At 41.4% G+C, this 115,343-nt stretch carries 100 protein-coding genes and 1 tRNA gene; 48 read left to right on the forward strand and 53 right to left on the reverse strand.

What is annotated here, in order from left to right:
• Window positions 1–395: 395 nt before the first annotated feature.
• Window positions 396–469 (reverse strand) — tRNA-Asn (locus BW976_RS20800).
• A gap of 85 nt (window positions 470–554) precedes the next feature.
• Between BW976_RS20800 and BW976_RS20805 the strand changes: the two genes are divergently transcribed.
• Complete coding sequence (locus BW976_RS20805; protein ID WP_076376094.1) at window positions 555–1,469, forward strand: PfkB family carbohydrate kinase; 915 nt, start codon at window positions 555–557, stop codon at window positions 1,467–1,469.
• Window positions 1,470–1,538: 69 nt separating this feature from the next.
• Here BW976_RS20805 and BW976_RS20810 read toward each other — a convergent pair whose 3' ends face one another.
• Genes BW976_RS20810 through BW976_RS20825 form a run of 4 tightly spaced genes read right to left on the reverse strand, consistent with a single transcriptional unit; the run spans window position 1,539 to window position 3,847 of the window.
• Window positions 1,539–1,787, reverse strand: a complete 249-nt coding sequence (locus BW976_RS20810) for a cytochrome b5 domain-containing protein (RefSeq protein WP_221283421.1) — start codon at window positions 1,785–1,787, stop codon at window positions 1,539–1,541.
• The gene (locus tag BW976_RS20815; RefSeq protein WP_076376098.1) at window positions 1,784–2,464 is read right to left on the reverse strand and encodes a lycopene cyclase domain-containing protein; all 681 of its coding nucleotides are present in this window, start codon (window positions 2,462–2,464) and stop codon (window positions 1,784–1,786) included. The genes BW976_RS20810 and BW976_RS20815 overlap by 4 nt, the downstream gene beginning before the upstream one ends.
• A complete protein-coding gene (locus BW976_RS20820; protein ID WP_175614151.1) occupies window positions 2,461–2,958 on the reverse strand; it encodes a hypothetical protein in 498 nt (165 codons plus the stop codon). The genes BW976_RS20815 and BW976_RS20820 overlap by 4 nt, the downstream gene beginning before the upstream one ends.
• A 52-nt stretch (window positions 2,959–3,010) precedes the next feature.
• Entirely contained in the window at window positions 3,011–3,847 is an 837-nt protein-coding gene (locus tag BW976_RS20825; RefSeq protein WP_076376102.1) for a phytoene/squalene synthase family protein, read from the reverse strand.
• Window positions 3,848–3,943: 96 nt separating this feature from the next.
• Here BW976_RS20825 and BW976_RS20830 point away from each other — a divergent pair, with 96 nt between their 5' ends.
• Entirely contained in the window at window positions 3,944–5,437 is a 1,494-nt protein-coding gene (locus tag BW976_RS20830) for a phytoene desaturase family protein (RefSeq protein WP_076376104.1), read from the forward strand.
• A 242-nt stretch (window positions 5,438–5,679) separates the two neighbouring features.
• Here the strand turns inward: BW976_RS20830 and BW976_RS20835 are convergent, their stop codons facing one another.
• The 3 genes from BW976_RS20835 to carA all read right to left on the reverse strand — a co-directional run bounded on the left by BW976_RS20835 (window position 5,680) and on the right by carA (window position 8,513).
• On the reverse strand, window positions 5,680–6,003 hold the full coding sequence (locus tag BW976_RS20835) for a DUF6686 family protein (RefSeq protein WP_076376106.1): 324 nt from the start codon (window positions 6,001–6,003) through the stop codon (window positions 5,680–5,682).
• Window positions 6,004–6,202: 199 nt separating this feature from the next.
• Window positions 6,203–6,739, reverse strand: coding sequence for a hypothetical protein (locus BW976_RS20840; RefSeq protein ID WP_076376108.1), 537 nt, complete (start codon window positions 6,737–6,739; stop codon window positions 6,203–6,205).
• Between the two features lie 673 nt (window positions 6,740–7,412).
• Window positions 7,413–8,513 (reverse strand): glutamine-hydrolyzing carbamoyl-phosphate synthase small subunit, encoded by a 1,101-nt coding sequence (gene carA / locus BW976_RS20850; RefSeq protein ID WP_076376112.1) that lies wholly within the window; start codon window positions 8,511–8,513, stop codon window positions 7,413–7,415.
• Between the two features lie 403 nt (window positions 8,514–8,916).
• Between carA and panB the strand changes: the two genes are divergently transcribed.
• The 3 genes from panB (at window position 8,917) to BW976_RS20865 (ending at window position 11,412) form a co-directional block, all read left to right on the forward strand.
• Window positions 8,917–9,732, forward strand: coding sequence for a 3-methyl-2-oxobutanoate hydroxymethyltransferase (panB, locus tag BW976_RS20855; RefSeq protein ID WP_076376114.1), 816 nt, complete (start codon window positions 8,917–8,919; stop codon window positions 9,730–9,732).
• A 141-nt stretch (window positions 9,733–9,873) separates the two neighbouring features.
• Entirely contained in the window at window positions 9,874–10,602 is a 729-nt protein-coding gene (locus BW976_RS20860) for an RluA family pseudouridine synthase (RefSeq protein WP_076376115.1), read from the forward strand.
• Window positions 10,603–11,052: 450 nt separating this feature from the next.
• Window positions 11,053–11,412 (forward strand): VOC family protein, encoded by a 360-nt coding sequence (locus BW976_RS20865; RefSeq protein ID WP_076376117.1) that lies wholly within the window; start codon window positions 11,053–11,055, stop codon window positions 11,410–11,412.
• 149 nt (window positions 11,413–11,561) lie between these two features.
• On the opposite strand, the gene yiaK is transcribed toward BW976_RS20865, so the two are convergent.
• Window positions 11,562–12,551, reverse strand: a complete 990-nt coding sequence (gene yiaK, locus BW976_RS20870) for a 3-dehydro-L-gulonate 2-dehydrogenase (protein WP_076376119.1) — start codon at window positions 12,549–12,551, stop codon at window positions 11,562–11,564.
• Window positions 12,552–12,731: 180 nt separating this feature from the next.
• On the opposite strand from yiaK, the gene BW976_RS20875 reads away from it, so the two are divergent.
• The 3 genes from BW976_RS20875 to BW976_RS20885 all read left to right on the forward strand — a co-directional run bounded on the left by BW976_RS20875 (window position 12,732) and on the right by BW976_RS20885 (window position 15,068).
• A complete protein-coding gene (locus BW976_RS20875; RefSeq protein WP_076376121.1) occupies window positions 12,732–13,253 on the forward strand; it encodes a hypothetical protein in 522 nt (173 codons plus the stop codon).
• A 128-nt stretch (window positions 13,254–13,381) separates the two neighbouring features.
• Window positions 13,382–13,960 carry a phosphoribosylglycinamide formyltransferase gene (purN, locus tag BW976_RS20880; protein WP_076376122.1) on the forward strand — a complete coding sequence of 193 codons (579 nt, stop codon included), beginning with the start codon at window positions 13,382–13,384 and terminating at the stop codon, window positions 13,958–13,960.
• Window positions 13,961–14,006: 46 nt separating this feature from the next.
• Window positions 14,007–15,068 carry an acyltransferase family protein gene (locus tag BW976_RS20885; RefSeq protein WP_076376124.1) on the forward strand — a complete coding sequence of 354 codons (1,062 nt, stop codon included), beginning with the start codon at window positions 14,007–14,009 and terminating at the stop codon, window positions 15,066–15,068.
• Here BW976_RS20885 and BW976_RS20890 read toward each other — a convergent pair.
• Window positions 15,051–17,411, reverse strand: coding sequence for a TonB-dependent receptor (locus BW976_RS20890; protein ID WP_076376384.1), 2,361 nt, complete (start codon window positions 17,409–17,411; stop codon window positions 15,051–15,053). The genes BW976_RS20885 and BW976_RS20890 overlap by 18 nt on opposite strands.
• Window positions 17,412–17,707: 296 nt before the next feature.
• Here BW976_RS20890 and BW976_RS20895 point away from each other — a divergent pair, with 296 nt between their 5' ends.
• Entirely contained in the window at window positions 17,708–19,324 is a 1,617-nt protein-coding gene (locus tag BW976_RS20895) for a gliding motility protein RemB (RefSeq protein WP_076376126.1), read from the forward strand.
• A gap of 19 nt (window positions 19,325–19,343) precedes the next feature.
• Entirely contained in the window at window positions 19,344–20,978 is a 1,635-nt protein-coding gene (locus tag BW976_RS20900) for a gliding motility protein RemB (protein WP_076376386.1), read from the forward strand.
• Between the two features lie 10 nt (window positions 20,979–20,988).
• On the opposite strand, the gene BW976_RS20905 is transcribed toward BW976_RS20900, so the two are convergent.
• A complete protein-coding gene (locus tag BW976_RS20905) occupies window positions 20,989–21,897 on the reverse strand; it encodes a serine hydrolase (protein ID WP_076376128.1) in 909 nt (302 codons plus the stop codon).
• 51 nt (window positions 21,898–21,948) lie between these two features.
• Between BW976_RS20905 and BW976_RS30145 the strand changes: the two genes are divergently transcribed.
• The 5 genes from BW976_RS30145 to BW976_RS20930 all read left to right on the forward strand — a co-directional run bounded on the left by BW976_RS30145 (window position 21,949) and on the right by BW976_RS20930 (window position 27,130).
• Entirely contained in the window at window positions 21,949–22,530 is a 582-nt protein-coding gene (locus BW976_RS30145; protein ID WP_245834757.1) for a YegP family protein, read from the forward strand.
• Between the two features lie 87 nt (window positions 22,531–22,617).
• Window positions 22,618–23,013 carry a type II toxin-antitoxin system VapC family toxin gene (locus BW976_RS20915; RefSeq protein ID WP_076376130.1) on the forward strand — a complete coding sequence of 132 codons (396 nt, stop codon included), beginning with the start codon at window positions 22,618–22,620 and terminating at the stop codon, window positions 23,011–23,013.
• Between the two features lie 22 nt (window positions 23,014–23,035).
• The gene (gene lpxK / locus BW976_RS20920; RefSeq protein ID WP_076376132.1) at window positions 23,036–24,100 is read left to right on the forward strand and encodes a tetraacyldisaccharide 4'-kinase; all 1,065 of its coding nucleotides are present in this window, start codon (window positions 23,036–23,038) and stop codon (window positions 24,098–24,100) included.
• Window positions 24,063–24,878 carry a purine-nucleoside phosphorylase gene (locus BW976_RS20925; protein ID WP_076376134.1) on the forward strand — a complete coding sequence of 272 codons (816 nt, stop codon included), beginning with the start codon at window positions 24,063–24,065 and terminating at the stop codon, window positions 24,876–24,878. Before lpxK ends, BW976_RS20925 begins: the two co-directional genes overlap by 38 nt.
• 146 nt (window positions 24,879–25,024) lie before the next feature.
• Window positions 25,025–27,130: a putative porin gene (locus BW976_RS20930; RefSeq protein ID WP_245834759.1), complete on the forward strand. Its 2,106-nt coding sequence runs from the start codon at window positions 25,025–25,027 to the stop codon at window positions 27,128–27,130.
• A gap of 186 nt (window positions 27,131–27,316) precedes the next feature.
• On the opposite strand, the gene BW976_RS20935 is transcribed toward BW976_RS20930, so the two are convergent.
• Entirely contained in the window at window positions 27,317–28,498 is a 1,182-nt protein-coding gene (locus BW976_RS20935) for an asparagine synthetase B (RefSeq protein ID WP_183590107.1), read from the reverse strand.
• A gap of 243 nt (window positions 28,499–28,741) precedes the next feature.
• Between BW976_RS20935 and BW976_RS20940 the strand changes: the two genes are divergently transcribed.
• From BW976_RS20940 to BW976_RS20950, 3 genes are all read left to right on the forward strand, one after another.
• Window positions 28,742–29,269 (forward strand): hypothetical protein, encoded by a 528-nt coding sequence (locus BW976_RS20940; protein ID WP_139332373.1) that lies wholly within the window; start codon window positions 28,742–28,744, stop codon window positions 29,267–29,269.
• Between the two features lie 92 nt (window positions 29,270–29,361).
• Complete coding sequence (locus tag BW976_RS20945; RefSeq protein WP_076376394.1) at window positions 29,362–29,799, forward strand: peptidylprolyl isomerase; 438 nt, start codon at window positions 29,362–29,364, stop codon at window positions 29,797–29,799.
• 103 nt (window positions 29,800–29,902) lie between these two features.
• Window positions 29,903–30,418, forward strand: a complete 516-nt coding sequence (locus tag BW976_RS20950; RefSeq protein ID WP_076376138.1) for a DUF5606 family protein — start codon at window positions 29,903–29,905, stop codon at window positions 30,416–30,418.
• A gap of 165 nt (window positions 30,419–30,583) precedes the next feature.
• Here BW976_RS20950 and BW976_RS20955 read toward each other — a convergent pair whose 3' ends face one another.
• The 3 genes from BW976_RS20955 to rlmH all read right to left on the reverse strand — a co-directional run bounded on the left by BW976_RS20955 (window position 30,584) and on the right by rlmH (window position 32,743).
• The gene (locus BW976_RS20955) at window positions 30,584–30,994 is read right to left on the reverse strand and encodes a Dabb family protein (protein ID WP_076376139.1); all 411 of its coding nucleotides are present in this window, start codon (window positions 30,992–30,994) and stop codon (window positions 30,584–30,586) included.
• Between the two features lie 182 nt (window positions 30,995–31,176).
• Entirely contained in the window at window positions 31,177–32,106 is a 930-nt protein-coding gene (locus BW976_RS20960) for a cation diffusion facilitator family transporter (protein WP_076376141.1), read from the reverse strand.
• 163 nt (window positions 32,107–32,269) lie between these two features.
• On the reverse strand, window positions 32,270–32,743 hold the full coding sequence (gene rlmH, locus BW976_RS20965; RefSeq protein WP_076376143.1) for a 23S rRNA (pseudouridine(1915)-N(3))-methyltransferase RlmH: 474 nt from the start codon (window positions 32,741–32,743) through the stop codon (window positions 32,270–32,272).
• A 70-nt stretch (window positions 32,744–32,813) separates the two neighbouring features.
• Here rlmH and BW976_RS20970 point away from each other — a divergent pair, with 70 nt between their 5' ends.
• The gene (locus BW976_RS20970) at window positions 32,814–34,625 is read left to right on the forward strand and encodes a MutS-related protein (RefSeq protein ID WP_076376145.1); all 1,812 of its coding nucleotides are present in this window, start codon (window positions 32,814–32,816) and stop codon (window positions 34,623–34,625) included.
• Between the two features lie 149 nt (window positions 34,626–34,774).
• Here the strand turns inward: BW976_RS20970 and BW976_RS20975 are convergent, their stop codons facing one another.
• Together BW976_RS20975 and BW976_RS20980 are read right to left on the reverse strand one after the other, a co-directional pair.
• Entirely contained in the window at window positions 34,775–37,309 is a 2,535-nt protein-coding gene (locus BW976_RS20975) for a TonB-dependent receptor (RefSeq protein WP_076376147.1), read from the reverse strand.
• Between the two features lie 257 nt (window positions 37,310–37,566).
• Window positions 37,567–40,572 carry a leucine--tRNA ligase gene (locus BW976_RS20980; protein WP_076376149.1) on the reverse strand — a complete coding sequence of 1,002 codons (3,006 nt, stop codon included), beginning with the start codon at window positions 40,570–40,572 and terminating at the stop codon, window positions 37,567–37,569.
• A gap of 206 nt (window positions 40,573–40,778) precedes the next feature.
• Here BW976_RS20980 and BW976_RS20985 point away from each other — a divergent pair, with 206 nt between their 5' ends.
• Window positions 40,779–41,573: a hypothetical protein gene (locus BW976_RS20985; RefSeq protein ID WP_076376151.1), complete on the forward strand. Its 795-nt coding sequence runs from the start codon at window positions 40,779–40,781 to the stop codon at window positions 41,571–41,573.
• A gap of 83 nt (window positions 41,574–41,656) precedes the next feature.
• Here BW976_RS20985 and BW976_RS20990 read toward each other — a convergent pair whose 3' ends face one another.
• The 6 genes from BW976_RS20990 to BW976_RS21015 all read right to left on the reverse strand — a co-directional run bounded on the left by BW976_RS20990 (window position 41,657) and on the right by BW976_RS21015 (window position 49,214).
• Window positions 41,657–42,193, reverse strand: a complete 537-nt coding sequence (locus tag BW976_RS20990; RefSeq protein ID WP_076376152.1) for an RNA polymerase sigma factor — start codon at window positions 42,191–42,193, stop codon at window positions 41,657–41,659.
• Window positions 42,194–42,458: 265 nt separating this feature from the next.
• Entirely contained in the window at window positions 42,459–43,478 is a 1,020-nt protein-coding gene (gene murB / locus BW976_RS20995; RefSeq protein WP_076376154.1) for a UDP-N-acetylmuramate dehydrogenase, read from the reverse strand.
• Window positions 43,479–43,900: 422 nt separating this feature from the next.
• Window positions 43,901–44,506: an FMN-dependent NADH-azoreductase gene (locus BW976_RS21000; RefSeq protein ID WP_076376156.1), complete on the reverse strand. Its 606-nt coding sequence runs from the start codon at window positions 44,504–44,506 to the stop codon at window positions 43,901–43,903.
• Window positions 44,507–44,781: 275 nt separating this feature from the next.
• Window positions 44,782–45,660: an EamA family transporter gene (locus tag BW976_RS21005; protein WP_076376158.1), complete on the reverse strand. Its 879-nt coding sequence runs from the start codon at window positions 45,658–45,660 to the stop codon at window positions 44,782–44,784.
• Between the two features lie 336 nt (window positions 45,661–45,996).
• Window positions 45,997–48,009, reverse strand: a complete 2,013-nt coding sequence (locus tag BW976_RS21010; protein ID WP_076376160.1) for an ArnT family glycosyltransferase — start codon at window positions 48,007–48,009, stop codon at window positions 45,997–45,999.
• A 224-nt stretch (window positions 48,010–48,233) separates the two neighbouring features.
• Window positions 48,234–49,214 (reverse strand): glycosyltransferase, encoded by a 981-nt coding sequence (locus BW976_RS21015; RefSeq protein ID WP_076376162.1) that lies wholly within the window; start codon window positions 49,212–49,214, stop codon window positions 48,234–48,236.
• A 365-nt stretch (window positions 49,215–49,579) separates the two neighbouring features.
• Here BW976_RS21015 and BW976_RS21020 point away from each other — a divergent pair, with 365 nt between their 5' ends.
• Entirely contained in the window at window positions 49,580–50,899 is a 1,320-nt protein-coding gene (locus BW976_RS21020) for a sugar MFS transporter (RefSeq protein ID WP_076376164.1), read from the forward strand.
• Window positions 50,900–51,055: 156 nt separating this feature from the next.
• On the opposite strand, the gene BW976_RS21025 is transcribed toward BW976_RS21020, so the two are convergent.
• From BW976_RS21025 to BW976_RS21035, 3 genes are all read right to left on the reverse strand, one after another.
• Window positions 51,056–51,496 carry a sterol desaturase family protein gene (locus BW976_RS21025; protein ID WP_076376166.1) on the reverse strand — a complete coding sequence of 147 codons (441 nt, stop codon included), beginning with the start codon at window positions 51,494–51,496 and terminating at the stop codon, window positions 51,056–51,058.
• A gap of 244 nt (window positions 51,497–51,740) precedes the next feature.
• Window positions 51,741–53,144 (reverse strand): dihydrolipoyl dehydrogenase, encoded by a 1,404-nt coding sequence (gene lpdA, locus BW976_RS21030; RefSeq protein WP_076376168.1) that lies wholly within the window; start codon window positions 53,142–53,144, stop codon window positions 51,741–51,743.
• A gap of 63 nt (window positions 53,145–53,207) precedes the next feature.
• The gene (locus BW976_RS21035; protein ID WP_076376170.1) at window positions 53,208–54,206 is read right to left on the reverse strand and encodes a phosphotransferase enzyme family protein; all 999 of its coding nucleotides are present in this window, start codon (window positions 54,204–54,206) and stop codon (window positions 53,208–53,210) included.
• 132 nt (window positions 54,207–54,338) lie between these two features.
• Between BW976_RS21035 and BW976_RS21040 the strand changes: the two genes are divergently transcribed.
• The 5 genes from BW976_RS21040 (at window position 54,339) to BW976_RS21060 (ending at window position 61,480) form a co-directional block, all read left to right on the forward strand.
• On the forward strand, window positions 54,339–56,198 hold the full coding sequence (locus BW976_RS21040; protein WP_076376172.1) for a CocE/NonD family hydrolase: 1,860 nt from the start codon (window positions 54,339–54,341) through the stop codon (window positions 56,196–56,198).
• Between the two features lie 154 nt (window positions 56,199–56,352).
• Entirely contained in the window at window positions 56,353–58,032 is a 1,680-nt protein-coding gene (locus tag BW976_RS21045; RefSeq protein ID WP_175614152.1) for a M1 family metallopeptidase, read from the forward strand.
• A gap of 7 nt (window positions 58,033–58,039) precedes the next feature.
• The gene (locus BW976_RS21050) at window positions 58,040–58,681 is read left to right on the forward strand and encodes a M949_RS01915 family surface polysaccharide biosynthesis protein (RefSeq protein ID WP_394333030.1); all 642 of its coding nucleotides are present in this window, start codon (window positions 58,040–58,042) and stop codon (window positions 58,679–58,681) included.
• 35 nt (window positions 58,682–58,716) lie between these two features.
• Window positions 58,717–60,390, forward strand: a complete 1,674-nt coding sequence (locus BW976_RS21055; protein WP_076376174.1) for a M1 family metallopeptidase — start codon at window positions 58,717–58,719, stop codon at window positions 60,388–60,390.
• Between the two features lie 352 nt (window positions 60,391–60,742).
• Window positions 60,743–61,480: a head GIN domain-containing protein gene (locus BW976_RS21060; RefSeq protein ID WP_076376176.1), complete on the forward strand. Its 738-nt coding sequence runs from the start codon at window positions 60,743–60,745 to the stop codon at window positions 61,478–61,480.
• A gap of 143 nt (window positions 61,481–61,623) precedes the next feature.
• On the opposite strand, the gene BW976_RS21065 is transcribed toward BW976_RS21060, so the two are convergent.
• The 4 genes from BW976_RS21065 to BW976_RS21080 form a co-directional block, all read right to left on the reverse strand.
• A complete protein-coding gene (locus BW976_RS21065; protein ID WP_076376178.1) occupies window positions 61,624–62,349 on the reverse strand; it encodes a DUF2490 domain-containing protein in 726 nt (241 codons plus the stop codon).
• A gap of 116 nt (window positions 62,350–62,465) precedes the next feature.
• Window positions 62,466–63,494 (reverse strand): hypothetical protein, encoded by a 1,029-nt coding sequence (locus BW976_RS21070; RefSeq protein ID WP_076376180.1) that lies wholly within the window; start codon window positions 63,492–63,494, stop codon window positions 62,466–62,468.
• Window positions 63,495–63,505: 11 nt separating this feature from the next.
• Window positions 63,506–65,230, reverse strand: a complete 1,725-nt coding sequence (locus BW976_RS21075) for a glycosyltransferase family 39 protein (RefSeq protein WP_076376182.1) — start codon at window positions 65,228–65,230, stop codon at window positions 63,506–63,508.
• Window positions 65,231–65,650: 420 nt separating this feature from the next.
• Complete coding sequence (locus tag BW976_RS21080; RefSeq protein ID WP_076376184.1) at window positions 65,651–66,631, reverse strand: GlxA family transcriptional regulator; 981 nt, start codon at window positions 66,629–66,631, stop codon at window positions 65,651–65,653.
• A gap of 108 nt (window positions 66,632–66,739) precedes the next feature.
• On the opposite strand from BW976_RS21080, the gene BW976_RS21085 reads away from it, so the two are divergent.
• A complete protein-coding gene (locus tag BW976_RS21085; protein WP_076376186.1) occupies window positions 66,740–67,174 on the forward strand; it encodes a VOC family protein in 435 nt (144 codons plus the stop codon).
• Between the two features lie 2 nt (window positions 67,175–67,176).
• Window positions 67,177–67,566: a DoxX family protein gene (locus BW976_RS21090; protein WP_076376188.1), complete on the forward strand. Its 390-nt coding sequence runs from the start codon at window positions 67,177–67,179 to the stop codon at window positions 67,564–67,566.
• Window positions 67,567–67,637: 71 nt separating this feature from the next.
• On the opposite strand, the gene atpG is transcribed toward BW976_RS21090, so the two are convergent.
• From atpG to BW976_RS21130, 8 genes are all read right to left on the reverse strand, one after another.
• On the reverse strand, window positions 67,638–68,528 hold the full coding sequence (gene atpG, locus BW976_RS21095) for an ATP synthase F1 subunit gamma (RefSeq protein ID WP_076376190.1): 891 nt from the start codon (window positions 68,526–68,528) through the stop codon (window positions 67,638–67,640).
• Between the two features lie 146 nt (window positions 68,529–68,674).
• Window positions 68,675–70,249, reverse strand: coding sequence for a F0F1 ATP synthase subunit alpha (gene atpA / locus BW976_RS21100; protein WP_076376192.1), 1,575 nt, complete (start codon window positions 70,247–70,249; stop codon window positions 68,675–68,677).
• A gap of 35 nt (window positions 70,250–70,284) precedes the next feature.
• Window positions 70,285–70,830 (reverse strand): ATP synthase F1 subunit delta, encoded by a 546-nt coding sequence (gene atpH / locus BW976_RS21105; RefSeq protein WP_076376194.1) that lies wholly within the window; start codon window positions 70,828–70,830, stop codon window positions 70,285–70,287.
• 138 nt (window positions 70,831–70,968) lie between these two features.
• A complete protein-coding gene (atpF, locus tag BW976_RS21110; protein ID WP_076376196.1) occupies window positions 70,969–71,460 on the reverse strand; it encodes a F0F1 ATP synthase subunit B in 492 nt (163 codons plus the stop codon).
• Between the two features lie 105 nt (window positions 71,461–71,565).
• Window positions 71,566–71,814, reverse strand: a complete 249-nt coding sequence (atpE, locus tag BW976_RS21115) for an ATP synthase F0 subunit C (protein ID WP_455429726.1) — start codon at window positions 71,812–71,814, stop codon at window positions 71,566–71,568.
• Between the two features lie 44 nt (window positions 71,815–71,858).
• Window positions 71,859–72,932, reverse strand: a complete 1,074-nt coding sequence (atpB, locus tag BW976_RS21120) for a F0F1 ATP synthase subunit A (RefSeq protein WP_317042957.1) — start codon at window positions 72,930–72,932, stop codon at window positions 71,859–71,861.
• A gap of 32 nt (window positions 72,933–72,964) precedes the next feature.
• Window positions 72,965–73,351: a hypothetical protein gene (locus BW976_RS21125; RefSeq protein WP_076376200.1), complete on the reverse strand. Its 387-nt coding sequence runs from the start codon at window positions 73,349–73,351 to the stop codon at window positions 72,965–72,967.
• On the reverse strand, window positions 73,348–73,578 hold the full coding sequence (locus BW976_RS21130; protein ID WP_076376202.1) for an AtpZ/AtpI family protein: 231 nt from the start codon (window positions 73,576–73,578) through the stop codon (window positions 73,348–73,350). The genes BW976_RS21125 and BW976_RS21130 overlap by 4 nt, the downstream gene beginning before the upstream one ends.
• Window positions 73,579–73,800: 222 nt before the next feature.
• On the opposite strand from BW976_RS21130, the gene porW reads away from it, so the two are divergent.
• From porW to uvrC, 3 genes are all read left to right on the forward strand, one after another.
• Window positions 73,801–76,746, forward strand: coding sequence for a type IX secretion system periplasmic lipoprotein PorW/SprE (porW, locus tag BW976_RS21135; protein WP_076376204.1), 2,946 nt, complete (start codon window positions 73,801–73,803; stop codon window positions 76,744–76,746).
• Window position 76,747: 1 nt separating this feature from the next.
• Window positions 76,748–78,997, forward strand: coding sequence for a transglycosylase domain-containing protein (locus BW976_RS21140; protein ID WP_076376206.1), 2,250 nt, complete (start codon window positions 76,748–76,750; stop codon window positions 78,995–78,997).
• Window positions 78,998–79,113: 116 nt separating this feature from the next.
• Entirely contained in the window at window positions 79,114–80,934 is a 1,821-nt protein-coding gene (uvrC, locus tag BW976_RS21145; protein WP_076376208.1) for an excinuclease ABC subunit UvrC, read from the forward strand.
• Between the two features lie 155 nt (window positions 80,935–81,089).
• Here the strand turns inward: uvrC and porN are convergent, their stop codons facing one another.
• The 7 genes from porN to BW976_RS21180 all read right to left on the reverse strand — a co-directional run bounded on the left by porN (window position 81,090) and on the right by BW976_RS21180 (window position 88,632).
• Window positions 81,090–82,079, reverse strand: coding sequence for a type IX secretion system ring subunit PorN/GldN (gene porN / locus BW976_RS21150; RefSeq protein WP_076376210.1), 990 nt, complete (start codon window positions 82,077–82,079; stop codon window positions 81,090–81,092).
• A gap of 6 nt (window positions 82,080–82,085) precedes the next feature.
• On the reverse strand, window positions 82,086–83,588 hold the full coding sequence (gene porM / locus BW976_RS21155) for a type IX secretion system motor protein PorM/GldM (RefSeq protein WP_076376212.1): 1,503 nt from the start codon (window positions 83,586–83,588) through the stop codon (window positions 82,086–82,088).
• Window positions 83,589–83,627: 39 nt separating this feature from the next.
• On the reverse strand, window positions 83,628–84,431 hold the full coding sequence (gene porL / locus BW976_RS21160; protein WP_076376214.1) for a type IX secretion system motor protein PorL/GldL: 804 nt from the start codon (window positions 84,429–84,431) through the stop codon (window positions 83,628–83,630).
• 48 nt (window positions 84,432–84,479) lie between these two features.
• Entirely contained in the window at window positions 84,480–85,799 is a 1,320-nt protein-coding gene (gene porK / locus BW976_RS21165; RefSeq protein ID WP_076376216.1) for a T9SS ring complex lipoprotein PorK/GldK, read from the reverse strand.
• Between the two features lie 254 nt (window positions 85,800–86,053).
• Entirely contained in the window at window positions 86,054–86,818 is a 765-nt protein-coding gene (locus tag BW976_RS21170) for a uroporphyrinogen-III synthase (RefSeq protein WP_076376218.1), read from the reverse strand.
• 14 nt (window positions 86,819–86,832) lie between these two features.
• Window positions 86,833–87,813 carry a DUF4271 domain-containing protein gene (locus BW976_RS21175; RefSeq protein WP_076376220.1) on the reverse strand — a complete coding sequence of 327 codons (981 nt, stop codon included), beginning with the start codon at window positions 87,811–87,813 and terminating at the stop codon, window positions 86,833–86,835.
• Between the two features lie 105 nt (window positions 87,814–87,918).
• Window positions 87,919–88,632, reverse strand: coding sequence for a hypothetical protein (locus tag BW976_RS21180; RefSeq protein WP_076376222.1), 714 nt, complete (start codon window positions 88,630–88,632; stop codon window positions 87,919–87,921).
• Between the two features lie 196 nt (window positions 88,633–88,828).
• On the opposite strand from BW976_RS21180, the gene BW976_RS21185 reads away from it, so the two are divergent.
• From BW976_RS21185 to BW976_RS21195, 3 genes are all read left to right on the forward strand, one after another.
• Window positions 88,829–89,392 carry a hypothetical protein gene (locus BW976_RS21185; RefSeq protein ID WP_076376224.1) on the forward strand — a complete coding sequence of 188 codons (564 nt, stop codon included), beginning with the start codon at window positions 88,829–88,831 and terminating at the stop codon, window positions 89,390–89,392.
• A gap of 194 nt (window positions 89,393–89,586) precedes the next feature.
• Window positions 89,587–91,827, forward strand: a complete 2,241-nt coding sequence (locus BW976_RS21190) for a CRTAC1 family protein (protein ID WP_084192294.1) — start codon at window positions 89,587–89,589, stop codon at window positions 91,825–91,827.
• A 102-nt stretch (window positions 91,828–91,929) separates the two neighbouring features.
• Complete coding sequence (locus tag BW976_RS21195; protein ID WP_076376228.1) at window positions 91,930–92,307, forward strand: hypothetical protein; 378 nt, start codon at window positions 91,930–91,932, stop codon at window positions 92,305–92,307.
• A 173-nt stretch (window positions 92,308–92,480) separates the two neighbouring features.
• Here BW976_RS21195 and BW976_RS21200 read toward each other — a convergent pair whose 3' ends face one another.
• Genes BW976_RS21200 through BW976_RS21220 form a run of 5 tightly spaced genes read right to left on the reverse strand, consistent with a single transcriptional unit; the run spans window position 92,481 to window position 97,137 of the window.
• Entirely contained in the window at window positions 92,481–93,206 is a 726-nt protein-coding gene (locus tag BW976_RS21200; protein WP_076376230.1) for a hypothetical protein, read from the reverse strand.
• Between the two features lie 10 nt (window positions 93,207–93,216).
• Entirely contained in the window at window positions 93,217–95,517 is a 2,301-nt protein-coding gene (locus tag BW976_RS21205) for a peptidase domain-containing ABC transporter (RefSeq protein WP_076376232.1), read from the reverse strand.
• A gap of 6 nt (window positions 95,518–95,523) precedes the next feature.
• The gene (locus BW976_RS21210) at window positions 95,524–96,717 is read right to left on the reverse strand and encodes a radical SAM protein (RefSeq protein ID WP_076376234.1); all 1,194 of its coding nucleotides are present in this window, start codon (window positions 96,715–96,717) and stop codon (window positions 95,524–95,526) included.
• A 37-nt stretch (window positions 96,718–96,754) separates the two neighbouring features.
• Window positions 96,755–96,943 carry a hypothetical protein gene (locus BW976_RS21215; RefSeq protein ID WP_076376236.1) on the reverse strand — a complete coding sequence of 63 codons (189 nt, stop codon included), beginning with the start codon at window positions 96,941–96,943 and terminating at the stop codon, window positions 96,755–96,757.
• A complete protein-coding gene (locus BW976_RS21220) occupies window positions 96,940–97,137 on the reverse strand; it encodes a hypothetical protein (protein ID WP_076376238.1) in 198 nt (65 codons plus the stop codon). The genes BW976_RS21215 and BW976_RS21220 overlap by 4 nt, the downstream gene beginning before the upstream one ends.
• A 452-nt stretch (window positions 97,138–97,589) precedes the next feature.
• Here BW976_RS21220 and BW976_RS21225 point away from each other — a divergent pair, with 452 nt between their 5' ends.
• The 12 genes from BW976_RS21225 (at window position 97,590) to BW976_RS21275 (ending at window position 108,215) form a co-directional block, all read left to right on the forward strand.
• On the forward strand, window positions 97,590–97,796 hold the full coding sequence (locus tag BW976_RS21225; RefSeq protein WP_076376240.1) for a hypothetical protein: 207 nt from the start codon (window positions 97,590–97,592) through the stop codon (window positions 97,794–97,796).
• 179 nt (window positions 97,797–97,975) lie between these two features.
• A complete protein-coding gene (locus BW976_RS21230; protein WP_076376242.1) occupies window positions 97,976–98,182 on the forward strand; it encodes a hypothetical protein in 207 nt (68 codons plus the stop codon).
• Window positions 98,183–98,405: 223 nt separating this feature from the next.
• Complete coding sequence (locus BW976_RS21235; RefSeq protein ID WP_076376244.1) at window positions 98,406–98,618, forward strand: hypothetical protein; 213 nt, start codon at window positions 98,406–98,408, stop codon at window positions 98,616–98,618.
• A 334-nt stretch (window positions 98,619–98,952) separates the two neighbouring features.
• On the forward strand, window positions 98,953–99,168 hold the full coding sequence (locus tag BW976_RS21240) for a hypothetical protein (protein WP_076376246.1): 216 nt from the start codon (window positions 98,953–98,955) through the stop codon (window positions 99,166–99,168).
• Window positions 99,169–99,411: 243 nt separating this feature from the next.
• Window positions 99,412–99,627, forward strand: coding sequence for a hypothetical protein (locus BW976_RS21245; RefSeq protein ID WP_076376248.1), 216 nt, complete (start codon window positions 99,412–99,414; stop codon window positions 99,625–99,627).
• Window positions 99,628–99,902: 275 nt separating this feature from the next.
• Window positions 99,903–100,079 carry a hypothetical protein gene (locus BW976_RS29515; RefSeq protein WP_175614153.1) on the forward strand — a complete coding sequence of 59 codons (177 nt, stop codon included), beginning with the start codon at window positions 99,903–99,905 and terminating at the stop codon, window positions 100,077–100,079.
• A gap of 92 nt (window positions 100,080–100,171) precedes the next feature.
• Window positions 100,172–101,479: a radical SAM protein gene (locus BW976_RS21250; protein ID WP_076376250.1), complete on the forward strand. Its 1,308-nt coding sequence runs from the start codon at window positions 100,172–100,174 to the stop codon at window positions 101,477–101,479.
• Window positions 101,448–102,701, forward strand: coding sequence for a radical SAM protein (locus BW976_RS21255; protein WP_076376252.1), 1,254 nt, complete (start codon window positions 101,448–101,450; stop codon window positions 102,699–102,701). The genes BW976_RS21250 and BW976_RS21255 overlap by 32 nt, the downstream gene beginning before the upstream one ends.
• Before the next feature lie 25 nt (window positions 102,702–102,726).
• Window positions 102,727–103,593 (forward strand): hypothetical protein, encoded by an 867-nt coding sequence (locus BW976_RS21260; RefSeq protein WP_076376254.1) that lies wholly within the window; start codon window positions 102,727–102,729, stop codon window positions 103,591–103,593.
• Window positions 103,594–103,608: 15 nt separating this feature from the next.
• Window positions 103,609–104,748 carry an MDR/zinc-dependent alcohol dehydrogenase-like family protein gene (locus BW976_RS21265; RefSeq protein ID WP_076376256.1) on the forward strand — a complete coding sequence of 380 codons (1,140 nt, stop codon included), beginning with the start codon at window positions 103,609–103,611 and terminating at the stop codon, window positions 104,746–104,748.
• A 136-nt stretch (window positions 104,749–104,884) separates the two neighbouring features.
• The gene (locus tag BW976_RS21270; protein ID WP_139332374.1) at window positions 104,885–105,214 is read left to right on the forward strand and encodes a hypothetical protein; all 330 of its coding nucleotides are present in this window, start codon (window positions 104,885–104,887) and stop codon (window positions 105,212–105,214) included.
• Window positions 105,215–105,278: 64 nt separating this feature from the next.
• Window positions 105,279–108,215 (forward strand): lantibiotic dehydratase, encoded by a 2,937-nt coding sequence (locus BW976_RS21275; RefSeq protein WP_175614154.1) that lies wholly within the window; start codon window positions 105,279–105,281, stop codon window positions 108,213–108,215.
• 303 nt (window positions 108,216–108,518) lie between these two features.
• On the opposite strand, the gene BW976_RS21280 is transcribed toward BW976_RS21275, so the two are convergent.
• Complete coding sequence (locus BW976_RS21280) at window positions 108,519–109,454, reverse strand: hypothetical protein (RefSeq protein WP_076376262.1); 936 nt, start codon at window positions 109,452–109,454, stop codon at window positions 108,519–108,521.
• 158 nt (window positions 109,455–109,612) lie between these two features.
• Between BW976_RS21280 and BW976_RS21285 the strand changes: the two genes are divergently transcribed.
• Both BW976_RS21285 and BW976_RS21290 read left to right on the forward strand, forming a co-directional pair.
• Window positions 109,613–110,542 carry a dienelactone hydrolase family protein gene (locus BW976_RS21285; RefSeq protein WP_076376264.1) on the forward strand — a complete coding sequence of 310 codons (930 nt, stop codon included), beginning with the start codon at window positions 109,613–109,615 and terminating at the stop codon, window positions 110,540–110,542.
• 16 nt (window positions 110,543–110,558) lie between these two features.
• Window positions 110,559–113,591 carry a lantibiotic dehydratase gene (locus tag BW976_RS21290; protein ID WP_076376266.1) on the forward strand — a complete coding sequence of 1,011 codons (3,033 nt, stop codon included), beginning with the start codon at window positions 110,559–110,561 and terminating at the stop codon, window positions 113,589–113,591.
• A gap of 11 nt (window positions 113,592–113,602) precedes the next feature.
• On the opposite strand, the gene BW976_RS21295 is transcribed toward BW976_RS21290, so the two are convergent.
• A complete protein-coding gene (locus BW976_RS21295) occupies window positions 113,603–114,328 on the reverse strand; it encodes a LytR/AlgR family response regulator transcription factor (protein WP_076376268.1) in 726 nt (241 codons plus the stop codon).
• A complete protein-coding gene (locus BW976_RS29520; protein WP_175614155.1) occupies window positions 114,300–114,944 on the reverse strand; it encodes a sensor histidine kinase in 645 nt (214 codons plus the stop codon). The genes BW976_RS21295 and BW976_RS29520 overlap by 29 nt, the downstream gene beginning before the upstream one ends.
• Window positions 114,945–115,343 lie beyond the last annotated feature (399 nt).

Consider the following 115,343-nt stretch of genomic DNA (forward strand, 5'->3'; position numbering starts at 1 on the left):
TCTTTGATCTCTAAGGATTTGGATAGCTTCTTCTCGGAAACGTAATGTTCCGTATCAAGGTAAGCTCGTTCACTTTTGTGGGAAATACAAATTTTTACATTGTAGGTTTCGTCACTTCTTTTGTGGTGCTTAAAGACTTTTGGGCTAAGCGTTGCCATAATTCAATAATCTACTCGACAAAGCAGCTACTGTTTTGGTCACAAAATCGCGTTACATTGTGTAACATTTTTTCCATTTTGTAACACTTTTTCGACTGGTTAAACAAAAAAACCTGTGAAACTCGAATATTGAAATGATAGCCTCTAAAAAGTCTGATTGACTAAAAAGCGCGTTTAAACGCTAAAATAGGCTATCTTGATGAAAAAAAAAAGCCCCGCAGACGTGCGGGGCTTATGCTCCTGAGGCTGGGCTCGAACCAGCGACCCTCTGATTAACAGTCAGATGCTCTAACCAGCTGAGCTACTCAGGACTATTTTCCGTTTGGAGTGGTGCAAAAGTATAATTTCTCCGTTAATTTCACAATATTTGCGCAAAAAAAATTAAAAATATTTTACATGAGCTTGTTAGTTATTGGTAGTGTGGCATTTGACGCCATTGAAACACCCTTTGGAAAGACAGATAAAATTGTTGGAGGGGCCGCAACTTTCGCAAGTTTGGCCGCTTCTTATTTTTTTAACGATATAAAAATTGTTGCCGTGGTTGGCGACGACTTTCCACAAAGCGAGATTGAAGACCTTCAAAAGCACCATATCAACACCGAAGGCCTCCAGATAAAACAAGGCGAGAAGTCGTTTTTTTGGAGCGGGAAATACCATAACGATATGAACACCCGTGATACTTTAGTTACCGAGCTTAATGTTTTGGGTACTTTCGATCCGATAATTCCCGATTCGTACCAGGATTGTGAGTATCTGATGCTGGGTAATTTATCGCCACAAGTACAACAAACGGTTATCAAACGATTAACCAAGCGGCCGAAACTTATTGTAATGGATACCATGAACTTTTGGATGGACATTGCTCTCGATGAATTATTGGCTACTATTAAACTGGTAGATGTTATTACTATCAATGATGCCGAAGCCCGTCAATTATCAGGCGAGTTCTCTCTGGTAAAAGCCGCCCGCAAAATATTAACCATGGGGCCCAAATATGTGATCATTAAAAAAGGCGAGCACGGAGCCCTACTTTTCCATGAGGATAAAATATTCAGCGCTCCTGCCCTGCCACTGGCCGAAGTGTTTGATCCTACCGGAGCAGGCGACACTTTCGCAGGTGGCTTTATTGGCTATCTAGCTAAAGTAGGTTCGATAAATTTTGATTCCATGAAAAATGCTATCATATATGGATCGGCGCTAGCCTCATTCTGTGTTGAAAAATTTGGCACAGAAAAATTACGAAACCTTTCTCAGGAAGAAATTACTGCCCGCGTGCAGGAATTTGTTAGCCTATCTACGTTCGAAATATAAACTCCTTTCAGATGTGCGGATATGCAAATGTGCATATCCTGCACATTTGCATATCAGGAAGCTTCCCCTTTAGGGGGCCGGGGGGCTTAATCGCCCTACCTGCTCAAATTTTTCAAATACCATTTCCGTATGCGGGGCATCGGCCAGTTCATCTGTCAGATCCTGCCCGGCCCAATGTTCATAGTGCTTACCGTTTTTCCATAACCGGCTTTCGCTCACATCATAAATCACCCCTTTATAAGCCACCCATATCTGCGGCTTATCCTGCCCGTTACGCAGGGCCAGTTGTGACTTGGTATATTCCGGAAGGTGGTTCAAGATAATTGATTTTTGGTTTTAAAGTACTCAAAAAAGCCGATGTTCATCAACAGCAGGATAATTAAATAAAAATGATCTTCTACCGGGATGGTACCTATCCGTTTGCCCATATTCTCGCTGTTATTGTATATAACTACGGGTATGGATGTCAATATACCATTTACGATATAAAAAGGGATAAGCGCTACCAGGTAAGCCAAATAAAACCGGTTAAGCCATCTTACTTTAAATACATATTGCAGCAAAGGAATCAACACCAGCAACAGACCAAAAGTTACCTCAGTATATAAACGATCATGATAAAAAATAAGCCCTAGTATACTCAGCATAATGATTAAACTATTGATAATACTAGTGAGCCTGTTATCCAATTGCCATTTGATATAATGATTCAGACAGGTATAAATAAAGATGCAGGCAAATGGTACGGTGATAAAAAACAATATCTCCTCAAGCGGTAGACCACTTAAATTGATACCTATAATATAATGAGGATTAAATGACCATAACCCTTTTACGGTGAAAAGCACATCCCAAAACAAAAAGAAAAGCCCTGTTATGGCCATTCCTGGCCATATGAATTTCCAACTTTTATAAAAATGGACCTTCTTATCAAACGATAATATAACCGGGAAAAACACGGTCAATATATTGATCAATAAGTAGGTATATTTCACTTTAAAGCAGCTAAGAGCTTATTCAGCTCATCAATTTGGGTTGGGGTACATCTCCGGGAATTCACCAAAAACTTAATGATCTCTATGGTAAGCTCCCTGTCGGCGGTGCCATAATTTTTTTTATCCAGTTGGCTTATAATTTCCTTGCTATCAACGGCTATATTTTTATTATAACCTAAAAAACCGGGCACACTGTCTTCCACAGAAAAACGCATAAACCTGATTTCGATATTATGCGGATCAACCTCTATAGCCTTTTCAAACGTTTTTTCGCAGTTTTTCAGATACTTTATCTTGGAGTATGGGTTCCAGGCATGTTTGGCCTTCAGTGCCTGCACACCGGCTATAAAACCCTCCATAATGCCCGTACGGTTTTTTATACTGCTTAAACTTTTATAAAGGGAATCAGTGGTTTTGCGATCATTAATGGCCTCCCTTAATTGCCTGCGGATATTTTTCAGGTTTGGCTCATCGGCCTTTACATTTTGTACCATCAACAAAAACGAAAATATTCCGGCTATAAAAAAAATATGTCTCCTCATCATCTTAAATCACATTCAGTTTTTGTTGTAAAACAGCTTTAACGTATAAACCCATCTTCCGGACATCAGAAATACGTATCCTTTTTTGCAGGATAACACTTGCCGGCGTATAACTTATTTTTTTGAACAGTTTCAAATAGTAGGTATAAGCTATATAAACCCCTAAACGTGTACCTGTAGGTAATTGTTTGATCCCCTCAAAAGCCTGGTCAAAATCGTTTTTTATATCCGCTTCAATACGACGCTTGTCCTGCTCGGTAAAATTGTCAAAATCAATGCCAGGGAAATAGGTCCGGCCACGCTCCTGATAATCGGCCTGTATATCACGCAAAAAATTTACTTTCTGAAAAGCTGCCCCCAAACTACGGGCCTGGGATAAAAGCGACTGATATTGCGCCTCATTATTACCTGTAAAAACACGCAGGCACATGAGTCCTACCGTCTCGGCCGAGCCGTAGATATAGGTTTCATAACAGGCCGGATCATACGCTTTTTTATCCAGATCCATTTCCATAGAGCGTAAAAAAGCGTCGATAAGCCCCATTTCGATACCATACCCATTTACTACCTGCTGAAACGAGTGTATAACCGGGTTTAAACTGATCTTTTCCTGAATGGCTTTAAACGTTTCCTTTCTGAAATCGCTGATCAAGGTTAGCTTATCGTACTCGTGAAAGGTGTCAACTATTTCATCAGCATACCTTACAAAGCCATAAATAGCATAAATGGGGTAACGAAAACCCTTATCAAAAGCCTTTATCCCCAAGCTGAATGATGTGCTATACTTATTGGTTATCAATTTACTGCATTCAAAACTGGTTTCGTCGTACAGGTTCATCATTTACACTTGCGCTGATTCCCAAAAGTACAAATTCAAACCGTTATTGTTTTTTTATGACCACAAAACAATTTGTTTAACTTGGACCTCTATAGCTATATGAACAGGGGCAGGCATATCATCATCATCGGAGCAGGTTTTGCGGGCTTATCAACCGCCTGTGTGCTGGCTAAAGAAGGTTTTAAAGTGACCATACTGGAAAAGAACGACCAGCCCGGCGGCCGGGCACGCGTTTGGGAAAAAGATGGCTTTAGGTTTGACATGGGCCCCAGCTGGTATTGGATGCCCGATGTGTTCGAAAACTTTTTCGCCTTGTTTGGTAAAACACCGGCCGATTATTACCAACTGGAGCGATTAGATCCCGGATACCGCATCTATTACGGCCCTGGTGATGTAATGGATGTACCGGCCAGCATGAACGAACTGGAAGCCCTTTTTGAGCAAACAGAACCTGGCAGCAGCATAGGCTTAAGGGAGTTTTTAAAGCAAGCGGCTTATAAATATCAGGTTGGCATGGGCGAGTATGTATTCCGCCCCTCCCATTCCATTACTGAATTTATTGACTTTAACCTCATCAAAAAAAGCCTGAGCATGCAGCTGTTAAGCAGTATGAGCAAACATGTGCGCCAATATTTTAAAAATCCCCGGCTGATAAAGCTACTCGAGTTCCCGGTTTTATTTTTGGGAGCAACACCGCAAAATACGCCCGCCATGTACAGCATGATGAACTATGCCGACCTGGCCCTGGGCACCTGGTACCCACAAGGTGGTATGAACCAGATTGTGAAGGCAATGGTTAACTTGTCCGAAGAATTAGGTGTCGAAATAAAGCTCAACACCGAAGTTCTTAATATCGACATAAAGGATAATAAGATAAGCGATATCAATACCAGCCAAGGCACGTTTCAGGCTGATTTTGTAATAGCCGGAGCTGATTATGAACATTTTGACCAACACCTGTTACCCAAATCGCACCGGAACTATACCGAAAAATATTGGGACAGCCGAACCATGTCTCCATCGAGTTTATTGTTTTATATCGGCACCAATAAAAAAGTAGAGGGCATAAAACACCACAATTTATTTTTTGATGAGGATTTTGAACTGCATGCCCAAGAGATATATACATCGCCGCAATGGCCTACCAGTCCGCTTTTTTATGTTTCCTGTACCTCCAAAACAGACCCCGCCGTAGCGCCCGAAGGCGGGGAAAATCTATTTTTCCTGATGCCAATTGCGCCGGGCTTACATGACGATGAAAGTATCCGCGAAAAGTATTTTAACCTGATGCTCAACCGGTTCAAACACATTACGGGGCAGGATATCCGTGATTCTATTGTAGTAAAGCGCAGTTACGCACTCAATGATTTTAAGGCCGACTACCATTCTTTTAAAGGCAACGCCTACGGATTAGCTAATACCCTGGCGCAAACCGCTTTTTTTAAACCGGCCATGCGAGCCAAACATGTTAAAAATATGTTGTATACAGGGCAGCTAACCGTACCAGGCCCCGGGGTTCCGCCAGCTATTATATCAGGTCAAATCGCAGCTCAGGAAGCCATGAAGAGTTTTAAGAATGTATCAAGCAGCTAGTGTGGTGGCAACCATAAATTGACGCATAACCTTGGGTTGGCCCTCATAAACAAAGCAAAATGTGGGTTTACATGGTTTACACTTTTCAGTGTAAACTCATATATAAATAACTCATAATCAATTTATTATGTTAATTTTACACTAATATCAAGGCTTTAAGTGTAAACCCATAATCAGTACTCTCATTACCTATTTTCTGTATGAGCCTTGATACTTGATACTAAAACTTGATACTAAAATAATCAATTGTCATACATCAGCGAGTAGATCTCCTGCATATAAATAGCTTCGGCCATGGCAGCGTGGAAATCCTCCCACTCATCGGTAGTAAAAGTTAATTGTACATCATTAACCGGGGTGCGCATTACCAGACGTTCCTGCCCATCGGGGAACGAATGGGTATGCTCAGCAAAATCCAAATCGACTGTAAAATCCCTGAACTGTACAAACTGTTCGGGCGAGAAGCTCAGGATCAGGTTGTTATTCCATATAAATACACAACGACATTCCGAGCATCGGCTCACTACGGTTGCCCCTACCTGGCTTATGATTTTTGAATCGCACATATGCATTGTTAATTAAGTTGGTGCCTGCCCGGCCCGCAAAGCTATCGCACCGCAGCATTTGCTCAAGAGCAGGACTTTATATTTTAAACTGTTTTTTACAGGTATGTCCTTTATTAATACGAACAAAGTAATATCTTATTTAGAATAAATCCAAATAAAAATAAAAAAAGCTTATTTACAGCAACTTAGTAACAGGAGACTATTTTATGGGGATAATTTTTGACTGGGTTACGACCTCTTCCTTCTCAAATGCGCTGTATCTGATCACTACATAACCCTTTTTGCCGGGAGCTTTTTCAATAGGTTTTACATCGGCTTCCCATTGGTTACAGTGGGTAGAAAATGAAGGCACAGCTTCCTGCCAGTGTTTGTGAGTGAGTGTGTACACATAGTAAGGACTCCAGCAACTGGTGAACCACTCGGGCAGGATGCCTATTTCATCAGTGCCGTTATTATTCAAATCGCCGAGATTAGTAATGGTTCCGCCAATCGCGTTTGGTATCACCAGGGGAGGTATTTCGGGATTAGACGACACGACCCTGATAGTACATCCGCCAACACAATCCTCACCGCTATCGGCTATCTTGGGTTTTACTACCCAAACGTACCCGGGTTTGCCATCGCCGTTAAAGTCGCCTTTTACGGCATCTTTGGGGATATCATTTATTTTTTGCGAGAGACATACATGAGTTACAAAAACTAAACTTAATAGGAGTACTGTTTTAAGCGGTAGCATAGGAGAATAAAAACGTGGTGAATAATTTACTGTGTTATTTCTGTTAAGGTGTTAAACGATTTTGCTGTGTACTAGAAAGAAATAATGTGTAAAATCTTTTGTTTAATACTCTTGAAAAACTTTTTAAACCTTTTATTTTAACACTTTTCTGCTCAAAAACGGGGCATTTTAGGCTCAAACCCACTCCAAAAACATCGATTTTAACACTTTTTAACAAATTCCAACACGATTTTGACGCGTTTTTAAAACTTTAAAAAGTATTAAAAATCTGATTATCAAATAACTAACTTAAAACAACTCCATTTTAGAGCTATTTTTCCTTTACCCAAACGGCCCGATTTTCTGTTACGAAAGCCGGGCCGTTGAAGTATTATAAATATACGAATTTTTGGAGCAAAGAGCAAGGATTTTTGGAGCAAAGATTCCTGCCGCGCGTCATTGCTGTAAGGTATCAAGCAATGAGCCCCCTCTAAATCTCCCCCGGAAGGGGAGACTTTTGAAAAAAGGTCTTTAAGCCCTCCCTTCCGGGGAGGGTTGGGTGGGGCTTTTTGCTTCGTGCCTCGCAATGACGCGTTTATTATGTATTTGTTCCTCTATACAAAAAAAAGCCTTTCAAGCTAAACTTGAAAGGCTTTTTATCATCTGCACATCTAAAATATGCACATTTGCACATCTATGACATCAGTTTGATAAAATCATCAAACAGGTATCTTGAGTCATGAGGGCCTGGAGATGATTCCGGGTGGTATTGTACCGAAAATGCTTTTTTATCTCTTACACGGATACCTTCTATAGATTGGTCGTTCAGGTTCAGGTGAGTGATCTCTACCTTGTCAGAAGCACGTACCGCCTCAGGCACTACGCCAAAACCGTGGTTTTGCGAAGTTACCTCGCAGTGGTTGATAATAATATTTTTTACCGGGTGATTTAAGCCGCGGTGACCGTTAAACATTTTTTTGGTTGGAATATCGTTAGCTAAAGCCAGTAACTGGTGACCTAAACAGATGCCGAACATCGGTTTTTCAGAAGCCAGAATTGATTTTACCGTTTCAATAGCATAAGGCATGGCAGCCGGATCGCCGGGGCCGTTTGATATAAAGTAACCGGTTGGGGCAAAATCCTTTTCCATTTCTTCAAAAGTGGTTTTTGCCGGGAAAACTTTGGCGTAAACATCACGATCGTCAAAATTACGCAGGATGTTTTTCTTCACACCCAGATCAAGCACGGCAACACGATATCTGCCTTCTTCATCGCCAAAAGTATAGGCTTCTATAGTAGATACTTTTGACGACAGTTCCAGCCCATCCATAGAAGGCACCTTAGCAAGTTTAGCCTTCAGCTCATTAATATCCAGGATCTCTGAAGAAATAATGGCATTCATGGCGCCTTTATCGCGGATATGACGCACTAACTGACGGGTATCCACATCAGATATACCTACCAGGTTTTGTTCCTGGAAATAATCCTGTATCGATTCATCGGCCTGTTTACGGCTGTAAGCGATATTATAGTTTTTACAAACCAAACCGGCAATCTGGATATGTCCAGATTCAACCTCATCATGGGTAATACCATAGTTACCAATATGCGCGTTGGTAGCCACCATGATCTGGCCAAAGTATGATGGGTCGGTAAAAACTTCCTGGTAGCCGGTCATCCCGGTATTAAAGCATATTTCGCCTGTAGTGGTACCTATCTTCCCTGCGGCTTTACCGTAAAAAACGGTTCCATCATCCAGTAATAGTACAGCCGGTAATTTGGTGAGGTATGTCATTTATCAAAAAAATTGAAAGGATTAATAAATCGGATCGCCTGGTTCAAAGCCCCGTGAAAACTAATAGAAATATTGAAGTAAGGAACTTCCTGATTCACGCCGCAAAAATACAGTTTTATTTCGGATTTCGGAATTGAGATTTCGGATTTTTTTGATTTTGGAATTATTTTATATTTCGAATGTTCGATTTAGGATTTTGGAAATTGAATTTTGTCCGAACCGCGATTTTGGGGATTAAGGGATTACAGGATTCTTTTTCTTAAAATCATGTTTATCCTTTAATCTGTTTAATCGTGGTTCAGACAAATCCGAAATCGAAATTCCGAATTCCGAAATTAATAGTAACCTTTGCATACCATAAAACATAAATCCGAAATCGAACATCCGAAATCCGAAATAAAAAATGTCAATACATAAAGAAGTTAAAAGGATCACTACACATATTGTGCAGGAAATGAAGAACCGTGGCGAAAAAATCGCTATGCTTACTGCGTATGATTACTCCATGGCAGCTATTGTTGACGATGCCGGGATGGATATTATCCTGGTAGGCGATTCGGCCTCCAATGTGATGGCCGGACATGAAACCACGCTGCCTATAACGCTCGATCAGATGATCTATCACGCCTCGTCGGTAGTGCGTGCAGCCAAACGCGCGCTCGTGATCGTCGATCTGCCTTTTGGTTCATACCAGGGTAACTCTAAAGAAGCCCTCAACTCGGCTATCCGTATCATGAAAGAATCGGGCGCCCATGGTGTTAAAATGGAAGGCGGCATTGAAATAGCCGAATCGGTAACCCGTATATTAACCGCCGGCATACCGGTTATGGGTCACCTGGGCTTAACACCGCAATCTATTTACAAATTTGGCACTTATACCGTACGCGCCAAGCAAGATGCCGAAGCACAAAAATTACGCGAAGATGCCATCACCTTACAGGAGCTGGGCTGCTTTGCCATTGTGGTGGAAAAAATACCCGCCAAACTGGCCAAAGAAGTTGCCGAAAGCGTGCAAATACCTATTATAGGTATAGGTGCCGGGCAACATTGCGATGGTCAGGTATTGGTAATACATGATATGCTGGGTATTAACAAAGGTTTTAAACCGCGCTTTTTACGCCAGTACGCCAACTTGTACGACCAAATGAACGGCGCCATCAAAAACTATGTTGGCGACATCAAATCAAAAAGTTTCCCGAACGAACAGGAACAATATTAAGAGATTTGGGATTTCGGAATTTCGATTTCGGATTTTGGGAATTTAGAAATTTTGATTTTCGAATATAATATTCAAATCCGAAATCCCACATCCGAAATCAAAATAAATCCGAAATTCCACATCCGAATTCCGAAATAAAATATGGCCCGTCCCGAATTTAACTATACCAGCTACGATATTACCGATAAGGATATCCTTTATGAGGACAACCACCTTATTGCCGTGAACAAACGCGCCGGTGATATTGTACAGGTTGATGAAACCGGCGATGAGCCGCTGGATGAAAAGGTTAAAAAATACATCGCCCAAAAATACAACAAACCCAACGGCGCATTTTTAGGCGTTGTGCACCGGCTGGACCGTCCGGTAAGCGGCGTTATCCTGTTTGCCAAAACCAGCAAGGCGCTGGACAGGATTAATAAGATGTTTAAGGCCCGCGATATGCATAAAACCTATTATGCAGTAGTACGCAAACGCCCCCAACCAGAAGCAGGTACTTTGGTGCACTGGCTGGTAAAGAACTCGCAAAAGAACGTAACCAAGGCACATGATAAAGAAGTGCAGGGCAGTTTACGCTCCGAACTGCATTACAAACTGATTGCGGAGCTTAATGGCTATTACCTCATTGAAGTTGACCCGATAACCGGTCGCCCGCACCAGATCAGGGTGCAGCTATCCACCCTGGGAACACCCATTGTTGGTGATAATAAGTATGGATATCCCCGAGGTAGCCTCCGCAAAAGTATTTGCCTGCATGCGCGCAAGCTAACATTTGTACACCCCGTTAAAAATGAACCCGTAACGATCATCGCCCCCGTTCCGCACGATGGCTTCTGGGAAAAGTTTGAAGGGATGATGATTGGGGAATAGAATCAAGAGGTAAGAATCAAGAAATAAGATTAAAGTGGTGCTGCGAAGAAATTCATCCACGCGTCGCCGCCAATGTTGGTGTTGTCACCAACATTATACGTGCTAGTTAATTACTCCTACAGATTGTTGTTGGTGACAACACCAACAACGGCGGGGGTTTGAGGGGATAATGGTGGGGGCTTAAGAGAGTCAAGAGATTAGAATCAAGAAATTAAAAGTGGTGGAGTGATAACCCCAACTACCGGTTTGAAATAATGGGATGCTGAACTTGTTTCAGCATCCCATTAGCAGGTTAAAACTATGCTTGTGCGCAACTTTGAATATGAGATGCCGAAATAAATTCGGCATAACTTAGCTGATTTCAACACGGGCCATAAGCATAATACTCATTTTAACACATTACCTCTGCACTGGCTTCATTATATTTGTTAAACAAATAAACCATCTGTAATGAAAACCGAATTTAATAGCATTATGCCGGTGCTTCCTTCTGCTGATATTGAACGAGACGTTACCTGGTATAAAGACAAAACAGGCTTTGAGCCCGTGTTTTGGGATAACATGTATGCTGTTTTAAACCGTGATAACCTGTATCTGCACCTGCAGTGGCACGCGGATACCGAAACAGACCCGCTACTTGGCGGCTCGGTTATCAGGATAGATGTAAAAAACATTCAACCGCTTTTTGAGGAGTTTGTACAAAGAGGAACGGTTAAAGCCGACGCCTTTAAAGCCAACACACCCTGGCACACCAATGAATTCGGATTTTTTGATCTGAATAAGAACGCCATTTTTATTATGGAAGGATAAGGAGTGAAATTGTCGGAGTAGAACTCATAACTCCCCTTCCCAAAGGAAGGAATCGCACTCCCCCACTTTTGACTTTTGACTTTTGACTTTTGACTTTTGACTTTTGACTTTTGACTTTTGACTTTTGACTTTTGACTTTTGATCCCTCCCTACAGTCCCAGCACCGTATTCCATATTTTTTCATCAACCCAAACACCCTCGCTTAAATTTTTTGCGCGGGTTTTCAAGGTGTTTTCACCGGGATATGATATGGATCCGCCTTCGTGCTCCGGGGTACTGGTTTTGGTATAGGCGATGATCTCCTCAATCAGGGCTGCCGTATGGTTATCATCCTTTGGTTTTATGCAGATAAATACCTGGGAGATACCAGCCTCCGTTTTCTCTTTGCTGATTCGTGCGGTAGAATTGCCGCCGCTTAAAACCGTTGCCAACAGATCAAGCACGAGCGAAAGGCCTGAGCCTTTCCAAAAACCAATGGGCAGCACCCGTTCCGATTTTAGGATAGCCGCGGCATCGGTACTTAAATGGCCTTCGTTATCATAACCACCGGGCAGCGGCAGTTGCTCCCCACTTGCTTCATACTGTTTTAATTTGCCAACTGCATATTGCGATATAGCCATATCCAGCACCACGTGCCCGTTTTTGCGGGGCACGGCTATCACCAGTGGGTTGTTACCCAAACGCGGATCAAGACCACCCCAGGGTGGTAAATTGGCGATGGTATTGGTAAAGCAAATACCTATATAACCGGCTTCGGCAGCTTGCCAGCCATAGGTACCGCCACGCATCCAATGATTGGTATTTTTTATGGCTACGCAACCTATACCGTTTTCATTAGCCAGTTCCATAGCGCGATTCATGCATATGCCCGCATTGAGCATTCCCGGACCATAGTTGCCGTCCCATTGTTCAATAGCACCCAGGCCGCCTTCTTTTACAGGTTCGGCATCGGGCTTTACCCACCCTCCTTTTACAAATTGTACAAAAACCGGGAAACGGCTAAGTCCGTGGGTATATACGCCGTCCCTGCTGTTCTCTGCAAAAATAGTGGCACATTTTTCGGCTTTTTCAGTAGTAAAATCAAGGTTGAGTAATATCCGTTTAAATTCGGCTTTCAGTTTTTCAAAGGGTACACGCATGGTAGGTAAGTAAAAAGTCAATAATCAAAAGTAAAAATAAAACAGCCTAATCTGGTTTCGTTTTTCGGAGATAAAGCACCGGGATAGCTTATTAAAATAATTTCAGTTTAAAAGAGTTATTATTACATCCTGGTTGCCAACTAATAACCGGGAATATTTATTTTTGCCTGCGTATTTTCTATGAAAAATAAAATCCCATTAGTTTTTGTTCTAGGCTTAGTGATGGTTAACCTGCTGAGTAACTCCTGTAAAAAGGATAACAACAGCAATATTCCACATTTACTCACAGCCGGTTCCTGGCTGCTGGCTACGGTGCAGGTTTACAACTATGTTGGTGATGCCCAGGTAGGTGTCATAGATAGTTTATATGTTGGCTGCGACTCCACCCAGACATTTACTTTCAATACCAATAATACCTGCACATTTGTAAATTTTGCCTGCCTTGCTCAAAAAACAACCGGCAACTGGTCGCTTACGGCTAACCGGCTTTATCTAACAACAGACATGACTTGCAAGGATACTACCGGTAACCCAAATAAAGCTGTAAAACAAATACAACCTTTTTCCAATGCGCAGATAGCCACACTGGGGGTTTATTCCCTGGTATTACAAACCGGGGATGTGCAGCCAAATTATTCAGCAACATCCAGACGAAGAATTGTGCGATACGGATTTATCAAGCAAAAAGCAGTATCACAATAAGGAAACTTTTATATTTGGATTATGATACCAGTGATTTTTTATAATAAAATTACCAGCAGCATAAAACAAACCGGTATAAATAAACATTTACTGGTAACATCATCACCTTTGAAAAGCCCCCAATTTTAATGAAGAAACGAATTGCCATTTTTGCTTCAGGTTCAGGGTCAAATGCCCAAAAGTTAATGGAGCATTTTAAACGCAATGCCGATGCCGAAGTAGTGCTGATACTCACTAATAATCCCCAGGCTTATGTATTACAGCGGGCCGATAATTTTGAAGTACCCTCGCACATATTTACCAGGCATGAATTTTTTGAAACCGACGATGTGATCAGGCTACTTAAAAACCTGCAGGTTGATCTTATTGTACTGGCGGGTTTTTTATGGCTGGTACCCGCATCACTACTAAAAGCTTTTCCAAACAAAATCATTAACCTTCACCCTTCCCTGCTACCTAAATATGGTGGTAAAGGTATGTATGGCGACAATGTGCACAAAGCCATCCTGGAAGCCGGTGAAGAGGAAGGCGGTATTACCATACACTTTGTAAACGAACAGTTTGACGAAGGCGAGATCATCCATCAATCCAAATTCAGAATTGAGCCAGGCGACAACCTGGAAATGGTAAAGTTTAAAGGTCAGCAGCTGGAGCATCATCACTTCCCCAAAGTTGTAGAGGCTTTACTGAAGAAGATGAAGAGTTAGACCTGGAAGTGACTGTAATTTTATACATTAGTCACTTATTGAATATATGCCTAACCATAAAAATGCTTTTGACCTGCTTCGTGTAATATTTGCCATCATGGTATTGATATCACATGGTTATATGATTTTCGGTACTGGCACCGAGCCTTTACAAGTATTTTCAAAAGGCCAGACCAATCTATCTGAAATTGGGGTGATGGGCTTTTTTTCGTTAAGTGGTTATTTAATAGCTGCCAGTTTTGACAGGTCGCCCCATATTTTAAGGTTCACCCGGAACAGATTTCTACGACTATTTCCCGGATATTGGGTTTGCCTCATCATTACTGCCTTTATAATAGCTCCCGCAATTTTTTATATCAACAACAAAACAGTTGTCGGTTTCAACTTTTGGAATACAGATAGTTCCTTTTCCTTTGTTTACAAAAACGTCTTTTTAAGTATGAGGCAATGGAGCGTGGGGAATATTCTGCAAAATTCACCATACAAAGAGTCACTTAACGGTAGCTTATGGAGCTTATTACCCGAGGCATTATGTTATACGCTTACCCTATTTTTAGGATTCTTCGGATTGTTAAATAAGAATAAACAAGCGCTTCTTTTGCTGTTTATTTTAGTTTATATCGTATATGTTGTTAATCTGTATCCCGGAACATCATTTGGCCCAACATTTTTAACCTTATCAAACGCCAGGAAATTGTATACCTGCTATGTATGCGGAACTTGTTTATACGTGTTTAGAAATGAGATTTTTATTGATGGAAAAGGGCAGTTATTTATTTTTTTAGCATCCATGGCCCTTATCAAATTTGGTGGATTCCTTATGATCGCTCCTATAGCAATCGCTATTTTAGGTATTAAAGGGTTCTCCAATTTCCAGGTTTCGTTAAAGTACGATATCTCATACGGCCTGTATATCTATGCCTTTCCCATGCAGCAGCTGCTGTCCAGGGTTTTCAATCCAACCATATCTATTATATGGTATTTGGCAGCTTGTATCGCCTTAACGGGTATTGTAGCATTGCTCAGTTTTGTATGGATTGAACAACCCTTTTTGAGGCTCAAACAGGAGTCGTCCGTCAAACCCGATCTCTTAAAAACTGGTGCTTAACGATACCCCATAGGTACGCGGGTTACCTAAGTGCGACGCACCAAAGTCATAAGCATAATCAATATATTTTTTGTTGGCGATGTTACTCTCCCAGAAAAACAGACTGAAGTTTTTAGTGTCAACCCCTAACCTCGCGTTAAACTTGCTGTAGGCTTTTTGTTCAATCTGGTTGGCGAGGTCAAAATATTGATCGCCCAGGTAGCGCCATTCGCCGCGGGCCACCAGTTTTACTTTTTGAGGCCCACCCAGGTCATAGCCGTATTGTACAGCCAGCATAGAGGTAATATCGGGCGTATAAATCTGGCGGTTACCTTTTAAATCAACAATCTGTCCGTTGTTACCTACTTCCAGACTGGTATAACGGGCATGGGTATATCCAAAGTTATAATCAAAGGCCAAACCTTTTACCGGGGTGGCACTCAACTCCAGTTCGGCGCCTTTACTGCTTAACTTGCCGGCATTTTTGGTAATGGTAATAGCATCGGGCAATACGAGTGTAGGTACCTGTGCGTTGGTTACGCGTGTATAAAATGCGGTAACATTTACGCGCAGTTTGTTATCTAAAAAATTATTTTTTGAACCTATCTCGTAATTATTACTGTACTCCGGTTTAAAAGTATACAGCGGTGGCTGAGAAGGGTCTGATCCCAGTTCGGTAATGCCACCGGCTCTGAAGCCCCGGCTATAGTTGGCATACAGGTTATTGTTGGCCGAAAGATGATAAGCCACACTCAGCTTTGGCGAAAAGGCATTAAAATTTGCTTTCGACGAGGTGTCTGAACGGGTAACCACAGCCACCTGCCCGTCGGGCTGAAATTCGCCCAGGATGTTTTCTTTCTTATGTTCATGGTCGTAACGCAAGCCGGCGGTAATATCAAATTCCGGACTGATAGTATAAGTGGCCTGGCCATAAACAGCCACACCTAAATTACGGTCGGTATTGGTGTTGATACTGGTAAAATCAGTCATAGGCGAACCTACGGCTGCCGCATCGGCACCAAAATGGGTGCCCTGGCGATTAGGCGCGTAATGATAAAAACCATAAGCACCGGCTGTCCACTTTAAAGCTGCGGTTGAGGAGGCGGGCGAAGTAAACCTGAATTCCTGTATCCCTGTTTTTACCTTATTCCAATCGCCGCCATAGTTGTTTATGATCGATATGCCGTCGATGGCAGAAAAATCACCATCGATTGGCGTAGTATAATAACGGTTATTGACCTGGTATGATGACTGTGACGTAAAGTTAAAATTGCGCCCTGCATAGCTAATGGCCAACGACGACTGGAAGATATTATCAATCATAGTGGTGGTAGCGTTCTGATCTACCTTAAAAGGATCTTTCAGGGCATCGGCCGGAGAGCCTGCCAGCGGGAAAGCGCCATTATTGCGGTTATTATAGTTTTTAATATTTAAGGTAAGCGCCAGTTTGGAGGTAGCCAGGAATTTGAGGTAGTAATTACCTAAAAAGAAATGCTGTTTATCAAAATGGGTATTATTAAAGGTATTGGTATAAAATCCGTCAAACCCCGAATAAACACCGGCAACACCTAAAAATAACTTGTCTTTAATAAGTGGTGCACGCAGGCCCAGGGTGTAGCGTTGCTGCCCATAGTTACCAAAATCAAGCCCGGCGAAACCGCTTAGGGTGTTGGAAGGTTGTTTGGTGATGATATTGATAACCCCACCAGTAGCATTTCTGCCGTAAAGCGTTCCCTGCGGGCCCCGTAAAACTTCTATCCTTTCTACATCCAGTAACTGGGGTATGTAGGTATCAAGGCCATATTGATTTACGCCATCTACATAGGTAGCCACAGCAGGGTCGTATGATGTGGTGACGATGCCCCTTATCCCGCTAACGGTACGGTTGTCGCCCGGACCAGCCGAATTAAGGTTGGGTGCAATAGCAGTCAAATCTTTAAGATCCCAAAGGCGGTAATCGCGGATCTGCTTTGCGGTTAAAGTTGAAATACTAATGGGTACACGCTGTGCGTCTTCCTCCTGTTTTTGGGCGGTTACCGTGACCTCATCCAACTGGTTAGCAGCGTCTTTTAATCGGATATCTATGGCTTGATTACCATTTCCAACTTTTATTTCCTGGTTTCTGGCTGCATAACCTACCGCGCTGATATGCAGGGTATAGGTACCGGCATCTACATTTCTGAATGCAAATTTTCCGTTTTTATCTGCAATAGTATGGTAATTGGTATTGAGCAGGTAAACCGAAGCGCCGGCAATGGCCTGCGCTTTATCATCAGTTACTGTGCCCGATAGATTGGTGCGGGTTTGGCTTTTTACAGTGACAGCAAGTAGAAGTAGTACCAGTAAAGTAAAAATTGTTTTCATGATAATGGGCAGCAATTGGTAAGTGTCAGATAAACACATTGATATATTTTTCAATTATAGTAAAATGTGCTGCATATTAGCTATGAAGAACAGAAATATTACTAAACTGTGTTGATAGTCGATATAAATATTATCCTCCACGAGTTTTTTATTCCAAAAGGTCACCTATAGATCAAACACTCCAAAACTCCTATTGATCTCAGCATCTCTTAATCTCAGATTAAAATACCATTAGAATTTTCTAATACAGAAAATACACTAACCTATAACTGTACTTTCATCGAATATTTCTTTCCATGAAACACGTTTATCTTAATCTGATTAAAAAAACAGCGGTGGCGCTTTTAGTGTGCCTGTTTGTTACCTTAACAGCGAACCGGAGTTACGCGCAGTTAATTTATCAGCCTTATAGTTACCAGTTTTATCAAAAGCTCAATAAAGATGCGTACTCTACCCAAACCCGTTTGCATACTTCATTAAAGCCCTATCTCATGGCCGATTCAAGTTCATTAAGACCGGCCTATGATTCACTGATGCAGACACATATGAGTAAAAAAGGAGGAAGCTGGGTTTACCGAGAGCTATTTCAACAGCACTTAATTGAAGACAAAACAAAAAAATACACCTTTTATGCCGATTATTTGCCCGACCTGCTCATAGGCAGGGAGTTTACAGACAAAAAGAATGTGAGTTTAAATACCCGCGGCTACCAAATAAGCGGCACCATTGGTGCAAACTTTTTCTTTTATACCAGCGGATATGAAAATCAGGGAAAGTTTGCTAATTACGAAACAGCCTACATCAATAAAGTGGGGATGATACCTGGCCAGGCTTATAACCGGAGCTTTTTAGGCCACACAGACTGGTCATATACCACGGCTTTGATGGGTTTTACGCCTAACAAAAATATTTCCATTGTACTTGGCGAAGACAAAACCTTTATTGGCGATGGTTACCGCTCGGTATTACTATCAGACTATGCCTCCAACTACCCCTTGCTCCGGCTCACTTTTAACCTGGGTAAAAACGTTCAGTACATGGCTATGTGGGCATATATGGAAGATCAGAATGCCAAACAGTTTAACTCCTTTACCAATAACAGAAGAAAATGGGGAGCTTTTCACTATATAGATTGGAATATTAACAACAAGGCATCAATAGGTTTTTTTAACGCATTGATTGCCGAAGAAGCTAATGATGTGGGCAAATCGCATGGGTTTGATATCAATTACGTAAACCCTATACTTTTTGCATCCTCATTAGGACCAGGAGGTAATGCACCAGACCATACCCTGCTAGGGTTTAACGGAAAATATAAGGTATTGGATAAAACCACCCTTTATGGCCAATTCCTGTTTGACCAGGGAACATCCACCGCCAACAGTAATAGTAAAACGGCCTGGCAGTTAGGCTTCAGGGGGTCAGATCTTTTTAAGATCAAACGGTTCAATTACCTGTTTGAATATAATACAGCAGCACCTTACACCTACTCCAGTCAGTACCCCATTGTAAACTATGCCGAATTAAGCGAACCACTTGCTCATCCTTACGGCGCCAACTTTAGGGAATGGCTGGGTATTTTAAACTATACCCTGGGTAAATTTGATTTTCAGGGACAAGTTAATTATGCTCGATATGGTCTTGACTTGGGCACAGCCAATTATGGTAAAGATATAACACTGGCCAATAACGTTAATTTACCAGCAACCAGCAGCTCAACCGGGCAGGGGCTGGCCACAACTTTAAAATATGCCGAAGGCACCGTGGCCTATTTAATTAACCCCAGGTATAACCTCCGCATTGAGATTGGTGGCTTACTTCGCCAGGAAAAAAATAGTCAAACCGATTTAAAAACCAGTATGATCACTCTTGGGTTAAGGAGTTCGTTCAGAAACTTATACCATGATTTTTAATCATCATTCAACAGGCATTATGACATATAAATACTCCCTAAAAATATATAAAAGACTCTGCTTGCTATTTCTTCTGAATCTGGCAGGATTAACAGCGGCGTTTGCTCAAACCTATCAGCCCTATTCGTACCAGTTTTATCAAAAACTGAATGCAGATCTGTATTCCACTAAATCGCGTGAGCATACCGCTTTAAAACCTTTTGCCGTAGACGACTCCCTTTTAAAACATCATTATGATTCATTAATGAACATCAATAACGATGGTAAAGAACACAGCTGGATATATCGGAAATTGTTTACGGAACATATGGTTGACATTAAAAAAAGCAGCTATACTTTGTATGGCGACTTGTTGCCTGATTTTAGTATCGGCAGAGATTTCTCCAATCACCAAACTACCAATCAAACCTCCCTGGGTTTTCAGGTAGGTGGCACCGTAGGCAGTAATTTATTTTTTAATGTAAGCGGCTATGATAGCAGGGCTGTGTTCCCCAACTATTTAAATACTTATATTAACCAGGTTGGGATAGTTCCCGGGCAGGCATATGATCGCACTTATCTCCAAAATGCGGCCAAATGGAATTATATAACGGCTACAGTATCCTATGATGTAAATACCTACCTCAACATTAGCGCCGGGCGCGATAAAACATTTATAGGCGATGGATACCGGTCGTTACTATTATCTGATTACGCGTCTCCCTACCCTTTTTTAAAATTTACCGGAACATTGGGCAACGTTCGGTATATGGCCATGTTTAGTTATATGAATGATCCTGCCACCACTTCACAATACGGTATCGACAGAAAGAAATTCGGCGTATTCCATTACCTGGACTGGAACGTAAACAACAGGTTGTCTATTGGCTTTTTTGACAATGTTATTGGCTTCCTGACAGATGATAACGGCATTAAGCGCCCTTTCGACTTTAATTATATCAATCCCATCATATTTTTAAAACCTATCAATAATTCCAGCGATGATCCGGATAAATCTTTGTTAGGCTTTACAAGTAAGTATAAGATAAGTGATGGCATTACCGCTTACGGGCAATTTGCATTGAACGAATTTCACGCCAAAGATTTTTTCTCCAGCAATGGCGCTGTTGATAATAAATACGGTTTCCAACTGGGTTTTAGGGGTACTAATCTATTCAGTGTAAATAGTTTAAACTTTCTGGTAGAAACAAACAATGTTAGGCCATACACCTACTCGGCCCGCTCGGCCATTGAAAATTATACGGAGAATGGAGAATCGCTGGCACATCCATGGGGAGCCAATTTCAGAGAACTGGTAGGCTTGCTGAATTACTCCTATAAAAGGTTCGACTTTAGCGGAGAAGTTGACCTGGGCAGATATGGCCTGGATATGAACGATTTGAACTATGGCAAAAACCCGTTCATGCTTTACATCAAACCGGCCAGACCATATGGCAATTATATTACACAGGGATTAACTACCAACATGATCTACCTGGAAGGTAAGGTTGCCTACCTGCTTAATCCCAAATACAATTTACGGATAGAACTTGATGGGGTATACAGAAATGAGAAGAACAGCGTATTTAATGACAAAACCTCGTTGATAACCCTTGGCCTAAGCAGCTCATTCCGGAATTTATATAAGGATATTGCCAGTTTCAAGTCGCATTAAGATAACGGCACTACTCATTCTTCATGTACTTATCCATACCCTCGGCAGGTTTCCAGTTGCTGCCGGGTTCAAAGTAGTGCCATAGCAGGGCCGATATCTTTTTGATGAGTACACTGGCTTCATTGTCGGGCACCCAGCGCTGGTCAGCATTATGATTGGTCATAATCGAAAACACGTAATCGCCATGAGGAGCGTTCACCAACACGGTTTCTGATTTCGCCGCATCAACGGCCCCTTGTTTAGATATGGTTTGCACATAAGTCGGTATCTGCGACAGCGCTTTCTCATCCCAGTAAATACGTGCCATGTTACGGCTCATACGTTCGCTGGCAGCCGGACTAACCGCCTTACCCTGCCTGATCATGGTGAACAGGCGGCACATTTCAAAAGGCGTGCTTACCCCCCAGCCATAAATACTGCGGATAGCCTCGCGCCCCGGTACGCGGGAGTTTACCCGCATTACCTTAAACCCATTTTGCTGCAGCCAGTTGTTGATATAATCGCCGCCTACCAGCTTTTGCAGCCAGGTGCTAGCGGTGTTATCGCTCATGGTGATCATGAGCAGGGCCACCTTGCTTAGTTGTACCGTGTCTTTATCTTTAAAGGAGCCCAGGATATCCTCGCCTTTGTACAGTAGCGAATCGCGGTAAACCAGTTTCTGGTTATATTGCATTTCGCCTTTTTCAATTTTATCCATCAAACCACATTGAATACTCACCTTGATCATACTGGCCGTAGGGAACAAGGTATCAGCATTAATGGCGGCAGTTTTGCCAGTTTTAAGGTTTTGTACGTAGATACCCACCTGGCCATGAAATCCCTTCACCGCATCATTAAGCTGCTGAGTAAGCTTACGATCGGTTTGGGCGAAGGTGGTTGAAGTGATAAATAAGAAAATAGCGAGTAATTTGAATTTCATGCGGGATGGTTGTAATAAAAACTAATTTAAATAAATTTTGTAAATTTGATCATGCAAATTCAGGTTGACATAGGTTTTGAGAATTTGATTAAGATCGTAAAGCAACTCCCTAAAGATCAATTATTAAGATTTAAAAAGGAGCTGGAAAAAGAATCTACAGAAGATGCTCAACAAAAGGATTTAAGATCATTTCTATTAAATGCTCCGGTTTTCACCGACGAACAGGTTGCAACTATTGAACAAACCCGCAAAGACATTGATAAATGGCGGGAAACGGATATTCTCATAAACCCAGTGTTTAAACCCAGTGGAAAGTTTGCAACGATGGTAGGAAGAGACGGGCAACATTATTTTAACCTTATAGCCTCTAATGGTCAGGTTATTCTTTCCAGTGAGGGATATACAACAACTGCTGCGATGCATAATGGTATCGAATCTGTAAAAAAGAATGCTCTCGATGATAAGCATTATGAAAGAGCAGATTCCAAAAATGGAAAATTTTATTTTAACCTTAAAGCTGCAAACGGCCAGGTGATAGGCAAAAGCCAGATGTACGAAAGCGAGGCCAGTCGTGATAATGGCATAGAATCTGTTAAAAAGAATGCATCTGATTCTATTATCACAGAAGAATAATTCCTAATGATTGACTAAAAATAAACCGGTAAGAATTATTAAAGTAAATTATAATAACAATGCTTGTGACCTAAGCATATATACCCTATGGCTGACAAAATAGTATTGGCTGATACATCCCTGCTCATTGATTTTTTCAGAAAATCCAACAAATTAAATTCAAAATTAATTTCACTAATAGATAATGGCTACACTTTTTGTATCTGCACTATTACAGAGTACGAAATTTATACGGGCGCTACAGAAGCACAAATAGCCTACTGGAAAGAGTTTCTTGACAACATTGAGATATTTAGTTTTGATAGCGCTGCTGTAACCAAGGCCATTGATATCAATAAGGCCCTAAAACTTAAAAATAAACAAATAGGTATTGCTGACCTGTTTATAGCAGCCATTGCTATAAGTAATAATTTGCCTATTGCCACCTTGAATAAAAAACATTTTGATCGGATTGACAATCTATTACTGATAGATATTAAATAACCATATTCATCAGTCGCCACCTATGATATACCTCCGCTGGCTTTTATTTCCCTTTTCGTTACTGTATAGCCTGGTGGTGGTTATCCGCAATTGGTGCTTCACTGCGGGCATATTGAAAAGCCGGGAGTTTGACTTGCCGGTAATTGCGGTAGGTAATCTGGATGTTGGTGGCGCGGGTAAAAGCCCGATGACCGAATATCTTATCCGCCTCTTAAAAGGAAATCACAAACTAGCTACCCTAAGCCGAGGTTATGGTCGTAAAACAACTGGTTTCCTGGTAGCAGACGCACATGCACAGGCTTCGGACATTGGCGATGAGCCGGCCCAGTTCAAAAATAAATTTCCCCATGTTACCATTGCCGTAGCCGAAAAACGGGTGGAAGGAATTGAGCAATTACAAACATCACACGACCTCATTATCCTGGATGATGCCTATCAACACCGGGCCGTTAAACCCGGGTTTAGTATTTTGCTGTTTGATTATAACCGCATCCGCGAGCCGCGTTTATTATTGCCCGCAGGCAACCTGCGCGAGCCTTTTGCCGGGCGTAAACGTGCCGACATTATTGTGATCAGTAAATGCCCAACAGTGTTAGAGCTCGGAGATCAATCCGAACTTCAAAAAAGAGTAAATCCTTTTCCAAACCAGGCTGTATTTTTTACCTCGATAAGCTATTTGCCCCTTCAGAATATGGGTGGGCAGACTACCAATACCATGATCGATGATAGCACAACCTTATTCCTGCTTACCGGGATAGCCAACGCACATCCCCTGCTGGAGCATTTAAAAAAACAAACACTGCATATCATTCATCATAAATATCCCGATCATCACCAGTTTAGCTTAAAAAATATCAGTAAACTTGCCGATGATTTTTTGGCCTGCAATGCACAAAAAAAACTGATCATCACAACAGAAAAGGACGCACAGCGTTTAGGGGAACAGGAACTGCAGCAGGTGGTGAAAAAACTTAATATTTTAGTATTGCCTATAGGCATTGAGTTTTTAAATAACCAACAAAAACAGTTTGATAAATTAGTAACAGATTATGTTAGAAAATATTCAAAGCACAGCCCAATACATTAAAAGCCGTATTGGCGATTTTGAACCCGAAATAGGCATTATTTTAGGTACCGGTCTTGGCGGCCTGGTAAAAGAAATAGAGGTTGAAAAACAATTGATGTATTCTAACATCCCCGATTTTCCGATCTCGACACTGGAATTTCATTCGGGCAAATTAATTTTTGGTACGCTAGCCGGTAAAAAGGTAGTAGCTATGCAGGGCCGCCTGCACTATTACGAAGGTTATAGCATGCAACAAATCACTTTTCCGGTAAGGGTGATGAAATACCTGGGCATTAAATCGTTGTTTGTTTCCAATGCCAGCGGCTCGCTTAATTCCGAGTTTAAAAAAGGCGAACTGATGGTCATTGCCGATCATATCAACTTACAACCCCAAAACCCGTTGGTCGGGCGTAATGATAATGAACTGGGTCCACGTTTTCCGGATATGAGTCAGCCTTATCAGCGTACATTGATTGATAAAGCATTAACAATAGCTAAGGCAAACAATATTATTTGCCATAAAGGAGTTTATGTAGCTGTTACCGGGCCAAATCTGGAAACCAAAGCAGAGTACAACTATTTAAGAATTATTGGTGGCGACGCCGTTGGCATGAGCACTGTACCCGAAGTTATAGTGGCCAACCATATGGGTTTGCCTGTATTCGCCATATCGGTATTAACCGACGAAGGTTTTAACGATGTGCTTGAACCTGTAGTTGTTGAAGATATTATAAAAATTGCCGAAGAGGCCGAACCCAAACTAACATTAATACTTAAAGAACTGATAGCCGGTAGTTAGAGATAAGAACCAAGAGTCAAGACATTAGAGTCAAGAAAAGAGCTTCAAAAGTGAATAAATCCAATAAAAGAAAATATTTCGGCAGGATATTACAGCATCATACTTTAAATGAAGCGGCTTTTGTCTTGATTCCTGACTCTAATATCTTGACTCTTAATAAGCGTAAGCCATTTAAATATATTTTATTGTTCCTGTTGTGCATATCGGTACATAGTGCGTTTGCGCAATATAATCAAACCGGCAGGCAACGCCCTTTACCTACCCGGGATACACTCAAACAAACCAGGCAGGTAAGCGATGATGAACTACTGGACAGCCTGCGTAAAAAGGAGGAGAACAAGCACGATTCTGTAATTTACAATTCAAAATTCATTCGTGTAACCAACGAGCAATTGCTTAATGACAGTACCCAAACCTTTGCAATTGACACAGGTATAAGTCGTTTTGAAAACTACAGCCCCTTGCTTGATCCGCGAAACCCGCGCATACACCTGGGCTATACCGGACTGTCGCAAAGAAGCCTGCTGTTTGAACCGGTTAAAACCATTGGGTTTGATATAGGAATGCACGCCCTTGATATTTACACCATCCAACCACAGGATATCAATTATTATAACACGCGGGTAGCCTACTCCAATCTTACTCTTTTTAATGGCTTTGGCAGTTCGGCCGAGCAGCTATTTAAAGTAATCCACACTCAAAATATTAAACCCAACTGGAACGTGGGCTTTAATTTAAACTTTAACGGCTCCAAAGGTTATTATAGCAGCAGCAGCGTACTGGGCCAAAATGTGAGCGGTCTTAATGCAGCTATATTTACCTGGTACGAATCAAAAAACAAGCGTTACAATTTACTGGCGAACGCTACCTTTAACAACCTAAAAGCCCCCGAAACCGGATCCATCCTAAATGATTCGGTGTTTACAAGCGCTAAGGGCTCCGTATTTTTTAAAACATCGGCCCCGGTGCGTTTGCCCAACAGCTATGAGAACTTTAACGATAAAGGCATATATATTAAGCAGTTTTACTATCTGGGCCGTATTGATAGTTTGAATAAAGGCAAAGAGAACTCCAAGGTTTTGCCCACTCAACGCGTATCACATACTTTGAATGTTAAAAATGGCCGGTACAACTATCTTCAGAGCGGAGTTGATACCTATAACGTATTCCCGGATTATTATTACAGTAATAACCGGTCGCGCGACTCGACGATATATACGCACATCCAGAATGAATTTTCGTACAGCTTTTATCTTCGCAGCAAATCGGTCAAATTTGTCAAAAATGAGTTGAAGCTTGACCTGGGATTGGTACATGATTTTTGGCACTATGCACAATTTGTAAGTGATACAGCCTTGAACCAGTACGGGGCCAAATATATACACCAGGACAAGGTACAAAACTCCACGTTTCAGGATATTACCCTCAAGGCCAAACTGGGTTATCGTTTCAGCGACCGCATAGGCCTGGATGCCGATTTTAGGCAGATAGTACAGGGGCGCGATTTTGGTAATTATTTGTACGATGCTAAACTCAACCTTGCCGGGGGAGGCCGCGTGGGTAAGGTTACTTTAGAGGCTTATACCCAAAATAGTTCGCCACCGCTGGTATATACCAACTGGATATCCAACCATTATATTTTTCATAATAATTTCAGCAATCAAAAAACCACCAGTTTATCCTTTAATTATGTGAATGCCCCTTTACAGTTTGATGTAAAGGTGGAGTATTTCCTGATATCTAATTATCTGTACTTTACCGCGCAAAATGGCGGCAACGATGCGCATCCTGTACAATTGGGTAGCGATATCAACTTATTGAAAGTAAGCGTTGGTAAAAGTTTAAAATGGCGTAACCTCCATTTTGATAACTATGTTGTTTATCAAAAGACCGATTATCAATCAACCCTGCGCACACCCGAGATATATACGTACAGTAACTTGTACCTGACCAAAACATTTTTTAATGTACTGCAATCGGCCTTTGGTATAAATGTGCGCTATAATTCGGAATATGTGGCGCCGTCATACGCAGTTGGTTTAGGTCAGTTTTATAACGGAGCAAATGTTACTTTTTCATCATATCCGGTGGCATCGGTATATTTTAAAGCCACGCTGCAACGCACCAATTTATTCCTGGGATATGATTATGCTAACCAGGGCTTGGCAAGCAAAGGATATTATACGGTGAACAGGTATCCGCAACAAGACCACCTCCTCAAATTCGGCGTAAGCTGGACGTTTTATAATTGAGTGTGAGATGCCAGTGCAAGTGCGCGAACTTTGCGATTTTCGACGTTTTATAATTAAGTGTAAGATACCAGTGTAAGTGCAGGAGCTTTTCCTTTAAAAAACACAGAGATCTTTATTTTTCAATTAAACAATGTGCGGTTGTTCACACCCATGTCTCGCTCTCACACTCACTACTCACTCCAATAATCACGTTTTCTGTTTTTTCTTTTTGGCTGCCGGGAATAATACGTTGTTTAGTATGAGTCGGTAGCCCGGCGAATTGGGATGCAGCTTCAGATCGGTTGGAGGATCTCCTACGGCGTGCTGGTAATCTTCGGGATCATGGCCACCGTAAAATGTCCATTGTCCTTTGCCATATTCCCCGTGTATATAACGGGCTTCGTTTGCGGTTTTCATTTCACCCATGATGGTTACACCCGGCTTTAGCTTATTTTTATTAAAGGCGGTGGTAAGCCCCATAAAACCTTTGATCACCTTATCATGATCCTGCGTAAGCATACTGGGCACTACATCCCATTTAGCCGAAAAATCAAACAACGTAAAAAAATCACGGGTGCGATCTACCTGGCGGGTACTGGTTACATCAATATTGCTGAACTGGTGCGATATGGGATTCATATCCAGCGTAAAGTTTTGAAAAGCGAATGTCTGGGTAAAATCCAATTTCGACTGCGCATCCGGATCGGCCGAGTCACCATCGAACATACTTTCACAAATATCTGTATTGGCAGCCGCCAGGGCAATATCAAAAGTATCGGTACCTGAACACATGGCAAACAAGAAGCCACCGCCCGCACAAAAATCACGGATATTTCTGGCAACCGCCAGTTTCATTTTAGATACCTTTTTAAAGCCCAGCTTGTGGGCCAACTCTTCCTGTCCTTTTACATCATCGGTATACCATTGGGCAAAACGGAAGGCCCCGTAAAATTTGCTGTATTGGCCGGTAAAATCCTCATGGTGCAGGTGCAACCAGTCGTATTTGGGCAAGTCGCCGCGAATTACTTCTTCATCATAAACCACATCGTAGGGTATTTCGGCATATTTGAGTACCAGGGTAACGGCATCATCCCAGGGCAGCTTATTCTTAGGCGAATACACGGCCATCTTGGGCGCTTTTTCCAGCTTAACTACATCCATATTAACTGATGGGTCGCTTACCTCGGTTAATATCTCGTTTACCTTGGCATCGGCCAGTACCTGATAGCTTACGCCGCGTACTTTACATTCCTCTTCTATCTTGGGATCATACTTCATCATAAAGCTGCCGCCGCGATAGTTCAGCAGCCAGTCCACCTCCTCGCCGTTCTTCAAAGTCCAGAAAGCGATACCATATGATTTGAGGTGATCTTTCTGCTCATCATCCATCGGAATAAGAATAGAAGCCGCCTTAGATATAACGGGAGTTAAAGCCAAAAGCAAAAGGCTTAAAGCCAATAACTTTATCCGGGAAACGTAAAATATTTTGCTGGCCACTAATCTGTAATTATGTATGTAGATATATTCAAATGTAACGAATAATTAACTGAGGTATTATTGTTATTTGATTCCCGCGGATCCCAGTTTATTTTTATATTTACTATAAAACAAACACCTTAAACCAACAATTACATGAAAACACCTGTACTTAATTGTGTTAGCTCCGTTTTAATATGTTCGATGCTTATCCTATCATTTACTTCTGCTTATGCTCAAAATCACGGAGACCCGCCAACTATTAAACCAGGATTACAGATACATCGTGATACGTTAATCAAAAAAATTGCTGAATCGGATAAGGATTTCATTTTTAAACAACAAAAGAACTTAAATAACCTCCCAAACTTTGCTGCTGTTGATGCAAATAAAAGCTCGATTCAATTAATTGGCAAACCAGATGAACTGGTAATAGCAAAGTGGACATTTGTTTTTACACCCGATAATAAAATCAACATGACTGAGCTTGAAAAAATGGCTTGGTTCACTTACTTAATGGGTTATATCAACGGCAAAAATTGGTTTCTTGAAAAAATTGCAGAAGTAAATAAAGACTTTAACAAAGATTTTTCAGATGTCAGAAGTTTTGATGATAACAGAAAAGGTGAGTTTAAATATACTACGCGACCTAAAACGCTTACTTTAACTTTTACAACATGGTAGGGCTTTTCTTCATAAGCTTTTCGCTTTTAAGCCTTTTCCCTTTCAGCTCAAAATTATTACCTTTGCCAACTGTTTTCCAAAAAACAAATAAAATGAGCAAAGCGATTATCAAAACCGAAAAGGGCGATATGACTGTTGAGTTTTTCGACAAAGACGCCCCAAATACTGTTGCTAACTTTCAAAAATTAGCAAAATCAAAATTTTATGACAACGTGACATTTCACCGCGTTATCCCCAACTTTGTTGTACAAGGTGGCGACCCAACCGGAACCGGTGCAGGTGGCTCTGATCAAAAAATTGATTGTGAACTAACCGGCGATAACCAATATCACGACCGTGGTGTGCTTTCAATGGCTCATGCTGGTCGTAATACCGGCAGTTCACAATTTTTCATTTGCCACAGCCGCGATAATACCGCGCACTTAGACCGTAACCATACCGTTTTTGGTAAAGTGGTTGAAAACGTTGATGTGGTTGACGCCATTCGTCAAGGCGATAAAATTTTAACCATCGAAGTAATAGAAGAATAGTGAATAGTGAATAGTGAGTGGTTGATTAAGTTGATTAGTTTAAATGTCGAAAACAGATTAACTACTTAACTCAATCAACCAATCACCTAATCAACCAAAACAAATGAATTTACAAGGAATTGTAGCCGTATCGGGCAAACCGGGTTTGTGGAAAGCCCTGGCGCAAAACAAAAATGGTTATGTGCTGGAAAGTCTTGATGCGCTAAAAACCAAACTGGTAGCCAACCTTTCAACCGCTAAATTAGCGGCACTGAGCGAGATCACCATTTTTGGGGTTGATGATGATATTAAATTGACTGATGTGTTTGAGCAGATGAAAAGCGCTGCCAGCATCCCCGACGCTAAAGCCGACGGTAAAAAATTAAGGGAGTTCTTTTTTGAAGTAGCTCCCGATCATGACGAAGAAAAGGTTTATGCCTCCGACATGAAAAAAGTAATAGCATGGTATCAGTTACTCAAAGATCTGCCACTTTTTAACGAGCTTGATCCAACTGTTGCTCCTGTAGAAGCTGCTGCTCCTGCTGTTGAAGCCTCTGTTGCTGTTGAAGAAGTTGCTGAACCGGCGTCTGCCGCTGCACCAAAAGCAAAAGCTAAAAAAGCTCCGGCAAAAAAAGCATAAGCAATTTGCTTTAAAACAACAAAGCCCCGGTAATAATTACCGGGGCTTTGTTGTTTATCACAAATCGTACTTGTCATGCTGAACGGAGTAAAGCATCTATTCTGCTCTTAGACTATTCAACAACAGATCCTTCGCTACGCTCAGGATGACAAACTGAAATTGTACCTATGCATCCACCGCATCATACACAATAACCTTTTCCCAAAGGTGACTACAGTTCTTAATAAACTCCAGGTGTACGGGATGGGTTTGGTAAGTGGCTTGTCCGGCCAGATCGCTAAAGAACATGAGCTCAGATACCGCCCAGCTGTTATCAACCACGTCGCGTTTTTCGGTGCTGGCTACAACACCTACCTTTATTTTTTTGATGGTTTCAATTTTGGCCAATGTTTTTACGCCGGCTACGAGCTTATCTCGGTCCTCAATTGAACCTGGATTTTTAAGCCAGAAAAACACATGGTGAACTACCGGGAATTCGTCTTTTTGATAATCTGAAGATGGCATGGCTGATGCTGCTATAGTACTGGCCGCCAAAGCAGCCGTAGTGGTTATAAATTTGCGTCTGTTTGATTTCATGACAGGTTAAATAATGCCTTAAATTAATAAGAATTATTTATATGAAACAATCATTATACAGTTATGTCATTGCGAGGAGGAACGACGTGGCAATCTCGTAACTATCTCTTCAATAAGAACGCGAAGAGATTGCCACCCTGCGCTCAGCAATGACATATTAGAATAGTTTCTCCTCCCTTCCCTTACAAACACTCTGGTTGTTTGCAATTTTCATCGGCAAACTCGGGTTCAAAGGTACTGTGGTTTATATCGAGGTGTTCCAGGCGGTGGCGCAGATCGTGTTTAATGTTATCAAAGTCGGTCATTGATTCGGGATTGATCACCAGGTGGGCGGTCAGTGCGTTTTCGGTAGTGCTGAGGGCCCATACGTGCATGTGGTGTACATCAACTACGCCTTTACCTTTCATCAGTTCGGCTTTGATTTTTTCCAGGTCCATTTCGGCAGGTACACCATCCATTTCCAAACGCAGACTATCTTTAAGCAAGCTCCAGGTACCGCGTAATATCACAATACCTATAATTACGCTCACTACGCTATCAATCCAATAGATTTTGGTAAAATAGATGATCAAACCAGATACTACCACCCCAAATGAAACTATGGCATCAACAGCCATGTGCAGGTAAGCGCCTTTTACGTTCAGATCTTTGTCTTTATCTTTTACAAAAAGCCACGCGGTAAAACCATTAATAGCAATACCAATAAAAGCTACCCAGGCCATCGTTCCACCCGATACTACTTCGGGGTTCATAAAACGAACCACGGCTTCATATAAAATAAAGCCTACCGCCACAAACAGGATCAATGCGTTAAAAAACGACACGATAATGGTAGACCGTTTATAGCCATAAGTGTATTTACTATTGGCGCTCACCTTAGTGAGTTTAAAGGCCAGCAGGGCCAGAGCCAGTGAGGCCACGTCGCTCAGATTATGGCCGGCATCGGTTAATAACGACAAAGAATGCGTTGTTAAACCGGCTATTACCTCAACTATTATAAAAATCGAATTCAATATGATACCGACAATAAATGCGGTATTTAAATGATCGAGCTTGGGGGCATGGTCATGATGATGATGACCTGCATGTGAATGATCGTGACCTGCTGACATTTAGCAAAGATAGGATTTTTGATTTGCAGATGTGCAAGTTTCAGATATGCAGATTTTTGTCTTAATCAGAAGTTCACAATTGGTAAATGATGTGCAGATTACTGGAATAAGTCAGAAGCTGCAATAAAAAAATCATTTGCATATCTGAAATCCGCATATCTGATCACTCATGATGATAGGGTTCCCCTTTAATAATGGTATAGGCGCGATAAAGTTGCTCCACAAAAAACAGACGAACCATCTGGTGCGAGAATGTCATACGTGATAGGGATATTTTATCGTTGGCCCGCTGGTAAACAGATTGATCAAAACCGTAGGGGCCACCAATCACAAATATCATATTGGCCGATGAGCTGATCTCCTTTTTATTAATATAAGCCGCAAACTGGGTTGATGAATACTCGATACCTTTTTCATCCAATAATATGAGGTGATCAAGCGGGGTCACTTTTTTAAGTATCAGTTCGGCCTCTTTGGCCTTTTGCTGCTCAGCACTTAAAGCCTTGGTATTTTTTAATTCGCTAATTTCAACCAATTCCAGTTTGGTGTAATGCTTCAGGCGCTTTACATATTTGTCGATACCCTCTTTTAAATAAGCATCTTCTGTTTTACCAACGGTTAAAAAAGTGATCTTCATATATTGAACAAATAAACGTTTATTTAAAATATATGTGTTTATTTAGCCACAATTTTTTTAAACACCAATTATGCAACAAGATATTATTAATGACTATGAGCAACGTGCGGCAATGGCCGGTCTGGAAGCTGGTAAATACAAAAAACTGGCCAATACTTACTCCTTGCTGCGGCTTAGTATCTTCGCGCTTATTGTAGTAGCTATTTATATTGCTGTACAGTTTGATAATTTTAGCATTGTAGCCGCTGCGTTTGTCGTGCTTGTTTTTGCTTTTGCCTGGCTGGTAGCACGTCAAAGCAAGTATGAGCGCCAGAAACAATATTTTGACGATCTGCAAAAGGTGAACCTGAACGAGATCGACAACATACAAACCCGCGCCAGCATTTATAACGATGGAAACCGGTTTGCGAGCGAAAAACATTATTATACTGCTGATCTTGACATTTTTGGCAATGCCTCTCTTTACCAATTGGTAAACCGCACTGCAACTTCAACCGGCAACAATAAGCTGGCACAATGGTTTGATAAGCCGTCGCCTAAAGAGGTTATCCTCCCACGACAAGCTGCTGTTCAAGAGATCGCCACAAAAAATAACTGGAAGCTGGATATTCAGACCCGGCTGTTATTTGCTCTCAAACAGGATGCTAATCAACTACCCAATCTCTTCAAATACCTGCACATGTCCCTGAATATGCCAGGCGAAAAGTGGCTCGACCGTTACACTAAAATTGCGCCTTACCTGTTCACCGGTCTGCTAGTGTTGGCCTGGTTTTTTCCGGTGGTAAAACTGGTGCCAATTTTAGTGGGTATCATCAATATGGGTCTGGTTTTTTCCAAAGCCGCGTACATCACCAAAGCCGATCTGATAGCCGGTAAAATAGGTAATACCCTGGCCAATTATGCCGATGTTTTTGAGCGTATTGAAGAAGAAAAATGGCAGACGGTTTATAATTCCGATCTTGCTCAGCAGCTTGAAGCCAGACAAACATCTAACAAAATAAAAGAATTAGCTTCACTGATCAATAAGCTCAACTATCACCTGAACATGATCATAGCCTTTGTACTTAATTTATTCTTTTTGTGGGATATACGCCAGGTAATAGCTATTGAGAACTGGAAGCGCCAAAATAATGAGAGTCTGGAAGCAGCTTTTGAAGTAATAGCTGAATTTGAAGCATTGCTTAGTTTAGCCGGACTGGCCATCAACTACCCGGAGTGGAATTTCCCACAAATTGACGACAGACAAGGTTACACCCTGACAGCGCAGGGTATGGCACACCCGCTCATAGATACAAACAAGCGGATAGCTAATGACTATGAACTGGATGATGCTTTTAAGATAGACATTATCACCGGATCAAATATGGCGGGCAAGAGCACTTTTTTACGCACCATCGGTATTAATACTGTGCTGGCGCTTTGCGGCGCTCCGGTATGTGCTAAAAGTATGCAGGTATCGGTTATTACGATCATCAGCTATATGCGTATTAAGGATTCATTGAACGAAAGCACCTCTACCTTTAAGGCCGAACTTGATCGCCTGCAAATGTTATTGGCTGCTGTGCAAAATGAGCCTAAGATATTTTTCCTGATAGATGAGATGCTCAGAGGCACTAATTCGGTAGATAAGTACTTGGGCTCGAAAGCGGTAATTGAACAGCTGATCGCTAAAAAAGCAGTAGGCATGGTTGCCACCCACGATTTGCAGATAGCTCAATTGGAAACCAAATACCCTGATTACGTACGCAATTTTTATTTCGATATCCAGGTTAAAGATGGCGAAATGCTGTTTGACTATAAGATCAAACATGGCGAGTGTAAAACTTTTAACGCCTCGTTGCTGCTTAAGCAAATCGGCATCAATGTAGAAGCTGGGGAATAGAGGCTGGAAAATAGATACAAGACTGTTAGAGTCAAGAATCAAGACTAACTTGTTATTATAATAAAAAAGCTCCCGGTCATGTATGATCGGGAGCTTTTTTATTGTCTTGATTCTTGTCTCTTAATTCTTGACTCTAACAGTCTTGTATCTTATCTACCACCAGGTCCACCCTGGCCACCGCTCTGGTCTCCTTGTTTCTGGTCGTCGTTGTTAACACCTTTTTTCTGTTGATTAGGATTGCTGAAGGTAGTTTTACCAAAGCTATAGCTAAACGTTAAACCAAATGAACGGAACGGAAACGCTGTTGAGCTGGTTTGGCTGAAACTTGCGCTGCTGATATTCTGGTCAAAATGTTTGTCGCGGGCAAATGGCTGTACGGTGTTAAAGCCAACGGCCAGTTTCCTTTTCATGAATTGTTTTTTGATACCAAAGGCATAAATACCAAATGCCGGGTTGGTACCTTGTATGGTACGGCGTGCCGAGTTGGTAAAGCCAAACAATTCTGCCAGGAAATCACCTTTAAATTGGTAAGATGCACTTCCGAATGCCGAGAATTGGAAATAAGTACCAATTTTTGAAGCACTGCTGGCAAACTCATCAAATATAGTAGGGCTATAAGTATAACCATTGATACTGGCCCTTATAGTTAAAGGTTTGATAGGGTTTACCGAACCAAAGAAACTGGCACCGAATGAATTGTTACGGCCAATGTTTTGGTATATAGTACGGGTTGCATGAACAGTTTGGTTGCGAATAGTTTCGGTCAAAGTATCGGCAATGCCCTCTATCAGGTCATTAGTTCTTTTGTAATAAACCGAAAAGTTTAATACCGACGATTTGATGAAGGTGTTATAACCTAACTCAACAGTTTGTGAAACCTCAGGAGCCAGGTTAGGGTTACCTACACTTTGATTCTGGATGTTGCTGCGGTTAATGAACGGGTTCAGGAACTGCAGGCTTGGCCTTGTTATACGTTTGCTGTATGATAATTTAAGCGTTTGGTTGCCAAACTGTTTTTGTATAGTTAAACTTGGGATATATGTGGTATAGCTTGACGAAAACGGCTGCAGATTCTGGAACAGGGTACTGTTAGCATCCTGGAATGGGTTTTGCGGATCACCTTTTATACGGGTGTTCTCAACACGGCCACCTGCCAATATCGAATAGCTTTTAGGCAGGGTAATGGTGAACACCGCATAACCGGCATATACATTCTGTGTATAATCATACAGATTGGAGTTTAACGAATCGCGCTGGGCGTTGTTGCCACTGTTATCTGTATCAAATATATCGTAGTTACTATTTATACGGCGTTGTATGGTTTTACCACCGGCTTCAATCTTTAAAACCTTATTTACCGGCAGGGTATAATCTAACTGGAGCGTATACTCATTATTTTTACCATTGTTATCGCCGGTTTGGCTTGGGTTCTGTGCGGTGAATAAGTTAGTATAATCTGTAGTGATAATACTATGGCTCCACTGTCCGGATACGGTTATTTCCTCACCTTCTTTTTTAAACTTGTGGGTATAGTCGATACTCCAGTCAAAACCACCAAAATGGTTGTGAGACATATTTTTGCTGAAATACTGTATCGGTGAAATATGGTTATCGATATTATTAACGCCGCTACCATCAACATTAAAACCACCATCATTCAGCCTAAAGGTACTGTTAATACTGTTATAAGCATTAAACTCATAACCTGCGGTAACGGAACCGATAGCCCCATGCCTTTTAATGCGGCTGCTTGAATTGTTAAAGTTATGAACCAATGGATTACCGGCGGCATCTTTTAATACCTGGTCAAACGTAGTTAACGATGTTTGAGGCCAGGTTAAGTTACCACCCGCATTGATACCTAAACTAAAGCGGTTTTTATTGTAGTTAAGGTTAACGTTACCATTATTTTGACGTGTACCTACACCACCGCTCACCGAGCCGCTTATACCCGATATATTTTTTTGTTTGGTGATGATGTTGATGATACCACCAGAACCTTCGGCATCATACTTGGCCGATGGAGAAGTTACCACCTCGATACTTTTGATCTGATCTGCAGGAATGGTTTTTAACACATCGGATAAATTGGCCGATGTAGCGCCCGATGGTTTACCATTGATCAATACGCGCACGTTTGCATCGCCACGTACCGATACGTTACCGTTGATATCTACCGCTACCAATGGCACTTTTTGCAATACGTCTGTAGCATTACCACCCGCGGAAGTAAGGTCCTTTTCGGCATTGTAAACAATCTTATCGATCCTGTTTTCAATTAGCGGAGCCTCGCCAACCACATTTACCTGTGCCAAAGCATGAGCACCCGGAGCCAGCAATACGTTACCCATTCTATTATCGGGCTTAGATGCTGTTGTGGTTACGGGGTCAATTGTTTTTGAAGGATAACCAATAAAAGATATCACCAGTTTGTAACTACCTGGTTTGATGTTGTCTAATTTAAAATTACCTTTTTCGTCGGTTACCACACCGGTAATAGGCGATTTACCTCCGCTGCGATATAAACCCACAGTAGTGTAATCCATTGGTTTCTTAGTAACTGAGTCAATTACGGTACCCGATATACGGCCCGTAGTTGTCGGTCCGCTCCCCCCCACACCAAACTGGGCTTTCGCCGAAAGTGCAAAACAAAAAAGAGCTATAAGTATGTAAAAACGTTTCATTTATAAGGATTTTCGTAATTGGAGGCGAAAATAGATTAAATGTTACACCACCATCTTCTATTTTTTTAGGAAAATAGCAATTGTCATGTATATGTTACACTAAGAAGGCATTAATTCTGCGTAAACTTTACAATTTTCTTAACCTTGTTAACTACCGGTTTATTATTTATATTCTATGCAACAAAGCAAGAAAATGACATAAAAAAAGTCATGCTGAAATAAGTTCAGCATGACTCCAAATTTTTATGGGTTGAGGCTTAAACCACCATATTCACTATTCTGCCTTTTACTACGATCACCTTTTTAGGAGCTTTTCCGTCCAGGTAGCGTTGTACATCGGCGTTGGCTAAAACAAATTCTTCAATAGCTTTGGGCTCCAGGCTTAGTGATATATTCAAATTCATTTTTGTTTTACCGTTGATAGAGATCGGGTAAGCAAACTCATCCTCCACCAGGTAAGCGCTGTTGAATTTTGGATATGGCGCATATGACAAACTACCGGCCGGGTTACCTAACAAGGTCCACAATTCCTCACAAATGTGCGGGGCGTATGACGATAGAACAATCACCATATCCTGCAGGATGGCACGGTTGTTACATTTCAGGTCGGTTAGTTCGTTAACCGCGATCATAAAGCTGGATACCGAGGTATTGAACGAGAAACGTTCTACATCTTCCTCCACCTTACGGATGATCTTGTGTAACGATTTCAATTCGGCTTTGCTCGGCTCTGCATCAGACACGCTAAACTCCCAGGCTTCGTTATGGAACAAACGCCAGAATTTACGCAGGAATTTAAACACGCCTTCGATACCATTGGTATTCCAGGGCTTGCTTTGCTCCAACGGACCAAGGAACATTTCGTACATACGCAAGGTATCGGCACCGTAACGGCTAATAATGTCATCCGGGTTCACTACGTTGAACTTGGATTTCGACATTTTTTCTACTTCGTGCCCACATATATATTTGCCATTCTCAAGAATAAATTGAGCATCAGCAAAGTCAGGTCGCCATTTTTTAAACTTTTCGATGTCAAGAACATCATTATTTACAATGTTTACATCAACATTTGTAAATTGGTAACCCTTAAACTTCCAAACCCCAGCGTCTGTTAAGTCGGAGTTTTCCTTGAATATATTGTAGATTTCTCTATCGTAATCAAGTTTAAAAGTAGAAACTATCGCTTTTACAGTATCTTCTGAATCTTCAAATATCGTGTCTAATAATGCAGGAAAATAGGATTCTAACTTCTTCAACTTATTATAAGAAATGAACCTTTTTGTCTTTATTAAACGATAAACAAAGTTACTGCGGCCTTGTATCATCCCCTGGTTAATGAGTTTTTTAAACGGCTCTTCCTCAATTACCAGGTCAAGATCTTTTAAAAATTTATTCCAGAAACGGCTGTATAACAAGTGTCCGGTTGCATGCTCGCTGCCGCCGATATACAGATCGACATCTTTCCAGTAAGCAATAGCCTCTTTGGATGCAAACGCTGCATCATTATGCGCGTCCATATAGCGGTACCAATACCAGCTGCTACCAGCCCAGCCCGGCATGGTACTCAATTCATATTCACCTTCCGGGTGCTTCCAGCCTTCGGCTCTGCCCAATGGAGGTTCGCCGGTTTCGGTTGGCAGGTATTTATCCACTTCGGGCAATAACAATGGCAGGTGTTGCTCTTCAATTAAATGAGGCAAGCCATCTTTAAAGTAAACCGGCACGGGTTCGCCCCAGTAACGCTGACGGCCAAATATGGCATCACGCATCCTGAAGTTCACTTTGGCTTTACCAGCGCCAATGGCTTCCAGTTTGGCTATCACCGCGGCTGTTGCTTCTTTATAAGCAAGCCCGTTCATAAAGTCGGAATTGATATACTTGCCTTCCTTGGTCGGGTCGGCTTCCGTTTCAATATTTTGTATGTCGATAATAGGTACTATCGGCAGGTTAAAATGCTTGGCAAACAAATAATCACGCTGATCGCCTGATGGTACAGCCATTACAGCGCCAGTACCATATCCTGCCAACACATAATCAGCAATCCAGATTGGGATCCTTTCATTATTTAATGGATTCAGCACATAGCTGCCGGTAAAGGCACCTGATACGGTTTTAGCGTCAGCCATCCTGTCCAATTCTGATTTCTTTTTGGTTTGAGTGATGTACGCGTCAATATCCGCCTTTTGCTCAGGCGTTGTCAATGCAGTTACCAACTCATGTTCTGGTGCGATCACCAAAAAAGTAACCCCAAAAATGGTATCAACCCGGGTAGTGAAAACTTCGATGAAACGAGCCCCCTCTAAATCTCCCCCGGTAGGGGAGACTTTTTGATTCTCTTGCTTTTCAAAAGCCCTCCCTTCCGGGGAGGGTTTGGGTAGGGCTTCAATAGGGAATTTTACGCTTGCACCAGTACTCTTGCCTATCCAGTTGCGCTGCATTTCTTTGAGTGGCTCTGGCCAGTCAATGGTATCCAGGCCTTGCAACAGACGTTCGGCATAGGCGGTGATGCGCATACTCCACTGCATCATTTTCTTTTGTTCTACAGGGTAACCGCCGCGCTCACTAAAGCCATCCTTCACTTCGTCATTAGCCAATACGGTACCTAAAGCAGGGCACCAGTTTACGGTGCTTTCGCGCAGGTAGGTTAATCGGTATTTTAACAGTTCACTTTGCTGTTCGCGGTTGCCCAGGGCTTTCCATTCATCAGCGGTAAAGCTCAAAACTTCTTCGTCGCATACGGCATTAATACCGGCTGAGCCTTTTTGCTCAAAATGTGCAACCAGTTTAGCAATAGATTCAGCCTTGTCCGTATCCTTATTATACCAGGAATTAAACAGCTGCATAAAGATCCACTGCGTCCACTTATAATAATCGGGCGAGCTGGTGCGTACTTCCCGGCTCCAATCAAACGAGAAACCAATCTGATCCAGCTGGCGGCGATAGGTGGCGATATTGGCATCGGTAGTTATAGCAGGGTGCTGCCCGGTTTGTATGGCATACTGCTCGGCAGGTAAACCAAAGCTATCGTAACCCATAGGGTGCAGCACATTAAAACCTTTTAAACGTTTATAGCGTGCAAAAATATCAGAGGCAATATAACCCAGCGGATGGCCCACATGCAGCCCCGCACCAGATGGGTAAGGGAACATATCCAGCACATAATACTTAGGTTTGGCGCTTTTATCTTCAGCTTTAAAGGTTCCGTTCTGGGCCCAAAACTGCTGCCACTTTTGCTCTATATCTTTAAATTGATAGTCCATTTTATTGTTTACACGTATGAGGTTGCGAAATTAAGAAAATACCTATTAGTTTGGTAGTTTATTGATGCTTTGTTTGTTATGTCCTGCGGATAATTTGATCCTGAAGGTGGGCGAGTCTCTGATTATCCCTATAAATTAATTTGATTTCCCATTTCCTTAATTCATTGATAATAAGTTAAATTTACACAGAACACCAAACCTTTATTATGAAACAGTACCCCAAACTTAGCCTTTTACTATTTGCCTGTATCGCTATTGGCTATTCGGCTTGTATCAAATCCGCAAACAATAATAACAAAAGCAATCCCAGCACGGTAAGCACCAAGGTGGTAAGCAGCACTGTTGCGATGAACCTTAAACAGATATTGTATGGCGAATATGGTTCGTTCAATATTGCAGATGGTGCTAATATGCCCGACAATATGGATCAAAACCACAAAGGGCGCCTGAAAGTACAATCAACCCACAGTCCGGATTGCGATTTTAAAATAGATACGGCTTTTCAGTTTTCGCTCGATTTAAGCGACACCGCCAAGTTCAGCATCTGGAACAAGATCAAGTATAACGTACAATGCACCGGCAGCTCGCTTTCGGGTATCAGTGTATATGATAGTTTGTACGTATCGATCACTTCAAATGACTATATCGTACTAACCAAAAGCGGCGAAACACTCAATATGAAGCTATTAACACCAGGCAATAAAGATTCGCAATTGTCCATGACCGGCTCTATGAATGTTTACACCAATTTACAGGCCAAAGCAACAGCATCAAAAAAAACTATTTCCAGCTATAATTACTCGTTCACCTCGCTTATTATCGACCCAACAAAAGAAGGGGATATCATCAGCGGCTCGGCCAGCTTTGCCACCAAGGGCAGCGGTGCCGATGGTACGTGGGATTATAAGGGCACTATTCAGTTTTTGGGGAATCACCAGGTAAAAATAGTAATCAACGGGTCAACCTATACCTATGACCTTCAAACAGGGCTTGCGGTATAGTAGATTATCTACCCAATCAAAAGCACAAAAAACCCACCTAAAAAGCGGGTTTTTCTATTATATATATTTGAGTTTAATAGATATTAATTCTCTGCGTAAACGGGTTTGGCAATACCGTTATCGTAGGCTTTCAAGTTTTTCTTCAGCAACTTGCGGGCTACGTGGATGCGGGTTTTTACAGTACCGATCGGGATATCCAGATGATCGGCAATTTCGTGGTATTTGTGACCTTCAAAGTACATGGTGAAGGGTACATAATAATCTTCTGGTAAGCGGTCAAGCGCTCTTTTGATATCGTCCATCACAAATTTTGCCTCGCCCTGATTTTTTGTCGAGCTGTACACCAGGTTTGGAGAAGAGATTTCATCAGACTTGGTAACAAAGGTGCTCATTTTAACAAAACGGCGATAATTGTTGATGAATGTATTTTTCATGATGGTATATAACCATCCTTTTAAATTAGTACCCTCTTTAAACTTATTGTAATAAGTTATGGCCTTCAACATTGTATCCTGGACAAGGTCGTTAGCATCATCTGCGTCATGCGTAAAATGAAGGGCGTAAGACCTTAATGAACTTGCCTGACGTAGTACTAGGGTGTTAAACTCAATCTTTGTCATTTTGTTAAAGTTTTGTATCAACTCTTAGGCAACCTTGATGCCACTTAAAAATTAATTTGGGGACTGCGACAAAGACAAAAGAGAATTTTGACAAAAATTACAAGTGTGTAAATATTACACTATATAAACAATTAACATACTGAAAAACAACTTATTAATTAGAATACTAAGCCTAAATGAAAAACCAATGAAATTTAATTTCGTAACAAGAATGTTATACTATTGACGCAAAACGAAAGCCAAAGTTTAATTAGAATAAAATTATTTAACTAATAATATTCACCTCGCGTTGTAGCATAACGCCAAATTTAGTGTACACACTGTCTATGATTTGCGACGAAAAACTGTACACTTCTGCACCCGTAGCACCACCATTGTTCACCAATACCAGTGCCTGATTTTTCCACGTACCCGTATTTCCTACCACTTTTCCTTTCCAGCCACACTGTTCAATCAACCAGCCGGCAGCTAATTTGACGAGGCCATCGCCACCCGGATAATTAACCACATCCGGAAATTTTGCCTGGAGCACGCCAAACTCTTCCACGCTGATCAATGGATTTTTAAAGAAACTCCCCGCATTACCTATAGTTGATGGATCTGGCAGTTTAGATACCCTAATATGTGATACTACATCCGACACATCTTTTATAGTTGGCATGGTGATACCCCGGTTAGCCAGTTCCTGCCCTATGGCGCCGTATTGTGTATTGATATCAGGAGTAAGGGATAATTGAAATTTTACCGACACGATAATGTACAAGCCCCGCAATTCATTTTTAAATACACTTTCGCGATAGCCAAATTTGCAATCGGCTTTGGTAAATGTTTTAAAAGTACTGGTGGCAATTTCAAAAGCACGGCAGCTTAAAAAGGCATCTTTCAGCTCCACCCCGTAAGCCCCGATGTTTTGGATAGGCGATGCACCCACCGAACCGGGAATCAGGCTCAGATTTTCGATACCTGCATATTCACGGGCTACGCAAAACTTTACCAGGTCGTTCCATACCTCGCCGCCACCGGCCTCTACAAAAACATCGTTATGACTGATACGGTGCTCAATACCGCGGATATTCATGCGGATCACCAGCCCTTCAAAATTACTCACCAGCAGCAGGTTACTGCCACCGCCCAGCACCAGCCGCTCAATTTGCTGCCATTGCGGATCGGCAAACAGTTCCACCAGTTCGCTCTCATGCGCTATCTCCACAAAATAACGGGCATAAGCGTCGATACCAAAGGTGTTAAAATTTTTGAGCGATACCTTTTCCTGTATTTGCAGCATATTTTTTGATTTCGGATATCGGATGTTCGATGTCGGATTTATTGGGGCGAATTTCGGAATTTTATTTTACTCTCACCCCTACGCTAGTGAATCAATAGAGGATGTAAAAACTTTTTAAACCTTAAATTTTAACACTTTTCGACTCAAAAACGGCTAAAAACAGGCCCAAAATCACTCAAAAACCATCGATTTTAACACTTTTTAACAAATTTTAACACGATTGTGATGCGTTTTTAAAACTTTAAAAAGTATTAAATAATTGACTATCAAATAACTACTTACAAAACACCCTATTTTTTGTCCCTTTTATCCTTTAATAAAACGGCCCGGTGTACTGATAAACAGTACACCGGGCCATTCCTTATGGTAAATATACGAAATTTAACAGGCAATATCAAACCCGGGCGACTGAAGCTTCACGCTTAGCTGATACAAATACTTTCGATAGCTTTTTGGAAAGCGGTGTCCTTTAATCCCTGTATAGCCAGACCTTCCACACGGAATGAGGTAATATCACTCAAGCCAATAAAGCTCAATATAGTTTTCAGGTAAGGTTCTACATGATCGGCTGGGCGCATGGGCCCTTCCGAATAAACAGCACCTGATACCAGGGCCAGGTAAACTTTTTTCCCCTCGATCAATCCTTGCTGGTTTCCCTTATCATCATATTTAAAAGTAAGACCAACTCTGATCAAATGATCAATCCATGTTTTCAGGGTAGAATGAATACCGAAATTATACATCGGCGCCCCGATAACTAGGATATCCGCCTCTTTAATTTCCTTTATTACTTCATCAGAATGAATAATAGCTTCCAGGTTTTCGGGGGTTCTGTATTCCGGTGGTGTAAAAAAGGATGTAATATGCGCTTCCTCCAGGTGCGGCAGCGGATTTTCCAGTAAGTTACGTTCTTTAATTACACTACCCGGGTAGGTTTGCCTGATTTTTTCAATAATAGCGTTTCCCAGTTGAATGCTTACAGAACTTTGTCCGTTTGCGCTTGATATGATATGAAGTATCTGTTTCATTTTAATTTTGGTTTGGTAGGGTTAATACAAAGTCTTTCATCGTTGTTTAATTTGTTGTTTGCCTTGATGACGACTGTAAGTTGGGAATGGGGACAAATGCCAAAATAAGAGGGTGTCAGCCTAAGCTCCGTCGAAGACTCGTGCGCAGAAGCCTGCCCACCATGGTTCGACGAGCTCACCATAACACCCTAAAAATAACCCTCCGGACGGATTTATCGCCGGGAGGGTTAAGATCAAATCCGGTAGTAAATAAGAGATGTGTAGTATCTCTGCTATTACGCGCTCTTCCGTTTGATACCCACAATGGCCATAAGCATTGCAATAACTCCTATCCATTGCAGCAAACTTATATGTTCGCCCAGGAAAAACCAGGAGCAGCACATGGCCACCGGGAACTCCACCGTCATCAGCACCGAACTTTTAAAATGACCCGTTTTGGGTATCCCCGAAGCAAATAAAAGCGGCGGGATAATGGTACCAAACAAAGCCAGGAACATCCCCCATTTCAATAGCTGTATATTAAAATGGTGAACAGCTAATAATTGATGACCCGTAAAGATGATTAATGAAATAGCCGAGCCCATGATCATGACTGAGCTTTTCATCAAGGAACTGACCGCGTATTTTAACCTGCTATTGATCAATATAAAAACAGCGTAGAACACTGCTGACAATAAGCCATAGCATATACCCATTGCGGGCAGATGACTATTCTGCGTACCCTGCACCCCGCTGGCTATAATGGTGGCTATCCAGATGATGCCTATAATGATGAACTGAATGGCCGCTGGCTTTTTATTAAAAAACAGCCACTCCAGTAATATGCCGATCCAGGTGAACTGCATGAGCAGTACAATGGCCACAGAGGCCGGGATGTATTTTACCGAAAGATAGTATACATAAGAAGTCATACCGATACAGGCACCGGTAAGCAATAAATAAAGCCACGCTGATACGGGTATCGACATGGCTTCGGGCTTTTTATAATATCCCTGAATTAATGTTAATGTAGTTAATACGATAAAACCGATGGAAGCCTGGGTAACACTCAGCTCCTCGATGGTGTAGCCGGCCTGGTAAGCCAGTTTTACAAAAGTAGAAAGTATGCCGTAGCTGCATGCCCCGGCAAATACCATAAACATATATTTGTTCATTGTTGCGGTTGAAATAAGAAAATAGAATGAATGGCTAAAAAATAAGATAGCACGAAACAACCGCCTGTAGCAGGAATGTATTAAAGCTGTTTTTACAGTAATAACCGGTTGCCTTGCTTAAGCAACAACTACTGGTGGAGGAAGAACTGTTTTGAATTGTAACATGATGATATGATAATTACAGCCGCAATGTAGGTATAATAGTATTTGAAGTCAAGGGATGAATTATTTTGATATAAGAAATGCCAGTTGCAGAAACCCCGTCCTCCCATTCCCGGGGGAAGGAATCGCACTATGGCCTGAGCTTTTTTAGCTTTCGCAGTCGCTCGACTGGATTTATAGTTTATTGCTGTTTGTGTACGTTACACGTGCGGTATCGCCCTTAAAGAAATCAAATTTACAGTCTGTACCATTAACTGTTGCATATAATAATACTGCATGACCTTGGGCATCTTTTAATTTATACGTGAACTCTTTAACATGTAAAGTGGAATCTAAAACTCTTTCAGAGACAGAAGCAACAGTGTAGTTCTGTGGCTCAAACCCTTTCGTCTGCTTGATTCTTACGCCATTGGCCGAGAATTCAATTATTGAGGATATTTCCTTGGGACCATATTGATCATCCTTTCCGGCTTTCGAGTTGTAAACCCATTTGATGTAATGATTACTGACGAAGTTGCCATTCAGACCTTTACCTATCCTCACCAAATAAAAACGCTCCAGGGTACCCAGCCTTCTGGTTTTGATGATGAACGGCAAGATTATGTTTTCGCGGGGATAATTATAAAACGCCTGTACTATCCGGAAATTGGTGTGGTTCTTTTCCAGTTCGGCCTTTAATCCGTCGTCAATCAGGATAAGGGCCTTACTGTGCGCAGCAGCCTGGGCCATACTCATAAAAGCTACCGGCTGATGGGTGTAAAAATCGAAAGCGTTGGGTACGTCAAAAGCGGCTATGATCTCATCGTTAGGATAATGCTGGTTGATGTATTCGGCTGCATGAACATCGCCTTTAAATTTTAATAGCGTGGGGTAAACTACGCCCATCAAATAAACATTAACCCATAAACCTATTACAGCGGTTAATAAAACCAAGGCCCTTTGCCGGTTGCCGCTGTTTTTATAAATGTACAGGGTAATACCGGTGAGCAGGATACAAAGCGATACAAATACCGGCCAGCGTTCGGGCTCGAAAACAAAATTGAGCACGGTTACCGCGATGATGAGCAAGGTCACAATGGTATATTGAGCTATGGTAAAGAATTTACTTTTGTTTTGGATCACCTCCCGGATAGAGCCCGCCGTGATGATGGCGAAAAAAGGGAACAGGATATTGGTATAAAAGGGCAGCTGAAATTTGGAGACCGAAAATATCAACAGCATGATTACTGAACCGCTGATGGTGATATACTCGGGCAATTTTACCCCTTTGATCATTTTACCAATATGCTTGATCAAAGCGCAATAAAACAACAGCATCCATGGCGCAAAAGCCCATAGCAGCGTATGCAGAAAAAAGAACACGCTCCCGTGACTATTACGGATAAAGCTATTGTTATTGAAACGACCGAACTGGCTATCCCACAAAAACCAATGAATACCAGATATACCTGTTTTGCCAAACACCACTTTTTCGGGGTGTATATCAAACTGTATATATAAGGTATAAATTTCGGGCAGCGTAAAAGTGGCCACCAGTATAAAGGCCAGCAGCCATTTCCAATGGAACAAGCTTTTGATATCTTTTTTAAACAGGTAATCGCCTATAATAGCGCTGCCGATGGGGATGAGCAGGTAAATACCTTTGGTCATGACCGCACAAGCGGCAAACAGGGCGCCTAGCAAAATATCGGTCCAACCAAAACGCTCTTTGAGTTGATAAAAATGATATATAGCGCCCATCAGCAAACCCATGATATACGGCTCGGCCCGCACGTCGGTGTTTGACATGAGTACATGCTGCGCGGTAAGTAATATCAGTGTGGCGATCAGCGAGGTTTCCAGATCGTAAAATTTGCGGGCCAGTTTATAGGTATACGCCACCGACATCAGGAAAAACAGCAGGGCCGGTAATTTATAAGCGATGGTATTGATGCCAAAAATCTTAAAACTGAGTGCAGCCATCCAAAACGGAAAGTGCGGTTTATCCAGCCAGTCTTTGCCATGATAAATCAGATCGGTAAAATTATTGCTTTGGGCCATGCCCCGTGCAATCACGCTGTACAAACTCGGATCGTCGGTAAAATAACGGATACCAATACCGGCTATATTCACCAATATGGCCAATGCCAGCACTATGATGTATGGCTTTTTATACGCGGGAGATAAAGTGGTTGCTGAACTATTCACCGGAGATATTTAGGGTACAAAATAACACATTATAATATTATTACGCTGTTGTGTGATCAAGATTCTTTGAAAATTTGGCCTTTTTCAAATTTTAAAAAACTTAATATTTTTGTCATCCTGAGGCACGAAGGATCTATTAACAAGCTATGAATTGCTGCTAATAGATGCTTCACTGCGTTCAGCATGACAAAATAAGGCACAGGAGATTAAAAATCTGCACTATTTTACTCCTTCCAGGGCAGGTATTTGGGCGATGCTTCTTTCAAGGTCGGGCTAACCGGGTTCAGTGTTTCGCCATTCAACACCTTTTCATAAAGGACCAGATAGCACTGCGCCATTTTTTGAACGGTAAAATGCTCTATGGCATAATCATGGCAATGCTGGTTGTTAAAAGTATCAACAGATTTTAGTCCGGCTATCAGTTCCTGTTTGCTGTTACTCAGCAGGCCGACCTCGGCGGATACCAGTTCGGGTAATGATCCGTAAGGCGTGCCGAAAACCGGGCAGCCAAAATAAAGGCTCTCGATAATGGCCAAACCAAAAGGCTCGTGCCATAAAACTGGGAACAATAAAGCTTTGGAAGCATTCAACACTACCGACTTTTGGTTATTATCAACCATGCCTTTAAAGCTTACATTTAAATTGGGCGTAAAACGCAGTCCCATTTTCAGGTTTAAACGCGTGCCGCCCAATACTACCAGCTTATTGTGGCTTTGGGTGGCTATATCAATAGCGCCCTTTACATTTTTAACGCGCCAGGCTGCTTTGGCCAAAAAATGAGTATGCGTACGTTTTTGCTGCAGATTGGGCTTAGGATAATCGTCAGGATCAAGACCGTGGTGTACAAACGTGGTAGAACCATGCCGTGCCGCATGATTGGCCGATACAAATACCGAGTTTTGATCCAGCACTTGTCCAAAGCCCGGGTTGTTATGCACATTAATCAGGTATGGCTTTTTGGTAAAACCACTTACCTGGAAATGAAAATGCACCACATCCACATCATCAGGCATCTGCTGGTTCATGTCGACAGCAGGATCATACACCAGTACCTTCGCAAAGGGACAGGCAGAGCCCGCGCTTACCAGGTAGGTAACCTCATGCCCAAGGCGGTTAAATTCTTTCCCTAACCACCAGATCACTCTTTCGGTACCGCCGTATTTGGCAGCCGGTATCACGGTATTGTTAACTATTAATATTTTCATGCAGGCGATGAATGTAAGCGCCCGAATTTCGGAATTTTAATTTGGATTGAGTATTTCTGAAATAGATGATCTATTAAACCAACACCTTGCAACAAATTGATTTTTTTTCAAATATTGACTTTTACAGGCATTGTACATAAAAACAGCTACGCAAACGTTTGATAAATCAATAAAACACATAATTGGGTCGCTTTTTAAAGAAAAATCACCCAAAAAAATCATACAAACAGCATAAATCACTTAAATAAGATAAATATAACCTCATTTAATTTTACTAATTTTCACATTATCAATACAATCTACCAACTTTTTTAATTATTTTAGAAACTTCATTAAGTTCCTAACAATTTAACTAAAAGAAATAAATGGCTACTGCTATCAAAGTCGAAAATCCGGTTGTAGTAAAAAGATCGGGTATAAATCCTATCATCATCATAGGTGCATTATTTTTCATTTTCGGGTTTGTAACCTGGCTAAATTCTGTATTGATACCCTATTTACAAATTGCCTGTCAGCTTAATAATATCGAATCATACCTGGTTGCCAGCGCTTTTTATATCGCTTACCTGTTGATGGCCAAACCATCGGCCTGGATGCTTAACATTTTCGGGTTTAAAAATGGTATGGCGGTGGGTCTGCTGGTCATAGCTGTTGGTGCCTTGATATTTATACCTGCGGCTTTAACCAGAACTTATGCCATTTTCCTGATCGGGCTGTTTATACAGGGGTCTGGCCTGGCAGTACTCCAGTCTGCCTCAAACCCCTATATCACCATTATCGGTCCGCCCGAAAGCGCTGCCAAGCGTATCAGCATCATGGGTATTTGTAACAAATTTGCCGGGGTGCTGGCACCCATCGCGTTAGGTGCAGTAGTACTAAAAGATATCGACGCTTTTAATGCAAACCTTGCTAAGCTTAATCCTATTCAAAAAATAGCCGAACTCAATGTATTGGCATCCAGAGTAATATTACCTTACGTACTTATTGTCATCGCATTGGTTGTATTAGCTGTATTGATCTATTTTTCGGGTTTACCTGAAATTGATACCGATCATGAGGACGAAACCGTAGCTGCAGCTAATTCCAGTAAAAACAGCATCTTCCAGTTTCCGCATCTAATATTGGGAGTTATAGCCCTGTTCTTTTATGTAGGTGCCGAAGTTATAGCCGGCGATTCTATTATTAATTATGGTCGCGCGCATCATATTCCTTTATCTACGGCCAAATATTTTGCTTCCGGCACACTGGCCTGTATGGTTATTGGTTATATCGCGGGTATTGTATTTATTCCTCGCTATATTTCACAACAAAAGGCATTGGTATATTCGGCTGTTTTAGGTGTGATCTTAACAGCGGCTGCGCTGTTCGTTCCCAAATATGCATCGATAAGTTGTATAGCGCTTCTAGGTTTAGCTAATTCATTAATGTGGCCGGCTATATGGCCTTTGGCCTTATCGGGCCTGGGCAGGTTTACCAAAATCGGTTCCTCATTATTGGTAATGGGTATAGCCGGCGCGGCAGTTTTCCCGCCTATTTACGGTTTCCTGGTTGACCGGTTTAAAACAAGCCTTGGTCCCGAAGCAGCAGCACAAACCTCTTACTGGATCTTGCTGCCTATTTACCTGTTCATCCTGTATTTTGCAGCCATCGGTTACAAAAAAGGGAAGCATGTGATAGCGGTGTAAAAACATTTGTCTGAACCTTGATTTTGTGTATTTAAGGATTACCTCAATGTCATTTCGACGAGGAACGAGAAGAAATCTTATACGCCCGATAAGCCAATCGTATAAGATTTCTCCCTTCGATCGAAATGACATACTTATTTAATTACAATTCAGGCACTACCTCCTAAACCACTTCCTGCTGGCCACCAACAATCCAAACTCTTCCGAAGGATTCTTCTGCATAGATTTATGATGCATCTTATGCGCCCGGCGAATACCCATCAGGTAACGGTTATTACTTTTGAATGCCTTAAAGCGGTTGTGAATAAACCAATCGTGGAAAATAAAATAGATGATGCCATATATACTGATACCTGTACCTATCCAAAAGCGATAGTCTAAACTGATATGCCCTATCCACATCAGCCATAAAGCAAAGGCCGCGAAACCGATACTGAACAGATCATTCAACTCAAACCAACCGTGACGTTCCTGGTGATGCGTTTTGTGAATAAACCATAACGGCCCATGAAACAGGTATTTATGCATAGCCCATGACAGCAGTTCCATGAGCGCGATGGTGAGTAAGGTGACACCTATGTTTAACAGTATATTCATTGATCACAATCGAAAAGGAAAAAGCCATGTCATTGCGAGCGATAGCGTGGCAATCCCGTCGCAAGCGTATTGAACAGGAACGCGATGAGATTGCTTCGTCGTCCCACCTCGCAATGACATGATTTTTATTTTTTAAAATAGTTGCCAAAAATCGTTAAACATAAAAGCAGAAACAATTTGATTTGTTTCTGCTTTTATAAATTCTGAATATCAAAATCCGAAATCGAAAATCCGAATTCCGAAATTACATATGTATCGGCCTGTTGTCGGTAGCTGCTAAGCAGGCTTCACGCATGGCTTCGGTGTAGGTTGGGTGGGCGTGGCTCATACGCGAAATATCTTCGGCGCTGGCACGGTACTCCATGGCAACTACGGCCTCGGCTATCATATCTGCGGCCCGCGGACCTATCATGTGCACACCCAGGATCTCGTCGGTAGTGGCATCGGCCAGTACTTTCACAAAACCATCCAGATCACCACTGGCACGTGCACGGCCACTGGCTTTGAATGGGAACGATCCTGTTTTATATTTTACACCGGCTGCTTTCAATTGCTCTTCTGTCTGACCAACGGCGGCAACTTCCGGCCAGGTATAAACAACACCCGGTATCAGGTTGTAATCAATATGTGGTTTCTGACCGGCTATGATCTCGGCAACTAAAGTACCTTCATCCTCTGCTTTGTGAGCAAGCATAGCGCCTTTTATTACATCGCCAATAGCGTATACACCTTTGACGCTGGTTTCCAGATGATCGTTAACGGTAATTTTGCGACCGCGTTCTTCAACCGTAATACCAATCTTGTCCAAACCTAAACCATCGGTATAAGCCACACGACCCACGGCAACCAGGCAGTAATCGCCTTTCAGCTCTTGTTTCTCACCTTTTGGTGTATCAAAAGTTACGGTTACTTCTTTCCCCTTTACGGTAGCACCGGTCACTTTATGACCCAGGTAAAATTCCATACCCAGTTTGGTCAACACCTTTTGCAGCTCTTTACCCAAAGCTTTATCCATAGTTGGAATAATGCCATCCATAAATTCAATTACGGATACTTTGGCGCCTAAACGCGCGTACACAGAACCCAACTCCAAACCAATAACACCGCCGCCAATCAGCACCAGGTGTTTAGGAATTTCAGTAAGGGTTAATGCCTCGGTTGAGGTGATGATGCGTTTTTTATCGATCTTTAAAAATGGCAGCGCCGATGGTTTTGAACCGGTAGCAATGATCACGTTTTTACTGGTGAGCTCGGTTTCGGTGCCATCGTTCTTTTTAACAATGATGGTATTTTTATCTTTAAAAGATCCTACGCCATAATGGGTATCGATCTTATTTTTTTTCATCAGGTAAACAATACCGCTGGTATTGGCGTCAACAACTTCCTGCTTGCGTTTGATCATCTGGCCGAAATCAATTTTCAGGTTATCCAGGTTAATACCATGCGTTTTAAAGGCATGAGCGGCATTATGGTAGTGTTCAGACGAATCCAATAAAGCTTTAGATGGGATACAGCCTACGTTAAGGCAGGTACCGCCAAGGGTAGCATATTTTTCAACAATTGCGGTTTTTAAACCAAGTTGGGCACAACGTATAGCGGCTACATAGCCACCTGGGCCCGAACCGATAACGATAACATCATATTGCATAGTAGTCTATTTTGTGGTTGGCAAAGTTAATGGTTATTAGGCTATTATTTTATAGATTAAGGGTCAAAATTCGCAATACTTATCTACCCACACTTTTATCAGCGCAACCCTGTCTTTTATAAATTTCGGACCGAAAAATGGATTCGACCAATCGTCAAAGTTTTCGTATTGAAAGCCCAGGTAAAATATCCAGAACCCTACACCCAGGTATGGAATGGCCTTGATCTCCTGGTCAGATACCGGTCTCACCTCACGATAGGCCTTCACAAATATCTTAAACATACGGTCGGCCTCGTCATCGGTCAGTTTACCGGTGAATACATGCATAAAAAAATGCACAAAGAACGACATCAGGTCGTTTGCCAGGTAACCTTGCCCCGCAAAATCGAAATCAAAAAAGGTGATCTGGCCGGCATCATCAAAATGAAAGTTCTTGGGTAAAAAATCATACTGACAGTAACCGTAGCTAAATTTCTTCGTATCAAATGTATTTAGCTTTTGAATTACCTGCATTACCGTCTCTTTTAAATAGATATATTCACCTGGCAGCTCCGCAAACGCGGGCTTCAACGTTTTTAAAGGTTGAATGAGCGTGCTATCCGTAGTGTAGGCTTTTCTCTTATAATTTAGCTTTACTACCGAGGTGATGTTATGAACTGCGGCCATTTGCCTGCCTACAGTTTTTAGCTGCTCATCGTTGAGGTCTAAAACCGGTTTGCCTAAAGCATAGGAAAACACAATGCCATAGCGGGTACCTTCGGCAGCATCAAATTTTTGTATCTGGCTGCCAAAAATATCTGTAAGCGGATACGATACATTTGCACCATACTCTTTCAACATATTCAGCAATTCCACTTCGCCCTGTATCTCGGTTAAGGAGCGGTGCCGGTCGCGGTAAATTTTTAAAATGTATTTGACATCAGTTGCCTCTAAAATATAGGTATCGCTCACACCTCGCAGCAAATACTTGCAGCTTATTAGGTTTATGCCATATGCTGCCGCTACATAATCTTTTAAAGCAAGGGCAGATAAGGTGGAATACTGAGCGGGAAATGGTGTCATGGTTAAGGTAGATAATTATACAAAACGAGCTAATAAATAGTCCTGATTTTTAACTTTATTGCAACAATGATGCAATAAATAATTGAATTAATAATTTACTTGCTAAATTAGTCGTTTAAATTGACTGATCTCATGAAAAAAGTTTACCCATTATTTGTGCTGTTACTGATGTGCAGCATTAACGCTTTTGCTCAAAGCGACTATGTAAAGGAACATTTTACCAAAAAAGACGTGTACATCACCATGCGGGATGGCATCAAGCTTTTTACCTCCATTTACACGCCTAAGGATGCTTCGGCCAAAAACAAGTACCCTATTATGATACAGCGTACCTGTTACAGCGTTGCGCCATATGGCGAGGATAAATATCCGGCACGTTTGGGTCCGTCGGAAATTATAATGAAAGAGGGCTACATTTTTGTGTACCAGGATGTGCGTGGCCGCTGGAAAAGCGAAGGAACCTGGACCAACATGACCCCGGTTATTGACAATAAAAAAAGCAAAACCGATGTTGACGAAGGTTCTGACACTTATGATACCATTGACTGGCTGGTTAAAAATGTAGCCGGCAATAATGGCAAAGTTGGTCAGTATGGTATCTCCTATCCTGGTTTTTACACTGCGGCGGGTATCCTGTCCAATCACCCGGCATTAAAAGCTTCATCGCCACAAGCGCCTATTTCCGATTTCTTTTTTGATGATTTTCATCACAATGGTGCATTTCTGGAAGGTTACTTTTTCACCTTCCCGGTTTTCGGTGTTCAAAAAACAGATACCACCACCAAAGCCTGGTATACCATGCTTAAACCCGATAGCAAGGATGGTTACCAATATCTGTTGGATTTGGGTCCGCTTAAAAATGCCGACAAATTTTATCACGATAACTTCTTCTGGCAGGAAACCATCAATCACCCCAACTATGATGAGTTCTGGCAAAAACGTGGCCTTTTAAAACATTATGGCAAAGTAAAACCTGCGGTAATGTTGGTAGGCGGCTGGTTTGATGCCGAGGATTTGACCGGCCCGCTGGCTATTTATAAAACCATCAACAAAACTGATCCTAATGCTTACAATACCATTGTGATGGGTCCGTTTGGGCACGGCCGCTGGTCGCGCGAAACCGGGCACACCATGCACAGCAATGTTTATTTCGGCGATAGCATCGCTACCTTCTATCAAAAAAATATCGAAGCCAAGTTCTTCAACCATTTCCTGAAAGGTAATGGCGATAAAAACTCAGGACTGCCAAATGCCTATATGTACAATACCGGTAAAAAAGAATGGGCTACTTTTGATAAATGGCCTGCTCCAAACGCCGTTCATCAAAAAATGTATTTAGGCGCCGATGGTAAACTGGCCGACGCGCAACCAGCTGCAACCGGTTCGGTATCATTTGTAAGTGATCCGCTTAAACCGGTTCCGTACACCGAGGACAATACTACTACCATGGGCTTTACCCCGCACAATTACATGAGCGAGGATCAGCGTTTTGCCGGTAGGCGCCCGGATGTGCTGGTTTATCAAACCGATGTATTAAATGACGATGTAACCCTTGGCGGCGAGATCATGGCACATCTTAAAGTAGCCACTACCGGCACCGATGCCGATTTTGTGGTAAAACTGATTGATGTTTACCCTGCCGATGAGCCTAACAACCCATACATACCCAACAAAAACATTATCCTGGGCAATTACTGGCAAATGGTACGCTCGGAAGTAATGCCGGCACGTTTCCGCAATAGCTTTGAGAAACCCGAAGCTTTGGTAGCCAATCAAAAAACCGATGTTAACTTCCGCCTGCAGGATGTGCTGCATACCTTTAAAAAAGGTCACCGCATCATGATCCAGGTACAAAGCACCTGGTTCCCGATCATAGCGCGTAACCCGCAAAAATTTGTGGAGAACCCTTACAAGGCCAATGAAAGCGATTATATAAAAGCCACCGAAACTGTTTATAACGACAGTTTTATTGATGTGGAAGTATTGAAGTAAAACATTATACAAGCCCTTCTCCCATGGAGAGGGGCTTTTTTCTTAAAACGCCCCCCTTTTAGGGGGAATTTACGAGCAACTTATCTTTAAAAATAAACTTAATCGCAAGATATTTGTAGATTTAGGTTCATTAAACATTGACTGATCCGTTACAATGAACAACTCATCATTTATTAAACTGAATTATCAGTTTATATTGGGGGCTATCATACTATGCCTCCCGGTTATTGCCAAAGCCCAGCTTTTACAAGAGAAAGAAAAGTACACGCATGCAGATACGCTGCGGGGTAGCCTTACATCTTTTCGTACCTGCTATGATATTAACTATTATCACCTTGATGTGAAGGTTGATATCGACCAAAGGGCCATCAGCGGCAGCAATCAATTTAAATTTACCGCTACGGAAGATTTTACCAAACTCCAGTTCGATCTATTTGCCAACCTCAATATAGACAAGGTAGTATATAAAGGCAAAAACCTGCCTTATACCCGCGTGGCCAACGCTGTTTTTGTTACGTTTCCGCAAACGATTGCCAAAGGCAGTAAAGATGAATTTACTGTATACTATTCGGGCAAACCAACAGTGGCAGTTAACGCTCCCTGGGACGGTGGTTTTGTATTTAAAAAAGATTCTCTGGGTAAGCCATGGGTAGCTACTGCCTGCGAAGGTGTGGGTGCCAGCATCTGGTGGCCCAATAAAGATCACCTGAGCGATGAGGTTGACAGTATGATGATCAGCATCAGCGTGCCTAAAGGATTAAAGGATGTATCCAACGGCAGGTTGCGCAAAGTTACTCCACTCAAAGATGGCTATACCCGTTTTGATTGGTTTGTGGCCAACCCCATTAACAATTATGATGTGGTTGCCAACATTGGCGATTATACACACTTCAGCGATACTTATGATGGTGAAAAAGGCAAGCTTAGTCTTGATTTCTGGGTACTGCCTGCCAGTCTGGCCAAAGCCAAAAAGCAATTTGCCGAAAATGTAAAGCCCATGCTTAAAGCCTTTGAACATTGGTTTGGCCCCTATCCTTTTTACGAGGACGGTTATAAACTGGTGGAGACTCCTCATTTAGGCATGGAACACCAGAGCGCTACCGCCTACGGAAATCACTATTTAAATGGTTATATGGGTTATGATATGTCGGGCACAGGCTGGGGGCTTAAGTGGGATTATATTATAGTTCACGAAAGCGGCCACGAATGGTTTGGCAACAACATCACGGCTAAAGACCTGGCCGATATGTGGATACATGAAAGCTTTACCTGCTATTCCGAATCGTTATTTATTGAAAACAACTGGGGTAAAAAAGCGGGCCAGGAATACAATAAAGGACTCAGATCAGGAATTGGAAATGAGAGCCCTATTGTAGGCGTTTATAATGTAAACAAAGAAGGCTCCGGAGATATGTACCCTAAAGGTGCGGTATTGCTCAATATGGTACGTACCATTATCAACGATGATGAAAAATGGCGCGAGATACTGCGGGGTCTCAACAAAACTTTTTATCATCAAACCGTTACTTATGACCAGGTGGTTAATTATATTACCGAGCAATCGGGCAAAAAACTACTTCCTGTGTTTGACCAGTATCTGCATTATAAAAATCTGCCTACGCTGGAATTTGCTACCAGGGATGGTAAACTGCTCAGCCGTTGGATAGCTGATGTCAATGGCTTTACTATGCCCGTGCTAGTAAGAGTTAAAGGGGGCGAGTATAAATTCATTACACCTACCACCCGTTTTACGCCTGTTGCCGTTGACGGCGCTACCATTGATAATATTGAAGTTGATACATTTAACTACTATATCGGTATTCTGAGGGATTAGTATGAATATGCATTACATCAAATTCATGAGCCTGCTGATACTTTTATCTGCGGGGCAAATTACTATGGCGCAGATCAGTGTGACTAAGGTTAATAAAAGATCGATACCTGCATCTATTAAATATAAAGGAGATATTGTTAATTCGGTACGTTTTACAGACAGCGAAGGCGAGCATTTGCTGATCGCTACAGAAACAGGGATAACCGATACGAGGGGTGACAGTGAAGACGGCAACGGGCGTGATGCTGCGCTTTATGCTTATCAATATACCATAAAAAGCAACGGCAGCCAGCAGCTAAACTGGCAAATGGTTGATTTTGTGAAAGATTGCCAGGTTGACCTGGAAGCGATATACATCCCGGGAACATTTGCCGTTACGGACTTGGACAAGAATGGCAAAGCCGAGGTTTGGTTGATGTATAAAACTTTATGTACAGGTGATATCAGTCCGGGCGAAATGAAGATCATTATGCATGAAGGCGGTAAAAAATACGCCGTAAGGGGCCAAAACAAAGTTAAAGTGGGACAGGGTGAGTATGATGGAGGAAAATACACTTTTGATGATGCCTTTAAGAGCGGTCCCGAGGTATTCAGAAAATATGCCCAGGACCTTTGGAAAAAGAATATTTGGGGGCCAAGGACTGATTGATCGACAATACAAATTAATAAGTACAGCAATTTAACATGAAAATAAAATATTTATACAACATCGCGTCGGCCATTTGGGTACTGGCAGCGTTTGCTTTACCCGTTAAGGCTCAACTTGGTGCCAATCGCGAAACGTTTACCCGCGCCGATAGCTTACGCGGCAGTTTAACGCCTCTGCGCACCTGTTATGATATCAATTACTACCACCTGAATGTGAAGTTTGATATCGATCAAAAATACATCAGCGGCAGCAACCAGTTTAAGTTTACCGCTACGCAGGATTTCACCAAACTACAATTCGACCTGTTTGCTAACCTCAAGGTGGATAAGGTAGTTTACAAAGGTCAGGAATTGCCTTATACACGGGAGTTTAACGCGGTATTCATCACTTTCCCCCAAACCATAACCAAAGGCAGCGCCGACGAGTTTACCGTATTTTACTCCGGTAATCCTACCGTTGCCAAACACGCTCCCTGGGATGGAGGCATCGTGTATACTACTGATTCATTGGGTAAACCCTGGGTGGCTACCGCCTGCCAGGGAATTGGCGCCAGCATCTGGTGGCCTACCAAAGATCATCAGTATGACGAGGTGGACAGCGCTCTTATCAGCATAAGCGTACCTAATGGTTTAAAAGATGTATCAAACGGTCGCTTACGTAAGGTAACTAAACTAAAGGATGGCTATACCCGCTTTGATTGGTTTGTAGCCAACCCCATTAACAACTACGATATTGAAGCTAACATTGGTGATTATGTACACTACGATGACATATACCAGGGCGAAAAAGGTAAACTGACTATGGATTACTGGCCACTAAGCTACAACCTGAACAAAGCTAAAAAGCAATGGAATGAGAATGCCACCAAAATGCTTAAAGCATTTGAGTACTGGTTTGGCCCTTATCCGTTTTATGAAGACGGCTATAAACTGATAGAGGCGCCGCATCTGGGGATGGAGCACCAAAGTGGTACGGCCTACGGTAATCATTATCAGAACGGCTACCTGGGTCGCGACCTTTCGGGTACGGGTTGGGGCCTAAAATGGGATTTTATCGTAGTACATGAAAGCGGGCACGAATGGTTTGGCAATAATATCACCTCAAAGGATGTAGCCGATATGTGGATCCATGAAAGCTTTACCAATTACTCCGAATCATTATTTGTAGAAACCTATTATGGCAAGCAGGCCGGGCAGGAGTATGTTCATGGTACCCGCCTGGCTATCCAGAATGATCGCCCTATTGTAGGCCCATATGGTGTAAATCGTGAAGGATCTGGCGATATGTACTATAAAGGCGGTAACCTGCTTAACATGATACGCACCGTTATTAACGACGATGAAAAATGGCGCAATATCCTGCGCGGGCTCAATAAAACCTTCTATCACCAAACCGTTACTTACGACCAGGTGGTTAATTATATCACAACACAAAGTGGTATGAACCTGGCGCCTATATTTGACCAGTACCTGCATTATAAAAACATCCCTATCCTGGAGTTTTTGAGCATCAACGGCAGAATACTTTGCCGCTGGATAAATGTAAGCAGCAAAACATTCAACATGCCGGTAAGGGTTAAAGTAAAAGGCGGCGATTACAAATTCATTACCCCCACCACCAGCCTAACACCATTAAAACTGGAGGGTGCCACAGAAGATAATATCGAAGTAGATACTTTTAACTATTACATAGGGGTAGCGCGTGATTAAGTTGTATTAGGTTAAGTGGAGTGCTTTAAAAAGTGGGTTTACATGGTTTACACATTTTATGGTTTACATTTATTTATATAATTGAAAATCAATAACTTAAACTAGATTTATCATTATATTATGGGTTTACATGTAAACCATCCCGGGGCCCTCTGCGAGAGACCTGAGGGAACATAAAGTTGTATTAGTTTGTCATCCTGAAGAACGAAGAATCTGTTAGTTAAGATGCATATTCTATATATAGATCCTTCGTTCCTCAGGATGACAAAAAGCCAGAAAGCCTATTTTATTTTAAAAACAATGCAACCTATCGGCACGTGTTGCGTCTTATAAACAAATAATTAACATTAACATGAAATCACTGACCAAACTTTTATTACTTGCAGCTTTAGCAACAGGCACTGCCGGCTATACTTACGCTGCACCTGTTACTACTGTTAAAACCATACAACAAAGCACACAGGATCGTCATTTATCAGGCTTCAGGGCTATTGATCTGGCAGGCTCGTTTGATGTTTATATTACCCAGGGCTCTACAGAATCAGTAAAGGTGGAGGCCCCGGCTAATGTTATTGACCGTATTGTTACCGAAGTAGAGGGCGGCGTATTAAAAATACACAGTAAAAAAGACTCCAACTGGAATAACTGGGGGTTTGGAAATAAAAAAATGGTGATCTACGTTACCGCAAAGGATCTGAACAGTGTTTCGGTAACCGGTTCGGGCGATATCCTTTTTAAGGAAGGAATCAGTACCAACTCGTTAAAATTAAACATCACCGGATCTGGTGACATGCAGGGCAAAGTAAATGTAAAAAAACTCGAAAGCAGGATATCAGGTTCCGGCGATATGAGCCTATCGGGCCGCGCTGATGAATCAAGCGTAAGCGTAGTGGGTTCCGGCGATTTTAAAGCCCGCGAACTGGTAACTGTAAATACTGCGGTACGCGTAGCAGGCTCAGGCGATGCCACTGTAAATGCCAGCAATAAAGTAGATGCTTCTGTAAGCGGCTCCGGCGATATTCACTATACCGGCGGCGCTAAAAATATCAGCAGCTCCAAAGCCGGCAGTGGGGATATCAGCAGGCTGTAACCTCACCCTGCCCTCTCCAAAAAAGAAGAGGGTTCCTGATTAGCATTGGGTTTAAAAATAAAAGAGCGATAGAATTGATTCTATCGCTCTTTTTGTCCAATATATAAGTAAGAATCCACTCCTTTGGAGAGGGCTGGGTGAGGTTAAAACCTCGTATAAAAAGCCAGCTGAGCCACGTGGTTCAGCGTATAGGTTTCGGCCAGGTTAATGTATTGGTTAAGGTAGCCGGCTTCTACATCAAACATTTTGCTCACGCGGTAACCTACTGCAACGTAAGCACGGTTTTGATCAAAGAAGTGTTTATTCACCCGGTTTTTATTCTGAACATTAAAAAACACTTCGTTCTGCAGGGCCAGGAAAGGGCCTTTGGTAAATACGGCCGAGTCATTCTTAAACGGAATTACCCCCCTTACAAAATACCGGAAACGCTGGGCAAAATAATCGTCATTCTTGTTATTGGCCGTTTGCCCTAAAAAGCGTTGCTCCAAACGGAAACGATGTGCCACGGCTATGTGTTTACCCAACTTATGCGAGTAAGTATACTGCTGCCATATCCGTTGTTCGGGCCTGAAGGTTTTGTCGCCATTGGCAGTACGGCCATTAGTGGCTATATAGGCATAACCCAATGCCGCAACTTTGTTATTGGCAAAATAATAATTGGCCGACGGGCGCAGCAGGGTGTGTTTTAAATAACTGAGGTCGTCATGTGAGCGGAATTGCCCGTCAAATGAATAACCCCAGTGCTCCGATAGTCGCTGGCTGTGAAACCAGGCCGCCCAACCCGAAAATTGATTCTCTTGCGCCAATAGCCTTGCAGGAGCTATAAACAGTACCACAAGAAGAACCAGTAATTTGTGCTTTAATTGCATAGTATATGTGATTTGTGTTAAAATTAGTATCAAGTAGCTAGTATCATGACCGAATTAAAATCTTGATACTTGATACTAGCTACTTGATACCTTACTAAGGTTAATTTTTTTCTCTACTAATCCTTGAATCGCGCCAGGACTTTCCGGCCCAGATCAAACGTTACCCTAAACACTTCCTGGTTACTCATCTGATATCCCGGCACCTGGTGAAGGCTTAAAATAAACTGCCCCTTTATCCTGTTAGCTAAAAACGCGGTATAAATCATATCCAAACGGTTATAGGTTTTGTACTGATAAAACGAATCGCCGTATATAATATGACTGCCCTGGCCTTTATAAAATTCATCGTACAAAGCAAACTGGTGCCAGCCAAAATAAGCATTAGCTATAAAGCCTTTAGGTGTTTGAAAACCATCCACACCACGGGTACGCTCAAATGACGCCATGCCACCTGCTTCTACTGATAACGAATCTAAAAAGGTTTTATGACTAAAATCCAAACCTAAACGGATCTGACCGCCGCCATTATCCTGTATATGATCATTAGGGATAGGAACGCCCGGACCTGCATCATGCAGCAATAAAAAGTAATGCGACACATAAAAAGGACCGTAAAGTGAAGGACGGTATTTACCAGATAAGCCAAACAAAAACTCCTCGCGTTCGGTATCGGTTTGATGGCTTACCCAGTCAATCCAACCAGTTTCGGTAAAGTGCTCGTTATGATAGCGGGCCAGTAAACCTTCCACGTTGGGGCGGTAATAACGCAGGGTATCATTCAGCAAAGCGCGGGGGTAATCGTCCAGTAAACCTTCCCTTGGGAATGCACCCGCGTTAAACAACCAGTTTTTCCCGGTATAGCTATAGTAAGCCACGGGATTAACCTTGGCAAAATAAGGTTTTGCGCCAAAATCATGCAGGGCATTAACACCTACAATAAAGTGATGCACACTATCGATGTTTAAACCCAGATCCAGCTCGGTACGTACCCCAGAATAGGTATGGGACCGTTCAACAAAAGGTTTATACTCGCGGTTATCCAGAAAACCCATTCCATTAAAATGGATGTCGAGGTTGTTTTGTGCTAAAGCAGCTGTGCTGCTTATGAAGGTAATGATTGCAAATAAGTATAATTTTTTAAGCATGGGGTAATGTATTATTTAACTGTAAAATTGATAGCACCGCTATTTCTGCCTCCTTCAAATGGTAGGGTACGTAAAGAGAGTATCAATTCGTACCGCCCTTTTTTGGCAGGCGCTGTAACGGCAAAATTATAATGGGCATTTTGCCCGGGTTGTAAAGCAATATGATAAAAACTGTCGTCGGCCTTTTGAACATTCTGAAAGCCATCATCTCCAAAAAAGCAAGCTTCAAAATATAGCGGCGGCTCTCCCGGAGCATTTCCAAAATCAACAGGAAAGCTGTATGTATTTTTAAATGACAGGTTAAGCGTAACCTTTTCGCCGGGCGATGCGGTTATTTTGTAAGCAGGTAATTCAAAATCTATTTTCTGATAGGTACGTACATTATTTACCCAACAGGCATACCAGTTACCAACTGATGTTTTAATGGTATCGGTAGTTGTGCCCGGTATAGGGTCCTCCACTACCAGGTAGGCTCTTTTATGTTGTATACTATCATCAATGGGCCATATGTCATATTGGGTACGGCGGTAATAACGCGTATCGTAATTAAGCCCCTTAACGGTATTGTTATAAAAATTGTACTTTGACGGATTTTGGAAGCCTTCGCTAAATATTACGTAATTATCGCCCGCTTTAGCGTGCACCGCTTTTGCCCAATCCCTGAAACCGAAAAAGCTCTTGATAGCGCCAACTTCCACTAAAGGTGGAAACCCTACTATGATGCATAGCCGCAATAAAACGATCAAGGCAATATTAGCTATGGCCAGCTTGTTAAACCAAGGCGGTATACTGCTTTGTGCAAAAGCTATCAGTACCAGCATGGATAAAGGCACGTAAGCAATCAATGTCCAGTGTAACTGTACTTCGCCTTTAAATGAAGTGAAGAAAAAGAAAAGCAGTATGCCAACGCTGTTTACAATTAAGGCACGCATAAAAGCGTCTTTGATACGTACTGTAAAACTTTTGTAAAACAGGAACCAGCCAATCAACGGCCCGGCCATAGCCAGTTGCCCTATCGGGTACAGGTATGAATACGAAAAGTTATAGGTTTCGGCAGAACGCTCCGAAAGATGGTATTTAAGAGAGGGATAATCATGGTTTACCTGCCATAAAATATGTGGTACATATAAACCCACAGCCAGCAGTACAATACCCCAAAACGATCCGCGTTTGAGCAGTTTGATATTGGAGAGCAACGTAAAAATAACCAGCAATATGCCATGGTATTTACTATACAACAGGCCGGCAATAATCACGCCCAGTATTAAAGCAAGGGGCCAGCTATCTTTTTCAATATAGCGTTGGTAAACATAAAAGAACAGGGCGGTAAATAATAACAAGGGCGAATCGGGCGTGGTAGTAAATCCGTAGATATGGAAAACAAATATCCCCGCCATCACCAGAATAAAAGCCCGGGCATTTACGCTATATTTTTTTAGCATCAGCCATATCAGGTATAATGATATGGTACTGCTGAGTACGGTAAACAAACGCACGCCGAATTCGCTCTGCATTAAACTGTATCCGGCTTTGATGAACAGGGCCACCATTGGCGGGTGATCATAATAACCCCAATCCAAAAAACGCGAATACATCCAGTAATAGGCCTCATCGGCATGTATCTCCAGAGTGCAGGCCTGCAACACGTTTAAAGCTGTCCATAACAATAAAAAATAAATAACAGGGCGGTCATATTTTACCGGGGACTGTGTATTATTTAAACTGTTTTGCTGCATTTATAATGTTAAAAATTGAATTGGCAAAGGTATGATAAAAGATATAAGGCTTAAAGTATTAGTAATCATGATTAAGTAAAATACATCTAATCTTCATAATTTAAGTAGATGATGGCAGAATGAGCGAAAATTAAAAGAGGCCGTCACCCTGAGCACCGTCGAAGGGTGGAACGCAGAGGCCTGCCCACCATGTCTCGATGATGCCATCCATGACGTCTCTCCATCATGTCATTGCTGTAAGGTACGAAGCAATCTCGTAGCTATTCTCACCGATAAGAACGCGAGGAGATTGCTTCGTACCTTACAGCAATGACATATTTTTTATAAAATTGAATTTAGAATTTAATTAGACATGTCGTTTCATACTTAGAGGTCCCGGGTTTCGTAATTCAGCATGACGTCCTTTTAGGAACGATTTGTTTATAAAACAGCCGCTTCTTTGTTATACTTATTCCGGTAATCATTCGGGGTCATGCCGGTTATTTTTTTAAAAATATCCCTGAAGGTTTTCATGTCCGAATAACCCACATGATACATCACTTCATTGATCGACCGTTTACCGGTTTCCAATAATTTTTTAGTGGCTTCGATCTTAACACGCTGAATGTACTCTACCACAGTACTACGCGTTGCTTTTTTAAACCTGCGCTCAAACGTGCGGCGACTGACATTAAAAACATCCGCGATTTGGTTTACAGTCAACTTTCCTTTATAATGTTGTTCAATAAATTCCTGCGATTTCAGAATGGTATCGTCCTCATGGTTCTTTTGGCCATTAAAAATAATAAAGGGCGATTGGTACCTGCGGTCGATATCGATCACAAAAAACTTAGCGGTATGAATGGCTATTTCGCGGTTGGTATACTTTTCAACCAGGTACAACAGCAAATTCCAGTAAGCATTATTACCGCCGCTGGAGTACAAACCATGCTGATGCGTGATCACTTTTTCATCAACCAAGGTTACGTCCGGATAATAATATCTGAATTCGTTGGCATAAGCCCAGTGGGTTGTACATTGCCTGTCCCGTAACAAACCGGTAAACGCAAGCAGAAATGCACCCGTACACAAACTGGCCACCTCTGCACCTTGCTTATATTGGTCAATTATCCATGATGCATAATCTTTGTTTACATAAGCAGCGGCTATGGCATCGCCCATCATAGAGGGGATAATGATCAGGTCAGTTTTCGGCAGATCATCCATGATCACATCTGGCTTAACGGAGAAAACACCATTATTTAATTGCACTTCCTTGTCTGTCCCTACCAATTTTACAATGAATAAAGGGGGCTTGCCTGAGTTTTCCAAAAGTTCGTTAACCGTGGCAAATACATAGGCAGCATCGGCGATAGAGGCCATGACCGCATTTTTAAGCGTTAAGATGGCAATGTTGATCATGATTAAATATACCATTTTGTCGCAATACCCTACCTAAGATTGTCGTATTAGCACATCATACCTAAAAGATATTGCACTTACCTTTGTCTTAACAAAACAACAACAATCATGATCAGCATTAATCCTTATTTAAATTTCATGGGTAATACCGAAGAGGCCATGAACTTTTACCAATCCATATTCGGTGTAGAATTTGCCACTTTTCAGCGCTTTAATGAAAGTCCGGGATTCGAGCGCATGCCTAAGCAGGACCAGGAAAAGATCATGCACGCATCGCTACCCATGGGCAAACACAATAACCTGATGGCTACCGATACATTGGAATCAATGGGGCAAACTTTAACAGCCGGTAATAACTTTTACATCTGCGTTAATACCGAAAGCGAGGCAGAAACCGACAAGCTTTTTAATGGCCTTACCGCCGGTGGTAAAATAGAAATGCCACTTAACAAAACCTTTTGGGGAGCCTATTGTGGCATGTGCCGGGATAAATTCGGCATACAATGGATGATCAATTTCGATCTGAAACAACCGGTTAAATAGTCATGAAAAAGATAAATATATTTTACTGGATCTGTACAGGTTTATTGATCGCTATGGTAGGTGTAGGTTCCGTATTGGATGCTATCTCCTACCCGGATTCGGTCAAGATGGTTACCGGGCTCGGATATCCTGCTTACCTGGTACCCTTTTTGGGTATTGCCAAACTCCTTGCGTTTACCGTAATTCTTGTTCCCGGCTACCATCGGTTAAAAGAATGGGCTTATGCTGGTATAGCATTTGACATACTGGGCGCCCTATATTCAAACATCGTTTTGGGCAAACCCTTCCCTGCTTTAATCTTTATCATCATGCCTATTTTACTCTTGGTAGGGTCTTATGTTTTCTATCATAAAAGATCAGCTGCGGATAATCCTATACTTGTTAAAAACTAAGAAAAAACCAAACACAAAAAAGGCCTTCTTATACAAGAAGGCCTTTTTACTATAAACTCTTTTATAAATTGTTATTGTCCGGATAATGCCGCGGCACCACTCACAATTTCGGTAAGCTCGGTGGTGATAGCTGCCTGGCGGGCCTGGTTGTATGAAAGTTTAAGGGCTTTTAACAAGTCGCCTGCGTTTTCAGTAGCCTTATCCATCGCTGTCATACGGGCACCATGCTCAGACGCGTTTGAGTCTAATACGGCACGGTATAACTGTATTTTGATATTTTTAGGTATCAGTTGCTCTACAATTTCTTCTTGCGAAGGCTCCAGTATGTAATCAACATTAGCTGTTTTTACTTCTTCCTTTTCCTTCTTATCAGGTTTTGGCACTGGTAATAGTTGCTCGGCAATTAAAAACTGTACAGCTGCGTTCCGGAAATGGTTGTACACCAGTTCTACGCGGTCAAACTTGCCATTAACAAAACCTTCCATAATGCTTTCGGTAATTTTGGAAGTATTTTCAAAGTTCAGGTCAAGGTACAAATCGTTATTGTTACCAATTACGTTGTACTTACGACGCTGATAATACTCCTGGCTTTTTTTACCGATAGCTACTATCGAAACATTACCAGCCTGCAATTGCTTGGTATATTTTTCGGCAATAAGGTTGTTTGCTGTTTTAATTGCATTGGCATTAAAAGCACCAGCCAAACCACGGTTTGAGGTTACTACAACCACCAATACACGCACGGGCTCGCGCTCCTGCAAATAAGGTGATGAACCATCTTCTAAACTTGCAGATAAATTAGCCAGCAGCTCTTTTAGCTTATTGGCGTAAGGGCGCAATTGTACAATAGCATTTGTAGCACGTTTCAACTTAGCTGCCGAAACCATTTTCATGGCCTTGGTGATCTGCTGGGTTGATGATACAGATGTTATCCTGTTTCTTACTTCTTTTAAATTAGCCATTTTGTTGAGATGTGAGATGTGAGATATGAGATATGAGACTTAACTCATTTTCCCTTTTCTCCGCTACTCATTTCTATTGCTTTTTTTTAAAGATTCGAGATATAAGCCATTGTCTCATATCTCAAATCTAATATCTCATATCTAAATTAATAGTTACTTACCAGTTCTTTGGCTACAGTTTCTAATACGCCTGTGATCTGGTCGTCAAATTTACCTGCTTTAAGGGCAGCTAAAACTTCTGGATGACGAGCTTCTAACTGGCTGGTAAACTCAGCTTCAAACTTCCTGATATCTTTTACAGGTACGCTACGCATCAGGTTTTTAGTACCTAAGTATATAATAGCCACTTGTTTTTCAACAGATACCGGAGAGAACTGACCTTGTTTCAATACCTCTACGTTACGAACACCTTTGTCCAGTACGTTTTTGGTTGAAGCATCAAGATCTGAACCGAATTTGGAGAATGCTTCCAACTCACGGTATTGAGCCTGATCAAGCTTCAAGGTACCAGCTACTTTTTTCATGGATTTGATCTGCGCGTTACCCCCCACACGTGATACCGAGATACCTACGTTAATGGCCGGACGAACACCCGCGTTAAACAGGTTTGATTCCAGGAATATCTGACCATCGGTAATAGAGATTACGTTGGTTGGGATATAAGCAGATACGTCACCAGCTTGGGTTTCGATGATAGGCAATGCGGTTAATGAACCACCACCTTTTACGATACCTCTGATAGACTCCGGCAAATCGTTCATCGCCTGGGCGATAGAATCGTTAGAGTTGATCTTAGCGGCACGCTCTAATAAACGGCTGTGCAGGTAAAATACGTCACCTGGGTAAGCCTCACGGCCCGGTGGACGACGTAATAACAGTGATACCTCACGGTAAGCAACAGCTTGTTTTGACAAATCATCGTAAATGATCAATGCTGGTCTTCCGGTATCACGGAAGTACTCGCCGATAGCGGCACCTGCAAACGGAGCAAAGAACTGCATGGTTGCAGAATCTGAAGCGTTTGCAGCTACAATGATAGAATATGGCATAGCACCATTTTCTTCCAGTGTACGTACAATGTTTGCTACTGTACTTGCTTTTTGACCGCAAGCTACATATATACAGATAACCGGCTGACCGGCATCATAAAATTCTTTTTGGTTGATGATGGTATCGATACAAACAGCGGTTTTACCGGTTTGGCGGTCACCGATTACCAGCTCACGTTGTCCGCGACCAATAGGGATCATCGCGTCGATAGCTTTGATACCGGTTTGCAGAGGCTCAGTTACCGGCTGACGATAGATTACACCAGGTGCTTTACGCTCCAAAGGCATTTCATAGGTTTGACCAGTGATAGGACCTTTACCGTCAATTGGGGTACCCAGGGTATCCACAACACGACCCAACATACCTTCACCTACGTTGATAGACGCGATACGGTTGGTACGTTTTACGGTATCACCTTCTTTAATATCGTCAGATCTACCTAACAATACCACACCTACGTTATCTTCTTCAAGGTTAAGCACGATACCTTGCAATCCTGTGCCAAATTCTACAAGCTCTCCTGATTGTACTTTTGTCAATCCATAAACGCGTGCAATACCGTCACCCACCTGGAGTACAGTACCCACTTCTTCTAATTCAGATTCTGACTTGAAGCCTGCCAATTGCTGACGCAAAATTGCCGATACTTCGTCTGGTCTTACCTCTACCATTGTTTAAAATTTATTTAGAGTTTTTAGTGTTAATATTAAGCTGCCTGTTCGGCAAATTCTTTCTTTAATTTTTTCAGGCTGGCTGCAATACTGGTATCTACCTGCCTGTCGCCTACGGTTAATACAAAGCCACCAATCAGGCTTGGGTCAACCTTAGCTTCCAGTTCAATGGTGCCGCCAATTGTCTTTTGCAATTCAGCAATCAGCGTTTGTTTGTTAGCTGCAGAAAGCTCTGTAGCAGAAGCAACTTTTGCTTTGGTGATATGCCTTTTGATGTTATACTGGTTTATGTACTCCAGCGCGGTAGTATATAAAACCTCACCACGGCTTTTGTTAACCATCAGTTTAAAAAACGCGATGGTAACCTTGTTCACCTTACCTGCAAATACTTCATCAAGTATTTTTATCTTTTTGATATGGGCGATGATCGGGTTACTTAAAACAGCTTTAAGTTCAGGATTGGCCTTGAGGGTATGCAAAAACAGATCCATATCAGCCTTAATCGCGTCAACAATATCTTGTTCCTGCGCAAGGTCAATTAATGATTTGGCGTACCTGGTTCCTACTGTTAATTCTGACATATCTTTTTATTTGGGAATTGGGATTTTCGATTTCGGATTTATCCGATTGATAACTCAAATTCTCTCCTTATATAAATTATAACAATTCCAGAATCACAATTTCAAAATCCGAAATCACAATTCCGAAATCCGAAATCACTATAATTTCACTTCTTTTAATAGTTGGCTCACCAGTTCGTCTTGTTTCTGGTGATCTTCAAATTGCTTGCGTAATACTTTTTCGGCAATTTGTAATGACAAGGTAGCTACCTGGTTTTTAACATCAGCCATCGCTATTGATTTCTGGTTGTTAATTTCCACACGGGCCAATTCAATCATGCGTGCACCTTCTTTGTGGGCAAGTTCTTTGGCATCAACTATCATTTGCTCTTTCACTTTGCGGGCATCGCTCAATATGTGATCGCGCTCGGCACGGGCTTGTTTCAGTAACGACTCATTCTCGTTGGTTAAACGGGCCATTTCATCTTTAGCAGCTTCGGCTTTTGACAATGAATCTTCAATAAAGCGTTCACGATCATTCAGGGCGCCTAAGATAGGTTTCCAGGCAAATTTGCCCAGTAAAAACAGCAGGATAGCGAAGGATACCGTTGTCCAGACAACCAAACCAAGATTGGGGGTAACTAATTCCATAATTATGTATAGATATTTACTTTATATGTTATTCTTTTTTAATCGGAGTAAAACAAGCCCGGAGCCAAGCGCTCCGGGTTGTTCTTTTCCTCTTTAACTCTAAAATTAGAGTATAGCAACTACCACAGCAAACAAAGCAACACCTTCAACAAGGGCTGCAGCGATGATCATGTTAGTTTGAATTTTTGAGGCAGCTTCTGGCTGACGTGCGATACCTTCAACGGCTTTACCACCGATTTGACCGATACCAATACCAGCGCCAATAACAGCTAAGCCAGCGCCAATTGCACCAACACTACCTATAACTCCTGTTTTGGTCACAGCTTGTGCAATTGTTCCAATCATTCCAATCATTGTTTGATAATTTAACGTGTATATATAATTATAATTAATTCAGATTAATGGTGATGCTCTTCAACAGCCATCCCGATAAACAGGGAAGTAAGCATCGTAAAAATAAAGGCCTGCAAAAATGCCACAAGCAATTCGATACAATCCATAAACACTACGAATGGTACAGACACTGTTGCCATCCATGCAGTTTTAAAGATGAATATTAAGGATATTAAGCTTAGTACGATAATGTGACCGGCAGTAATGTTCGCAAACAAACGGATCATTAACGCGAATGGCTTTGACAGGATACCAATGATCTCCACCGGAACCATGATAGGATACAACCAAAGCGGGATACCTGGTGCAAAAATGTGTTTCCAGTAGTATTTGTTACCACTAAAATTAACAACGATGAGTACTATTGCCGATAGCACCATGGTTACTGCTATATTACCGGTTAGGTTAAAGCCTCCCGGAAAAAAAGGAACCAGACCCAATAAGTTATTGATCAATATAAAAAAGAAGATGGTTAATAACAGCGGCATGTACTTAGCATACTTAACACCTATGTTTGGAATAGCCACATCATCCCTTACAAAAAGAATAACCGGCTCAAGCAACGCCTGTAAACCCTTTGGCGCTTTACCAGCGCGTTTTTTATAAGCCGAAGTAATACTAAAAAATACGATCAATAATACGATCATTCCCATCCACATACTAATCACATTACGAGTGATGGAGAAATCATATATTTTAGCATCCTTAATAACTTCACCTGCTTCGTTAACTGCCAGTATCTTTTTATTTTCCAGTTTATAGCTGTAATGCTCACCTTTGTAAATCGGAGCTTCGTGACCTTCTTCATGATGAAAACCTAATTTCTCTGAAGAAAAAATTTCCAAACCTTTATCTGTATACAGAATAATAGGCAACGAAACAAAGTGTTCCTCCATAAATGGTATTGACACAGGCCAGGAGTGCGAATCACCGATGTGTTCAAATACTACCTCTTTCGGATCAAATGGTTTTTCGCTTGCTTCCGCAGCCTTTTCTTGTGAAAAAGATAATGTTGGCTTAACACAGAAAAGCAAAAAAAGCGCGGAAATCAGTAATGGTTTAAATATTTTTGAGTTCAAAATCGAGCTATTATTCATCTAGATGAAGTTTTCTACCTTATTTTTTGGTTGCGCAAGTTACGTAACAAACCATAAATTTCAAAACCCATATTTAAGAAATATATATAAAAAAAATCGGCCACAAAAACATGCCTGTTTACCTTGTTTTTTAAAAGAAAAAACAAGGCGAAAAACATACAAGCCAACAGCTTAACCGTTGTTGCGGCCAAAAAGGCCTGGGCATACATTTCTTTATTGATTTTGGCTACCATCAGGATAGAAATTACCGTTAAAAAGGTAAGCCCCGATAGGAAGAAAAACAGCAACCAGAACTTTGGTGTGAGCAGATTGCCGTAACCCATATAAGGAAGCACCAGTGGTGGCGCTGCAATGATGATGATAAACGACAAATAGGATAATACAGTAGGTAGTAGTTTCAACTTTTTATAGATCTGATAACAATATACAATGCAATAAACACCCCGATAAGCGATAACACTGCCGTTACCCATTTTACCCGGTGAGCCATAACCTCGTCAATTTTATAGCCTGCAAAAGCAAATATGCCAATAACCGCTATCATCTGAAAAGCCACACCGCTGAATTTGGCATAAGTGTTTGCCTCTCCAACATTGTCAGATTCGTCCTCCTGTTCATTTTTTGCCATGCGCAAATTTATGAAAAGCTGTTGGATAAAGTTCTGAATTCTAAACACTAAATCCGAAATCAAAATAAATCCGGAACAGCGAGGCCCTCTTAAGCACCACCGTTAAAATAAACAATAACGAAAAATCGAACATCCGAAACCCAAAATCGTATAATATCTTTAGTATTTTAGCAATGCTTTTAAAACCAATAGCTTATTTTGAGGCAACTACCTATATCTTCCATGTACAAAAACAGTAATTTTTTACTGTTTGCCCTTATCATTATTATCGCGGGTTGCTCGCTCGAAAAGCAAAGCGGCCTTAACCGATCCATGCAAAACCTTACCGCGCATTACAATATCCTGTTCAACGCTAACGAATTGCTGCGGCGCAAGCAGGAAAGTTATGCTGCATCGTTCCCTGATGCTTATACCGAATTATTAAATGTTTACCCCGATACTACCAGCCAGAGCGGTTCGCCAGATAGAGATATGGAGCTGGCCATTACCAAGGCTAATACTATTATTAACATCAAAGAGCAAAGCCATTATATTGGTGATGCCTACCTGGTTTTGGGCAAGGCCCGCTTTTTGGAGGGCAGTTACTTTGATGCTGTAGAGTATTTTAGTTATGTGATACGTTCATTCGGGAATAATTTCCCACTGGCGCAAGAGGCCATGGTTTGGAAAGGGCGCTCCCTTTTATACCTGAACAATTTGCCGCAAGCCAAGCTCACTATTGATTCGGCGGTGCAAAACATCAACCCAAAAAAACCGGGCAAAAGTTTCACTGCCGATGTGTATGCCACCCGCATGCAATACAACATCAACACACAAAATTATGCCGAGGCCGAAGGTGATGCCAAACAAGCTATACAATTCTGTTCGGTAAGCCGGCTGAAGCTGCGCTGGATCTTTATTTTAGCCCAACTGCAGGAGCTTAACCTAAAACCGGCTGATGCTTATGATAGTTATACCCGCATTGTACAAAGTAACGCCTCGTTCGAGATGGCCTTTAACGCCAATTTAAACCGCATCCGGATACAGGATAACCGCAACGGCATTAAGCTAAGTAAGATCGATCAGCTGCGTAAACTATTGAAGAATCACGACAATATTGATTTCTTCGACCAGGTATACTACCACATTGGGCAACAGTATTATTCCACCGGCGATATTGATAACGCCATCAAAAATTACAAATTATCGATACGGCATAGTACCAAAAATCAAAATCAACGCGGGGTATCGTACCTGCGCATTGCCGATATCGATTTCAAGAATAAAGCCAATTACGAAGGCGCTAAATTATATTACGATAGTACCCTCACCTACCTGTCACCCAGTTACCCGGGCTATCAGCTTATTGTTAAAAAGAGCAATAACCTGCAATTATTAACCGGCCTGCTGCAAACCATAGCCCGAGAGGACACCTTACAAATGCTCGCCGCGCTTGACGAAAAAACGCGCGCGGCACATATTGATGCCATGGTTGCCCGTAAAGCAGCCCAGGACAAAGCCGCGGCGGCAGAGGCTGCAGCTGCAGCGGCCAGCAATAACAACGGCGACCCTTTTAGTAACAGCTTTACCTTAAATAATCCCGACGCACAGCAAAACGGCCAAAACCGTCAAAACGGGCAAAATGGCCAAAACGTAGTAAGCTCATTCTATTTTTATAATAATAATGCGGTAAGTCAGGGTTACACAGCATTTAAACGCCAATGGGGAAACCGGAAACTGGAAGACAACTGGCGCCGCAGCAAACGCTCAAACACCGGTTTACCTGTAAGCGCAGCACCTTCGGGACCGAATACCACCACAGATAAACTGGCTGGCGTGACCGGTAAAGCGGCAGATTCGCTAAGAAGTGTCATTTATAAACAGGATCTCATTCACGACCTACCCCTTACTGCCGCCCTGCTTAGCCAGTCCAATATCCGTATCTACAATGCCTACCTCGATCTGGGCAACCTATACCGCGATGTGCTGGAAGATAAAAAAGAGGCTATAGCTGCCTTCGAAAAAATGCTTGCCCGTTTTCCGGATAACCCGGATAAGCCGGCTATATATTATAATCTATATCGTTTGTATACGGATATTGATGCCTCCAAGTCTGACATGTATAAAAACCGTATCCTGAAAGAATACCCACAAACTGCATTCGCCAAAATAATTCTTGATCCGGAATACAGCAGAAAACTGAATGATGCCAACGCCGGCTTTAATGTATTCTATAACCAGGTATATGACCTGTATGAACAAAAACAATACACGCAGGTGATTAGCAGTGCAGATGATCTGTTAAAAAGATACCCGGATAACCGCTTCGCCGCGCAACTATTTTATTTAAAAGCCATAGCTGCGGGGCATCAGGAAAAACTGCCGCCATTTATGGCTGATATGCAGGAGATTATTGAAAAATACCCTGATGATGTATTAATAACCCCACTGGCTCAGCAGCACCTGGCTTATATTAATGCCAACATGGCCGAAGTTGCTAATCGTCCGGTGGTGCTTAATAACGAAGATCCTAACGAGATTCCGTTCACGCCTCCTGTGGCCTATCAAAAACAAACAGAATACCGGAAAACTTATATTCCATCGCCGCAGGCACCAGAGTACCGTCATCCGGTGAGCGCACCTTTAAACGGATTGGCTTCGGCAACCACAAAAATCAATACCCAGCTAAACGCACCACAGGGTAAACTAAGTGCCAATCACATACAACAACCGGCATATGTGCTGCAGCAAGCTAACCAGGCCAACCCGGATAGCGTTACCACAACGGTTGCGCCACCCGTTATTGTAGCACAAAACATAGCCTCCATATTTTCAAAGCGCGATAGTACCCATTTCTATTTTGCTATAAATGTTACTTCGGGTACAACTAACCTGGCATCTTCACGTTTTGGAATAGGACAATTTAACCGTATCCGCTTTTTTGGCTATGGCTTTAAACACGAGCTGGTAAATGCAGGACCCGACAACCAGATCATTTACATCGGTCGCTTTTTTAGTTTGAGTGATGCCCGCAAGTATGCTAAGAGCATTATCCCGGTATTACCCGATATTATGAAGGTGCCTAAGGATAAATACAGTTTTTTTATCATTACCAAGGAAAATCTGGATAAATTAGCCGATCAAAAAACGGTGGATAGTTATATGGACTATTACCAGAAAAATTATTGAAATGAGAACTACTAAGCCCAAGCTTACGCAACAGGATATAAGACGATATAATTGGTACATATGGCGCACCGTAATTGCAGGGTTCGTTTTTGTAGGATTGATGATAGCGCTAACCATTTTTGATATCTTCGGTCAGCTGCCCTCTTTCCGTGATCTGGAAAACCCCAAAAGCAACCAGGCATCCGAAGTATTATCGGCCGATAAAAAGGTATTAGGTACCTATTATATACAGAACCGCTCCAACGTAACTTATGCAGGACTATCGCCTAATGTAATTAACGCGCTGGTGGCAACCGAGGATAAACGTTTTTATGATCACTCAGGTATTGATTTTGGTCGCAGCTTTACCATCTTTCTGCATTTACTAATCGGCCAGAAACAGGGCGGCAGTACTATTACGCAGCAACTGGCACTCAACCTGTTCTCAGAAAGAGCAGCCAATCCATTCAAACGTGTTATTCAAAAAATGCAGGAATGGGTAACCGCCGTTAAGCTCGAACGCCATTATACCAAACAGGAAATCCTGACCATGTACCTTAACACGGTTGATTTTGGCGCATACAATACTTATGGTATTAAATCGGCAGCACGTACTTACTTTAATACTACTCCCGATAAATTAACACCAGATCAGGCTGCGTTACTGGTAGGTATGGTGAATGGCCCTGGTATATACTCGCCTACCCGCCACCCCGATAATGCCCTTAAACGCCGTAACCTGGTACTTAACCGTATGGAAGAGCAAGGCTACCTGAGCGCAGGCCAACTTGATGAGTACAAACAAAAACCAATAGGGCTCGATTTTCACCCTAACAACCATTTTGACGGGCCGGCACCTTATTTCAGATCGGTACTTAAAAAAGAGTTGCAAAAACTATTTAAGGAGCAAAACATCAACCGCTCAGACGGTACACCTTATGATCTTGACCGCGATGGCCTGAAAATTTATACTACTATTGATGCCACTATGCAGCAATATGCCGAGGAAGCCCAGCAACAATACATGCGCGACCTGCAGGTACAGTTTAATGATCACTGGCGCGGTAAAAATCTGTCCAAAAGCATCCACAATTATAAATTGCTGATACAACAGGGCATGCTCAGATCAGACAGGTATAAGCAGTTGAAAGCTCAGGGTATGACCGACGAGGACATCACCACTAACTTTAACACCCCTGACAAGCTAAACTTGTTTACCTGGCATGGCGACATCGACACGTTGATGAAACCTATTGACTCCATTGTGTATTGTAAAATGCTGCTCCGTAACGCGTTGATGAGCATGGACCCAACCACCGGCTATGTTAAAGCCTGGGTAGGCGGCACCAACTTTGAGCATTTTAAATATGACCAGGTAAAAAACGGCACGCGCCAGGTTGGTTCGACAGCCAAACCGTTTACTTATGCGGTAGCTATTGATAATGGTTACTCGCCTTGCATGAAGATCAATAACGTACCTGATACTATCAGGGGATATGGTAGCGGTCCGTGGTGCCCGCGTTCATCTCCATCTGAAACTATACCAGGCTTTATTACCCTGCGCCAGGCTTTGGCACACTCTCAAAACTGGGTAACCGCGCATGTTATGGGCGAGGTTAAACCCGAGCCTGTTGTGGAGCTGATCAAAAAGATGGGAATCACCAGCGCGGTGCCGCCCTATCCTTCCATTTGCCTGGGTACATTTGATGCCTCGGTGTTTGAAATGACAGCGGCGTACTCGGTATTTGCTAACCACGGTTTGTGGACAGAACCTACCTATATTTTACGTATTGAAGATAAAAATGGAAACGTTTTATATACCCATACCCCAAAAGTAGTGCAAGCCATGAACCCGCAAACCGCCTATGTGATGACATACATGCTTAAAGGTGTAATTCAGGATGGTACCGGCTCCAGGTTACAATATAAATATGGCCTTAGCAACCCAATAGGGGGTAAAACCGGTACTACTCAAAATAACTCTGATGGCTGGTTTATCGGTATCACACCTCAATTAGTTACCGGTTTATGGACAGGTTGTGAAGATCGTGACATTGCATTCCAGTCGACGCGCTTGGGTGAAGGTGCCAACAGCGCCCTGCCTATATTTGCGTTTTACATGAAAAAGGTATATGCCAACGCTGCGTTAGGCATCAAGAAGAATGTTGATTTTGATGCACCCAAAAACGGCGTAAGCATAGTGATGGATTGCAACCAATACAACCAGCAGCAACAAGGCACAACCGAAGTTGATAAAAAGCTAGGGTTTTAATAACGTTGTAAGTTTGACGCTATACGTTTTACGTTGATTAGCATTGATCAATAGGTTTTATTTAATGTAAAACCTATTACATACAACGTAATACCTAACAAACGAAAAAGTAAACCGTGGAGAAGTTTGATTACAGGGCGGCATTAAAAAATATACCTCACAAACCCGGTGTTTACCAATACTGGGATAGTGAGCAGGAACTGATATATATTGGTAAAGCTAAAGACCTGCGCAACCGTGTGGGCTCCTACTTTAACCAGGATGTACATGTAAATGCCAAAACCCGGGTTTTGGTATCCAAGATACGCAACATCACTTTTACCATTGTTGATACGGAGGTGGACGCCTGGCTGCTGGAGAACAGCATGATCAAAAAGCATCAGCCCCGTTATAACGTGATGCTCAAGGATGATAAAACCTATCCCTGGATCATCATCAAGAACGAGGATTATCCCCGCATTTTCTGGACCAGGCGCATCATTAAAGATGGTTCAAAATACCTGGGACCTTATGCTTCGGTGAGTATGATGCACAATATTTTGGGGCTTATTAAAGAAACCTACCCCCTGCGCACCTGCAACCTGCAGCTCACCCGCCAAAACATTGACAAAGGCAAATTTAAGGTTTGCCTCGAGTATCAACTGGGCAACTGTAAGGGGCCTTGCCAAAACTACCAGACCGAGGATGACTATGACAACAGCATTGAGGAGATCAAAGATATCCTCAATGGCAAGATAGGAGCCGTATTACGTCGGCTTAAAGGTGAAATGGAAACCGCCGTTGCTGAGTATAATTACGAGCTTGCACATCGCTTAAAACGAAAGTTTGAATTGTTGGAAAATTACCAAAGCAAATCAACCGTTGTAAATTCATCCATAACGGATGTAGATGTTTTCAGCATAGCGTCGGAAGATAAAATAGCCTTTGTTAACTTTTTAAAAGTGATGAACGGCACTATTATTCAAACGCAAACTATCGAATTGAAGAAGCGCCTGGATGAGAGCGATGAGGAACTGCTTACCCTGGCCATATCTGAATTCCGGAGCCGCTATAACAGCGACTCCAAAGAGATCATTGTGCCTTTTGGTATCGACCTCGAGGATCACCCCGGTATTAAGTTCACAGTGCCCAAACTGGGCGAAAAGAAAAAGCTGCTCGACCTTTCGCAAAAGAATGTCCTATTCTTCAAAAAAGAAAAGATAGACCAATACGAAAAACTGAATCCTGAGATCCGTACCGAACGTTTGCTTACGCAGATGATGAAGGACCTTCGGATGAACCAGCTGCCCCGTCATATTGAGTGTTTTGATAACTCCAACTTCCAGGGTAAATACCCGGTATCGGCTATTGTTGTATTTAAAGATGGTAAGCCATCTAAGAAAGATTACCGGCACTTCCATGTAAAAACCGTAGAGGGACCCAATGACTTTGCCACCATGGAAGAAGCCGTACACCGCCGCTACCGCCGCATGCTGGATGAAGGGACTGAACTGCCACAACTCATTATTATTGATGGTGGCAAGGGGCAGCTATCATCAGCCATGCACAGCTTAAAGCTACTGGGTATTGATAAACAGGTAACGGTAATAGGTATAGCCAAGCGACTGGAAGAGCTATATTATCCCAATGATCAGTATCCAATGTACCTGGATAAAAAATCAGAAACATTAAAGGTAATTCAACACCTGCGCGATGAAGCACACCGCTTTGGTATCACCTTTCACCGGAAGATACGCGATAAAGGCACCCTGGCCACCGAACTGGAACTGATAGAAGGTATAGGTAAAACCACCGCCGAAAAGCTGTTAAAATACTTCAAATCTGTAAAAAAGATCCGCGAGGCCAGTGAAGAAATGTTGCTGGAAGTGGTAAACCTGAAACAAGCAAAAGCTATTTTAGGATACTTTGGCAAAGAGGAAGAGGCCAGTCAAAATTAAAAGGGCTGTCATGCTGAGCCTGTCGAAGCATGGCGGGCAAAGGCCTCTCCGCGCGATCCTTCGGCAAGCTCAGGATGACAGCCCGGCCCTCGTCAAAATTTAAAAGGTCAAAACTGTAATAGTTTTGACCTTTTAAATTTTGACTTAAAAAAATCTTAGTATGACCAGAGGTTGAGCTCCCAGTCCATCAGCGATTTTTTGATCCGCTCCGATTCGTAAAGCTTATCGATACCCTGGGCGTAATCTTTTATACGTTCGTCCTTATCATTACTTTCTTTAACAATGTAGCTGGTAAAAATCCGCTTCATAAAAACATCGTCGAAACTTAAGCCCGTTGCGTCGCTGTTACGGCTGGCCACTTCTTTAGTAGCCAGGATAGGTCGCGCCTCCGGAAAATACACCCAGAATGCAGGCTGATAATCCAGATCAAGGCCACCTGCTTTTGGTTTGATCAATGGGGCTATACCGATAATTCGCGGTTCAAATACAGAACGCTGCTTATCAAAAACCCAGTCTTCTTTAATGCGGAATTTCACAACACTATCCGGATTAAACTCGCCGGCCTGTAATGATGATCCTATTTTATTACCGTCTTTATCAAATTTGTCCACTACCGAGCTATCTGCCATTTTTGATTTGGCCCCTCCGGCAGAAAGCTTAACCGTAAAAGCATCGCCTCCTGGATCATCTTTTGTTGGGGTTGGATCATAGGCGGTTAATTCGCCTGCGGCAATAGCATTTAAAAGCACGTCAATTAACCTGCTTTTTGGCGAAGCCAGGTATTGGTTCATTTTTTCGCGCACATCAATCTCGCGCCAAACACGTTTAGCAAAAGCCACATCATTTTCGCGCAGGTTTGGCAAAGGCGTAACCCGGGCATTCAGGATGTTGTTCTTTTTGTAATAGCCATCAAGCGGTCTTTCAAAAGGCTTGTTGGGATCAAATGTTTTGCGTTTTGAGGTATCAGTAACCGATGCCTGGCTCCCGGCCACATTATCCTGCTGGCTGGATTGCTGAGGTTGTTGCTGCACTGGCTGAGTGGTAGTAGCAGTTTTCCTGGTACGTTTTTTAGCCGGGCGTTTCTGGGCAAATGCAGCCGAAAAGCACACTAAGCAAAGTACAACCACCAAAATTTTCTTTTTCATACGCCTTTAATTTGCGGATAATACAATCGGGTCAAGTCCTCTCGGTGTTCCATCAGGGCCAACTGCAATAATATCCTTAAATACAACAGTAGTACCCGGTGTAACAGTATTCATTGCCGCACGCATAGCACCTGTTAGCTCAGCACCGCTGGCCGAATATATAATGGCATCCTGACGGGGCTTTACAACAAGCAGTGTAAAACGCGTTACGTTAAATTTAGCATCAAAATCAAAATTCTCTAATTTGGCAAATACCCTATCCTGCGCCCTTAAGTTTGCAGCACTGGTATTACCACCACTTTTACCTGCAAATTGTGGTTTAGGATCAGGTATCCGTTTAATACGGAATAATGATGAACCTAAAACCATGCCTTTATCACCGGTTACCGTAAGGGTTGTGGTACCTATACTGTGAACAGTAGCAATATAATGGCCGCCACTACCACTTATAGATGCCCCACCTGATGAGCCTATATGCAAACTTGATGTAGGCACACCCGGCGCCGATACCGAAAGCGGGTTTGGTACACCAATATATAATACGTTCATTTTATCGGGCGATACCACTGCTGATGGTTTAGCCACCATATATTGGCCAGAAACTGGGTAGGTTTCCACTCCGCCTTCTACTTTCTTTACCGTTAAGCTACCTGTCCAGGTATGCATACCTTCACCACTTGCTGTTGTGGTATAAGTACCTACACCATCAGCAGTATGTATTGTTGTACCGCCTACAGTAATTATGGGGTCGGTTTTTTTATCATATGCAGTTAAATAGATGGAGGCTGTATATTGTTGCCCAGCCAAAATATAATTGCTTGATGGAATAGCTACAGCCCGAAACTGATTTAGGGTTACTTTAGCTACATCAATTTTACCCAGTATTTTTTTCACTACTTCGTTCTCAGCATTCTTATTATCGGCCTGAATTTTAGCTAAGGTGGTTAAAGCCGCTCCTAATGGAATACCGTCACCAAAATAGGCCTGTTGCCACGTTTTACCTTTAGTTCCAATGGCATTTAAAGAAAAATTAACACCTGTACTGTCCTTACCTAATATTTGAAGCAAATGAGAACGGGTACTTTCAATTTTTTCTTTTAATACATCAGCCTTTTTAGCGTTGATCATTACTTCGGGCGATATATCAAGACTTTCTCTCGCATCTACATCGCCAGTTTCCGTATTGATGCCACCACCTCTTTTTATTAGCTCTGCTTTCAATTCTTCAATATATCCGTTAAGATCATCGGCAGTTTTACTTGCTAATTTGGCCTGGGTTTCCAATTGACGGGCCTTTTCAGGCTGCTCTTTTCCTTTGGTTGCTTCAAATGCCGAATAAGTGCTCTGTAAACTGGTAGTTACATTTTTGCGCGATTGGTCTAAACTACTTGTAATGTTTTTAAAAGCGTCTAACAAGCTATCCGGTACATTCAGGGCTATTAAGCCTAAAAGCACCAGGTATAGTATGCCTATCATTCGCTGTCTTGGGGTTTCCTTACCTCCGGCCATCTATATAAATATTAGCTTGTAAAAAATCTATTAATTATATTAATTAACACGTGGCTGGTTCATTGCAGTAAGCATATTCCCATAAACCGAATTTAACGATGCCAGGTTTTTTGCTAAACGCCCCACTTCTTCCTTAAACTGTTTCGAATCATCTAACGACTCATTGAAGTTGTTCATGGTTAAAGACAGGTTTTTATAAAAGTTGTTCATTGATTTTAAATGAGCGCTTGAATCTTGCAGTTCCAATTCATAAACAGCATTCAATTCAGACAGGTTTCTGCCCAATTTAGTTACCTGATCATGATATGCCTTTGAATCAACATTTGAATTGGCTAATTCTGATAAATTGGCTGAAGCCTTATCAAAAGCAGTGCTTAATTTATCGTAGCTTGCCGATGCTGTTTTTATTTTATCGGTAAAAGCAATGGTAGCTTCGCCGGCATCTGTTACCCTTGATATAGCGGCAACTTTATCGCCAAAAGTTCTTAAACCATCGCCCAGGCTACGTACCAATTCGGGACCGATTTTTGCATCCTCCAGCATTTTATCCAAAGCTTGTGTATTTGATGAATTACTGCTAATTACTGGTCGGGTAGTAGCCTTTGGTAATTCGCCGCTAAACTCTTCACTTAATTCAGGGTAAACACGTACCCAGTCAATATCCTTATCTTCTCTCTGGAAACCCAATAGGAAAAACAAACACGCCTCTGCACCCAATCCAACGGTTATAAAGGTAGATGCCATTGGCCAGTGTTGTATTTTAAACAACAAACCGATGATTACTACTGTAGCTCCCCATGATATTATATTACCTATTCCATAAGGTTTTTTCTTCCCTGCCATAATAATTCAGAAATAATTTGTGTAGATGTTTTATTAATTAGTTTTTGTTTATCGTTTGTCTTTAATATCGCGGCCCAAATAGTCGGTTACACAACGGAAACCAATGTATGATTTCGCGGTGTCCTGGTATTCGTAAGTACGGGTGGCGTTTTGAAGAAAGTACCCGATATCTTTCCATGATCCGCCGCGTACCACTTTACGCTTCAGTACTTCCGGATCGGTTGCTTTAGCTTCGTAATTAAATGTTGGTGCAAGATCATGCACAAATGATGAGGCTGATTCGTCGAAAGTTGATGACGTCCACTCCGCTACGTTACCTGCCATGTTGTACAAGCCATAATCGTTAGGGAAATAGGAGCGTACATTTACGGTATAAGCGCCGCCATCATCGGTATAGTTACCGCGGCCGGGCTTAAAGTTGGCTAGTAAACAGCCTTTGGCATTTTTAATGTAAGGACCACCCCATGGATAGTCGGTACCTATCCTGCCGCCACGTGCAGCATATTCAAATTGAGCCTCGGTAGGTAACCCGTAAGGTAAACGGTGTGGTAAACGACGGGAATCTTTATAAGCATCGTTATAACGGGTACGCCATACGGTATATGCTCTTGCTTGTCTCCAGGTTACACCAACCACAGGATAATTGCGAAAAGCCGGATGCGAAAAATACCCCTCAACCATAGGCTCGTTGGCAGCGTATGAAAAATCGCTCAGCCATACCAGGGTATCCGGGTAAACGGCTACAGTATCACGTAAAATGAAGTCAGAACGTCTTTTAGTTTTATCATTTTTATAATTGGCCGCATCACGAAGTACCATAATGGAATAGTTATACTTTAATATACGTACATCTATTTCATTGCGGTCAAAAACACGGTCGTCGCCCTGGTAATACATGCCCTGTAATTTTGAAGCATTACCGGCCTGGCCCTTTTTATTACTCCAAATCGGGTTCTTTTTTACATAATCCCAATTAATAAATTTTTTGCCGGTATTATTATTGGCATTGGCACCTGCTCCTTTAGGTTGGATGTAATACTTATTATCGTTAGCGTAATTGGTAATGGCGATAGAGTCGCGTACCCAATAAACAAATTGTTTGTATTGGCTGTTAGTGGTTTCAGTTTGATCCATGAAGAAAGGAGCAATGGTAACCTGCTTGGTTTGCGCTATCTGCGCAAAGGTTACATCCTGATCAGTTTGTCCCATCAGGAAAGTTCCACCGGGTATATAAACCATACCATAAGGCACTTCAGACCTGAATGAACGCTGCGGGATACCGGTAACTTCCCCCCTGTCGCCTCCTTTACCGCAACCACTCAAAAAACCGCCCGCTAAAACAACTATTAAAAAGTAGATATGCTTCATTTTAAAACAAATTCAGTTATATAAACTATAACATTATGAGCCCCCCGAATATATCAAAAATTTGTGCTAACAAACCCAAAAAACATTTTTTTAACCTAAACTAAAGTCAATAAACATCCTCTGCGTTATTTTAACGACAAGTTTTTGCGTCGTAAACGGCAAAAAACTAATTACAATAATGTGAATTAGTTGGCATTAATACGCTAACATTTCACAAAAAGTTGCAATAGGGCCCAATAAATTTCTAAATTATTTTATTTGTTTACCAGTTTAACATATTGCTCAATGGCCATTGTCATGGATGGGGCTGCTGGGGTTGGCGCCGGGATATCCAAAATCAGACCGGCTTCGAGCACTGCCTTATGTGTTGTGGCACCAAAGGCAGCTATCCGGGTATTGTTTTGTTTAAAATCAGGAAAGTTTTTATATAATGATTGGATGCTTGACGGGCTAAAAAACGCAATCACATCATAAAACACATCGGCCAGATCAGAAAGATCACTACAAACGGTACGGAACAATACAGCGGGTGTAAAGTTATAACCATTCTCTAACAGGAAACGCTGAGTTTCTTCTGCCGCAACATCTGAACATGGGTAAAGGAATTTTTCGGCCGAATGTTTCTTCAGCACCTCAGCCAGATCGGCAGCGGTTTGTTTGCCAAAAAATATCTTACGCTTACGGTATTGGATATATTTTTGCAAATAAAGCGCAATAGTTTCTGACAGACAGAAATATTTCATTTCTACAGGAACCTCAAATCGCATTTCTTCGCAAATGCGAAAAAAATGATCGGCTGAGTTACGGCTGGTAAAAATAACCGCGGTAAAATCGCTCAGGTTTATTTTTTCCTTTCTAAAATCTTTTGCAGGAACGCCTTCAACATGAATGAAAGATCTGAAGTCAATTTTCAGGTTTAGCTTTTTAGCCAGCTCTGCATACGGATTCTTATCGTTTTCGGGTTTTGATAAAGTAACTAATATACTTTTAACCTTTTTCTTTCTGTCTTCCAAATCAATTCGTTTAAAACTACCTAAATTCTAATATTTAATGCCTTTATCAAAATTAAAACGGGGCAAATTTCGAGGGCACAAAGATACGTAAATAAATAAAATTTATGAAATCGAAAAGTAGAAATTATATTTACGCTGCTCCTAAGGTATTGCCACATAAATATAATCACCGTTATAATAAGTGTTACGTCCAATAATGCCGGAACATAGCGGCTGCCAAGCAAGCTAAAACAAACCACAACGGGTAAAAATATAAATGCTAAATTAAAGTAGGTAAGATGCAATATATTCAGGTAATCGCTTACCAGGCGGTTCATATCAAAAACAAATCCCAAAAACTTAAGCGCCAGGAATTTTAAAGCAAACAGCACTATTATAATAACGGTAAGCGACACATATAAACGTGTACCACTCACCACATAATAAACGCCTTTGTAAGCGGCAAGCTGGTATAAGAATAAACCACAGGTTAAACAAAACAGTAAAAAGAGGCCCAGAAACGCCCATGAGCTTACAAAACCTTCTTCTTTACCTGCTTGTGAAAGTACACGTTTACTGTAAAATGATTGCAGCACATAGGCCACATCTTTATTTAAGGTGAAATTAAGTGCAGCTGTATACAAAAGCAGGCCAACAATAATAATGATTATCCAGGGATCGCGCAGTGGCCGGTTGTGCCCGTCCCTCACCAGGTCCTTTGATTTTAAAGGAATATCTAAAAATCCATACCCCTTGTATAAGCTATGAGCCAATACACTATCTGCAAATTCTCTTGCGGTTGCCGAATCGGGTGCATGAATGTAACGCAGGGTTATAGAATCGGCTACAAAAACCTTACGGGCCTGCATAGCCGCAGCCACAGAGTCGAGCACAGAGGTGCCCGCTTGGCGTATGCGTACTGATCTCCTGGCAGAATTACTCGCAACTACCGAGTCCTGCTGCGCAAACACGGCAGAACAACTCCATAATAAAAGCAGGAAACACCAGGCAGTTAAACGCATTTAAAAAGCAAAATATAAACCCCGTTAAATTTGCTGCAAATTTATTGTAATAATTGATTGTTTTATAAATGCTTTATAATTAAGCAGACATCCGTTAAATAAAGTTTATTTAACAGGCACCCCGGTAGCAGCCCAAAACAAGAGATATCCGGCAGTACTTTTTTTAACTTTAATATGCAATAAGATCCGTCGTGGATCGGGGTAAATATGGAGCACGTCAATATTATGATGGTTAGGCTCTGCCATATTGTTTTTATTATCCCACTTACCCAGGTTGTGCACCACATAACTTAAAGAGGTATCCCGGGCAATGATGTCGTTATAATAATCCGGAAGCGAGCAATTTTTTAACATTACACCGTCATTATAGGTCAATTCTATCTGTAATTGCGAGCCACCCTCTGCACTGGTAAGGCTCAGATACATACCCATATATTTTTTTGGTGGCACATTAAATCCAAAGCTACCTTCACCCGAAACAAAACGGGCCTGATAACCCGTGCCCGCACTGTTTTTATAATGAAGTGTAATTGAGGGATGCTCGGGCGTAGCCTCTATCGTCGAATGATCTGGTAATGCGTGCGGGTCTTTCTCCTTATTAAACAGGGCCGCTGCCATAGTGAGGTAACCATCGCCCTGTCCGTCACCGTCGATACCTTTGCTCCAGGTTACCAGCTTACCATGAGTAAGCGTAGTTACCGGCCGGGCATTTAAAAGCGTATCTATATTGATCTGGATCTCGTGGCCAGGTTGTTGACCACATACCCGAAACATCATCAGGGTATAAAATATGATCAGCAAAGATATTTTAGGTTTCATTCAGGCATACAATGAGTATATAAATATACTTTTAAAATATTGATCTGATTAAATAATCAGATCAATATGCCCGTCAGTCTCATACCTAATATTTATGGCAATGTTCTATAAACTCATAATTATCAATAAAATACCTGTTATTATGAATAACTTTAACAAAAAAAACTTACTTTTATATATTACTACCTGAACGATATTGAAGAAGAGAATTGCTATACTCATCCTATTTTTACACCTTTTTAACATTGGTGGGCAGTTGGCATTACATCAATATTTAGCTTATAAAACCGATAAATTCTTCACCGAACAGATACGCAAAGGCCTTTATAATGTAGAAGACCTTACGGAAGTAGCTATTCCTGTTAATTTACCAGGCATTAGCGATTGGAGTCGTTTTGAAAACATAAGCGGACAAATTCAGTTTGAAAACACCAACTATAACTACGTAAAAATGAGGCTTACACGGAACGCCATGTATTTAATGTGTATTCCTAATTATGCAACCACTCATTTATCATCCGAAAATATCCTCAAAGCAAAAGGCATACAAGGGATACCGGTTCCTCAGAAAGATCACGTTCCGTATGGCAAATCAATTTTACAGGACAATTTGAATTTTTGCTTTGTAAAGTTTGATTTTTATTGCCCCGTAAAAAACCTGCCTCAAAGTATTGAACAGCCTGTTCAACAATTGATTTATCAGCAAAAAGACATTCCGGAGCAACCTCCCAAAATGGATGCAGCGCGTTTCCTCATTTAATCCCACTCATTGCCTCGTTTAAGCTACTGTTCGAACAATATTACGTTCTGCCCAGCTATCCATGCGATACCAATTGCGGCGTAGTACTATTTAATGAGGAATGCGAAAATAGTTTATGCATTAACCAAATATGAATAATACATATCTGTAATCAGGTATACCTTAACGGATGCCTACAGATAAATCCAATAAACATGATGAAAAAATTAATAATCTGTGGATTATTTGCACTATTACTTGGTGCTATAATAATAGCATTCCGTCAAGACTCGCCACATGACGAAATGATACGGATACTTCAGAAAATCAATAGACAGAACAACAATACCGGCAACCCCTTTAACCAGGAGGCTAAAATTGCTTTTTATGATTCATTGCTTAAAAAATCGGGTAATAGTCAAAATCAATATCTTTTATCAGCAAAAGCATCTCTTTTACTCAAAGCCGGTAAAGAGGAGCAATCTGTAAAAATCTACGAAAACCTGCTTTACCATATGGATTTTATGCTGGGCGATAATATGCTGCCCGACCTGGGTATAGCTTATATGCGTTTGGGAGAACGTAATAACTGTATGCTTAACCATAATGGGTCTTCCTGTATTTATCCCATTAAAGATGAAGGTGTTCATCAAATACAAACCGGTTCAAAAAAAGCGATTGAGATTTATAAAACCATTTTAAAAAACAAACCGGATGATCTTGAATCCCGATGGTTGATCAATATTGCCTATATGACTTTGGGCGAGTACCCACAAAAAGTACCCAAACAATTACTAATACCAAATTTAAATTCAGATACTGCCAACCAGGTAAAACCTTTCCCGGATATGGCAGGCAGCCTTGGACTTAATATCAATGGCCGGGCCGGAGGGGTTATTGTTGACGATTTTAATAATGATGGATACCTTGATATTATCACATCTGGATGGGATATAAGCGATCCTATGCATTATTTTCAAAATAATAAAGATGGCACCTTTACCGACCGTACGGAGCAAAGCGGATTGAAGGGCATAACCGGCGGCTTAAATATCCAGCAAACGGATTATAACAATGATGGCAATACAGATATCTTTGTTCTGAGAGGTGGCTGGCTTACCCAGGGATTTGGTAACCAACCCAGCTCTTTGTTGCGCAATAACGGTGATGGTACTTTTACAGATGTAACCATACCCAGTGGCCTGCTCTTTTTCCATCCAACCCAAACTGCCACCTGGGCCGATTTTAATAATGATGGCTGGCTTGATGTATTTGTAGGCACCGAAAGCCCAACTAACCCTTATGACCCAAACGCATCTGCCTGCGCCATGTATATCAACAATCACGATGGAACATTTACCAATGTTTCTGCTACAGCCCATTGTAATATCATGGGGTTTGTAAAAGGTGTAACCTCTGCTGATTATAATAATGATGGATACCCAGATATATTTATTTCGACTATGGATGGGAAAAAGTTTTTACTCCGCAATAAAGGAATAGCCGGCCCTGATGTCGACTTTGAAGATGTTACCGCAAAATCCGGGATAGATAACAATCGGGAAAGATCATTTACCACCTGGTTTTATGATTATAATAATGATGGCTGGCCAGATATTATGGTAGCCGATTATCAGTTTGACCGTGCCCTGGGCTACTATAGCGCCGCCGAAGCATTGGGTTCGCCGGTTCCGGGAGCTGGCAATATTTTCCTGTATAAAAACAACCATGATGGTACATTCACCGATGTAACCAAAGAAACCGGCTTAAATAAAGTGGTTTACAGCATGGGCGGAAATTTTGGCGATATTGACAATGACGGATATCCTGACATGTATTTTGGCACGGGCAATCCCGATTTTAAATCACTAGTACCCAATAAATTTTTCAGAAATATTGAGGGGAAGAGATTTGCCGATATTACCACATCCTCACGTACAGGTAACCTGCAGAAAGGGCATGGCGTAGCATTTGCCGATTTAAGAAATACAGGGAACCAGGATATATTTATTGAAATGGGTGGCGCCTATATTGGTGATTCTTACACTAGTTCATTATATATGAATCCCGGTGTAAGCAATAATAATTGGATAAGTTTAAAACTAAACGGCGTTAAAGCAAACAAAGCCGCTATAGGTAGTCATATTAAGTTAACTTTTACCGAAAACGGGGTTAAGCGGAGCGTTTATAAAGATGTAAATTCAGGAGGGAGCTTTGGTTCTTCACCTTTGCGGCAGGAAATGGGTATAGGGCAGGCAAAATTGATAGATGATATTGAAATTAAATGGGCTGGTAGTAATACTGTACAGCATTTTAAAAATGTTATGCCCAATCAATTCCTGCATATTACTGAGGGTGATGATCATTATCAAACCATTACATTGGCTAAGTTAAGTTTTATCAACAAGCAGCATACTGCTCCGGTTTGCATGCCAATGACTGCCAAAATGAAATAAAGATCCTATTTACAAAAACAACCAAGGCTTTGTGGCTTTTATATATTGTTAAAATAGATTATATTTAGATAAATAATTGACCATCAACTCTAATTTTAAGCCATGAGAAATTTTTTATTAGCGTGCTTCCTCCTTGTTGGGATAACAACAGTAAGCAATGCCCAAAATCATCCGGGAACCAATAGCCCGGCCGAAAAAGCTAAAGAACTGCAAAAGCAGCTTAAGCTTAATAACGAGCAAACTATTAAGATTGAAAAAATATATGAGGAATCTTCCCGAAAGTTTGATAAGATTAAGACAGATGCGCATGGCGATAATGCTAAAATGTTAACGGCTATAAAACCGCTTCGCACAACCACTATAGCCAAAATAAAAGCTGTTTTAACTACTAAGCAGACTGTAAAATATGAACAGCTGTTAAAAGAATCAAAAAATACTGGTGGCAGCGGCTGGGGCGATGGATGGAGTGCACCCAATTAAGGTATTAACTTATTTTCAATAACAAAAAAGTCTCTTCAAATTGATGAGACTTTTTTGTTGTATTGTGTTGTTGATAAACCTTATATGAAATCAATCTATCTCCACACTCAATAAAAAAACCTGCGGACATATACATATTCGCAGGCATAACTATTGTTTATTATTAACGAGATTTAGCTGTTTCTGTCAAATAAGCTTCCGAATATCCTTAAAAAGATATTTTTCTTAGATAATTCTATATATCCATCTCCTGTTAGCGTACTGGCTAAGGGTATAGTTTTATTCTTGATGGTTCTTAGGCCATCTGTTAGTTTTACTTTGGCTATATATTTATCATGTACCGGGATCCTGATAATTTCTGTTATCCTGCCCTCTAAGGAGCCAAATGTTGCTGCAGAGTATTCGGCCAGATTGATCATCACTTTCTGGTTGGGCAAAACTTCACCAACCCTTTCTGGTTTTATATACAACCGTACCTCATAATTCCCTAATGCAGGATTGACGATAATGGTGTTTTTCCGCGGGTTATCCTCAGTACCCTTAAGCACAATAGCTTTACCCAAAACCGGGCTGGTAATTACCGAAGTGATTTTACCAGACGAATTGGTTTCAATGAGTAAGGTATCAGTAGGCTTAACCGTCTGACCATCTTTGATGTCTGTTTTATATAACTCGGCTCCATCTTTTAACCAGCTAACCTTAAAGGGCTGGTTCTTGGTGTCAATAACCACGGTTGACGGCAGCAGCGATGGGAAACTTATTATGGTTGAGCATAAAATAACGATGCCGAAAACAAATAAAAACATCATAATGCCCCATCTAATTAACCAGGGAGGCACATTACCTATAATTTCCTCAACCTCATAACTGTGTTCTACAAAATCCAATCTATCTGGCATAATCCAAAATTTAAGCAGCGTCCAATTCTAATTGATTTTTAACAAGCTCATAATATTTACCTCTTTTTTGCACCAGCTCCAGGTGATTACCCACTTCAATGATAGTTCCGTTTTCCATCACTACAATCTGGTCGGCATTTTTTACGGTACTTAACCGGTGAGCAATAACCAATACGGTTCGCCCTTTAAAAAAGTCATGCAGGTTTTGCATAATAACCGTTTCGTTATTGGCATCAAGCGCACTGGTGGCCTCATCAAAAAATAGGTACTTAGGTTGTTTATACACAGCCCTGGCAATAAATATCCTTTGCTTTTGGCCGCCGCTCATCCCGGTACCCGTATTGCCTATTTTGGTAGTAAGCCCTAACGGAAGTTTTTTAATATAGTCCTGAATATTGGCAACTTTAATAGCATGTTGTAAAATTTCCTCGTTAGGGGTATCCTCATTGGCGGCAATGTTGCGCGATATGGTATCTGAGAAAATATAACCTTCCTGCATCACCGTTCCGCAAATTTTCCGCCAGTCCCTGGCAGACAGGTCCAATATATCCGATTCGTTTATCGTGATCTGGCCCTCTGTTGGCGGGTAAAACTTCAGCAACAATTTTAACAGGGTACTTTTTCCGCTGCCGCTTGATCCTACAATCGCAGTCACTTTACCCTCTGGTATAAACAAATCAATGTTTTTAAGAACTTTAACGGATTGCGAGCCGCCATACTGGAATGAAACATTATCCAGGTGTATACCTCTTTTGGTATTATAGGTTTTCCCGTTGATGATCTGGCTATTGATCACATTGTCGGTACTTTCGCTCGTTTCAAACAACTCTTTGTTTACTTTTCCAGCCTTGGTCGATAGGTCGATCTCCTCATTACTTTGGTCATGGATCTCGCTTAACCGCTCCAAACTTATTTTGGCATCCTGAACGCTCCTTACAAAACCGATAATCTGGTTAAGCGGATTGTTCATTTGCCCTACCACATACGATATACTGAGCATAACCCCAAGCGAAATGCTGTTATTGATCACTAAAAAAGCAGCTGTGGATGATATCAGGATGTTTTTAAGTTGGGTAACAAATGACGAACCTATTTCCTGGTATTGCTCCAGAGCCAGACTCTGGATATTTACTTTAAATAACCGGGCTTGTATACGCTCCCACTCCCATCTCCTGGTTCTTTCGCAATTGTTCAGTTTAATCTCCTGCATGCTGGTAACCAACTCATATATGGTGTTTTGATTTTCACGCATACGTTGAAAACGTACATAATCAAGATCCTTACGTTTTTTCAGAAAGAGGAGTACCCAGGCAATGGAAATGGTACTACCAATTGCAAAAATGGCCAATATCTTAACATTGTAGGAACCCAGTACAATGGAGAATATCAATATATTGATGATAGAAAACAGCGTACTTAGTGTCGAACCTGTTAAAAACGTTTCGATACGGTGGTGATCATTGATCCTTTGTGTAATATCACCTACGTTTTTTGACTCAAAATAACTGATAGGGAGTTTCATGAGCTTAACCAGGAAATTGGAAATGATGGTTACGCTCACCCGTGTATTAATATGCAGCAACATCCAGTTTCTGATCATATCAACCGTCATACCGCCTACAAACAGGAAAAGCTGGGAGAAAAGAACCAGGTAGATAAAGTCTATATTATGCCGTTGTATGCCAAAATCGACCATACTTTGCGTCAGGAACGGGAATATCAGGGCGATAAGACTGCTTAACAACATCCCCACGATAACCTGAACAACATACTTTTTATACGGCGCTATATATTTAAACAGGAATTTAAATCCGCTTGATTTTGTTTTGTTGTTTTCTTCCTGATTATAAAATTCAATAGTTGGCTCCAGGATCAATGCCACCCCTTTATGATCGCCGGTATTCATCCAGAACTTTGAAAAAGTTGCCTGGTCAATAGATATCAGATTGTGTCCCGGGTCGGCGATCAAAAACTTCAGTTTTTTATTTTTGGATAATAATCCTCCTTTAATTAATTGAATATCGTACAGCACAACAAAGTGTTCCTGGTTCCAGTGCAGGATACAAGGCAGTGGAACATCCTCAACCAGTTGGTTCAACGTAATTTTAACACCCAATGTTTTTATGCCGATTTTTTCAGCGGCTTCGCCCAAACCAAGCAAATTAACCCCCTGGCGGGTAATAAATGAGTTAGCCCTTAAAAAATCTAATGAATAATCTTTGCCATAATATGATGCGATCATCTTTAAACAAGTGGGGCCGCAATCCATGTGGTCTAACTGCTTATGAAATTTAAATTTCTTTTTCATCATTATTATTTAATAGCTCATCATTGAATGTATTTCATTAAAAACATTATCGTACGAAAGCAAGTTCTTTTTTGCTTTACTTAAAACCTTTTGCGGCAGGCTATTCATTAGTGTATTATGTATATGACATATTAACTTGAGCGAATCATGACAGTAAACCGAACGATTGTTAAACCCATTTAACGCACTATACCGGTTGGGTAAAAAGCCTCCGCCGCAAATACTGACAACCTTGCAGTTACAACATGGATAAGGCAATTCCTGGTGACTGTTATAGTGCAGGTTCAGCTGGTTATTTTGTAATGCGGTATCCAGATCTATTTCCAAAATGTTCATGTTTTCTTTGGTCATACCATGCCCGCATATTTTTAACGCGCCCGAAACCTCAATACTCCCATCAGTTTCAATGATCAAAAAATCGAGCTTTTCGCCTCCGAAGTATTGTGAGCTTTGTTTTAACCCTATGCACAATCCCAGTATTTGCTCAAATATGGGAATAGATGGTTTGGGCTTATCATCAACATACCAGCGGTCAAAAACTTTGATCAGCCAGTCAGCATACACTGTTGCATTTTTAACCCAATCCGGTGGCGGAACGTCCCAGGAAGCATAAGGTAAAAGCAAATTAAAGCTCCTGATATTTAGCCTCTTTATTTGCTGATATAACCTGTCCGGATCTGCCTGGGTATTGATAACCGTTAATATGCCCAGGTTTAGCTTGCCCTGGTAACTATTCACCAGGTTAATAGCCTCTAAAACTTTTTCATATGATCCGTTACCCGCATGATCAACACGTTTGCTGTCATGAATTTCCTCGTAGCCGTCTAAACTGATGCCGATAGTTATCGCTTCTGACAAAAAAAATTCGCACCATTCTTTGGTCAAAAGCACACCATTGGTTTGAACGGCAAAATGGAGATGCGTTTGCGGTTTAATGATTTCTCTGGCCTTTTTGATAAACTCCGAGAAAAACACCATACTTTGCAAAAGAGGTTCGCCCCCATGAAAAACAAAATGAAAACTCCTGATATTATGCTTTTCACAATGCCGCGATACCTTTTGCAAAATCGCTTCAACCACCTTTACCGACATAAACTTCGGCTGATTCTGGTAGGTTAAATCGCCCAGATTGTAAACGTAGCAATAGGTGCAATTCAGATTACATCTGCTTGCTACTTTTAAAACGAGCGTATTCAAGTTCATTTAGCTTAGGGATCAGCAATCATGTTTTGGTCAGTTTTTAACCATTAGTTTTTTTATCTACGTGTACCTCAATAAAACCCGGAAGACCGGAATCCATTGTTTCAATAAATCCACCGCTAATGGTATCACCACCTTCTAATTCAATTCCTTTGAGTTTTAGCTGCTCAATTGCTGATGACTTCAAGTCATGCTCAGCCGGGGCTGATTTTTTGTCTTTCTTTTTCATTTTGAATAATAGTTATTGTCCTGATCAAAAATTACCGAACTCTTGGTCCATATATTCTTTTTCTCCGGATCATGATAAAGCGGTTTATACTCTTTATCGCCCCCGTTTATAGTTGTTAATGCCTCATTATCCAAAATAGATTGATCATCCTGGGCAGCTAATGCTTGTTTAAAATGATTTAAGTCCTTTTTCATAATGTCCTTAATCTTTTTAGGTTTAACTCGATTTAATTGTGCTGTTGTTTATGTAATTATAGCGAAGAATGTAATTAAGGCCTTCATTTTTTCGACCAATTCAGGGGTTTGGGTGACTAATTGACATAATCCTTCCGCTTATGAAAATGAGCAGGTTACTGGTTTTTCTGCACATAAATAACTACCTGTAAAAACCAATAAATATAGAAGCGTTATTATAACAGCATGAGTGGCATAATTGCACCATGTATTCATGAGAAAATATCTAAGATTAGCCTTAGCGTTATATGCTTGTCAATTTAGTTCATTGTGCAGCATTTTTTCCGGTTCTAAAGTCATAAAATCTATGATAATTGATCATTAGCCTGAAAGATGGCGCAGTTAGTCGGAAAAGTTTCACTCCAGCTGATAGTCCGGCTAGTTTTATCATAAACAAATTAAAATTTAAAATCATGTCAGAAAAAAAAGGGACTAACAGCTTCAGGCTAAACCTTGATGAACTAACTCCTGAAGAGTTATTCAACAAAATGAAAAAATTACAGAATGACGCATTGAAAGAAGCCGGTGAATCTATTTCCGGTGGGGCCCAGGCCGGAACAACCGTTCTTCACTCTTCTGGGGCAGGAACATTCAGTAAATCTTTTGACCCGGGAACCTGATGACAAAAAAGCCGGCTGTTATGAAAACGCTGGCTTTTTGAAGCATACCGGTCGTTGATCATGAATACATACAGGTATAAAGCGTTATTGGTCTTTAGGCCGCTTTGATTGGTCGAAAAAGTTTCGCTTTAAATCACAACCCCATTAGCTTTATTGTAAACAAACTAAAATTTAAAGCCATGTCAGAAAAAAAAGGATCTTACAGCTTCAGGCTGAATCTTGACGAATTAACTCCGGAGCAGTTATTCGACAAACTGAAAAAATTACAAAATGATGCACTGATTGATGCAGGCGAATCTATTGCCGGCGGCGCCGACAAACAAAGCTCTGTAAGTGTAGTTCACGGTTCTGTAAGCGGTACTTTCAGCAGGGCTGCTCAAAACTAATTGTAGCTCTACGCGCTAAAAACAAAACCCGATGCGCCATAGCGCATCGGGTTTTGTTTTTAGCGGCTTTCTATACTCATCGTGTTTTTAAACGCATTCATCAAAATATACCATCACCCGCCAATTATTATACATTGGTCTTTAAGTGGCTTTGATTGGTCGAAAAAATTCGCCCTCAATTTATCAGAGGTTTAGTTTTACTATAAATTAAAACTTTAAAACCATGTCAGAAAACAAAGAAAAAGGAACTTACAGCTACAGGCTGAATCTTGATGAAATGACTCCGGAAGAGTTATTCGACAAATTGAAAAAATTACAGAACGACGCACTGGCCGAAGCCGGTGAAGCCATTGCAGGTGGTGCTGCTTCTGATGCCAGGGCAAGCGTTATTCACGGTTCTGTAGGCGGTACTTTCAGCCGGTCTGTTGCACAGTAATTGTAGTTCTGTTACCGACATCAAAACCCGACAGGCACTTACCTGCCGGGTTTTGTTTTTAACCGGCAATTACATTTTTATCCTATTATCAAACTACAGGGCGACCCAACAACTTTGATACATTAGCCCAGAGCTGCTCTAATTGAGTGGAATTTAATTTTTTGATGCATCTGCCAGAGCTTGCATCGCCAACCAGGCTTACCATTTCCTTGTCAATAAATCAAACTGCAATGGTTTAAAACGGATTCGTCCTTAAGAGATATCCATTAGTCGAAAAAGTTTCAGATCAAATTATCAGGCACTTAGCTTTACTAAAAATTAAAACTTTAAAGCCATGTCAGAAAACAAAGAAACCAAAGGAACTTACAGTTTCCGTCTGAATCTGGACGAATTGACTCCAGAAGAATTGTATGCTAAATTAAAAAAACTAGAAAATGATGCGCTGAAAGATGCCGGCGAATCAATTTCTGGAGGTACTGGCACTTCACCTGTAAGCGTGGTACATGGCTCTGTAAGCGGAACTTTCAGCAGAGGCGCTGATAACATGTAGTTTTCCGTTTTTCCCTTAAACGACCGGTATGGTTTATGATTGATAAACCATACCGGTCGTTTTGTTTTGTGCTCCTTAATTAATAAACAAACCAGGAGCCATTCCTCTCTCTCAAATATCGGTTATTTCCATTCGTCAGCCCGGAGCTATATCTTTTACCTTCAAAGCACGTAGTTGGTCGAAAAAGTTTCGCCCCAAAGTATCAGGCATTTAGCTTTACTCATAAATTAAAACTTTAAAGCTATGTCAGAAAACCAAGACCCTAAAGGAACTTACAGTTTCCGCCTGAATCTGGATGAATTAACTCCGGAAGAATTGTACGCCAAACTAAAAAAGTTAGAAAACGATGCACTGAAAGAAGCTGGTGAATCAATTTCTGGCGGTACAGGCACTTCACCTGTAAGCGTGATACATGGCTCTGTAAGCGGAACTTTCAGCAGAGGCGCTGATTGCATGTAGTCGCTGCCTTATTTCTAAACGGCCGGTATAGTTTATGATTGATAAACCTTACCGGCCGTTTTGTTTTTAACTACATAGACTTGCCGCATTCTTCAGGGTTTTTTACTTCATATTTTCACATCGGCATATCTGTTTAAATAGATATTAACTGGTCATCAATCATACACCCCCGTTGAATTATGTATTCGTCTTATAGTAGACTCAATTAGTCGAAAAAGTTTGGGTTTCCATCATTACCCCATTAGTTTTAATAAAAAAACCAAATCATAAAAATTATGTCGGGAGAAATTAAAGCGTTAATTGGAGGGCTACATAATTTACAACTAAAAAATTATGGTTTATCCGTTGCCGAGCCTCGCGAAAAATTAAAAAGAACGCACAATGGTAAAGTAGAAAAATCGACGCGACTGTTTCTGAAGAGATTCCCGGGTGTTGACGCCTCAGGTCTTTAGCAACATCGCATTCATAACCTTAAAGAGGTAAAAGCAAATACTAATAAACTTAATTAACAAGCGGCTATAACAACTCAGTTTATCTTAAAATTATGCAAACCCAGATAACAGAAAAAACCGAAACCTTAGAGGTAGTGCATCACTCACCTAACCCATCAAACCCAACAAGCCAGGTTGATTTTTTGGTTCTGAAAATAGCCAGCAGGTGCAACTTAAACTGTACCTACTGCTACATGTATAATTTGGGCGATAAAACTTATTTGCAGCAGCCAAAATTCATGAGCGAGGAAGTGATTGATACCATGCTTGAGCGTGTTATTGAGCATGTACACAAGCATCATTTAACTGCTTTTGCTTTTGGATTTCACGGTGGCGAGCCGCTACTGGCCGGCAAAGCTTTTTTTATAAACTTTGTTAACAAAACAAATGCCCTGTTTGCAAAACACAACATTACCCCCAATTACTTTATACAAACCAATGGGGTTTTACTTACCCGCAGCATAGGTAAACTATTTAATGAACTGAAGATACAGATAGGCGTTAGCCTAGATGGTACCGAGGAGATTAATGATGCTTTCCGGATTGACCATAAAGGCAAAGGTACCTACCAAAGGGTGGTAGCCGGCATTAATAAATTAGAAGACAACAGGCATCCGGTAACCGGTAAGATCAGGGTGGGTTTACTTAATGTGATGAACCTGAACTGCGACCCGGTAGAATTATACTACCATTACTCCAACGTAGTTAATGTAGAATCATTTGACCTGTTGTTCCCATTGGCCAACTACCAGGTAGCACCTTTCGTGCCCTCAAAAGGGCCGTTTTCCAAATCACTTACACCCTATGCCGATTGGATGCTGATCATGTTCCATCTTTGGTTTAATGACAAATCAGCAGCCCGGCCGCACATCAGGTTGTTTGATATGCTCATCAAGCAGGTTTTGGGCGCATCGGCATCCTTAGATTCTATAGGTAATAAAGATAACGGGTTGCTGGTCATAGAAACAGACGGCGGTATTGAGCCGTCGGATGTACTCAAAAGCTGCGGAAATGGCATCACTAAACAAAACCTCAATATTAAAACCAACGCTTTGGACGATGCGTTGGATAAAGAATTGGTGGCCACTTATGTACACAATGGCCAATACCTGAGCGAAACCTGCAAAAGGTGCCCGATTGTAGAAATGTGCGGAGGTGGTTATATGCCGCATCGTTACAGTAAGGTGAATGGATTCAACAATCCGTCTATTTACTGTAAAGACCTCATCAAACTGATTTCAGAGATCCAGTCGACCGTGGTAGACAATCTTCCGAGAGAGATACTGGATCTGTATCCGCTTGAAAAACTGAACTATACCGAAATCATCAATGAAATATACGCCCAAAGCTATGCAAGCTAAATCATTTTCTTTTGTTGTTAAAATAGCCAGCAGATGTAACCTCAACTGTACTTATTGCTATATGTACAATATGGGCGATGACAGCTATTTGATGCAGCCTAAAAAAATGAGCGACCTCACCATCCAAAAACTTGCCAGGCGGATCGACTCATTTTCAAGAAAGCACGAAATGCAGGCCGTTTCCATCATTTTACATGGTGGCGAGCCTTTACTGGCGGGCAAAGCTTTTTTCCGTCGCTTCCTGGATATCTTCCGGGAAAACATTGCCGATCATGTAAAGATTGTTTACATAGTACAAACCAACGCCCTGCTTATTGATGAAGAATGGATGCAGCTGTTTGAAGAGCTGGATATTAAACTGGGCATTAGTTTAGACGGTGATAAAGAAACCAATGATAAGTACCGCATTGACCATAAAGGCAAAGGATCATATGACCGCGTGATCGAAAAATACCAACTGGCCCGCGACTCGCAGTTTAGTAAAAGATCACCGGCTGTATTAACGGTGATTAACATTGATGCCGATCCCAAAGAACTATACCATCATCACAAATCCATTGGCATCGAATCATTTGATATATTATTGCCAGACTCTAACTGGGATAAATTACCGCCGGCACCTTCACCCGCTACCCGGTTTTACGGGTCGCCCACTGCTTACGGCGATTGGCTCATTGCCTTGTTTGATGAGTGGTATAATGACTCCAACCAAAATAAAAGACCAAGGATCAGAAAATTTAACCAGATAGTCCAAATGATACTTGGCCATAAAGTTTCGGCTGATGATCTGGGCGAAGGTGACAACCAGTTAATAGTTATTGAAACAGACGGCTCATATGAAGCCGGCGACTCCTTAAAAATTTGCGGCCCCTCTTTTACCAAGGCCGATACCAATGTGCATAACCACGAAATTGACGAAGGCCTGAATACCGATCTGGCTACCCTTTATTTCAAAAGTCATAACAACTTATGCAGGGAGTGTTCATCGTGCAAAATCCGGAGTATATGCGGCTCCGGTTATCTGCCGCACCGTTACAGCGCATCTAATTCATTTAATAATACTTCGGTTTATTGTATGGACCTCACCAAACTGATCACGCATATTCAAAACAGGATAGTGGATAGCCTGTCGGTTGATATGGAGGAAGAGATCCAGATCAAGAAGTTTAATTACCTGGAAATATTTAACGACAGGCAGCCCAAGGACTTAGTAACAAATTAGTATTTGACCCAGAAATATTGAAATCATGATCATACAAGATGGCATCAAAATTTATCCACATTTAGACTGGGAGTCTAAAATTTGGCTTAGCGAAGGAACAATGGTAGCAAAGGGTACAGCGTCAAACGGGATACAATACCGGGATAATGCTTTTAAACCATTAAAACCATGGAGAAGCGCTAACGAAACCGAACGGGAAATACTGCTTGGGCAGGAGGGGGAAGATGAGCCAGACCTGAACAGCGTTATCAATATTGTTAAACTGCCCGATCATGTAATTGAAGAACTGAAAGAATATAAGCTTCAAAACATCAACAGTAAATTCAAATTTAAACATTACAAGGCGCTTTACGGCGAAAAGCTGGACCAAAGCATCATTGGCCTTAATACTTATCTGAAAACATTGTTGATTGAAGGCCAGCCTGTACCGCCGCCATCATTCGCGTTTAATCAGCCTAACCTGGAAACGGTGACCGTATACCTTAAGTTTAACGCGCTGGGTGGCTTACACATTGATAATTTCGACGGATTTGATATTGGCCAAACCGAACATGCCGGCCGGAGGATGTGTATAAATCTGGGCGCCGAAGTAAGGCACTTACTGTTTATCAATCAGCCTATCAATACCATGATAGAATGGATGAAAACCAAAAAAACGGTAGTAAAGGAATACTCACAATGGAACCTTTATAACGACTTTATGCGGTACTTTAGCGAGTACCCGGTTGTAAAAATTCCTATTCAGCCTTACGAGGCCTATATAGCCCCTACAGAAAACATGATACATGAAGGCTGTACAGAAGGCACCACACATTACGATGTGAGCCTGTCATACCGGGGTGCTTTTAAAAACACTTGCCCCAAACCCGTGCTTAACAGCCACGCTTATTAATTATCCATATCACCTATGAAACAATTAGCGGTAGTACATCCTGAATTTGAAGTGGCTAACCCGGCCAGTAAATTCGCTGTGAGCTTTTTTGGGGAGCGCGTAAATTTTGTTCTGGATGATTGCTTTCCGGAAAAAGAGAATGTAGTACTGGGTGACCATGAAGTTTTGGTCAGAAAAAAAGGCTTTTCGCTCAACTATCGCGACCTGAATTTTATCATGAAGGCTTCGAGGCATTTTATCAGCGACAATTGCAAAACGGCTTATTTGCCCATCGGATCTGAGTTTGTGGGCGAAGTAGAACAAACCGGCCGCCTGGTTACCGGTCTGCAAAAAGGCGACCGCGTGATACCCAACTGGAATTATGAGGAAATACGCCTGCTTAAAAAGCGCAAACCAGGTTTAACTGCCGGTGTGGCCAGCAATTCTACTTCGAAAGAAAAAGAAATACTTCATTTCCGGAAGCTTTACAAGATTCCCGAAACCTTTCCGCTGGAAGTGGCTGCAGGATTTTCTATCGGCGCGCAAACCGGCATGAGCATGTTGCGCAAGGCTAAGCTTAACAGCAAATCAACGCTATTGGTTACCGGTGGTTCATCCAATACCTCGCTGTTTGTATTAAAAATGCTGCCCAACTTTAAGTATAAACATGTTTACGTACTCACCTCTTCTACAGAAAAGGCGCAGCAGCTGGAAAAACTAAATATTAAAAATGCCACTATCCTGGTAAATACCAAATCAAAGGATGAGGATATTGACCTGGCAATAGTTAAAATACTGCACAACAATGTAGATGCTATTATTGATCCGTTCTGTAATATCTATCTTAAAAAATTGTACTACCTGCTTAGGTTCAATGGCAGGTACGTTACCTGCGGAATTGAAAATAACACCTTATATAACACGCCTGGTACGGATACCGAGACCATGCAATTACCCGAGAATTTGCTTGTTCACTTTATCATGAACAACATCAGCTTTACCGGTAACTGCCTGGGTACTACCCGCGATCTGGACAAAGCGGTTGATCTTTATCTTAATGAGAAGCTGAGTTTAAGCAATTACCACAGCCTGTCATACAAAAATGCCTGTGAGTTTTTAGAGATGTCATATAACGACACCAACAGGTTAGGTAAGGTGGTATGTATGTACGAGTAAGTAGACAAAAATTAATTTATTGATCATGAGCTTTAAAGTTTTTCACAGCTCCCCGGTTCAGGGTTTGTCGGTTATTGAACCACGATTTTCATTAACGCATAAAAGGTTATGGGTTTACGCAACTAAATCCCCCATTATGTCAGCTCCCTTTTTAAGTAACCTTGGCGGCGATTTAACCTGCTATGTTGGTAAAGAGATTGTGGAAAACCGGTCTTTCATCCTGGAGCGTAACCCGGGGCTTTTTGATCAGCGGTATCTGAACAAAAAAGGGTCGATATATCTGCTCCCTGGCGATACTTTTATTGAAAACCAAACCACCTGGAAAGAAGAGCTGGTGAGCGAAGTGGCTGTGCCTGTTTTAGATGAGTTTAAAATAGATAACGTGAAGGATTTTCTTTTTTGGTTAAAAGAATTGAACTTATTAGACATCTACCTGATACCCGAAGACGGTTTACTATATGGATAGCCCTGATTTTGCTTATCAATGTGATTTTTTTTCTCTAAGGCTCCCCATTTTTAGCTTAAAAAAAATGGAGGAGTTTCGCATTGCCGAAGCAAATGGACAGGAAGAAATTTTCATCATAGATCTGCTCAACCACCATCATTTCAGAGACGGTATTTTGCTGGCCTCACCTACTGTTTACCACGAAATACGGAAGCTGGAGAATGGTGAGCTAAATGCTAAAAAAAAAGAGAAGCTATTAAAAACTCTTTATAAATATTTTGTCAGGTGCTGTATCCGCCCACTACCTTTCGGGCTGTTTGCAGGATATGCGGCAGGCACTATAACTGCAGGGGCAGCCAGCCTGGCTATCGATCAGGAGCAAAACTTAAGGCAACTAAGATTAGCAGGTAAGCCGGTTAAAATACTGATAAAACTAGTTGCAGATTTCCTGCTCAGGAATGGATATGAACAAACATCAGAGGCCGAAAAGCCGTATCGTCCTTTAATATTTAATTATTATCAATTACAGGGTTTTGAGGAAGACGTAAAGGATGAATACACACTTGGCCATTTACAAAAGCAGCTATTTGCCGTATTCTTAAAATCTGAAGATCCATTTATTGAACTGATCGATTTGATCAGCCGCTATCCAGATAACGAAAAACTAGCCGCATTTATTAAAGATATCCACCACCAGTTGCACTTGGATAAGCCTTTGATCCGGGTACATGAACATATCTCCACCCTATTCAGTGCTCATGATCCGGAGGCCTCGTCATCAGAATACCTACAGGCCGATCTGTTTGTACAAAATGCTGCTGATTTAAATATTCCTGACAAGGTAACAACCACGCTTTTAACCGAAATTGAGGAATTGAATGCTTTGGGACCGGCTTATATCAATGATGACCTGCTTCATTTCATTACAGAATTTACACACCATTATGGCGATGCTCAAATCCCTTTATTAACAGCGCTCAACCAGCAAAGCGGCATTATTTACCCATCTTCCAACACCGAAAGCTGTACCTTCAACGGTCATATTTCTCCCCTGTCCGTGCAAGAAAACACAGCGGGTAGAACGGATGTTTTAAAAAACTTACGACTTAAAAAGTTCGCCGAGGCAATGATCAACAACCAAAAAGAGGTTGAAATTACCGCCGATGATATTAACCGTTTTAAAAGCCACCAGTCGGCCGCGGTTAAAAACTTTTATTTGCAGGGAAATTTAGTTGCTTCCTCGCCGGACCAGCTCGATCAGGGATCATTTCATTTTTTTATCAAAAAGCAATCGGCCCCATCCGCATTGGCCTTGGTGAGTAAGTCGGCCTATGGTTTGCCCGGGCTGCGCGATCAACTATCCGCTTTTATTAACCAGGAGGATGCTTTAAATAGCGATGTTATACTTACCGAAATAGTATTTATCCCCGGCGATGCTATCGACAATTCTATTTACCGGCCAATCCTCCGGCGGTTTACCATTGATGTTCAATCAGGTGCCCTGGGTCAGTCCGAAGAAAACATCCATTTAACCGATCTGCTTATCTCGGTTAAAAACCAGGAGATCATTTTACATTCCAAAAAGTTAAACAAAAGGATCATTCCTATACTCACTTGTAATCATAATTTTTACAAAGGTCCGGCGGTATATCGTTTTTTGAGCGAACTGCAATATCAAAACCCCAAGCAGGTATTTGCCTGGTATTGGGGACATCTGTTAAGCGAGTCTTTTCTTCCCCGCATTACCTACAAACACCTGATACTTTCCAAGGCGCAATGGCATATCACTCAACAAGAGGTTAACTCTGTAACTGAACGACTTGCAGACCCTGTTAAGGCCTTGAAAGAATTACACTACCGGTTTAAATTTCCGCAGCTATTTACCATAGCTAATGATGATAAAGAAATGCTGATTGATATCCGGTCACAATTTTCTTGCACCCTTTTCCTGGAAGCGGTTACCGAAAATGGCATTACCATGATGGAGTATGTAGGCAATCCGGCATCAACCTTATTTAAAAATCAGGGCGATAGTTTTCATCACGAAATGATCATCCCGGTTTTGGATAAGCGCAATGCTCCAGCCTCAACAAACGATGAGTTAACAACCCAGCACTCCCCGGAACCCGATGAACATCCTGTCGAGCAAAATGAATGGATATATTATAAAATTTATGGACGGCCAGTAGTTCTCCAGCAAGCTCTGGAAACCATTTATCAGCTATTAACCCTCATGATCGATGAAGGCATCATTTCGCAGTGGTTCTTTATCCGGTATGATGATCCGTATTATCACCTGCGGTTAAGGATAAAAATGGCTTCGTATGCCGTGGCCAAATATGCCAATGTTATTGCTGAATTGAAAAACGCGTTAAAAAGCCAAATAGAAAGTCGCCAGATATGGACTATAGAGCCGGACACCTACATTCCAGAGATTGACCGCTATGGCACCGCGACCATGGAATATGGCGAGCAATTATTTTATCATGACAGTTGTGCCGCCATGCAATTGTTTAAAAGTGGTGTTACCATACCAGATAACTGGCTCATCGGCATACTTAACGTTGAAACCTTAATGAATGATTTTGATTTGGATATTGCCGGTAAAATTGAGTTGTTGTATCAAATGGAAATCGATTTTTTTAACCGTGCCGGCGGTTCCAAACAACTCCAGGTATCTTTTGATACTTTATACCGGGCGCACAAGCAAGGTATTGAAACCATGATCAACGGTGAAAATGAAGCGTATGGGGTATTTAAAGAAATATTTAAAACCCGCACCGAACAAAATAAGCTTACCCTCTCTGCCCTTCAACAAACCTGTAAAGAATATCCACACGATTATAAAACGCCTTCGCAAATTGTCAACAGCGTTATTCACATGGCACTTAACCGTTTCTTTTTGACTCAACAAAACAGGAATGAGCTGCTGATATATGGATTGTTACGCAGATACTATGTTTCCCTTATCTGCAAGATTCGCTACAAGACCAGGCAATTGACTAATCACATTGAAGCATAACCTCTCCTCAACTCGAGAAAATCACTCCTTTAATTTATTCGGCTAAAGCCATTTTCAATTTTATATTTTCCGCCCCATAAATGGGACGGCAATGAATTTTGGTTTTTATTAACAACTAAAATTTCAACGCATTGCCGTATAGCTTTAGCGAACAAACAAATTTCATTTCTTGTCGGAGTTTTTTATTCATTGCCGTTCGGCTTTAGCCAACGATTAGGTTCAGCTAATCAAAAAAGGCTTTAGCCAAATTTTACTCAGAAGGCATTTCAAATGCAATTCCGTTAGTTCCAAACTATGTCAACACTAAATTTCATTAAACCGTTCCATAAAATTATTGATCAGGAACTGCCAATGGCTCGAAGGGCAAAAACCAGGAGATGTGGCGATAGTAACATCAACAATTTGCGACCTAATGCTACTTAACTCGGCACAAATGGTTCTGATCTCTTCTTCCAGTTCCACATGGGTTATCATATTAACCGGGTTATCATTCTTGTAATTACCGTTGAACTGGTTCAAAAAGTAATCCAAATCGATATGTAGAAAGGTAGGATCTTCATTGATTTCCCCTATCAAGGATTTCATGTCATTTCCCCGGTAATAAAAGCCTTTGACCAGCTCATCATTTTTATCGGTGACTGATATAGAGATGCGATCTTTATCCAGATATGGAAAATCGTTAATATATGATTCTACCAGGTTCTGTTTGGTGGTACCATTGGGTGAAAGCTCTTTTCGCAGGTGAAAAATATTTACCCTATCCAGAAAGAAAATAAGCGGAGCGATAAATGATCCCAGGTTTATACTTCCTTCTCGGATAAAATCAGCAATACTTTCCGGATCATTAAAATTCACCTTTTTACTGTCAGTTACCTGAAAATATTCGCCTTGCTCTTTGTATAACAAGGGCGGCATCAGATCGGTATGATCATCCAGGTGAATGATATTGATTTTCTTCACCCCTGGATTGGCTTTCAAATACCTTAACCAAAATAAAAGTGACCAGGTATCTTCAAAACAAAGGTTATAACCATCCTTCGGCTCATGAAAGTCTGCCACATCTGCCAGTGATAACTTATGCTCTGAAAATCCGGCCAGGTTAACGTTCAGGTTTTGATCCAGGCCCAGGTAGCTTAGCCCGGGTCCTTGCAGTTGAAATTCGTTGCCTATCTGGGTCCATTTACAGTTAGTAAAATAGCGGTTCAGCTGTTGTTCAAAAGTGGCTTCTAACATGGTCATGGATATTTAGATTTATATATGAATAAGCTTATCTGCAGCTATAAACTATATTACATTCAAGATAATAATTTGGTGAGAGAAAACCATTTTATTTTATAATATTTATAATAAAATAAACAGCAAAAATATTTCTGTCACCCCATACCCAACCAGCATATATGCCAGTAACACCGCAGGAGTACAGCTTTAAGGAATATGTGATTCAACAGAACCAGGAAACTATACGGTTCTACATCCATACGCCCGGATTTTCTCCAGAAAAAAGCACATTTCTCTTTCTGCAAGGCTCCGGAGCTGTGCCCCTATGTATGGAAAATGATCAGGGGCACCGGTTAACGTTTTCGCTTCATAACAGGCCCGAGATTGTTCAGGATTTTAACTTCGTTATCATTTCAAAGGCGGGTTTCACTTTCAGTCGCCATCAGGATGCTGCCGCCCCTGCTGAGTATCATCAAAAAACCAGTTTGGCTTATCGGGTTTTTCAAGCCGATACGGTATTACGCTATCTACAATCAAACCAATTGATCAGCAATAAGCATATCCTGGTATGTGGCCACTCCGAAGGATCGGATGTTGCGGCTAAGCTAGCTACCGCCAATAAAGACATTAGCCATCTTGCATTTTTAAGCGGGGGCGGGGCATCGCAATTTTTGGAATACTTTCTTTACATCCGCAAGCGTATTACACGCGGAGAATTATCGTTCCGGGAAGGGCAACAGGAGATTGAGATACTCACTAAGCAATTTGAAGAGATGATGCAAAGCCCAACCTCTACCAACAAATTCTGGCAGGGACATACTTACTTGCGTTGGGCCACCTTTGCCGAATCTGCGCTAAGAAATCTCTTACACCTTAACATACCCATTTTTATGGCTATGGGCTCCCAAGATCCGGTGGTGCACCCGGAGACTTTCGATCTCATCATCAGCGAATTTCTGTTCAACAAAAAACAAAATCTACATCATCAAATTTACGAAGGTGCCGATCATGCATTTAAGGAGAAAAGTGATACCGGCCCCGGCATTGATCATATCCCCCAATTAATAACCGACATGGTTAACTGGTTCCATCAAACTTTAATAGCCTAATAATCCTGAACCGTACATGGCCGATTATCAATTTATCCCCGACCTTATATTGCGGATACCCCTACTTAGTTTTGAACGCTATTCGGCAGATAACATACAGGAGATTGTCGGCGACCCGCAGTTCCAATATGCTATTTACCTGGCCAATCCGGCATTACATCAGTTATTGCTCCATAAGCATTTTGATATCAGCACTTTTAACGATAAGGAATTATTAAGCATTCAAAAATATATCAACCGCACCTGCTTCCGGCCTACGCCATTTGGCTGCTTTGCTTCTTCAACGGTTGTTGACTGGGGCCAGGATGATCAAATCTTATTGAAAGATAAAACACATGACCACATTCACCTGCTTTTAGACCAGGAGATATCCTTACTATTGGCTAAAAAACTATTAAAAGATAATCCCTATCCCAGGCAATTATCTTTAAACCCAACTATTTATAGGTTAAAAAAGAGCTATCGGTTTGTAAAAACTACCCACCAGGAAGGAGTATCAGCGCTATTCTTTACCCTCGATTCCATTAAGGCAAATAAGTTCATTGATAGCATTGTTAAGCTATTTAAAAAGGGGCCACTACCCGAAGCACAACTGTTATCCATCATCACCGGGTGGGGTTTCCAGAACACGGAAGCGGCTGAGTTTTTAAACAGGCTGCTTACCAGTCAGATTTTAACCACACAGTTGGAGCCCAATCTATTGGGCGAAGATTATTTGTACCGGTTAATAAATACACCTTCTGCAACGGCCAATCCTCTTTTGCTTCAATTAAATACTCTATATAAAAAATTAAATGCGGCAAAACCATTTGCACAAGAGGTGTTACAGGAGTTTGACAACGAAATAAAACAGTTAACAGCCGACTGTATAAAAAAAAACAGTGTGAATTTTTATTCAAACCTCGAGCGAAAAAAGCTGAGTGGGAGTTTGAATATAAAGTACCAGGAACAGATTTCGACGGCCATAACAGCCTTGCGGATTTTAGTTCCCTATGCCTCACCACAAAATCTTAAAGATTTTATAACCGGGTTTAAAACCCGGTTCGAGGGGCAAAAAGTCCCCCTGCTCCTGGCCCTTGACCCGGATGCGGGCATCGCGTATGGAGGCGCTTCGGGTTCAGACAGGGGGCCGCTCCTGAGCCAGGTTAAATTTAATCCAACCGCTAAAAGCTCTCCGGTAATGGAATGGACGATGGTTCATCAGTTATTGCTTCAGCTTTGGACAAATAATACCAATCGGGAAGCTTACGCGTCTATTGAATTAAACCCATCACATTTAAGTAAGCTTGATAAGGCCACCTATCCATTACCACCATCCATGATGGTAATGTTCCGGGAGTTTGATGACCAGATCTTTATAGAAAATGCAGGAGGATGTTCGGGCACATCCATCATAGGTCGTTTTACTTTATTTAATGATGAGGTATTAGATTTAAGCACACAGATTGCCCAAATTGAAGAACAGGCCAATCCGGATGTGATTTTTGCCGATATCGGGATACTATCAGATACCCATACTGATAATATCAACCGGCGGTACCCGGTTTATCCATATGAAATCCCTATCAATTCCGTCCCGGTACAACTGGTATCGCACCAGATCGCACTATCTGATCTGTTGGTATCTGTTGTAAAGGATGAGGTGGTGCTGGAATCCGTTTCTTTGCAAAAAGTTATACAGCCCAGACTAAGTTCGGCTTATAATTACGTGCATAATCATTTAAGCATATTTAAGTTCCTGTGCGATCTTCAGTACCAGGGTATTCAAAATAATTTAACCTTCGATCTGGAATATTATTTCCCGGGCTTAAAATTTTATCCAAGAGTAAGCATGGGCAGTATTATCCTCAGTGCCGCCAAATGGTACTTAGCCACCAGCGATATCGATTATCTGAATAAAGCAACTAAAAAAGAGGGCTTAGATAAAATACTGGATATAAAACAGCAAATTAGCCTCCCCGATCTGATCTGTTTAACGCGGGCCGATCAGCAACTTGTTTTTAACCTCACCCAAAAACAAGAAGTATTGCTATTGTTAAACTGCATAGCCGGTGCAGAACAGGTTAAGTTGCAGGAATATTTTTTGCCCAACGCAGCACAATCTAAAGTAGTGATAGCGGGGAAACCGATGGTAAACCAGTTTATAACTTTTCTGTATAAAACCAATTCGGTTTACCCGGTAAAGTTTAGCCCACAACCTGCATCTAACAAAAAAATTAAACGGGAGTTTGCGCTGGGAAGCGAGTGGCTCTATTTTAAAATTTATTGCAGCCCTCAGATAGCCGACCATTTATTATCTGATCAGATTTTACCGCTCATGGTTGTTTTGGAAAAAAAAGAGGTCAGCTCCTGGTTTTTCATCCGCTACCAGGAATCGGGCTATCATTTACGGCTCCGGTTAAAAGTAAATCCAACTGATATTGGCCAGGTGATGATCAAATTGAACAATCAGTTAGCCATCAGCCTGCAAAGCCATGAGATTAAAAAACTACAAACCGACACTTATATCAGGGAAATAGAGCGATACGGCGCCGATATGATAACGCTTGTTGAAGATTTTTTTTACGCGAGTAGTAAGCTGGTGATTCACTTTATAAAAAATCGGGAGCCGGGTTACTCCAATCATAGCCTGGCGATCATGGACATTGATCAGTTAATGAGGCTATTTATGCCAACTGTAACCGATCAAATATCATTTTTACAATTAGTGGCAGATAATTTTCACCAGGAGTTTTCGGGTAATAAGGCTTTAAAAATTGATCTGGATATGAAATACCGGGAATTAAGAACCGAAATTCAATCGTTGTTAAATGATCCTCATTACTTTAAAAAACTCAAGCTTGGTAAATACCATCGGGAATTTTTACACCAGGCAGGCCAAATAGCTAACGTAGCTTCCCACTTCACAGCAGAACGCAGGCTTGCGCTGCTTGCTGATATGATCCACATGCACTTTAACCGCTTATTTACTGAAGATGAGCGGGAACAGGAGTATATTATTTACTACTGCATGTTAAAGTATAAGCTATCGGTAAAAGCCCGACTTTAAAAAATGTGGCATCAACGCTTTTTTAAAATACTCATATCCAGCTTCTTAAAAAACATATCGCGATAGGTTGCCCCTAATTGAAGTACCTTTTTGTTGGCCAAAAAAATCTGGTTGCCGTTTATAAATTTAATCTTATTGGTATTAACGATAAATGATTTATGGATGCGGCTAAAACTGCTTTCGGGAAGGTGTAATTCTATATCTTTCAGGGTTATATAAGCTTTATAGTCGGTATCGTTCAAGAAAATGCTAATAAAATTATTGCTGGCTTCTATGTAAACAATGCTTTCATGATCAATTTTTACTATTTTACCAAAATCACTTTTTATATAGAAAAAGCCTTGTTCCTGTTCACCAGTTTTTGAACTATCTTTCTCTGCCATGCTCCCCATCACTTTTTTAATACAGGTTAAAAACCTGGGGTACGAGATTGGTTTAAGCAAAAAATCGAGTGCATTTTTTTCAAAGGCTTCCACAGCATGGTTGGCATACCCGGTAACAAATATTATTTTAATTTGAGGGTCGAGCAGGGTTGATAATTCCAGGCCATTGAGCATGGGCATATCTATATCCAGAAAAAGAATATCAGGCTTGTTATTCCGTACAGCGGCCAAACCCTCCATGGGGCTATTGGATGTTCCTAATAAGGTCAGGTCAGGTGTATTAGCTATATAATCTTTAAGTAAATCAACAGCATGTGATTCATCGTCAATTATAAAGCACTTTATTGTGTTCATGTAAGTTTATGTTTAGGTCTATTGAGAATATGCCATCCCTGTTATTGATAGTTAAATCATATTGGCGTTTGTACTGATTTTCTAACCTGTTTTTCACGTTCACCAACCCTAGTTTGCTATTATTATGAGGCATAGAGTGAGTTCTTCCTATTTTATTGATGGTATAAAAGCTAAGACTGCCATTATCTAATCCAACATAAATTTGTACCGGAAAATCACGATCGGATAAGTTAGCGTATTTAAATATATTTTCAACAAAAGTGAGCAGCACCAGCGGAATTATTTTAATCCCTTCAAAATCGCCTTTTAATATTAACTCGATGCAAAGCTTATTATTAAATCGTATTTGATTGAGTTTGATCAGGTTTTCTATCGCTACTATTTCATCTTTTAAACTAACTGTTTCATTACTGCCGGTTGATTTAAATGAATAATGGGTTATCTCTGATAAAAGCATAATAACCTCTGCCGCTTCTTCCGAGCTTTTATATACCGTATTATAAATATAATTTAGGGTGTTAAATAACAGGTGCGGGTTAATTTGAGCCCTGAGTAAACTGTTGTGGGTAGCCAGGAGGTCTTTTTCAAGTAATATCTTCCGGCTCTCAGATTTCATCCGTTCATTTTCAAGCTGAAGTATTTTTCGTTTATTGTATACACTGTATAAAGCAAACCAATAACAGGTGCTCAGGCCAATAAAATATATGGCGCGCCATATGCTGGCTACAAAAAAGAGATAAGGAAGGTGAATTGATCTTAAAACTTTGATGTGGAACCAATTTTCCAACATGTAGTTTAAGCCGTAATTAAGCGCTAAATAAATAATTATCTCTAAAGGGAGTAAAATCAAAAATGAGACGAACCAATTATGTTTCTTTTCAGAAAAACTTTTGAGTAACACCATTGCATTATAATAAAACAATGCAATGTTAAGGGGATAGTGAACTATTTGGTCAATCAAAGGGATTGATCCCGAAGACAGTATTAATAATACCGAAAGTTCGTATACAATAAA

Origin of the sequence: Mucilaginibacter lappiensis (genome assembly GCF_900155965.1) — a bacterium.
GTDB lineage: Bacteria > Bacteroidota > Bacteroidia > Sphingobacteriales > Sphingobacteriaceae > Mucilaginibacter > Mucilaginibacter lappiensis.

What these genes read in the sequence shown, in the direction of transcription:
- BW976_RS20805 (WP_076376094.1), top strand. Translation starts at nt 555, where the DNA reads ATGAGCTTGTTAGTTATTGGTAGTGTGGCATTTGACGCCATTGAAACA.
- BW976_RS20820 (WP_175614151.1), bottom strand. Translation starts at nt 2,958, where the DNA reads ATGGTACAAAATGTAAAGGCCGATGAGCCAAACCTGAAAAATATCCGC.
- BW976_RS20825 (WP_076376102.1), bottom strand. Translation starts at nt 3,847, where the DNA reads ATGATGAACCTGTACGACGAAACCAGTTTTGAATGCAGTAAATTGATA.
- BW976_RS20830 (WP_076376104.1), top strand. Translation starts at nt 3,944, where the DNA reads ATGAACAGGGGCAGGCATATCATCATCATCGGAGCAGGTTTTGCGGGC.
- BW976_RS20835 (WP_076376106.1), bottom strand. Translation starts at nt 6,003, where the DNA reads ATGTGCGATTCAAAAATCATAAGCCAGGTAGGGGCAACCGTAGTGAGC.
- BW976_RS20840 (WP_076376108.1), bottom strand. Translation starts at nt 6,739, where the DNA reads ATGCTACCGCTTAAAACAGTACTCCTATTAAGTTTAGTTTTTGTAACT.
- carA (WP_076376112.1), bottom strand. Translation starts at nt 8,513, where the DNA reads ATGACATACCTCACCAAATTACCGGCTGTACTATTACTGGATGATGGA.
- panB (WP_076376114.1), top strand. Translation starts at nt 8,917, where the DNA reads ATGTCAATACATAAAGAAGTTAAAAGGATCACTACACATATTGTGCAG.
- BW976_RS20860 (WP_076376115.1), top strand. Translation starts at nt 9,874, where the DNA reads ATGGCCCGTCCCGAATTTAACTATACCAGCTACGATATTACCGATAAG.
- BW976_RS20865 (WP_076376117.1), top strand. Translation starts at nt 11,053, where the DNA reads ATGAAAACCGAATTTAATAGCATTATGCCGGTGCTTCCTTCTGCTGAT.
- yiaK (WP_076376119.1), bottom strand. Translation starts at nt 12,551, where the DNA reads ATGCGTGTACCCTTTGAAAAACTGAAAGCCGAATTTAAACGGATATTA.
- BW976_RS20875 (WP_076376121.1), top strand. Translation starts at nt 12,732, where the DNA reads ATGAAAAATAAAATCCCATTAGTTTTTGTTCTAGGCTTAGTGATGGTT.
- purN (WP_076376122.1), top strand. Translation starts at nt 13,382, where the DNA reads ATGAAGAAACGAATTGCCATTTTTGCTTCAGGTTCAGGGTCAAATGCC.
- BW976_RS20885 (WP_076376124.1), top strand. Translation starts at nt 14,007, where the DNA reads ATGCCTAACCATAAAAATGCTTTTGACCTGCTTCGTGTAATATTTGCC.
- BW976_RS20890 (WP_076376384.1), bottom strand. Translation starts at nt 17,411, where the DNA reads ATGAAAACAATTTTTACTTTACTGGTACTACTTCTACTTGCTGTCACT.
- BW976_RS20895 (WP_076376126.1), top strand. Translation starts at nt 17,708, where the DNA reads ATGAAACACGTTTATCTTAATCTGATTAAAAAAACAGCGGTGGCGCTT.
- BW976_RS20900 (WP_076376386.1), top strand. Translation starts at nt 19,344, where the DNA reads ATGACATATAAATACTCCCTAAAAATATATAAAAGACTCTGCTTGCTA.
- BW976_RS20905 (WP_076376128.1), bottom strand. Translation starts at nt 21,897, where the DNA reads ATGAAATTCAAATTACTCGCTATTTTCTTATTTATCACTTCAACCACC.
- BW976_RS30145 (WP_245834757.1), top strand. Translation starts at nt 21,949, where the DNA reads ATGCAAATTCAGGTTGACATAGGTTTTGAGAATTTGATTAAGATCGTA.
- BW976_RS20915 (WP_076376130.1), top strand. Translation starts at nt 22,618, where the DNA reads ATGGCTGACAAAATAGTATTGGCTGATACATCCCTGCTCATTGATTTT.
- lpxK (WP_076376132.1), top strand. Translation starts at nt 23,036, where the DNA reads ATGATATACCTCCGCTGGCTTTTATTTCCCTTTTCGTTACTGTATAGC.
- BW976_RS20925 (WP_076376134.1), top strand. Translation starts at nt 24,063, where the DNA reads ATGTTAGAAAATATTCAAAGCACAGCCCAATACATTAAAAGCCGTATT.
- BW976_RS20935 (WP_183590107.1), bottom strand. Translation starts at nt 28,498, where the DNA reads ATGGATGATGAGCAGAAAGATCACCTCAAATCATATGGTATCGCTTTC.
- BW976_RS20940 (WP_139332373.1), top strand. Translation starts at nt 28,742, where the DNA reads ATGAAAACACCTGTACTTAATTGTGTTAGCTCCGTTTTAATATGTTCG.
- BW976_RS20945 (WP_076376394.1), top strand. Translation starts at nt 29,362, where the DNA reads ATGAGCAAAGCGATTATCAAAACCGAAAAGGGCGATATGACTGTTGAG.
- BW976_RS20950 (WP_076376138.1), top strand. Translation starts at nt 29,903, where the DNA reads ATGAATTTACAAGGAATTGTAGCCGTATCGGGCAAACCGGGTTTGTGG.
- BW976_RS20955 (WP_076376139.1), bottom strand. Translation starts at nt 30,994, where the DNA reads ATGAAATCAAACAGACGCAAATTTATAACCACTACGGCTGCTTTGGCG.
- BW976_RS20960 (WP_076376141.1), bottom strand. Translation starts at nt 32,106, where the DNA reads ATGTCAGCAGGTCACGATCATTCACATGCAGGTCATCATCATCATGAC.
- rlmH (WP_076376143.1), bottom strand. Translation starts at nt 32,743, where the DNA reads ATGAAGATCACTTTTTTAACCGTTGGTAAAACAGAAGATGCTTATTTA.
- BW976_RS20970 (WP_076376145.1), top strand. Translation starts at nt 32,814, where the DNA reads ATGCAACAAGATATTATTAATGACTATGAGCAACGTGCGGCAATGGCC.
- BW976_RS20975 (WP_076376147.1), bottom strand. Translation starts at nt 37,309, where the DNA reads ATGAAACGTTTTTACATACTTATAGCTCTTTTTTGTTTTGCACTTTCG.
- BW976_RS20980 (WP_076376149.1), bottom strand. Translation starts at nt 40,572, where the DNA reads ATGGACTATCAATTTAAAGATATAGAGCAAAAGTGGCAGCAGTTTTGG.
- BW976_RS20985 (WP_076376151.1), top strand. Translation starts at nt 40,779, where the DNA reads ATGAAACAGTACCCCAAACTTAGCCTTTTACTATTTGCCTGTATCGCT.
- BW976_RS20990 (WP_076376152.1), bottom strand. Translation starts at nt 42,193, where the DNA reads ATGACAAAGATTGAGTTTAACACCCTAGTACTACGTCAGGCAAGTTCA.
- murB (WP_076376154.1), bottom strand. Translation starts at nt 43,478, where the DNA reads ATGCTGCAAATACAGGAAAAGGTATCGCTCAAAAATTTTAACACCTTT.
- BW976_RS21000 (WP_076376156.1), bottom strand. Translation starts at nt 44,506, where the DNA reads ATGAAACAGATACTTCATATCATATCAAGCGCAAACGGACAAAGTTCT.
- BW976_RS21005 (WP_076376158.1), bottom strand. Translation starts at nt 45,660, where the DNA reads ATGAACAAATATATGTTTATGGTATTTGCCGGGGCATGCAGCTACGGC.
- BW976_RS21015 (WP_076376162.1), bottom strand. Translation starts at nt 49,214, where the DNA reads ATGAAAATATTAATAGTTAACAATACCGTGATACCGGCTGCCAAATAC.
- BW976_RS21020 (WP_076376164.1), top strand. Translation starts at nt 49,580, where the DNA reads ATGGCTACTGCTATCAAAGTCGAAAATCCGGTTGTAGTAAAAAGATCG.
- BW976_RS21025 (WP_076376166.1), bottom strand. Translation starts at nt 51,496, where the DNA reads ATGAATATACTGTTAAACATAGGTGTCACCTTACTCACCATCGCGCTC.
- lpdA (WP_076376168.1), bottom strand. Translation starts at nt 53,144, where the DNA reads ATGCAATATGATGTTATCGTTATCGGTTCGGGCCCAGGTGGCTATGTA.
- BW976_RS21035 (WP_076376170.1), bottom strand. Translation starts at nt 54,206, where the DNA reads ATGACACCATTTCCCGCTCAGTATTCCACCTTATCTGCCCTTGCTTTA.
- BW976_RS21040 (WP_076376172.1), top strand. Translation starts at nt 54,339, where the DNA reads ATGAAAAAAGTTTACCCATTATTTGTGCTGTTACTGATGTGCAGCATT.
- BW976_RS21045 (WP_175614152.1), top strand. Translation starts at nt 56,353, where the DNA reads ATGAACAACTCATCATTTATTAAACTGAATTATCAGTTTATATTGGGG.
- BW976_RS21050 (WP_394333030.1), top strand. Translation starts at nt 58,040, where the DNA reads ATGCATTACATCAAATTCATGAGCCTGCTGATACTTTTATCTGCGGGG.
- BW976_RS21055 (WP_076376174.1), top strand. Translation starts at nt 58,717, where the DNA reads ATGAAAATAAAATATTTATACAACATCGCGTCGGCCATTTGGGTACTG.
- BW976_RS21060 (WP_076376176.1), top strand. Translation starts at nt 60,743, where the DNA reads ATGAAATCACTGACCAAACTTTTATTACTTGCAGCTTTAGCAACAGGC.
- BW976_RS21065 (WP_076376178.1), bottom strand. Translation starts at nt 62,349, where the DNA reads ATGCAATTAAAGCACAAATTACTGGTTCTTCTTGTGGTACTGTTTATA.
- BW976_RS21070 (WP_076376180.1), bottom strand. Translation starts at nt 63,494, where the DNA reads ATGCTTAAAAAATTATACTTATTTGCAATCATTACCTTCATAAGCAGC.
- BW976_RS21075 (WP_076376182.1), bottom strand. Translation starts at nt 65,230, where the DNA reads ATGCAGCAAAACAGTTTAAATAATACACAGTCCCCGGTAAAATATGAC.
- BW976_RS21080 (WP_076376184.1), bottom strand. Translation starts at nt 66,631, where the DNA reads ATGATCAACATTGCCATCTTAACGCTTAAAAATGCGGTCATGGCCTCT.
- BW976_RS21085 (WP_076376186.1), top strand. Translation starts at nt 66,740, where the DNA reads ATGATCAGCATTAATCCTTATTTAAATTTCATGGGTAATACCGAAGAG.
- BW976_RS21090 (WP_076376188.1), top strand. Translation starts at nt 67,177, where the DNA reads ATGAAAAAGATAAATATATTTTACTGGATCTGTACAGGTTTATTGATC.
- atpG (WP_076376190.1), bottom strand. Translation starts at nt 68,528, where the DNA reads ATGGCTAATTTAAAAGAAGTAAGAAACAGGATAACATCTGTATCATCA.
- atpA (WP_076376192.1), bottom strand. Translation starts at nt 70,249, where the DNA reads ATGGTAGAGGTAAGACCAGACGAAGTATCGGCAATTTTGCGTCAGCAA.
- atpH (WP_076376194.1), bottom strand. Translation starts at nt 70,830, where the DNA reads ATGTCAGAATTAACAGTAGGAACCAGGTACGCCAAATCATTAATTGAC.
- atpF (WP_076376196.1), bottom strand. Translation starts at nt 71,460, where the DNA reads ATGGAATTAGTTACCCCCAATCTTGGTTTGGTTGTCTGGACAACGGTA.
- atpE (WP_455429726.1), bottom strand. Translation starts at nt 71,814, where the DNA reads ATGATTGGAATGATTGGAACAATTGCACAAGCTGTGACCAAAACAGGA.
- BW976_RS21130 (WP_076376202.1), bottom strand. Translation starts at nt 73,578, where the DNA reads ATGGCAAAAAATGAACAGGAGGACGAATCTGACAATGTTGGAGAGGCA.
- porW (WP_076376204.1), top strand. Translation starts at nt 73,801, where the DNA reads ATGTACAAAAACAGTAATTTTTTACTGTTTGCCCTTATCATTATTATC.
- BW976_RS21140 (WP_076376206.1), top strand. Translation starts at nt 76,748, where the DNA reads ATGAGAACTACTAAGCCCAAGCTTACGCAACAGGATATAAGACGATAT.
- porN (WP_076376210.1), bottom strand. Translation starts at nt 82,079, where the DNA reads ATGAAAAAGAAAATTTTGGTGGTTGTACTTTGCTTAGTGTGCTTTTCG.
- porM (WP_076376212.1), bottom strand. Translation starts at nt 83,588, where the DNA reads ATGGCCGGAGGTAAGGAAACCCCAAGACAGCGAATGATAGGCATACTA.
- porL (WP_076376214.1), bottom strand. Translation starts at nt 84,431, where the DNA reads ATGGCAGGGAAGAAAAAACCTTATGGAATAGGTAATATAATATCATGG.
- porK (WP_076376216.1), bottom strand. Translation starts at nt 85,799, where the DNA reads ATGAAGCATATCTACTTTTTAATAGTTGTTTTAGCGGGCGGTTTTTTG.
- BW976_RS21175 (WP_076376220.1), bottom strand. Translation starts at nt 87,813, where the DNA reads ATGCGTTTAACTGCCTGGTGTTTCCTGCTTTTATTATGGAGTTGTTCT.
- BW976_RS21180 (WP_076376222.1), bottom strand. Translation starts at nt 88,632, where the DNA reads ATGAAACCTAAAATATCTTTGCTGATCATATTTTATACCCTGATGATG.
- BW976_RS21190 (WP_084192294.1), top strand. Translation starts at nt 89,587, where the DNA reads ATGATGAAAAAATTAATAATCTGTGGATTATTTGCACTATTACTTGGT.
- BW976_RS21195 (WP_076376228.1), top strand. Translation starts at nt 91,930, where the DNA reads ATGAGAAATTTTTTATTAGCGTGCTTCCTCCTTGTTGGGATAACAACA.
- BW976_RS21200 (WP_076376230.1), bottom strand. Translation starts at nt 93,206, where the DNA reads ATGCCAGATAGATTGGATTTTGTAGAACACAGTTATGAGGTTGAGGAA.
- BW976_RS21205 (WP_076376232.1), bottom strand. Translation starts at nt 95,517, where the DNA reads ATGATGAAAAAGAAATTTAAATTTCATAAGCAGTTAGACCACATGGAT.
- BW976_RS21210 (WP_076376234.1), bottom strand. Translation starts at nt 96,717, where the DNA reads ATGAACTTGAATACGCTCGTTTTAAAAGTAGCAAGCAGATGTAATCTG.
- BW976_RS21215 (WP_076376236.1), bottom strand. Translation starts at nt 96,943, where the DNA reads ATGAAAAAGAAAGACAAAAAATCAGCCCCGGCTGAGCATGACTTGAAG.
- BW976_RS21220 (WP_076376238.1), bottom strand. Translation starts at nt 97,137, where the DNA reads ATGAAAAAGGACTTAAATCATTTTAAACAAGCATTAGCTGCCCAGGAT.
- BW976_RS21225 (WP_076376240.1), top strand. Translation starts at nt 97,590, where the DNA reads ATGTCAGAAAAAAAAGGGACTAACAGCTTCAGGCTAAACCTTGATGAA.
- BW976_RS21230 (WP_076376242.1), top strand. Translation starts at nt 97,976, where the DNA reads ATGTCAGAAAAAAAAGGATCTTACAGCTTCAGGCTGAATCTTGACGAA.
- BW976_RS21235 (WP_076376244.1), top strand. Translation starts at nt 98,406, where the DNA reads ATGTCAGAAAACAAAGAAAAAGGAACTTACAGCTACAGGCTGAATCTT.
- BW976_RS21240 (WP_076376246.1), top strand. Translation starts at nt 98,953, where the DNA reads ATGTCAGAAAACAAAGAAACCAAAGGAACTTACAGTTTCCGTCTGAAT.
- BW976_RS21245 (WP_076376248.1), top strand. Translation starts at nt 99,412, where the DNA reads ATGTCAGAAAACCAAGACCCTAAAGGAACTTACAGTTTCCGCCTGAAT.
- BW976_RS29515 (WP_175614153.1), top strand. Translation starts at nt 99,903, where the DNA reads ATGTCGGGAGAAATTAAAGCGTTAATTGGAGGGCTACATAATTTACAA.
- BW976_RS21250 (WP_076376250.1), top strand. Translation starts at nt 100,172, where the DNA reads ATGCAAACCCAGATAACAGAAAAAACCGAAACCTTAGAGGTAGTGCAT.
- BW976_RS21255 (WP_076376252.1), top strand. Translation starts at nt 101,448, where the DNA reads ATGAAATATACGCCCAAAGCTATGCAAGCTAAATCATTTTCTTTTGTT.
- BW976_RS21260 (WP_076376254.1), top strand. Translation starts at nt 102,727, where the DNA reads ATGATCATACAAGATGGCATCAAAATTTATCCACATTTAGACTGGGAG.
- BW976_RS21265 (WP_076376256.1), top strand. Translation starts at nt 103,609, where the DNA reads ATGAAACAATTAGCGGTAGTACATCCTGAATTTGAAGTGGCTAACCCG.
- BW976_RS21270 (WP_139332374.1), top strand. Translation starts at nt 104,885, where the DNA reads ATGTCAGCTCCCTTTTTAAGTAACCTTGGCGGCGATTTAACCTGCTAT.
- BW976_RS21275 (WP_175614154.1), top strand. Translation starts at nt 105,279, where the DNA reads ATGGAGGAGTTTCGCATTGCCGAAGCAAATGGACAGGAAGAAATTTTC.
- BW976_RS21280 (WP_076376262.1), bottom strand. Translation starts at nt 109,454, where the DNA reads ATGACCATGTTAGAAGCCACTTTTGAACAACAGCTGAACCGCTATTTT.
- BW976_RS21285 (WP_076376264.1), top strand. Translation starts at nt 109,613, where the DNA reads ATGCCAGTAACACCGCAGGAGTACAGCTTTAAGGAATATGTGATTCAA.
- BW976_RS21290 (WP_076376266.1), top strand. Translation starts at nt 110,559, where the DNA reads ATGGCCGATTATCAATTTATCCCCGACCTTATATTGCGGATACCCCTA.
- BW976_RS21295 (WP_076376268.1), bottom strand. Translation starts at nt 114,328, where the DNA reads ATGAACACAATAAAGTGCTTTATAATTGACGATGAATCACATGCTGTT.
- BW976_RS29520 (WP_175614155.1), bottom strand. Translation starts at nt 114,944, where the DNA reads ATGAAATCTGAGAGCCGGAAGATATTACTTGAAAAAGACCTCCTGGCT.